This window comes from Limnohabitans sp. B9-3 (genome assembly GCF_002778325.1).
Taxonomy (GTDB): Bacteria; Pseudomonadota; Gammaproteobacteria; order Burkholderiales; family Burkholderiaceae_C; genus Limnohabitans; species Limnohabitans kasalickyi.
On record NZ_NESI01000001.1, the window covers coordinates 1 to 113,046 of the forward strand.

Sequence of the window (113,046 nt, forward strand, 5' to 3'; positions counted from 1 at the left end):
CTTCAGGTTTTTTGTAATCCGCCAACAGGCGGTCTATGAGTTCGTTGCTTACGGTCATTTCTCTTCCTTTGAAGATGAAGGCAGTTTCCTGCCATTAGACCGTTTACACAAAATCTAGGACACGCCCAAATAAAGGTGTTCCGCTTTCAGATTTACCTTACCAACCAAATCCAGAAGCACCAAGTTCTAAACCAACCAGAACTACCATCTTATGAGCGAAGCGAATAAGATTAAACCAAGACCTAGATTTCTATGTTTCCATAATTGGCATGGAACCAATCCAAGTTCCAAAAATCCAACCCACCATTGCGTGGGTTTTTTATTGTCCGTTGCATCCATAAATAATCAACCAAGTGATGGAACACTTCCATCGCCGTCGTTGTCGCACTGTCGTTATGCGTGTGACTGTTAGTTGATTACCTTGATGGAGATGAACCTATGACTAAACCGATGCAGTTTGGCACCTATAAAGAGATGACCATAAGAATTCCTGTTGAACTATGCGATGACTTCGAGGAACTTTCTACACGAATGAAAGTGTCTAACTCCCAGTTCGTGACCAGTGCCGTCACCTATTTCATCCTGCGAATGAATGAATCGCAACGCATGGACCACGCTGACAATGAGATGCGACTATGAGTCAGAACCTAGACAAGAACAAGATCCGTGATTCCATCCAGAAAGCACGACCGCAAGATTTGATCTATGTGACAGTCAATCCAACAGACAAAGATTCAAAGAAAAATGCCCTTGCCGAAATTGATAAATTCATTGGCAAAGGCAATGGAGAAGTGACTGTGATTAGGAAATAATCAGAATGCTTTTTGAATTCCAATGCACTTAGATTCAACCAGTTTCCACCCACGTTTTAATCTATCAATGTTGCAGGTTTCGCTGTCACATTCAAAGATATCAGGTAAACCTTCAATTTTTGATTGATAACGCAGATATGCTGTAGCGCCTGTATATCTATTTCTTTTCGCACCTTGTAGTTTATAAAAAGAAGTATTTTTCAAGTCTGCCTTGCTCAAATCAATACCATCATTCACAACAGTGTTAGTTCCCATCAAACTACTGTCGCCTGTAACACCAGAAATAAATTTTGATGCAGTGTCTAGGTCTTGTGAAATTTGGTTTGATATTGCACCTGTATTGCTCCCTTTGTCGATTGCAACTTTATAGATACATTTTCCGTTTTCTATCGATTCTGGATAATAAAAAGACATACCAGAAGCATCCTCAGGCACTCCAGATGCGTAGTTCAATACTTGGGCAACAACGTCATTTTTTGCCAATTCACGCTGTCTGGATGTTTTAGTAAAACGGGGGGGTCTGCCACTTGCAACATCATCAACGTTTGAATTATAGTCAGCGCGTATTGAGTTACGTGCTTTAGCATGCAATGACAATAATTCAGTATATTTACTTTTGAAATCGTTTTGAATTTTTCTACTTTTTACCTTTTGCGACAAATCTAACCAGGATGCACGATGGTTTTGGCATTGCACGAGATTTCGGTCGGTGTAATCAACTAGAACACTTAATAAAGACCTCCGTCCACCTAATTTTTCAATTGTGTTAGCAAAAAATTGAGCATCCTTGTCTGCGCAAGTTTTTTCGTAAATAAAAGCAAGAAGTTCAGTGTAATTTGCCAATGGTTCAAAATCACCTTCTTCAATTTGCTTATCATCAATGGAGTACTTGTCATAAATCTTATCGTAATTACTGTAATGGGATAACTCCAAAATTTTTTTTGTTATGGCAATGTTAAATTCTTTATTTTTTCTCGCATCAGTAACATCCCATGCATTGGAAAACGAGGAGATTGAAAGCAAAATAACTACAGCAATAGTTTTCATGTGTTTAATCATTTCGCACCTCTTTTTGATTTACTTTATGCCAATCGCAGATAAATCTTGCAAGTCGTTTGCCTTGATTTGCTGATTGCTTTGTCAACTTGATAAATTCAAGAACTGAAATAGTTGGTTCTGTGGGAATAGATTTAGCAGCACCATGTACGCACTTGTTTCGTGCATCACGCCATTCATCTATTGACTTAAATAAATCAGTCTCAGATTTCCATTCGATTGGTAGTTTGTGGATCTTTTGCGCTGATACGATAAGATTAGCAAATGAAGTCTTTAAGTTGCCTTTATTTTTCTTATGAAAAGATACGTGTGAAAGTAATCTATCTGAAATGATACTTTCACATAGAGTTATCGCCTCTAGATAGTATTCATTGGCAATCGCTTCATTTATTCGTCTAAATGCATATGTAAAACTTTCACCTTTGGCAATGTTTTTGGGTTTAAGAGTAGGTTTCGTCGGCACTGAATGGTTCTCGGTTCTTAGATTTGAGAATCATTTTGTAAACCCTATGAGAATCATCGAACATTGCTTTTCTTATTCAGATAAGTGATTCTTTTGTATTCTTTATCAACCTGAAATGTCTACTGTCATACAGCATTGACAAACTCTAAAAATGTTTACTTTGTGAGACATTGAAAAAATAGATTGGAACTAATGCTTGCCATGTCTCTTTTCATGTCTCACCATCCACTCTCACATCGTTAGGAGGTTTTGAGATGGCATTCATCGGTTACGCAAGGGTTTCGTCATACGGTCAATCACTGCAAGTTCAACAGGAAAAGTTAAATCACTGCGACCGCATATTCCAAGAGAAACAGTCTGCACGTACTGATGACCGTGAACAACTACAACTGTGTCTTGACTATGTGCGTGATGGTGACTCATTAGTCATCACGAAACTTGACCGCCTCGCACGTTCAACTCGTGACCTGTTGAACATCATGCAACGTCTGGAAGATAAAAACGTGAAGTTGGTCGTCCTTGACCAGCAAATAGACACATCCACTGCCACTGGAATGCTTCTATTCACGATGCTTGGTGCGATTGCAACGTTTGAGAACGACCTCCGCAAAGACCGTCAACTGCAAGGCATCGCAGTCGCAAAACGCAACGGAATCAAGTTTGGTCGCAAGTTTTCATTGACCAACGACCAAGTCATTGCACTGAGAGAGAAACGTACTCAAGGTATCAAGATTGTTGAACTGATGGCAGAGTTCAAGGTCAGCAAGGCGTCTGTGTATCGTGCTTTATCAACGACTTAAACGCATACTTTAGTGAAGTAGTCTGTTTTGGAGGACATGTGGTAAAAACATGTGGTAAACAGTAAAACCCGAAAAGGAAAAAACCCTTATAAATCAAAGACTTATAAGGGTTTCTCGTTTTTGGCGGAGTGGACGGGACTCGAACCCGCGACCCCCGGCGTGACAGGCCGGTATTCTAACCAACTGAACTACCACTCCTGGTAGCTGTAACTTTTGCTCTGCTGCTTTCGCAACCGAACCAAGTGCTACAAAACTTGGCGACCCTACGGGGATTCGAACCCCGGTACTCACCGTGAAAGGGTGATGTCCTAGGCCTCTAGACGATAGGGTCATAACCTGTGGACTTAACCAACTCGACATCGATCTGGTGGAGGTAAGCGGGATCGAACCGCTGACCTCTTGCATGCCATGCAAGCGCTCTCCCAGCTGAGCTATACCCCCGATGTCTGTCGAGAACGTTAGTATAGCGGAGATTTTATCGTTTGGTCAAGCGAGCCAAAACTTTTTCTCTCTCGCACAGGGCGAGGACCGCATCAAGCGTAGGCGTTTGTGGGGTGCCCATCACCAACACACGCACGGGCATGGCGAGCTGGGGCATTTTCAGGCCCGTCGCAGCCAGCACTTCTTTGATCGCTGCACTCACCGCCTCTTTGGTCCAGGCACATGACGTCAGCTTCTCGGCCAACATTTTCAGAGCGGGTTCAACAGCAGCCGTCACATGCTGCGCGATGTCTTCTGTTTTGGGCGTCACATCGCCGTAGAACGCAGCGGCCCAATCTGCCAAAACCACCGTGGTGTCACAGCGGTCTTTGAACAGGCCGCAAATAGCCGCCAAACGCTCGTCCGTGACGACGCCGCGCTTGGCCAACTCGGCTTGCACAAGCGGCGCCAATGCAGCGTCAGCCATGGCCTTCATGTGCTGCGCGTTCACCCACTTGAGCTTGGCTTCGTCAAATTGCGCGGCGCTGCGGCCGAGGTGGTCGAGGTTGAACCACTCTAAGAACTGAGCGCGGCTGAAAATTTCGTCATCGCCGTGGCTCCAGCCCAAACGCGCCAAATAGTTGACCATCGCGTCGGGCAAGTAGCCTTCGTCGCGGTACTGCGTGACGGCCTTGGCGCCGCTGCGCTTGCTCATCTTCTCGCCTTGCTCATTCAGCACGGTGGGCAAGTGGGCGTACACCGGCGTGTCTTTGCCCAGCGCTTTGAAAATGTTGATTTGGCGAGGCGTATTGTTCACATGGTCATCACCACGGATGACGTGGGTGATGGCCATGTCGATGTCGTCCACCACCACGCAGAAGTTGTAGGTGGGCGTGCCGTCGGGGCGCGCAATGACCAAGTCGTCCAACTCGTCGTTGCTGATCTCGATGCGGCCTTTGACTTTGTCTTCCCACACGACCGAGCCGCCTTGCGGGTTTTTAAAACGCAGAACGGGCTTCACGCCATCAGGAATAGCGGGCAAGGTCTTGCCTGGCTCTGGGCGCCATGTGCCGTTGTAGCGCGGCTTTTCTTTGTTGGCCATTTGCTGTTCGCGCAGAGCGTCGAGCTCCTCGATGCTCATGTAGCAGGGGTATACATGGCCGCCAGCCTTCAAATCCTCCAACACGGCCTTGTAGCGGTCCATGCGCTGCATTTGGTAGAACGGACCTTCGTCGTGGTCCAGACCCAGCCACTTCATACCTTCGATGATGACGTCCACCGAGGCTTGGTTGGAGCGCTCAAGGTCGGTGTCTTCAATGCGAAGAATGAAATCGCCGCCGGTCGCACGGGCAAACGCCCATGGGTACAAGGCTGAGCGAATGTTGCCGAGGTGAATAAAGCCAGTGGGAGATGGCGCGAAACGGGTGCGAATTTTGGTCATGCAGATATAAGAATCAAAGGGTGTCGAGGCCGCGCAAGAGGTCGGCCTTCATGTCGTCTAAGTGCTCCAGGCCAGCCGCAAAGCGAATCATGCCTTGGCCAATGCCTGCGGCTTGGCGTTGGTCTTCCGACAGCTTGCCGTGCGAGGTGCTGGCGGGGTGTGTGAGCAAGGTTTTGGTGTCGCCCAAGTTGGTACACAACGAGAGCGTACGCAGGCTGTCGAGCACATGGAAGGCTCGGGTGCGCGCTTGCTGCGGATCAGCGGCCTTCACATCAAACGACAACACCGCGCCGCCCATGCCCGACATTTGCTTCATGGCCAAGTCGTGTTGCGGATGGCTGGCCAAACCGGGGTAATACACGCGTGAAACCGCTGGATGCTGCTCCAACCATTGGGCCATTGCGTGGCCATGTGCGCTTTGAGCGCGCATGCGAATGTCCAGCGTTTCCAAGCCTTTGAGCACCACCCAGGCATTGAAGGGCGACAGCACCAAGCCAGTGTTCTTCATGACCGGCAAAAACTTTTCTTTGATCAGCTTTTCGCTCGCACACAAAGCCCCCGCCATCACACGGCCTTGCCCGTCCAAATACTTGGTGCCCGAGTGCATGACGATGTCTGAGCCCATGGCCATGGGGCGCTGCAAAATGGGCGTGGCAAAACAGTTATCGACGGCCAGCAAAGCGCCCGCGTTGTGCGCGATGTCGGCCAAGGCAGCGATGTCGCACACCTCGGCCAAAGGGTTGGTGGGCGTTTCGGCAAACAAGATCTTGGTGTTAGGACGAATGGCAGCTTGCCACGCTGCCAAATCAGTTTGCGACACCACGCTAGATTCCACACCAAAGCGTGCGAACTCAGAGCCAATCAGCTTCAAGGTCGAGCCAAACATGGACTGCGAATACACCACATGGTCGCCCGCCTTGAGCAAGCTGAACAGCATCAACATGATCGACGACATGCCGGACGACGTGGCCAAGCAAGCCTCGCTGCCTTCCAAGGCGGCCAAGCGCATTTCAAAGCTACTGACGGTGGGGTTGCCTGAGCGGCCGTAGGTGTAGCCATCTTCTTGACCTGCAAAACGGCGTGCCGAGGCTTCGGCTGAGGGCTGCACATAGCCACTGGTGAGGTACAGGGCTTCTGAGTTTTCACCGTACTGGCTGCGGTCTGCGGCCAAACGCACAGCCAAAGTTTCTAGATGCAAATCTGCGGGCAAAGGGTGTTGGCTCATACCAAAGTTACTCCGAAGGGTTGGGCAAAGCGAGGCGCGAGTTGTCTTCAGCGCCCTCTTCTGTGCCGACACGTTTTTCGTTCAGACGAACGATGTCGCTCAGCGACACGTCGCCCGTCACATACACACCGTCAAAACAAGAGGCATCAAAGCCATCGAGTTGGGGTGCGCCTGCTGCGGTGGCTGACAGCACGGCTTGCTTCATGGCATCGACGTCTTGGTAAATCAAGGCATCGCAACCAATGAGTTCACGAATTTCTTCAACCGTGCGGTCATGCGCCACCAACTCTTCAGGCGTAGGCATGTCAATGCCGTACACGTTAGGAAAACGCACAGGCGGCGCGGCGCTGGCCAAGTACACCTTACGCGCACCCGCATCGCGCGCCATTTGCACAATCTCTTTACTCGTGGTGCCGCGCACGATGGAATCGTCCACCAACAGCACGTTGCGGCCCTTGAATTCACTCACGATCACATTGAGCTTTTGGCGTACAGACTTTTTACGCACGCCTTGACCCGGCATGATGAAGGTGCGGCCCACGTAACGGTTTTTCACAAACCCTTCGCGGTACGGCACGCCCAACAAATGCGCCAGTTGCGTGGCGCTGGGGCGGCTCGATTCTGGAATCGGGATGATCACGTCAATGTCCGTCGGTGGCACCACGGAGATCACGCGCTTGGCCAAAGTCTCGCCTAGGTTCAAACGGGCTTGGTAGACCGAAATGCCGTCCATCGTTGAATCAGGACGGGCCAAATACACGTATTCAAAAATGCAAGGCTTGAGCTGCGGCACATCGGCACATTGCATGAAGTGCGCTTGGCCTGCGAGGTCAATGAACACGGCTTCGCCAGGCGCAATGTCACGCTCAAACACATGACCCGTGCCGTCCAACGCCACCGATTCGCTGGCCACCATGTAGGTGCCATCCGCCCCACGGCCAATGCACAAGGGCCGAATGCCAAACGGATCGCGGAAGGCCAGCAAACCGTGGCCCGCAATCATGGACACCACCGCGTAAGAACCTTGGATGCGGCGGTGCACACGGCGCACAGCTTCAAACACATCGGCTGGCTTCAAAGGCAAGCCGCGTGTGGTTTTGTCAATCTCGTGCGCCAACACGTTGAGCAACACCTCAGAGTCGCTTTCGGTATTGATGTGGCGGTGGTCTTCAGAAAACAGCTCGGCCTTCAACGCGTGGGCGTTGGTCAAATTGCCGTTGTGCACCAGCACCAAGCCGTAAGGTGCGTTGACGTAAAAAGGCTGGGCCTCTTCTTCGCTGAAGGCATTGCCCGCCGTGGGGTAACGCACTTGTCCCAAACCGTTGTTGCCGGGCAAGGCGCGCATGTTGCGGGTGCGGAACACATCACGCACCATGCCCTTGGCTTTGTGCATGAAGAATTTACGGTCCAACTGGGTGACGATGCCTGCGGCATCTTGGCCTCGGTGCTGTAAGAGCAACAAGGCGTCATAAATCAATTGGTTCACAGGTGCGTTGCTTGCAACGCCGACGATGCCACACATTAGGGGAGGTACTTTCCAAAATCAGCCGGTAACACCGGCTTCAACACATGCAAAAACTGTTGCAACCAAGGCGCGCCTTGCGCCTGTTGCCAAGCCTGTGCGTCGCGCAGAGGCGTCATGCCAACCACGACCGTCACAGCCAATAAAATCACCAAACCACGCAGCAAACCAAAGGCGCCACCCAGCAGCCGGTCCAAAGGGCCCAGCCCCACAGCCGACACCATTTTTTTAACCACCCAACTCACCAAAACCGTGGCCACCAAAACGGCCACAAACACCGCCACGAAACCAGCGGCATAACGCAACATCTGGCTGCTGCCGGCCATCGGCAACCATTCGGCGGCTTGAGGGGCATAAATTTGCGACACATAAAACGCAGCCACCCAACCGGCCAGCGACAACACCTCATGCACCAAGCCGCGCCAAACACCCAACAAAAAAGAAAGGCCCAAGACGGCCAGCAGAATCCAATCTACCGCCGTGAGGTCCAGCATCACAGGGCCAGGACAGCGGGCTGCATCTGCAGCTGCTTGATTTTTTGAGCCACTTTGTCCGCCTCATCACGGCTGGCGAAAGGACCGACACGCACACGCGTGCGGGGACCTTCTTTGGTGTTGGCAACGTGGGTGTACGTTTTGAAACCCGCTTTTTCGAGCTTGCTGCGTACCTCAAGGGCTTTGGCATCTTCGGAAAAAGCACCCACCTGCACGATGAACCGAGGGGCGTTGTCTTTGCTGTCAGAAGCCGTTGACTTATCGCTTGTGGACTTCGCGTCAGTCGTTACGACTTCTGGTTTAGGTTTGACGTCGGTCTTGGGTTCTGGCTTGGTTTCTACCTTGGCCTCAAGCTTAGGTGCAACCTTCGTCGGCACCACCACCTCTTCTTTGGGATCCAAGGCTGCCCCAGCAGGCAAAGGTTTGCTGGCCGTCGCCGCCGTTACCAAAGGCTTGCTGGTGGCACGGTCCGGAATATCCACAGCGATGTCCACCGACACGGGTCGAGGCTGGGTGTCAAACACCAGCGGAAAACCCACCACGCCCAACACCACCAGAACCGAAGCACCCATCAGACGATGGCGGGCACGACGGCGCAAAACCTCGACGCTTTCTGTCGGTGCATTGCTGAAATTGCCTGGGTGCTCGCCAGCGGCACGACTGGGCAATCGAAACTTGAAAAAGGCCATGAATGGGGTCTCAGGAGCTCAAATGTGGGGCATCTAAACGGGGGACACCCTCCGCCAAAACGCCCCCGACCGTGAAGAACGATCCGAAGACCACAATTCTATCAGTGGGGTCTGCCGCCGCGACTGCCGCTTTCAGCGCGGCTTGGGGGTTAGCGTGAGTACTGGCCTGCACGTCTTTGCGGGTTTGAGTCGCCTGCCACTGCGTCTTTAAATGCTCGGCACTGGCGGCACGCGGGGTGGGCAAATCGCAGAAATACCAACGGTCAACCAAGGGGCCTAAGCGTGCCAACATGGGCGCCAAGTCTTTATCGGCCATGGCTCCAAACACGGCGTGGGTGGTGGGGTAAAAGCCCATCGCATCCAAATTGGCGGTCAAAGCAGCCACCGCATGGGGGTTGTGCGCGACATCGAGCACCAAGGCGGGTTGGCCGGGTACGATTTGAAAGCGCCCGGGCAGCTCGACCATGGCCAGCCCGTTGCGAATGGCCTGCGCCGTCACAGGAATGCGCGTGCGTAAGGCCTCCAAGGCCGCCAACACACCGCTGGCATTAACCAATTGGTTGGCACCGCGCAAGGCCGGGTAAGCCAAACCGCTGTAGCGGCGGCCCCGCCCTGCCCAACCCCACTGCTGTTTGTCACCGGTGAAGTTGAAATCTTTGCCAAATTGCCACAAGTCCGCGCCAATTTCCAAAGCATGGTCCAGCACGCTTTGCGGCGGCACGGGGTCGCTCACGATGACGGGTCGATCCGTGCGCATGATGCCCGCCTTCTCGCGGCCAATCGTTTCGCGGTCGTTGCCCAAAAACTCCATGTGATCGAGGTCAATGCTGGTGATGACTGAGCAGTCGGCGTCGATGACGTTGACCGCATCCAAACGACCACCCAACCCGACCTCCAAAATCGCCATTTCTAATTTAGAAGCCGCCATCAAACTCAAAATGGCCAAGGTGGTGAATTCAAAGTAAGTGAGCGAGACCTCATCACCGCCTTGCGTCCGTGCCGCCTCAACGAGCGCGAAGTGCGGCAACAAATCGTTGGGCTGCACGGTTTCGCCATGGATGCGGCAGCGCTCTTGGAAATGCACCAAGTGCGGCGAGGTGTAGACCCCCGTGCGGTAGCCCGCTTGCAGCAAACACGCCTCCAACATCGCGCAGGTCGAGCCCTTGCCGTTGGTGCCCGCCACCGTGATGACGGGGCCGTCAAAGTGCAACTTCAGGCGCTCAGCCACCAAGCGCACACGGTCCAAGCCCATGTCGATGTTTTTAGGATGCAAACGCTCGCAGTGCGCGAGCCAACTGTCTAATGAATTCATGGGCTGGATTGTCGCCCAGCGGTCGACTTGCGGCATGATGTCGCCCCATGAACACACCATCCATCACCGTTTACGGCATTCCCAACTGTGACAGCGTCAAAAAAGCACGCGTCTGGCTCAGCGACAACGGGGTTGACTACATCTTTCATGACTTTAAAAAGCAAGGCGTTCCCGCCGAGGCGGTCGATCTCTGGCTGTCACAGGTCAGCTGGGATGTGTTGGTCAACCGCAAAGGCACCACTTGGCGCAAGCTCGAGCCTGCACTACAAGCCGGCGTGACAGACGCGGCCAGCGCACGCGCCTTGATGCTGGAACACGCCAGCGTGATCAAGCGTCCCGTGGTGGTCAAGGGCACGTCGGTGACCGTGGGCGTCAACCCTGAGGCTTGGCAGCGCGTTGTTGGCTGAGGTCTGATCGCAGTTTTACCCCTGCTTTACAGATGCGAAGGCATACACAAATAACGCGAAGACTACACTCAGTCCAAGTTCAGAATAAGGTAAGTACCATGAAAAAAATCATTCCTCACAGCACCTTGGCCATCGCCCTTTTGGCTGGTTTGTCAGCGGTCAGCGGTGTCGCTCAAGCCGAAGAAGTGGGTCGCGTCATCTCCAGCACCCCCATGATTCAGCAAGTGGCCGTGCCGCGTCAGGTGTGCAACAACGAACAAGTGGTCAGCCAAGGCTCGAAGTCAGGCGCGGGGGCTGCTATGGGCGCCATTGCGGGCGGCGCCATTGGCAACAGCATGGGCCAAGGCTCTGGCCGTGCCGCAGCCACCATGCTCGGACTGTTCGGAGGTGCGATCTTGGGTGACAAGGTCGAAGGCCCCAGCGCCCCCGAAGTGCGCACCGTACAAAACTGCAGCCAACAGATGTTTTACGAAAACCGCACCATGTCTTACAACGTGGTGTACGAGTTCGCGGGTAAGCAATACACCGTGCAAATGCCACAAGACCCGGGCCCCACTGTGCGCTTGCAAGTCACGCCGATCGTTAGCCCTACTAGCCCAAGTTACAACGCGGGCTTCAATTCTGGCTACCCCGTGCCACCCGCTGGCTCGGCCCCACGTTTCTGACACGCAGCGACGGGCACACAGTCTCCAAAACAGCCAGCTTTGCCCGGAAAAGCCGCCCCGTGCGGCTTTTGTCGTTTTGGCTCCCCTAAAATCTAGTGTTTTGCAAACCAACCCTTAACGCACCATGACCACAGAAAAAATTGAAGGCGCCAGCGTCACCACCCAAGCCAATGTGTACTTTGATGGCAAATGCGTGAGCCACGGCTTGACTCTGGCTGACGGCACCAAGCTGTCTGTGGGCGTCATCCTGCCCGCCACCCTGACCTTCAACACAGGCGCACCCGAGATCATGGAATGCGTGGGCGGCTTTTGCGAATACAAACTCGATGGCAGCCAAGATTGGGTCAAGTCCAGCGCTGGCGAAAAATTCAACGTGCCTGGCAACTCAAAATTCGACATCCGCGTGACCGAGCCCTACCACTACATCTGCCACTTCGGTTAATCCAAGGCGCACGACACTCCATGAGCACCATCCTCCAACACCTCCCCAAAGGCCAAAAAGTCGGCATCGCCTTCTCCGGCGGACTCGACACCTCTGCTGCCCTCTTGTGGATGAAGCAAAAGGGCGCTGTGCCCTACGCCTACACCGCCAACCTCGGCCAGCCCGACGAGTCGGACTACAACGAAATCCCACGCAAAGCGATGGAGTACGGCGCTGAAAAAGCCCGTCTCATCGACTGCCGCAAACAACTCGCCCACGAAGGCATTGCTGCCATTCAGTGCGGTGCGTTTCACATCAGCACCGGTGGCATCACCTACTTCAACACCACGCCTTTGGGCCGTGCCGTCACCGGCACCATGCTCGTGGCTGCGATGAAAGAAGACGACGTCAACATTTGGGGTGATGGCTCGACCTTCAAAGGCAACGATATCGAGCGGTTCTACCGCTACGGTTTGTTGACCAACCCCAGCTTGAAAATCTACAAGCCTTGGCTGGACCAGCTATTCATCGACGAACTCGGTGGCCGCGCTGAAATGTCAGCCTTCATGACTGCCAACGGTTTTGGCTACAAGATGAGCGCCGAAAAGGCCTACAGCACCGACAGCAACATGTTGGGCGCCACCCACGAAGCCAAAGATTTGGAAAGCCTCCAAAGCGGCATGAAGATCGTCAACCCGATCATGGGTGTGCCCTTCTGGCGTGACGACTGCGTGGTGAAAGCCGAAGAAATCAGCATCCGTTTTGAAGAAGGCCAACCCGTGGCCTTGAACGGTGTGGAATACGCCGACCCCGTTGAGCTGTTCTTGAAAGCCAACGAAATCGGTGGCCGTCACGGTTTGGGCATGAGCGACCAAATTGAGAACCGCATCATCGAAGCCAAGAGCCGTGGCATTTACGAAGCCCCAGGCATGGCGCTCTTGCACATCGCTTACGAACGTTTGGTGACGGGCATTCACAACGAAGACACCATCGAGCAGTACCGCATGAATGGCCTGCGCTTGGGCCGCTTGTTGTACCAAGGCCGCTGGTTTGACCCACAGTCCATCATGTTGCGCGAAACCGCCCAACGTTGGGTGGCCCGCGCTGTGACAGGCACTGTGACGTTGGAGCTGCGTCGTGGCAACGACTACTCGATCCTCAACACCGAGTCGCCCAATCTGACTTATGCGCCTGAGCGTTTGAGTATGGAAAAGGTGGAAGATGCGCCGTTCAGCCCGCTGGACCGCATTGGCCAATTGACCATGCGCAACTTGGACATCGTGGACACACGAGCCAAGTTGGGCATCTATGCACACACCGGCTTGCTGTCGTTGGGTGAAGGTGCGGACATGATCAAGCTCGAAGGCGGGTCTAAGAAGTAATCAGCTTCTTTGCTCCTGTGAAAAGCGACCTTTGGAGGTCGCTTTTTGTTGTCTTGTCACGTTGCGCTGAGGAGTAAGACCATGCATGACTTATTGGATGTGACCGTGGTCAAGCCCATGCAAGACCATTGGCTGGCTTTGTCTTTTGAAAACGGTGAAAACCGTTTGCTCGATGTCAAACCACTTTTGAGCAAAAAACCATTTGAGCCATTGCAACAATGGCATGTTTTTGAACAAGCTTATGTGTTTGCCGGCACAGTGAACTGGCCCGGCAACATCGACATTGCGCCAGAAACCTTGTACGAGCGATCTGTGGCTGCTTAAAAACGGCTAATCTGGTTGGACGAAGGCGCGGACATGATCAAGATCAAAGGTGGGTTTAAGAAGTAAGCGACTTCTTTATTCCATTGGAAAAGCGACCTTTTGGGGTCGCTTTTTTGTTGCTCGTTCGCATAAGCCGCATGACGGTGTGCGCTGCGACGCGAATGTCCTCCGGCTTCGGCCTAGGGCCGTTAACCTCCCCCTTGACTTCGCTTTGCAGCGCACATCGCCATGCGGCTTCTTAGAGTGTGGGGAAGGAGGAAAACCTCAAAATTACTGCGGGGGCTTTAACAGCGACCAGGGTGTTAACCCTAACGCTAGGGCAAAGCGCTCGATATTGGATAACGACACATTCCAGCGTGCGCGCTCTACGGCGGACACATACGTCCGGTCTAACTCACACTCCAAAGCCAAATCCTCTTGTGACCACCCTTTAGTCACTCTCGCCACACGAATGTTGTAAGCCAAAACCTCCCGCAAGTTATCACATGCAGGCAGTTTCTTAGGCAATGAAGGCTTGGCAGACATGTGCCAAATATGATTTCTTGTATAGTTTGCATCTACGGAGTTTGCTTCTCAAATGAAAGAACGGCTCTAAATTAAACAATTACTAATCAGGATCTAAATGCACAAAACAATGATGCTGAGTCTCTTTGCAATCACATTAGCTTTAACCGCTTGCGGAGGAGGAGGAGGCAGCGAAATAACCCCTATCTATGGGGCTATTGCCGTCAATAGCACGAGGGCAGATGCTGGAATAGCGACAGGGTTTCCCAGTCAAAATGATGCTGATTTCCGTGCAATCCAAGATTGTGGAAACACGCAAGCATGCACCATTGTCAAAAGGTTTAACGAAGCTAGACAGTGCGCCGTTCTTGCATTCAGTGTGAACGGTTCCGGGGGAATCGTTGCATATGGCGTTGAGGCTAATAAATCTGCGGCAGAAACAAGTGCTTTACGCAATTGCGTTTCACAAGGGGGGAATTATTGTGAGCTGTGGAAATACGCCTGCCAATAACACCTTAATAAACTCAAAGCCTTAAACCACAACCGGCTCTGGTTCTAGACGAATGCCGAAGCGCTCATACACACTGGTTTGAATGGCTTTGGCCAAGGTCATGACTTCGCCGCCTGTGCAAGGATTGTCGCGACCGCCTTTGTTGACCAAGACCAAGGCTTGTTTTTCGTAGACGGCTGCGTTGCCCACGGTTTTGCCTTTCCAGCCACAGGCGTCAATCAGCCAACCGGCGGCGAGTTTGATGCGACCGTCATCTAAGGCGTAATGCACTACTTTCGGCTCGCGGGCAATGATGTCGTCACACTGGTCTTGGGTGACGGTGGGGTTTTTGAAGAAGCTGCCGGCGTTGCCAATAACCGCTGGGTCCGGGAGCTTGGCTTTGCGTATGGCACAGACCCAATCAAAGATTTGCATGGCGGTGGGCTGGCTGATGCCGGTCTCGGTCATTTTCCGCTCGAGGTCGAGATAGCCCAAGACGGGTTTCCAATCTTTACGCAGCAAGAAGCGCACGCGGGTGATGAGGGCTCTGCCAGCCAGCCCTAGGCCTCTGCTTTCACCTTCACGGCCGCTGCTCTCGTGCTTGAACACCGAGTCTCGGTAGCCAAAGCCGCATTGCGCAGCGTTGAGGGTAAAAGTCTGGCCGGTGGTCAGGTCGATGGCGTCTAAGGACTCAAACCGGTCTTGCAACTCCACGCCATAGGCACCAATGTTTTGCACGGGCGAGGCACCGACGCAACCAGGAATGAGGGCCATGTTCTCTAGGCCGGGCCAGCCGTTGTCCAAGGTCCAACGCACCACGTCGTGCCAGTTTTCACCGGCTGCAGCTTCAACCACCCAGGCTTTATCAGTCTCTTCGACCAAGCGCATGCCTTTGAGTTCAACCTTGAGCACCAAGGGTTTGACGTCCCCGGTCAGCACCATGTTGCTTCCACCGCCCAGCACCAGCTTAGGCCTGTCGCGCAACGCCGGGTCGGCAATGACAGCCTGCACATCGGCTTCGGATTGCAAGCGCACCAACTGAAGCGCCTTGGCGACGATGCCAAACGTGTTGTGTGCTTGGAGGGGGAAATTGAGCTCAACTAACATAGGACAATTGTCTCACCCTGATTTAGAAAGCTCACGCCCATGCCCTCTTTTGACACCGTACTCGAGCCCAATTTGGTAGAAGTTAAAAATGCCGTTGAAAACACGGCCAAAGAAATCGCCACGCGATTCGACTTCAAAGGCACGTCTGCCGCCGTTGAACTGAAAGACAAAGAAATCACCATGTTTGGCGACGCCGACTTTCAGCTGGTGCAAGTCGAAGACGTGCTGCGCAACAAACTAACCAAGCGCGAGGTTGACGTGCGCTTTCTCGACAAAGGCGATGTGCAAAAAATGGGCGGCGACAAGGTCAAACAAGTCATCAAAATCCGCAACGGCATTGAAACCGAAGTGTCGAAAAAGATTCAACGCCACATCAAAGACAGCAAAATCAAAGTGCAAGCCGCCATCCAAGGCGATGCCGTGCGCGTGAGCGGCACCAAGCGCGACGACCTGCAAGCGGCCATGGCGTTGATCCGCAAAGAGATGACGGACCTGCCGCTGTCTTTTAACAACTTTCGCGATTAAAACAAGGCCCAAGCAAGGCTTTGCTGTTTGAAAAAGCAAAAAACCACCCGAAGGTGGTTTTTCGCAAACGGTTGACACCGTTTTATTTGGCGCCCGGCACTTTGCCTTCCACGCCTTTGACATAGAAGTTCACGCCGCTCAAGAACTTGTCGTCAGCAACTTCACCAGCCTTCAACACTTCTTTGCCAGCGTTGTCAATGAGTGGGCCTTTCCAGATGGCGAAAGTGCCCGCCTTCAAGCCGGCTTTGACTTCTTCCACTTTGGCTTTGGTGTCAGCAGGAACGTCTTCGGCGATCGACACGATATCAATCGCGCCGTCTTTCACGCCTGACCATGTGTTGCCCGTGCTGGTCCACTTGCCTTCCAAGGCTGCGCGGGTGGCATTGATGTAGTAAGGCGTCCAGTTGATCACAGCAGAGGCCAAGTGGGCTTTGGGGCCGTAAGCGGTCATGTCGGAGTCCCAACCGAAGGCGCGCTTGCCTTTGTCTTGGGCTGTTTTCAACACAGCGGGCGAGTCGGTGTTTTGGAACAACACGTCAGCGCCGCCGTTGATCAACGAGGTAGCGGCTTCTGTTTCTTTCGGTGGGTTGAACCACTCGTTGACCCACACCACTTTGGTTTTGACTTTGGGGTTGCTGGACTGAGCGCCCAAGGTGAAGCTGTTGATGTTGCGAATGACTTCTGGAATTGGTATGGAAGCCACCACGCCCAAGGTGTTGCTCTGGGTCATCTTGCCCGCGATCACGCCAGCCATGTACGCGCCCTCGTAGGTGCGGCTGTCGTAGGTGCGCATGTTGGGGGCTTGTTTGTAGCCTGTGGCGTGCTCGAACTTCACGTCGGGGGTGTCAGCCGCCACTTTGAGCATGGGTTCCATGTAACCAAAGGTGGTACCAAACACCAGCTTGTTGCCTTGGCCCACCATGTCGCGAATCACGCGCTCTGCGTCAGCCGATTCGGGCACGTTTTCAACGAAGGATGTTGAAATTTTGTCGCCAAACTCTTTTTCCAAGGCTTTGCGTGCGTTGTCGTGTGCAAACGTCCAACCGCCGTCGCCCACAGGGCCGACGTAGGCAAATGCAATTTTCAAAGGCTCAGGCTTGGCCGCAGCAGCGGGGGCTTCAGCAGGCTTGACTTCTTCTTTTTTGCCACAGCCGACCAGCACAGCAGCCGCCACAGCGCTCAAAGCGGCAACGTGCATCCAACGACGTTTGAACATGTCTGTCATGAAATTTCCTTTGAAAAAAACATTAAAAAAAGCGAACGAATTATGAGCCAGGGAAAAAAGGTTTGCCCATGGAGGCCGGCATATTGACCCGCAACCAACGCGGATTGCTTGAAATCAAAGCCAACACCACGATCGTGGCGAGGTAAGGCAACATGCTCAGGAACTGGCTGGGCACATCCACACCCGACGCCTGCAAATGAAACTGCAACATGGTCACCCCACCAAACAGGTAAGCACCCAACAACACGCGTGCCGGGCGCCAAGTGGCGAAGGTGGTGAGGGCCAAAGCGATCCAGCCTTTGCCGGCGATCATGCCCTCCACCCACAACGGTGTGTAAATGATGGAGATGTAAGCCCCAGCCAAACCACACAGAGCGCCACCGGCCACAACCGCCAACAAGCGGATGCGACGCACCGGGTAACCCAAGGCATGCGCCGACTCTGGCGACTCGCCCACCGCACGCAACACCAAGCCCGCGCGGGTGCGGTAGAGAAAGTAAATCAAGGCGAGGGTCAGCGCAATCGCGCCATAGACCAGCGGGTGGTGCTTGAACAAAGCAGGGCCCACAAAAGGCAGATCGGCCAACACGGGCACTTCAAACTGCATGCGCTCGGGCAGTTTGGCCTGCACAAAGCTAACGCCCACAAAGGCAGAAAAGCCGCCGCCAAACAAACTCAAAGCCAAGCCCGTGGCGTATTGGTTGGTGTTCATCCAAATGACCAACACACCAAACAAGGCTGCCATCAACGCCCCTGCGCCCATGCCAGCCAACAGCCCCAGCACATCGCTGCCCGTGGTGGCTACCGTGGCAAAGCCCGCAATGGCGGCGCACAGCATCATGCCCTCGGCCCCTAAATTGACGATGCCGGCTTTCTCATTGATCAACAGGCCCAATGACGCCAGCGCCAAAACCGTGCCCGCATTCATGGTGGCTGCCCACAACAGTGCGTAGGTTTCCATCACAGTGCTCCTTCTGAACGCGAACTTGACGCGCTAGACACCCAGCGCACTCGGTATTGCATCAAGGTGTCGCACGCCAACAGCGTGAACAACAACAAGCCTTGAAACACACCGGTCATTGAACGTGGCAAGCCCAACCGTGATTGCGCCAGCTCCCCGCCGATATAAAACATACTCATCAATAAAGCTGACAAGACCATGCCCACCGGATGCAAGCGGCCAACAAACGCCACGATGATGGCGGCAAAGCCATAGCCCGCAGGCACAAACGGCGTGAGTTGGCGCAACGGCCCGGCCACCTCTAAGCCGCCTGCCAATCCTGCTGCCGCACCCGAAGTCAAGAGCGCCACCCACAGCGCCTTGCGTGACGAGAAGCCCGCATAGCGAGCCGCCGCAGGGGCCAAACCACCCACTTGCTGCGCAAACCCCGCTCGGGTGCGAAACAAAAACACCCACAGCACAGCAGCACCCGCCAACGCCAACAACACACCCACGTTCACGCGCGTGCCTGTGATGAGTTTGGGAATTTGGGTGATGGCATCAAAGGTTTTGGTTTGCGGAAAGTTGTAGCCCAGAGGGTCTTTCCAAGGGCCGTAGACCAAGTAGTTCAGCGCCATCACAGCGACATACACCAACATCAGGCTGACCAAAATCTCGCTGGCATTGAAGCGGTCACGCAGGACCGCGGTGATGCTGGCCCACACCATGCCGCCCACCACACCTGCCAACAAAATCAACACCCAAAAGCCACTGCCCGTGTTGGCGTCGGCCATCAAGGCCACACCTGAGGCAAACACCGCGCCCATCACAAACTGGCCTTCGGCACCGATGTTCCAGACGTTGGAGCGAAAGCACACAGCGAGCCCCAAGGCAATCAGCAACAAAGGTGTCGCTTTGACCATCAGCTCAGACAAGGCATACACGCTTTTGATGGGCTCCCAAAAGAACACGCCCAAACCGCGCACGGGGTCTTTGCCCAAGGCCATGAAGAGTCCGATGCCCAAGATCACGGTGATGGCCAAGGCGAGCAGCGGTGAGGCGTAGCGCCAAAACGTAGACGGCTGCGCACGGGGTTCAAGACGCAGCATGGGCCACCTCCTGTTGTGTAGCCGCAGGTGTTTTCCACAAGCCACTCATCCAAGCGCCAAGGCGTGACACGCTGGCTTCTTCACGGCTCAGCGCAGGCGACAACTCGCCATGCGCGATCACATGCAAACGGTCTGACAGTTCTAACAATTCGTCCAACTCCTCACTCACCACCAACACAGCACAACCTGTATCACGCAGCGCCAACAAGGCGGCGCGAATTTGTGCGGCAGCACCCACATCCACACCCCACGTGGGTTGCGACACGATCAACAGCTTCGGAGCCGCTTCGATCTCCCGCCCCATCAAAAACTTTTGCAAATTACCACCCGAGAGCGAACGCGCCGCCGCATCTGGGCCACCGGCTTTGACTTGGTAGCGCGCAATGATGGCCTCGGCCTGTGCCTGCAAGGTCTTCAAGTTCAGCCAACCCAGCGCTTTGAGCCAGCCGGTGCTGGCCACCGCTTCGTGACGGGTGAGCAAGAGGTTTTGCGCCAAACTCAGGCTGGGCACGGCGCCCCGCCCCAGGCGTTCTTCAGGCACGAAGTGCAGACCGTGGGCACGGCGCTCCGTAGGCCCCCAGCTGCCCATCGCCTGACCCAACAGCTCAAGACTTTGGTGCGGGGCACGCCGGTCTTCACCCGACAAGGCAAACAGCAACTCTCGCTGGCCGTTGCCCGACACACCGGCAATGCCCACCACCTCACCGGCGCGCACTTGCAAGTTAAGGCCTTTCAGGTCCACGCCAAACGGATCGTCCGCCGTCAAACGCAAATCGCGCACGGTCAACACCTCTGCGCCAGGCTGATGTGTGCGCACGTTCAATTCAGGCGGCAAGCTGCCAATCATGAGTTGGCTCAGCGAGGCATTGGTTTCTTGGCGCGGGTCGCACACCCCCGTCACGCGGCCCGCACGCATCACCGTGCACGCGGTGCACAGGGCACGAATTTCGTGCAACTTGTGGCTGATGTACAAAATGCTGCGCCCTTCCGACGCGAGTTGGCGCAGCACCACAAACAGCTTCTCAACGGCCTGTGGCGTGAGCACCGAGGTGGGCTCGTCCAAGATCAACAGTTGTGGGTTGGTCAACAAAGCTCGGATGATTTCGACCCGCTGCATCTCCCCCACGCTCAAGGTGTGTACCAAACGCTGCGGATCAATGTCCAAACCATATTGCGAGGCGGTGTCGGTGATGCGCTGGGTGACATCGGCGAGGCTCAATGACTTGTCCAGCCCCAGCCACAAGTTTTCTGCCACGCTGAGCGTGTCGAACAAGCTGAAGTGCTGAAACACCATGCTGATACCCAAACGGCGAGCTTCTTGCGGGTTGCGAATGTGCACCGTTTCGCCGTTGAAACGCATGTCACCGGCATCGGGTTTCACCGCGCCATAGATGATCTTCATCAACGTCGACTTACCGGCCCCGTTTTCGCCCAACACGGCGTGAATTTCGCCAGGTTGCACTGTCAAACTGACGGCATCGTTGGCCACCACTGCGGGGTAGCGCTTGGTGATTTGACTCAGCGACAAACGGGGACTAGACATGGCAAAACATCGAAATTCCAGAAGAACATGAGGTTAACAGCACGCAAGCACCTTGCCCCTGTGGCCAAGCCCCAGACAAACCCCGTAAATGCCAGACAATTCGCGCATGAGCAAAACCATTGTTTACCCACAAAAAGTCGAATTTGGCGACTGCGATCCCGCGCGTATCGTCTGGTTCCCCAACTTCTTTCGCTGGATTGACGCGGCCTCGCGGCACTTCTTTGTGCAGTGCGGTGTGCCGTCTTGGCACGAAACCGAGCAAACCTTGGGCGTGATCGGTACGCCGCTGGTCGACACGCATGCACGATTTGTCAAAACCGCCAGTTATGGCGATTTGCTGGAAATTCACACCAGCATCACCGAATGGCGCAAAAAGAGCTTCGTGATGCACTACGAAATTCGCCGTGGCGACGACTTGATCATGGCGTGCGACGAGGTGCGCATCTTTGCCGCACACCGCGAAGGTGCCAACGCTTCACAGCCGGGCATCCGTGCGGTGGCCATTCCGCCATCGATTCGCAGCCTGTGCGATTAAAGCACCAGCATCGCCCGAAAGTCGTTGACGTTGGTGTGCGTGGGGCCAGTGATGACCAAGTCGCCCACCGCGCTGAAAAAACCGTAGGCATCGTTACGGTCTAAGCAGTTGGCAGGTTTCACGCCTTGCGCCTCGGCACGGGCCAAGGTGTCAGGCGACACGGCGGCACCGGCGTTGTCTTCGATGCCGTCAATGCCATCGGTGTCCGCCGCGATGGCCCACACGCCCGCTTGCGCTTGAAGTGCGACAGCCAGCCCCAAACAAAACTCGCCAGCGCGCCCGCCACGGCCCTTAAGAGTTCCCTCTGTCTGTTTGCGAATAGTCACCGTAGTTTCGCCGCCACTCAAAATGACACACGGTTTTTGAAACGGGCCTTTGCCATGCGCCGCAGCGCGGGCCAAAGCGGCATGTACTTTGCCCACTTCGCGGGACTCGCCTTCGAGTTCATCGCTCAAGACATACGCATTTAAACCCGCGGCGCGGGCCAAATCAGCGGCTGCGTCGAGCGACTGCTGAGGTGTGGCGATCAAGTGAACCGGCTGCTTATCCCACTGCGCGCTGGGCTTGGGCGTTTCTAGAGCGCCCGCATTCAACGCCGCTTCAATCGCGGCAGGCACCTCAATTTTGTAACGCTGCAAAATCGCCCACGCATCGGCACAGGTCGTGCGATCGGCCACCGTGGGGCCGCTCGCAATGACCGAAGGGTCGTCGCCTGGCACGTCGCTGATGGTGAGCGTCACCACTTGCGCGGGTGCACAAGCCGCGGCCAAACGACCGCCTTTGATGCGCGACAAATGTTTGCGCACACAGTTCATCTCACCAATGTTGGCGCCACTGTTGAGCAAGTCGCGGTTGATGCGTTGCTTGTCTTCCAGCGTCAGGCCCTCGGCGGGCAAGGTCAACAAGGCAGAGCCGCCGCCTGAGATCAAAAACAGCACCAAGTCGTCTTCGGTCAAGCCTTGGGTCAATTCCAAAATGCGTTCGGCAGCTGCTAAGCCTGCGGCATCGGGCACGGGGTGCGAAGCTTCGACCACCTCAATGCGCTCAGGCAGGCTAGCAGGACGTGGCGGAATGTGGTGATAACGCGTGACCACCAAACCCGACAGCGGTTTGTCGGCAGGCCACAAATCCTCAACGGCTTGCGCCATGGCACCACCCGCTTTACCAGCGCCCAAGACGAGCGTTCGGCCTTTCGGAGGCTTAGGCAAATACGCAGCCGTGTTGTGTAGCGGCAAGGCGCGCAGCACAGCTGCGTCGTACAGCTGACGTAAAAAAACCTGCGGCTGTGCAAGCACAGCTGCAGGCGACTGAAAAACAAGGGGAGTCGAAGAAGTCAGAAAAAGCTCACTTTTTGCCGAGACCCAAACGCGCGGCGCCTTCGGTGTAGAGCTGGGTGCGTTCTTTCATGAAGGCATCCATTTGGTCCACACCGACGTTGACCAATTCAAAGCCGTTTTTGGCTGCGAGTTCTTTCATTTCGGGGTCGTTGTTGAGATTGGCCCACAGCTCAGACAAACGTTTGCGCTGCTCAGGCGTGGACGATTTTGGCACGCCAATGCCGCGATAGGCACCGTCCACCCAGTTCACGCCCAACTCTTTGAACGTGGGCACTTCAGGCATCAGCGGATGACGCTGTTCCATGGCCACAGCCAACGGGCGCACACGCGTTTTGTTGTTGATGGCAAACGGCGTGTAGGTAATGGCGCCATCGACTTGGCTGCCCAACACGGCGGTGGTCATATCACCCGTGCCTTTGAAAGGGATGTAGATGGTTTTGACGTTGAAAGCAGCATTTAAACGTTCGTGTGCGGCGTGGTTGGCCGAGTTCAAGCCCGAACCGCCCAATGAGAATTTACCGGGCTCTTTTTTGACCGCAGCTAAAAACTCGGCAAAGGTTTTGATCGGACTAGCCACCGGCACCACCAAGATGTCGGGGGTGTAGTGGAACCAGTACACCGGCGTGACATCGGCCGTCTTGTATTGCACTTGACCTTCGATGGGCTGGAACACGATGTGCGGCAGGTTGATGCCCACCACGTTCACGCCATCAGCGGGCAAGGTGTTCATCTGCGTCCACATCAAGGCACCGCCTGCACCGGCTTTGTACTGCACCACGGTGTCAATGGCTGCGCATTTCTTTTTTAGCACTGCTTGCTGGTGACGGGCCGACAAGTCAGACTCACCGCCGGGTGGGAAGGCCTGCCAATACTGCACGTTTTTATCAGGGCACGGCTGAGCAAAAGCTGCTGCGGTGAACAGCGCGGACGCTGCGGCAAACGCTTTAAAAGTTAAATGGATGCGCATGGTTTTGTCTCCTTTTTTATGAATTAAGCCATCAAGGCGCACACAGCTTGGGTGACTTGCTCGGTGGTGGCTTTGCCGCCCAAATCGCCCGTGTGCAACGCGGGATTGGCCGTCACTTGCTCGATGGCATGCATCATTTTTTGTGCGGCCTCGAACTCGCCCAAATGCTCCAAGAGCATGACACAACTCCAGAAAGTTCCTACAGGGTTTGCCAGTCCTTTGCCCATGATGTCGAAGGCCGAACCGTGGATGGGCTCGAACATGCTGGGGTAACGGCGCTCGGGGTCGATGTTGCCGGTGGGGGCGATGCCTAAGCTGCCGGCCAAGGCAGCGGCCAAGTCACTCAAGATGTCCGCGTGCAAGTTGGTGGCCACGAGCGTGTCCAGCGTGGCGGGACGATTGACCATGCGGGCCGTGGCCGCGTCGACCAGTTCTTTGTCCCATTTGACGTCGGGGAACTCTTGGCTGATTTGCACGGCGATTTCGTCCCACATCACCATGGCATGGCGCTGCGCGTTGGACTTGGTGACCACGGTCAACAGTTTGCGGGGGCGCGATTGGGCCAGCTTGAAGGCGTAGCGCATGATGCGCTCCACGCCCGCGCGGGTCATCATCGACACGTCGGTGGCCACTTCAATGGGATGACCTTGGTGCGCACGGCCACCCACGCCAGAGTACTCGCCCTCGGAGTTTTCACGCACGATGACCCAATCGAGGTCTTTGGCGGTGCAGCGCTTCAGCGGCGCGTCAATGCCGGGCAAGATGCGCGTGGGGCGCACGTTGGCGTATTGGTCAAAGCCTTGGCAAATCTTCAGGCGCAAGCCCCACAGGGTGATGTGGTCGGGAATGTGCGGATCGCCCGCAGAGCCAAACAAAATGGCGTCCATGGGGCGCAAAGCGTCCAGCCCGTCTTTGGGCATCATCTCGCCATGGGCGCGGTACCAATCGCCGCCCCAGCCAAAGCTGGTGAACTCAAAGTTGAAATCTTTACGGGCAGCGGCTAAGGCCTGCAGCACTTGCTGGCCAGCGGGCACCACTTCTTTGCCAATGCCGTCACCGGGGATGCACGCGATTTTGTAGGTCTTCATGGGATCTCTCTAGTAAATAACAAAGGCACTTTAAGGGTTTCGCCCAAACCCACAAGCACACAGAGTTAAAGTGGCGACAGTCGATTTCACCCTGCCGCTCCATGACCACCCTGCTCATCCACCGCGCCCGCTGCATCGCTACGCAAGACGATGCCAACACCGAACTCAACGACGCCTCGCTCCTGCTGAAGGATGGCCGCATTGAACGCATCATTCCTGCTGGAGAAAACATCGATGAACTACTGGAGCAAGTGGATGAGGTGATCGACGCCCGCCGCCACGTGGTGGTGCCGGGCCTGATCAACACCCACCACCACATGGTGCAAAGCCTCACGCGTGCTGTGCCGCAGGTGCAAAACGCCGAGCTGTTCAGCTGGCTCAAAGGGCTGTACCCCATTTGGGCGGGCCTCACACCCGAAATGGTGCGGGTGTCAAACCAAGTGGCCATGGCCGAGCTGCTGCTGAGCGGCTGCACCACCAGCAGCGACCACCTGTACATCTACCCCAACGGCGTGCGACTGGACGACAGCATTGAAGCCGCGCACACCATTGGCATGCGCTTTACGGCCACACGCGGCAGCATGAGCGTGGGCGAAAGCCAAGGCGGCCTGCCGCCCGACCGCGTGGTGGAAAAAGAAGCCTTCATCCTCAAAGAAACCCAACGCCTGATTGAGACCTATCACGACGCCAGCTTTGGCGCGATGACGCATGTGGCCGTGGCCCCCTGCTCGCCCTTTAGTGTGAGCCAAGACCTCATGCGCGAAGCCGCCAAACTGGCCCGCGCTCACGGCGTGCGCCTGCACACGCACTTGGCCGAAAACGACCATGACATTGCGTACACGAAAGAGAAATTCAACTGCACGCCTGCGCAATACGCCGAAGACCTAGGCTGGGTGGGCCACGACGTGTGGCACGCCCACTGCGTGAAGCTGGACGAAGAAGGCACGTATTTGTTTTCCCGCACGCGCACCGGCATTGCCCACTGCCCGTGCAGCAATATGCGATTGGCCAGCGGCATCTTGCCCCTGCGCAAAATGCTTGACGCCGGTGTGCCCATTGGTTTGGGCGTAGACGGTAGCGCCAGCAACGACGGAGCCCACTTGCTGAACGAAGCCCGCCAAGCCATGCTGCTGGCACGCGTGGGTCGCGCGCTGGAAGCACCGCGTGTTGACAACGGACGCACCGTGTTTGGCTGCGACTTAGGCCCCGGCGAAATGACACCCCGCGACGCCCTGCGCCTAGCCACTCGCGGCGGTGCAGAAGTGCTGGGCCGCGCCCACGAGCTGGGGCAAATCAAAGAGGGTTACTGCGCTGACATTGCGATGTTTCGCACCGACACGCTGAACATGGCGGGCGGCGCGGTGCACGACCCCATCGGTGCGCTGCTGCTGTGTGCGAGTGACAACGCAGACTACGTCGTTGTGAATGGCCGCGTGGTGATACGCAAGGGTGAAATAGCAACGGTCGACATGGGACCGTTGATTGAGAGGCATAACCAGCTGGCGATGCAGTTGGCTTTAGGGGCTTGAAAAAAAGTCTCTGCACGCAGAGACTTTTTGGAGGGGTTGGCTATTCAGGCAAGACGCCAATCTCTTTCGTCACTTCGGTCCATCGGGCGAGTTCTGAGGCTAGAAATTTTTTCACATCTTCTTCTGACATGCTGGCGTCTGCCAAGGGGCCGATGTTGGCAATGCGACCTGCCAACTCTTTGTCAGCCAACGCCAAGTTCACTTCTTGGTTGAACTTGGTGATAACTTGCTGTGGGGTTCCTTTTGGCGCAACGATGGCAAACCAACCCACCATGTCAAAGTTGCCAAGCTTTTCTGAAAGCGCAGGCACGTTCTCCCAACCCGGCACACGTTTGGCTGCCGTAGTGGCAATGACCCGCAACTTGCCTTGCTTGGCCAATTGCGCGGTGGATGCCAAATCTGCCACCATCGCATCCACATGGCCGCCCATCAAGTTCTGAGAACCGACACCCACGTTCGCATAAGGGACCAAATTCGCAGCGGCTTTTGCACGTGAATTGAACAACCGAGCAATCATGCCGCTGAAAGTCCGAGGGCCTTCATTGCCAATCGAAAACTGTCCGTTAGATGCCTTTGATTTCGCAATCAACTCATCAATGGTTTGAATCGGAGAGTTCACGTCCACCAAAATTGCAAATGGGCTTCGCGCTACAAAAGCCACCGGCATGAATTCTTTTTGCGGGTCATAGGCCAGCTGCTTGAACAACAGCGTGTTGGTGATCAGTGCTGCTGTGGTGGCAAAGTAAAAGGTGTAGCCATCAGGGCTTGAACGTGCGGCGGCTTGAGCCCCAATCACGTTTTGACCACCGGGTTTGTTGTCAATCACAATGGGCTGGGTCAACGATTTGGCGAGTCGGTCCCCCAACAATCTGGCCACGTTATCTGGCCCCGAACCTGCAGGTTGTGACAAGACAAACTTGATGGGTTTATCAGGCCAAGTGTTGGTTTGTGCCCATGCGCCAGAACTTGCAACAGAGGCGGCTGCCACCATCGTTTGAATAAATTGTCTGCGTTCCATTTTTGTCTCCTGATAATTTTTTATGAATGAATAACCTTAGACCAACTTCAAGGCTTGCAGCTGAGTGGTGACATCCAGAGCCGTTTGACACACCCCATAGATGTAGTGATCAGGTCGAACGATTGCCGCCTGAATTTGATGCTTTTCAAACCACTGGCGCAACACACCTTCTGCCTCTGTCAGCGCTGAAGAACCCAGCTTCAGAGATAACAATCCTGGCAAGTGGTGGTGCTGTGCGGCTTGAAGAAAATCGTCTCCAACTTCCGCACTGAACACTATCTTCCACCCTGCTGGATAAACATCATCCATGCGAACTTGAGTGCCATCAGATTGAACCAATAAGGGCTGAGGAAAAATTGAACCACGCGCGGGATGCGCCACAGCCCCAAGCAGACCTGCAGACAAAGCGGGCTGAACATCCTGCCGAGGCATGGGGGTCACAACACCGCCGCAGTCTGCTAACAATTTCGCATCACGTGCACGCGCTTTTGTAACGTCACGCTCGGTGATGATTTGCCCGATGCCTTTAATGCGCGTTGTCAACTCGATCACATGGGCTTTGCGTTCCAAACCATACGAATCCAGCAAAGATTCAGAGGCCTCGTTTTTCAACACCGCTTCCAAGCGCCAGCAAAGATTGACCGCATCGCGGACCCCTTGGCACATGCCTTGCCCCAAGAACGGTGGTTGCTGGTGCGCGGCATCACCCGCCACAAACACACGACCTTTGCGCCACTGGCTTGCCACAAGCGCATGAAAACGGTAACTGGCTTGACGCCACAGCGTGCCATCTTGCTGGGTCAACCAAGGCGCCAACAATTTCCAAGTGCCTTCCGGTGTGGCGACTTCTTTGGGGTCCTCGCCCTCATTGATAGAAATTTCCCAGCGCCTGTGATGGCCAGGCCCGATCACATAAGTCGATGGACGTTCTGGGTTGCAATACTGAACACTGGTCTTTGGCAACTTGGCAAGACCATGCGCATTCACCATCACATCCACCACCAGCCAAGGTTCGTCAAAACCCAGATCCTCAAGCGCAATGCCCACCAAGGAGCGCACCGAACTACTGGCACCATCACAGCCAATCACGTATTTGGCTTTCACCTGCGATGTGTGCCCATCTTCACTTTTGAAACTCAAGGTTGCCAGGTCGATGTCCTGCGTCAAATCCACCAACGTCCATCCCAGAGCCACCGTCACCGAGGCATGTGACTCTGCATAGTCACGCAAAATTTTCTCAACGGGAGGCTGTGAAAACACAACGGAAGGCGTGTGTGACAACGGATAGGGCGCTGCCACCGTCGACATTTGCTTGATGACTTGCCCGTCGACCCCATAAAAGACGGAATCTGAAAAGGGCTCGAGAAATGGTTTGATTTTTTTGCCAATGCCCATGTGCTGAAACACGCGAGAGATTTCATGATCTAACGCAATGGCTCTGGGCTTGTCGTACACATCGGGCGATTTGTCACACACAAAGGTGCGAATGCCCTTTTTCCCGAGTAATCCTGCAGCAATAGCACCTGTTGGACCAAAACCCACAATCGCTACATCGTAGGCATCTTGATTGGCGACTGTGCTCATACTTAGGCGATCTCGCTTTGAATTTTGTTGCGCAACAACCCAATGTGTTCGATTTCAATTTCCACTGTGTCGCCACTTTTCATCCACACAGGTGGCGTACGTGCTTGTCCCACACCAGCAGGCGTGCCCATGATGATGAGGTCGCCAGGTTCCAGTGTCATGCACTCTGTCAACAGCTTGATGGTCTCAGCGACGCCCCAAATCATGTCACGGGTATTCGCATCCTGCATGACCTGACCATTCAAGCGGGCTTGAATTTTCAAACCCGCCGCACCGGGTGGCAATTCATCGGCAGTCACCAGCACAGGGCCAAAGCCACCTGTTTGGTCAAAGTTTTTGCCAATCGTCCACTGCGGTGTTCTCTTTTGATAATCGCGCACCGAAATGTCGTTGAAGCAGCTGTACCCAAACACACAATCCAATGCGTTGTCCATCGTGGCGTGTTTCACGGTTTTACCAATGACAACCGCCAACTCTGCCTCATAGTCCAAACGCTCAGACACTTTAGGAAGAATGGCATCGGCGTTGGGAGCCAACAACGAAGAAGCTGAACGCAAAAAGAACCATGGGTACTCAGGCTTATCACGCCCCCCCTCTTTGGCATGGTCAAAGTAATTCAAGCCCAAGCAGATGATTTTTCCAGGCTCCGGCAAGATGGGCGAGAGTTGCAAACTCGACATCGGTAATCGCTCTGATGTGGAGGTCAACGCATTTTTCGCGGCTGCGGCCAAGTCAACGCCGGACTTCAATGCCAATCGCAAATCGGCATTGACTTGCGGTTGACACTGGTTCAGATCAATGACTTGATCACCATCGATCAAACCTAAGCGATCTTGACCATTTTTGTGAAACGTTGTGAACTTCATGATGACTCCGTAGAAACTAATTTTTAAGAAACAAAAAGAACCGCTTTTTGCGCATCTTTCAACCGGGGGCTTGGCGGCGGAGATATTCCCCATTGATCCACACGACCAGGTGGCCAAGTCCAATCACTCGGTTGACCCGCTTGGTAGCTGTCGTCAATTTGCTCGACCTCTGCGGTGTACTCAACCACCACGTCAAAGGGACCGACAAAATAGTTGAACGCGTTGTCTCCTGGGCCATGTCGGCCAGGTCCCCACTCAATGCCGTACCCCGCGTCACGCATGCGCCCACCACCACGCATGACGGAGTCCACGTCAGGCATCAAAAAAGCAATGTGATTCAGCGCATCGTTGTCTGTATCCCCTAAGGCAATGCTGTGGTGGTCGCTGTTGCAGCGCATAAAGGCCATGATGCGTGTTCGGTCTGACAGTGAAAAGTCGAGAACTGTCTCGATGAAGCCGCGTGTTGATTCGACATCATGGCTGTTCAAAACTGCGTGCGCCAGACGAATGGGTTGGTCACGCGCCTCATGCGCATCGGCATGTAAGTCATCGCCGTGCACCAACTGAAACACGCGACCATCGGGGTCAGCCACCGTGACGCCAACGCCGCCTCCAGGCTCGTTCAGCTCAGTAACAGGTTTCAGCACTTTGCCACCGGCCGCCAGAGCGGCGCTGGCAACGACATCCAAAGTTGACCGACTGCGGGCTCGCAGGGTGACACAACGAATTTTTGCGGGACCTTCTGCTTGATGAAGGGCCAGCAGATGATGATCTGCGCCCGTACCTCTGAAGTAAATGGCACCCTCACTGCGAGCAGCAATTTGCAAATGCCAAACGGTTGTGAAGAATTTTTCGGCAACAGCCAAGTCAGGGACATTCAGTGCCACGCTACGCAAAGCGCTCACGCGGGAAGAAGCATGGGTCATGTACTACTCCGAAATTTTTGGTTCAATGCCAAGAAATCTTCTTGCATTGGCATGGGTTAGTTGTTGAATGACTGTGTCATCCAAGCCAGCGTTTTGAATGCGCTCAACGGGATGTTTGTCGTGAAAGTTGAAGGGGTAATCCGTCCCAATCATGAGCTGCGACGCACCAAAAGTCTGCACAAGATGCGCCAGTGTGTACGGATCAAACACCAGTGTGTCGTAATAGAGCTCACGGGCTTGCTCCGTTGGCGAGCGATGCACGCTGTTTTTGAGCGCGGGAAAGACAGACATGGCCTGCTGCAGGCGAGGCAACAACATCGCCAACGCTCCACCTCCGTGACTGAATGCCAAGCGCAGCTTGGGATAACGTTGCATCAAGTTGCCGGTCAACACCGACGCTGCGGCCAATCCGACATCTGTGGGGTAGGCCAACACTTGTTGCAGGGGCGCAGGCCCCACCAAGCGGTCCATGCCTGTCGGCCTTAATGCATGAACAAAAACAGGCATATCCAACGCCTGGCAGGCCTCAAAAAATGGATCGAATTTTGGGTCACCCATCACCACACCATTGATGTTGCTGCCTATCTCAACACCACGCAGCCCTAAAACGTGTTTGATGTGGTGCAGCTCTTGGATGGCAAGCGTTATGTCTTGCAAAGGCACAGCCCCCATGCCCACCAACTGCCCTGCTGACTCATGCACCATGGTCGCAATTTGTTCGTTCAAAAAACGCACCAATTGCGCGCCGTCTGAGGGGGACAACCAGTAAGACAACAACTCTGGCATGGGAGAAATGGCCTGCAGCTCTAAACCCATCTCTTGAAAATCAGCCAAGCGACGAGAAGTTGTCCAACACTTGTCTGAGACGGTTCTGTAATTCTTCCCATCAATCATCACGTGACGATGGCAGGCATCTGCGGGAGCCATGGATGGCCATCCAGAGGGAGTTAGGCCTCCGAGATATTTCGGAAACTCACCTGGAATGACGTGTGCATGCACGTCCACACCGCAAGCGCATGGCATGTCTCGTCTCCAATGTTTTCATGCCAACCGGACTGGCAAGTTAATTTGTTCGAAGGAGTCTAGGGAGCGCTCTATCATTCGTCCAGTCAATTTTATGAATACATAATATCCACCCTATGGATATTAGATCTTTAGACTTGAACCTCTTGGTGGTGTTTGATGCCATGCTGCAGCAGCAAAATGTAACCAAAGCTGCTGAGGCCATCAAGCTCAGCCAACCCGCGATGAGTGCGGCAATTTCAAGACTTCGCGTCTTATTTGACGATCAGCTCTTCGTTCGGACGGGCTCAGGCATGGCACCAACACCGAAAGCACAGGCTTTGAGTCCAAGCATACGTCTGGTGGTGCAAACCATAAAGACCGACATCTTGCTGCCTAAAAAGTTTGATCCTTCAGCCACCGATCGAACGTTCACACTGGTAACGCCTGATATTGCTGAGGTTAATTTTTTACCCCGACTGCTATCGGAGTTGGCTGTGAAATCGCCACACCTCAACCTGAGAACCTTGGCAATGCCAAGAGAGGCGGCTGCAGATTCATTAGCGTCTGGCTCGGCAGACATGGCCATCGGATATTTTCCAGACCTGCACAAAGCTGGATTTTTTCAGCAGAAGCTCATCACCAACACGCATGTCTGTTTAGTTAGAAAAAAACACCCCGATGTGGGAGACAAAATAACAAATACGCAATTCCTGCAAGCTTCACACGCCGTTGTTAAACCCGATGGACGTGAACACCTTTTTGAACATTTTTTACAAAGCAAGGGGATCAAACGGCGTGTAGTGGTTGAGCTTTCGCACTTTATGAGCCTGCTCCCCATCATCGAAACGTCTAACTTGGTGGCCACAGTCCCCAAAGATCTTGCAGAATTTTTTGTCCAACATGGCGAGGTTCGGTATGTACCGACCCCTATGAAATCACCTGTGATTGATGTGCACTTGTTTTGGCATCAACGCTTTCAGAAGGATTCGGCACATATCTGGATGCGGCAAATCATTCACAACTTGTTCAGCAACAAAAATTAAGCGAATTGAGGCTGTGAATGTTTTGCTCTATCGCGTTGAACAGCCAACGCCTTAGGATCTTTCAAGGTTAATTAACGCGACAAATCCTGCATCACCTTGATCAAATCCGACTTGCCCTCAAAGCCAATGCCCGGCAGATCTGGCATGCTGATGAAGCTGTTCTCCACCTTCACGCCATCTGGGAAGCCACCGAAGGGTTGGAACAAATCTGGGTAACTTTCGTTGCCACCCAGCCCCAAACCCGCCGCGATGTTCAGCGACATTTGGTGGCCACCATGCGGGACGCAACGGCTGGCTGACCAGCCGTGCTCTTTGAGCATGTCCAAGGTGCGCAGGTACTCCACCAAGCCATAGCTCAAAGCGCAGTCAAACTGCAACCAATCGCGGTCAGGGCGCATGCCGCCATAGCGAATGAGGTTGCGCGCGTCTTGCATGGAGAACAGGTTTTCGCCGGTGGCCATGGGGTTCTTGTAGTAGCTGCGCAGGGTTTGTTGCAGCTCATAGTCGAGTGGGTCGCCCGCCTCTTCGTACCAAAACAAATCGTATTGCGATAAGGCTTTGGCATAGGCCACGGCGGTGTCACGGTCAAAGCGACCGTTGGCATCGACGCACAATTTTTGGCCGTCTTGCAGCACGCTCAAGACCGAGTCGATGCGGCGCAAATCTTCGTCCAAAGAAGCGCCACCAATTTTTTGCTTCACCACCGAGTAGCCGCGGTCGATGTAGCTTCGCATTTCGTCTTTGAGCTTTTCGTGGTCTTGGCCCGGGTAGTAATAACCACCTGCCGCGTACACAAACACACGGCGGTTGGGCTGGCCGTTGCCATAGCGATCTGCCAACAACTGGAACAAGGGCTTGCCTTCAATCTTGGCAACAGCGTCCCACACCGCCATGTCGATGGTGCCCATGGCCACCGAACGTTCGCCGTGTCCACCTGGCTTTTCATTGGTGAACATCGTGGCCCAAATCTTATGAGGGTCTAGGTTGTTGCCACTGTCGTCAAGCAAGCTCTCAGGCTTGGCTTCCAGCACGCGAGGGATGAATCGCTCGCGCATCAACATCCCCTGCCCGTAGCGACCGTTCGAGTTAAAGCCATAGCCCACCACAGGCTTGCCATCGCGAATCACATCGGTGATGACGGCAACAAGGCTCAAGGTCATTTTGCTAAAGTCGATGTAGGCATTGCGGATCGGCGAGCTGATCGGCAAGGTGACTTCTCTGATTTCTACGATTTTCATTTTCAATTCCTCATTGATTCAAGTCGTTGTCTGTTCAATTGCAATAAGTCAGGGCTTGAGAGCAAGGCATGGGTTTTACTTTACCAATGCCACTGATTTCACCTGCGCCCAAACGTTCATGCCCACCTGCAGCCCCAGCTCATGCACCCCACGCGCAGTGACGCGCGCCAGCAGCACCGTGTTGCCACAGCGCAAGCGCAGCAAGGTTTGCGATGGGTGCGCATCGGGCGTGATGGCGTCCACCACGCAGGGCACGTGGTTTTGAATGCTGGTGTGTGTGGCCTCTTGCAGGGTCACGCTCACGTCACGCGCCAGCACGCGCAGACGCACGGTTTGGCCCACTGCTAAGCCGCTGTCACGCACCCACAGTGCACCACCGGGAAAGCCGACTTGGGCCAAATGCCACTGGGTGTCGATGGCTAGCACGATGCCTGTGAGCAACGCGCCTGCATCCTCGCCCACCACCACGGGTAGATTGGCTTGGGTCAGCACTTCGGCCACAGGGCCATTGGCTTGCACGCGCCCTTCGTTCATCACCACGAGCGTGTCGGCCAAGCGGGCCACTTCGTCTACCGCGTGGGTGACGTAAAGCATGGGTATGTTCAAGTCATCGCGCAGCTTTTCTAACCACGGCAGCACTTCTTGTCGGCGCGCGTGGTCGAGCGAAGCCAAGGGTTCATCGAGCAACAACAAGCGCGGCTGCGTGACCAAGGCACGGGCAATGGCCACGCGTTGGCGCTCGCCCCCCGAAAGTTCGTGGCTGCGGCGCTTGAGCAAGTGGCCAATACCCAGCAGCTCGATGGTTTGCTGTTGCACGGCTTGGCTCATCGCGTTACGACTCTGCTTTTCAGCGCGTTGGTGACCATAGGCCAAATTGCCCGCCACGTCCAAATGGTCAAACAGCGATGCTTCTTGAAACACATAGCCCAAGGCACGTTGGTGCGTGGGCAGGCGCACACCTTTAGCGTCGTCTTGCCAAACTTCATGGCCCAGTTGCACCACGCCACGGGCCGAGGGCTCTAGCCCAGCCACGCAACGCAGCAGCGTGGTTTTGCCGCAGCCCGAGGGGCCAAAAATAACTGTGATGCCATGCGCGGGCAACTGCACATCGACCGACACATCAAAGTCGGCGCGTGCCATATCGAGCTGCAAATGGAGGTTCATGCCACCACCTTTTGGCCACGATTGGCGTGCCGATGAGGACGACGGTTAAACCACGACAAACCCAACAACACCACAAACGAAAACACCAACATCACACCGGCAAGACCATGCGCTTGGGAATAATCCATCGCCTCCACATGGCCATAAATTTGGGTGGACACCACGCGCGTTTTGTCGGGGATGTTGCCGCCAATCATCAGCACCACACCAAACTCACCCACCGTATGGGCAAAGCTCAGCATGGCAGCCATCACAAAACCAGGCTTGGCCAAGGGCACGGCCACGGTGAAGAACGCATCCCACTTGCTCGCCCGCAAGGTGGCTGCCACCTCCATCGGGCGAGTGCCCATGGCTTCAAACGCGTTGACCAACGGCTGCACGGCAAACGGTAGGGAATAAACGATGGAGCCCAATACCAAGCCCCAAAAGCTGAACGCCAAGGTGCCCCACCCCGCCCACTGCGTGAAGTGGCCAATGGGGCCATTGGGACCCAAGGCGATCAACAAATAAAAACCCAACACCGTGGGCGGCAAGACCAAAGGCAGCGCAACGAGCGAAGCCACAGGCGCGCGCCAAGCAGAGCGCGTGTGCGCCAGCCACCAAGCCACAGGCGTGGCCAGCAACAGCAGCAACACCGTGGTAACGCTGGCGAGTTGCAGCGTCAGCGCAATGGCTTGGACATCTTCGACACTTAAATTCATGGCCACACTTTACTAGGCAAGTGCTTCGTCACCACCATGGCTGTGTCAATTGGCAAGCGCATAGCCGTAACTGCGAATGAGGCCTTTGGCGGCGTCGCCTTGGAGGTATTTCAGCAAGGCCAAAGCAGCTGGGTTGTCTTTGCCTACGTTGAGCAACACCGCGTCTTGCTTCAAGGGCGTGTGCATGCTTGGCGGCACCACCCACGCGGAACCTTGCGTGATACGGCCCTCGAATGAGATTTGCGACAAGGCCACAAAACCGAGTTGCGCGTTTTCGGTACTGACAAACTGGTAGGTTTGGCCAATGCTTTCGCCTTGAACCAGCCTCGACTTGATAGCGGGCAACACACCAAGATGCGTCATCACCTCCAAAGCGGCTGCGCCATAAGGTGCAAGCTTGGGGTCGGCCAAGGCGATTTTATGAATGCCCAGTTTGTCAAAGTTACTGCTGCGCAGCACCTCGCCTTTGTCGTCCACCAAGGTGGGATTTTTGCTCCACAACGCCAAGCGTCCCACGGCATAAGTGAAGCGCGTGCCTGTTACAGCCAAACTTTCTTTTTCTAAGCGGGCGGGGGTTTCATCATCCGCTGCCAACAAGACGGCAAACGGCGCACCGTTTTTGATTTGCGCGTAGAACTTGCCCGTGGCGCCAAAGGCCAACTGCGCTTTGTGTCCCGTGTCTTGCTCAAATAACTTAGCAATTTTTTGCATGGGTGCGGTGAAGTTGGCAGCGACGGCAACGGTCACTTCACCGGCTTGAGTAGCAGCACAAACGCATGTGCCAACGACTGCCAAAAACGAACGCAGTTTCATGGGAGATTCGAGAGATGGATCAAAGTCGCGAGAGTATAGACAGCGACCTTGTTCCCACAACCTTGCAGCGGGTTATTGCAAGGCAGCGCCAGCCTCGTACCAACGCTTGATCACCGCACGCTCGGCCTCGGTGATGCCAGTGGCGTTGTTCATGGGCATTTGTTGGGTCACCACTGCTTGTTGATAAATGCCCAAGGCATGTTGCTTGACGCCATCGGGCGTATCCAAGCGCACATTTTTCATTTGCACTTGTTCGCCGTGGCAGCTTTGGCAGCGCTGCACAAAAATGGCATTCACTTCGGCGAAGGTCACTGGTGCCGTGCTAACTGGCGCTGGCACGGTTAAAGGCGCTGGCCGCATCCACACAATCACACTGAGCAAAATCACCACGCCGGCAATGGCAAACGGCAGCGGATTCTTGGCGCGGCCCAAATGGTAACCATGGCGTTGCACAAAGAACTGGCGAATCAAGGCACCCGCCAACATCATCATCACCAAGGTGATCCAGTTGTTCTTGTGTGTGTACAAAAAGCTGTAATGGTTGCTGAGCATCGCAAAAATGACAGGCAACGTGAAATAGGTGTTGTGCACGCTGCGCTGCTTGCCGCGCTTACCGTGTGTGGCCAATTCTTTGGGATCCATCGCCACGCCTGAGGTCATGGCAGCCACCACTTTGCGTTGGCCAGGGATGATCCAAAAAAACACGTTGGCGCTCATGGCCGTGGCAATCATCGCGCCCACCAGAAGGAAGGCCGCGCGTCCTGCGAACAGCTGGCATGACAACCAAGCCGCAAACGCTACCACCACAATCATCAAACAAGCCACTGTTCGCTCGCCGTTTTCACGGAAGCCAAACACACGACACACCACGTCATAGATGAACCAAAACGCGACCAAGAAACTGAGTGCTGCCGTGATGGCTGCCGCAGGCGACCAATCCATGAGCGACTTGTCAATCAAGAACGTGCCCGCGTTCCACAAGTAAAGCACCGTGAACAAGCCAAAGCCTGTGAGCCAGGTGGAATAGCTTTCCCAATAAAACCAATGCAGCTTGGTGTGAATCTTCTTCGGAGCCACCATGTACTTTTGCGGGTTGTAAAAACCACCGCCATGCACGGCCCACATCGCGCCGTCCACACCTTTTTCCAGCAGGTCGGGTGAGTTGGGTTTGATGAGGTTGTTGTCTAAAAAGACAAAGTAAAACGAAGAGCCGATCCAGGCAATGGCGGTGATGACGTGCACCCAACGCAACAGCAGGTTGGCCCAGTCTAAAAAATATGCGTCCATGTCGAGACCTCAATCACTGGGTTCAAAGTTTGTCGTTCACCACTGCGGGCACTGTGAAGACATGAGGGTCGCGAACTAGGGCTTGGTCAAAGCTCTGCTCCGCTGCGACAGGTGTTCAGAAGTGTATACAGTTTTTGTCGCCAAGAAAAGGGCTGTGGCATGGGGGAAACCCAAGGTTGCCTACACTGAACCCTCTCGACGATTTTTGAAAGTCCTCATGTCAAGCCATAAACACACCCAGTTACGCGTGAAGCACAACGCCAAATTGGTGCTGGACGACATCAACACCGAACCCGATTCAAACGATTCGGCGCAAGCGTCTGAGTGGGGACATGCCTTGAAAAAGCAAGGTGAGCGGCTGGATGCATTGCAAAGCATGTTGCATGCGGGCAAAAGCAAGGCCGTGCTGCTGGTGCTGCAAGGCATGGACACCTCGGGCAAAGACGGGGTGATTCGCAGCGTCTTTACGCACGTCAGTCCACTGGGCGTGCGCGCCGAGGCGTTTGGTGCACCCAGTGAAGAAGAAAAGCGGCATGATTTTTTGTGGCGCATTCACGCCAAAACACCAGCGTTCGGGGATATTGCCGTGTTCAACCGCAGCCACTACGAAGACGTGTTGGTCACGCGTGTTCGCGGTTGGATCGAGAAAAAAACATGGGAGCAACGCTTCCAACATATCCGTAACTTCGAAGCCATGTTGAATGACTCAGGCGTGACGATTCTCAAATGCTTTTTGCACATCTCGAAAAGCGAGCAGAAGAAACGCCTGCAAGCGCGATTGGATGACCCGAGCAAACACTGGAAATTGCAAGCCTCAGACTTCGAGGACCGCAAACTCTGGGGCGATTACATGGCAGCCTACCAAGACGCCATGTCCGCGACCAGCACGCCCTTGGCCCCTTGGTACGTCATCCCCGCAGACCGCAAGCCTTACCGCGATTTGGTGCTGGCCGAGTTACTGGTGCAAACGCTAGAAGGCATGGCCTTGGCCACGCCTGAGCCGCAGTTCGATTTATCAACGGCCAAGCTTCGCTGACTCCGCCACCACGTTGCCCACCATATCGGCAGTGACCGCTGACAGCGTCCAGCCCAAGTGGCCGTGGCCCGTGTTGTAAAACACATTGGCCGCTTTACCGCGACCCACACGCGGCATCATGTTGGGCATCATGGGGCGCAAACCGGCCCAAGGCACGACAGAGCGGGTGTCAATGCGAGGAAAGCATTGCTCCACCCAAGCAATCAAGGGCCGAATCCGATCGGCACGAATGTCGCGGTCAATGCCATTGAACTCGGCTGTCCCCGCCACGCGAAAGCGGTTGAGGCCCAAACGGCTGGTCACCAACTTGGTTTCATCGTCCAACAAGCTCACTTGCGGTGCACCTGCTTGACTTACCTCATCGTTCAGATTGACGGTGATGGAGTAGCCCTTCACGGGGTAGATGTTCACGCGGTCGCCCAGTTGCGCGGCAAAGTCACGGCTTGCCACGCCTGCGCAAACCACGACCCCATCGAAAGTGTGCACGCTGGGTGTGGCGTTTTGTTGTGCCACGGTGACCACTGCTTGCTGGCCCGTGGTCTGCACCGACGTGACATCTTGGCCGTACAAGGTGCGCACCCCCAAACGCGCTGCAGCCAATGACAAGCCATGGGTGAACTTGTGAATGTCGCCCGTCGAGTCGCTCTCGGTGAAGTAGCCGCCGTAATACGTGCCCGCCAAGGTGGGCTCAATCGCTTTCATTTCCTCAGGCGAGACCGCACGACGTGGCAAACCGCCTTTGGCCAGCATGACAGACACTTTGCCCGCGTGGTCAAAGCCTTTTTTGTCGCGGTAGATGTGCAAGATGCCTTCGCGCTTGTGGTCGAAGTCGATGCCCTCCTCTTGCGCCCACGCAAACAAATGTTCACGGGCGGCCACGGCCAAACGCGCGGTCTCGACTGTGTTGCGTTCGTAATGGGGCATAGCGGCGATGAACTCGGCAAACCAAGACAGCTTGTGCCAAGTTGGTGCGGGGTTGACCAACAGCGGTGCATCGCTCTTGAGCATCCATTTCAAACCCTTGAGCATGGTGGACCAGTGCGTCCACACTTCAGCGTTGGACGCCGAGAGCTGGCCACCGTTGGCGAACGAGGTTTCCATGGCGGCGTAGCGGTGACGCTCGAACAAAGTCACGGCAAAGCCGCGTTTGGCCAAGGCGTAGGCGGTCGTGACACCCGTGATGCCGCCACCAATGACTGCGATTGTTTTCATAGGAACTGAGCTTTCAAAAACGTCGAGGGGATTGAGCCCCAAGCACGCAAGCCGCATACTTAGAGCGCCCCCTCTGTTTCTGGACCTGAGAGATTCACGAGCCGCTTTACACGGATCGCTTGCTCCTTCGGTGCACTGACGGACGAACGCGCCAGCAGCTCTTCAGAGTTAATAACGTGTGATCGGTCCCTTTGCCTGAGAGTTTCCGGGGCGGTTGCTCCTTCGGCGCTGCCCAGCACGCGTTGGCGTTGGCAGTCTCTCCCGATCACACGCCGACACGAGGTCGGGTGAATTTCAAATCATTCTACTGAGCGAAAAACCTCTCCACCAGCGCAACCCAGTAGGCCGCACCCGTGGCGATGTTGTCGTCATTGAAGTCGTAGCCGGGGTTGTGCACCATGCACGCGCCCGCAGAGTCGCCGTCACCATTGCCGATGAGCAAATAGCTACCAGGTACTTTTTCGAGCATGAAGGCAAAGTCTTCACTGCCCGTGAGCGCAGGACCGTGCAAGGTGACGCGCTCAGGCCCCACCAAGTCGAGTGCCACTTGGCGCGCAAAGTCGGTTTCAGTCAACGAGTTGACCAACACGCAATAGCCGGGTCGCCAATCGATCTCGGCCCTCACGCCAAAACTTTCGGCTTGCGCGGCCACCAAGGCTTTGATGCGCTGCTCTAGCAAACGACGCACCTCGGGGTCCAGTGAACGCACACTGAGCTCCAAGGTCGCCAATGCCGGAATGACGTTGTTGGCTTGACCCGCATGCAAAGCGCCCACCGTGACCACCGCCGTGTGCAACGGGTCAACGTTGCGCGAGACCACCGTTTGCAGCGCCATCACGATCGAAGCCGCGGCCACCAAAGGGTCCGCCGCGCGGTGCGGCATGGCCCCATGCCCCCCCATGCCGTGAATGCGCAAGGTGACGTAATCACTGGACGCCATGGCCGCGCCATCGCGAAACACAAAGTGCCCCACGGGCGTACCGGGCATGTTGTGCATGGCAAACACAGCGTCACACGGGTGCTGCTCAAACAAACCATCGGCCATCATGCGCACAGCACCGCCACCGCCTTCTTCGGCAGGCTGGAAAATCAAATTCAAAGTGCCGTCAAACGTCTGGTCTTGCGCGATGGTTTTAGCCGCCGCCAACAACATGGCCGTGTGACCGTCGTGACCACAAGCGTGCATGAGGCCCGGTTTGACGCTGGCCCATTCAGCACCGGTGGCTTCTTGAATCGGCAAGGCATCCATGTCGGCGCGCAGCCCGAGGCGGCGTGCGCTGGTGCCGCGCTTTAAAGTCCCGACCACACCGGTACCGCCCAAGCCGCGTTGCACGGCATAGCCCCAACTCTCCAACTTGGCGGCCACCAAATCGGAGGTGCGGTGTTCTTCAAACGCCAACTCGGGGTGTCGGTGAATGTCGCGGCGCAGCTGAATGAACTCACCCACGCGATCGGTCAAGGCATCACGTAAGTACGTCATGTCACTGGGGCTGCAAGTTGATCGACTTGGCAATGGCACGGAACTGCGCCGTGCCGTCCGTGTACGCTTTGCCCACTTCTTGCAGCGACAAGGGCTTTGCTACCAACTGGCTGTTGGCTTCTAAGCCACTGCGCACAGCGGGGTCTGTCAGTGAATCGGTGATGGCTTTGTGGATGATTTGCACCGTGGCTTCAGGCGTGTCTTTTTTGACGAAATAGCCAGTCCAAATGCTGAACGTGAAGTTTTTCAAAGACTTGCTCTCGCTGATGGCGGGGTAGTCTTTCACCGATTCCAAGCGCTCACGGTTGAGCATGGCCAACACTTTGAGCTTGCCTTGCTTTTGCAATTCGTCATACGCCTTGCCAAATGGGGCCAAGAAAATATCCACCTGACCGCCCAACAAATCTTGGTTGGCAGGGGCTGCGCCTTTGTAGGGCACATGGGTCATTTCAATGTCGGTGACTTTGGACAAATGCTCGCCCAGCAGGTGGTAGAACGAGCCTGGCCCCACACTGGCGTAAGTGATGGGGCGACCTGCTTTGGCTTCTTTGCGGGCGTAGTCTAAAAACTCATCCACGTTGTTCACGGGCAAATCTTTGCGTGCCAAAAAGCCGATTTGTGCGGTGGCAATCATTTGCACCAAACGGAAGTCTTCGCTCTTGAACTTCACGGCCGAGATGGCCAAGGGCGCCAAGATCAACTCGTTGGGAGAGCCTTGAAAAATGATCTGACCGTCTGCGGGGGCGTTCAATGTTTTTTGCGCAGCGATGGAGCCGCTGGCACCGCCTAGGTTTTCGATGATCACCGGTTGTCCAAAGTTTTTAGACAAGGTGTTGTTGACGGTGCGGGCAATCACATCTGACAAACCACCTGCGGGGTAAGGCACCATCAAAGTGACGGGTTTGCTGGGGTAGCTTTGCGCGCACACCGCGCCCGCCAAGAACAAACCGCTCAACAAAGCGGCCCAGCGGTTGAATTGATTTGACATGTCTCGACTCCAAAGTGGTTGTTATGGCTGCATCGTAAAAAGCCATTTCTATAATGTCCAATGCATTCTTATGTAAATTAGCATAACTTTTATGCATAGATTGGAACTGACATGACTTTGGTTCAACTCAAGCATTTGATCGAACTCGCCACCAGCGGCTCTTTCAGCCAAGCAGCCAGCAAGCTTTACCTCACACAGCCGGCCTTGAGTCGCAGCATCAAAGCACTCGAAGATGAATTGGGGCAACCCTTGTTCGACCGCGTAGGCCGCAAGAACGAGCTCACCGCATTTGGGGCACACATCGTGCAACGCGCGCGCGTTTTGGTGGACGAGGCCAACGAGTTGCGCCAAACCAGTCTGCAGCTGAAAAAAGGCGAGATCGGTCAATTTCGGATAGGTCTCGGTTCAGGTCCGGGTGCCATGCTGATGACACCCTTACTCATGATGATGGCCACAGAACACCCGCAAGCGCACATCGATATTTCGCGTGGCAGCACAGCGCTGTTGGTGCAAGCCCTGCGCGAGCGCACGCTCGACGCCTTGGTGCTGGACATTCGCTCGCTCAAACCGGCCACCGACTTGAAGATCGAAGCCATGCAGGAAATGAAAGGCACGTTCATGTGCAGCCGTGGCCACCCGTTGGCAAAAAATCGCAAGGTCAGCTTTGCACAACTGCGTGACTACCCTATTGCCTCCACACCCTTGAGCGATGAAGTGGCGCGATTGCTGATCGAGAAATTTGGCGCAGAAGCGCACCCCGACACCTTGGTGAATTTGCGCTGTGAAGAAATATCGAGCTTGCTGGATGTGGCGCGGACCAGCGACGCCATCGTGCTGGCTATCCGTGCGTCAGCCCCTGATTTGGTGGAAATCGACCTCTCACCCGCCCTGAACGCCAACGCACGTTTTGGCCTGATCACCATGGCATCGCGCACCGAACCACCGTTGCTGAGCAAAGTGCGTGCCCTGATGCAACAGGTGATGAAGGACTGAGATTGAACCTCAGCGCAGCTGTAGCAACTGCGCGGCCACCGACACCGCAATGACTTCGGGCTCTTTGCCGGTGATGCCACTCACACCAATGGGGCATGTGATGAAAGCCAATTCCTCGGCGCTAAAGCCTTTGGACTCGAGGCGATGCTGAAACGTGGCCCACTTGGTTTTGCTGCCAATGAGGCCGACAAATTTCAAATCGCCTTGCAGACGTTGGCGTTTCAAGCATGCAGCGACCACATCCAAATCTTCGGCGTGGCTAAAGCTCATGATCAGCACGCTTGCACCGCTGGGCAAATCGGCCACGGCCGCATGCACCGGGTCAGAGTGCTCGCACATCACATTAGGAGGTAGCTGTGCGGGGAAAATTTCGTCGCGGCTGTCGACCCACTGGACGTTATAGGGCAAGGCGCTGAGCACGTTGACCAAGGCGCGGCCTACATGACCGCCGCCAAACAGTGCAAGGGGTTGGCCACCAGCCAACAAGCGTTGTTTGAGTGCGGGCGCGTCGGCAGCGCTGATGCGCTCAAACTTCAAATGCACCACGCCGCCGCAGCACTGGCCCAAGGCGGGACCCAAGGCGTAGCGCGTGGTGAGTGCGTTGTCTTCGTGGGTGGGTGGTGATGCGAGGTTGCCGTTGGCAGACGGTACAGCACTGTCAGAGGGGTTGACATGCGCGGGACGCGCCATCAAAGCACGTGCCTCTGTGATGGCCTGAAACTCCAAATGCCCACCACCAATGGTGTTCACCAAAGTCTGTGGGAACACCGCCATCCAAGCACCCACCTCGCGTGGGCCAGAGCCTTGCACGCTGTCGACCGACACCAACACGCCATCGGCATGTTGGAGTTGGCTCAGCAGCTCAGCGGTGTGGCGTGGCACGCAGGCTTTGGCAATGGAGGCAATGACAACGAAACGGAACGGCTGTTAAACCGCTGCCGCTTTCGCTGCCTCACACGCCATCAAGATGCGTTCTGGCGTAGCCGGGGCATCCATGTACACCACGGCTTTGTGGTCGGCGCTGGCAGCCACCGCATCGCGCAAGGCAAAGAAGGCAGACAGGCCCAGCATTAATGGTGGCTCGCCCGTGGCCTTGCTGTTGAAAGGCGTGGGCTTGTTGTTTTGGTTTTCAAACAAAGACACCTTGAAGTGCTCTGGAATGTCGCCCGCCACGGGAATTTTGTAGGTGCTTGGGCCGTGTGTGAGCAGCTTGCCCTTCTTGTCCCAAATGCACTCTTCCATGGTGAGCCAGCCCATGCCTTGCACATAAGCGCCTTCGATCTGGCCTTTGTCCAAAGCGGGGTTGATGCTGCGGCCCACGTCGTGCACGATGTCCACGGCTAGGAGCCTCCACTCGCCCGTGCGTGTGTCGATTTCCACTTCGCTCACCGCCGCGCCGTAGCAGTAGTAATAGAACGCACGGCCGTTCAGGGTGGCGAAGTCGTATTTGATTTCGGGCGTCATGTAGAAGCCAGTCACCGACAAGCCCACACGCTCCATGTACGCTTGCTTGGTCAAATCTGCCCATTTGACGGACTTGCCGCCACCGTGAACTTCGCTGTTCGCAAACGTCACATCGCCTTCAGCACAGCCCAACATGCGGGCTGCCACGGGCTTCAAGCGCTCACGCATTTGCATCGTGGCGTTCATGATGGCCGCGCCGTTGATGTCAGCGCCACTTGATGCGGAAGTGGCCGAAGCGTTGGGCACTTTTTGCGAGTCGGTGGCAGTGATGCGAACTTTGTCAACGCTGATGCCCAAACCATCGGCACAGACCTGCGCCATCTTGGTGTTCAGGCCCTGGCCCATTTCGGTGCCACCGTGGTTACAGCTCACAGATCCGTCCATGTACACCACCAGCAATGCACCGCCCTGGTTCAGGTGCGTGGCGGTGAAGCTGATACCAAACTTCAAAGGCACAAGGGCTACACCGCGCTTGCGGGTTTTGCTCTTGGCATTGAAGGCCTGCACCGCAGCACGACGCTCGGCGTATTTGGATTCTTGCTCCACCTGGTCGATCACCTTGTCACCCACCCAGTCTTCGATGAGCTGGTTGTATTGGGTGGTCATGCTGTCGGGCGTGCCACTGATGGCGGGGTCTTTGTAGAGGTTGAGCTTGCGCACAACGAGGGGGTCTTTACCCAAAGTCATCGCAATCTCGTCCATCACCGTCTCGATGCCGAACATGCCTTGTGGGCCGCCGAAACCACGGAAAGCGGTGGCGCTTTGCGTGTTGGTTTTGCAGCGGTGGCTGACCAGCTTGAGCGCGGGCAAATGGTAAGTGTTGTCGATGTGCAAGCAAGCGCGGTCATTGACAGGACCTGAGTAATCGGTGCTGTAACCGCAGCGCGACATGAGCGTGATGTCTGCGCCCAAAACCCGACCGGTGTCGTCAAAACCCACTTCGTAGTCGATGCGGAAGTCGTGGCGCTTGCCGGTGATGGTCATGTCGTCGTCGCGGTTCACGCGCAGCTTGACCGGCTTTTGCAACTTGAACGCGGCCAGCGCAGCGCTCTGGCTGAAGATGCTTGCGTTGCCTTCTTTGCCACCAAAGCCGCCACCCATGCGGCGGCAAATCACTTCGACGTCGTTGGTGTGCAGGTTCAGGGCGTGCGCGGCTTCGCGCTGGTTGCCGTCGGGATGCTGGGTCGACACGTACAGCGTGAGCTGGCCGTCTTCTTTTGGCACCGCGTAAGTGATTTGGCCTTCCAGGTAAAACTGCTCTTGCTGACCGGTGCGGGTCGTGCCTTTGATTTTGTGAGGTGCATTGGCAATGGCGGCGGCGGCGTCACCGCGGGTGATGCCCTTGGGCGGCATGATGAAGCTGCCCGCTTCCATGGCTTCCTCCACCGTCAAGATGGGCTTGAGTTCTTTCACCAACACCTTGGCTTTGTGGGCGGCCTCGCGTGCATAGAGCATGTCGCGCGCCACGACCACGGCCACAGCTTGGCCGATGAACTCGACCTTGCCTGCGGCCAGGAAAGGGTCGTCATGGATGATGGGGCCACAGTTGTTTTCGCCGGGAATGTCTTTGGCGGTGTAGACCGCGACGACGCCGTGCTCTTTCAGAATTGCTTCACGGTCAATACCGTCACCAATCAGCTCGCCATGCGCCACAGGCGACAAGATGAGTGCGGCATACAACGTGCCTGCGTGCTCAGGGATGTCATCGATGTAGGTGGCAGAGCCGGTGACATGCAAGTGCGCAGACTCGTGCACCAGTTCTTTGCCCTGCTGAACGCCTGACTCAGGCAACAGATTTTTGAGTGCGGTAGGAGCGTTCATTCAAGCCACCTCTTTCGTTTGTTCTTCGATGAATTCCAAGGCCAAGTTGCGGGCCACCAAAGCGCGGTAAGCCCATGTGGCACGCAAGCCGTCGCGCGCGGTGAAGCTAGCGGCGATCGCGGCGTCCAGATCGGCTGCTTTCACATCAGCGGGCAACTTGCCTTCCAGCACGGCTTCGAGCTTGGGTGCACGGCAAGGCGATGGGGCCAAGCCGTTGTAGGCCAGTTTCACGCCGCTCAACTTGCCGTCTTTGAGCGTGTAGCTGATGGCTGCACACGTGGCCGAAATGTCTTGCTCAAAACGCTTGCTGACCTTGTGGGCGCGGAACACTTGACCGGCCACGGGCTTGGGCAACTCAATGGCTTCGATGAATTCTCCGGGCTCCATCACGTTTTTCTTCATGCCGGTGTAGAAGTTGTCCAGCCGCACCTTGCGGGTCTTGTCGCCACGGCGCAGCACCAAGCTAGCACCCAGCGCCATCAGGCAAGGCATGGTGTCACCAATCGGTGAGCCGTTGGCAATGTTGCCCGCCAGCGTGGCGGTGGAGCGGATGGGGGGTGAGCCGAAGCGGCGCAGCACTTCGGTGAAGTCGGGGTAAGCCTGGGCGACCAGCGCTTCGACTTGGGTCAACGACACCGCAGCGCCAATGCGCCAAACCTTGTCAGTCTCGGTCACTTGGCGCAACTCTTTGACGTTGCCCAAGTACATGATGTGGTCGGGGCGTGCGAACTGCTTGTTCACTTGCAAACCAATTTCGGTGCTGCCTGCCAACAAGGTGGTGGTGGGGTGCTTGACCAAATAATCAGACACTTCAGCCAACGTGGCGGGTGACACAAATTCGTTGCCCTTCTTGGTGCGCACCACGGGCTGCACGATGATGTCGCCCTCCAAGCTCATGGTCGGCACGCTGGATCGCTTGATCTCTTTCAGCAACGGCAGGTCGGCGCTGTCGTCCACTTTCAAAGCTGATTTCTTTTCGCAGGCTTTTGCCGCTGCATCGATGATGGGCACGTAGCCAGTACAACGGCACAAGTTACCGCTCAAGGCGTCGGTGATGTCTTGACGCGCGGGCGAGGTGTTGGTTTGCACCATGTTCACCAAGCTCATCACGATGCCGGGGGTGCAAAAGCCGCACTGCGAGCCGTGGCACTTGACCATTTCTTCTTGCACAGGGTGCATCGAACCGTCTGCCTGTTTCAAGCTCTCCACCGTCTTAATGGATTTGCCATCGAGCGAAGGCAGCAGCTGGATACACGCGTTGGTGGCCACATAGTCCACGCCCGTGCCAGCGGCATTGAGTTCACCCACCATCACCACGCAAGCACCGCAATCGCCCTCGGCGCAACCCTCTTTGGTGCCCGTGCGGTGCAACTGCTCACGCAGGTAATCAAGAACGGTGGTGGTGCGACGGGCACCTTGGGCTTCAACGATCTGGCCGTCGAGCACAAAGCGCACGGTGTTGGTGACTTGGGTCATGGTGGGATGTGGAGGTCTTGAGGGAAGACCCTGATTTTAGTGACATGCATCCCAAATCCGCGGCAAGTATGCTGCTTGGTATACAAAAAAATTAAGACCCGCGGTACGTCGAGTAACTCCAAGGACTTACCAGCAACGGAACGTGATAGTGCTGATCTGTATGCGCCACCCCGAAGTCAAGGCTGACTCGGTCTAAAAAATTGGGTTCAGGCAATTCAACATTTTTAGAGGCAAAGTACCCCTTGACGTCAAACACCAATCGATAAGTGCCTTTTTTCAAGCTGTCGTTGTCGTACAACAAACCATCGGGGTTGCGTCCATCGTGGTTCAGGGTGAACGACTTGACCAGCGTGGCTTGCCCGTTGTCTGTGGTGAACAGCGAAACCTTCATGCCCGCGGCAGGACCACCGTGCATGGTGTCTAAAACGTGTGTGCTCAATCCCATGAAACGCTCCAAAAAATGACGGTGACCGACATGGTCGACAGAAAGTGTATACAGTTTTGGTATTTGCAGCTATCATTTCTGAAAATTGACATCGCACGGAGACTCTAAATGGACAGTTCAACCGCCACCCGAACCATTGTGGACGCGATGACCAAAGCGATCGTCGAACATCGCCTGCACCCCGGCACCAAGCTGGCTGAACAAAAGCTGGCCGACCACTTCAGTGTGTCACGCACCCTCATTCGTCAAGCTCTGTTTCAGTTGGCGCAAAAACGCCTCATCCGTATGGAGCCTGCGCGCGGCGCTTTTGTAGCAACCCCCTCGTCTGACGAAGCACGCCAAGTGTTTGCAGTGCGCCGCATGATCGAAGCTGAAATGACCCGCAGTTTCGTGCGCAACGTCACCCCCGCGCAAATCAAAGCCCTCAAAGAGCACGTGGCCGAAGAAAAAGCCGCCGTCAGCCGTGGCGATGTGCCGGGCCGGACCGACTTGCTGGGCGACTTCCATGTGCGCATGGCCGAGCTGATGGGCAACGATGTGCTGGCACAAATCTTGACTGAGCTGATTTCCCGTTGCGCGCTCATCACCCTGATGTACCAAAGCACAAATGCCGCCGAACATTCGGCAGAAGAGCACGCCGAAATTTTGAAAGCCATTGCGGCCAAAGACGAAGACTTGGCCGTCAAGCTGATGGACGAACACTTGCGCAACGTGGAAGAAAGCTTGGCCCTTGACCGCAAAGTGCCTAGCAACGACATCGCGATGGCGCTGGCCTAAGGAGTATTTAAATGTCTAACCCCAACGCCACTTACGACAGCACCGCCGCCTACCCTCGCGACTTGGTGGGCTACGGCCGCCAAGTGCCGCACGCGCAATGGCCCAACCAAGCTCGTATTGCGGTGCAGTTTGTGCTGAACTACGAAGAAGGCGGCGAGAACGCCACCGTGCACGGGGACGCCGGCAGCGAGATGTTTTTGAGCGAAATGTTCAACCCGCCCAGCTTTCCCGATCGTCACCTGAGCATGGAAGGCATTTACGAATACGGCTCACGCGTGGGCGTGTGGCGCATCCTGCGCGAGTTTGAAAAACGCGGCCTACCCTTGACCGTGTTTGGCGTGAGTATGGCGCTGGAGCGCCACCCCGAACTCACCGCTGCCTTCGTCGAGCTAGGCCACGAAATTGCCTGTCACGGCTACCGCTGGATCAACTACCAAACCACCGACGAAGCCACCGAGCGTGCGCATATGCACAAAGGCATAGCCATCATCGAGCGCCTCACAAGCACCACGCACGGCAACAGCATTCATGGTGCAGGCTGGTACACCGGCCGCGACAGCCCCAACACCCGCCGCCTCGTGGCCGACCACGGTGGCTTTGAATACGACAGCGACTACTACGGCGAAGACCTGCCCTTTTGGATGAAGGTCCAAAAAACCAATGGCGACGTGGTGCCCCAACTCGTCGTGCCTTACACGATGGATTGCAACGACATGCGGTTTTCCCTGCCCCAAGGCTTTAGCCAAGCAGACGACTTCTTTGTGTACCTGCGCGACAGCTTTGACGCGCTCTACGCCGAGGGTGACCCTGACGGTGACAACGCCCCCAAGATGATGAGCATCGGCATGCACTGCCGCTTGTTGGGCAAGCCAGGCCGCATCGTGGCATTGCAAAAATTCTTAGACCACATTGCCCAACACGACCGTGTGTGGGTGGCCCGCCGCATCGACATCGCGCGCCATTGGAAACAAGTGCATCCCTACAGCGGCAACTAACAGCAGAACATCCCCATGAGCACCACCACGCTGAACCAAATCAACACCCTGCCCCGCGCTGAGGCAGCGGCCTTGCTGACCGGCTTGTACGAGCACTCCGATTGGATTGCCGAGCAAGCGCTAGCCGCTCGCCCTTTTGCCTCCGCCGCCGCACTCAAACACGCCATGGTGAAGGTGCTGGCAAAAGCCGGCCGCGAGCCCCAACTCGCCTTGGTACGTGCCCACCCTGAGTTGGCAGGCAAAGCGATGGTGAGCAAAAGTCTCACCGCTGAATCGACCAACGAGCAAACCAAAGCCGGCCTGACCCACTGCACACCTGAAGAGTTTGCGCACATCCAGCAGCTCAACGCCAGCTACAACGCCAAATTTGGTTTTCCATTCATCTTGGCCGTGCGCGGCCCGCGTGGCTCTGGCCTCAACAAACAGCAAATCATCAGCACCTTTGAGCGCCGCCTGCACAACCACCCCGACTACGAACTGGCCGAGTGCTTGCGCAACATCCACCGCATCGTAGAGATTCGCCTCAACGACAAGCTGGGCTATGAGCCCGCGCTGGGCCACGAGGTGTGGGACTGGCACGAATGGCTGGCCCAGTTCAGCGATGTGGGCGCGGTCAACAAACACACACCACACGCAGCACGCGAAGAACTCACCGTCACGTACCTGACCGACGCACACCTGAAATGCGCCCGCACGATCGAGCTGGGCATGAAAGCCTGCGGCTTTGATGACGTGCACATCGACGCGGTGGGCAACGTGGTGGGCGTTTACAAAGCGGCACACACGGACACAGCATCCAAAGCCAAAACTTTGATGACTGGCTCGCATTACGACACCGTGCGCAACGGCGGCAAGTACGACGGTCGCTTGGGCATCTTCGCGCCCATGGCCTGCGTGCGTGAGCTGGCCCGTGCGGGCCAACGCCTGCCCTTCAACCTCGAAGTGGTGGCCTTTGCCGAAGAAGAAGGCCAGCGCTACAAAGCCACCTTCCTCGGCTCTGGTGCATTAGTGGGCGACTTCAAAAACGAGTGGCTGGACCAGAAGGATGCGGATGGCATCACGATGCGCCAAGCCATGAAGCAAGCGGGTTTGAAGATTGAAGACATTCCTAAACTCACCCGCAACGCAGCTGAGTATTTGGGCTTTGTGGAAGTCCACATCGAGCAGGGCCCTGTGCTCAACGAGCTCGACATTCCCCTGGGCGTGGTCACCTCCATCAACGGCAGCGTGCGCTTTGTGGGTGAAATTGTTGGCATGGCCAGTCACGCAGGCACCACGCCGATGGACCGCCGCCGCGATGCCGCCACAGCCGTGGCTGAGCTGGCCTTGTTTGTTGAAAAACGCGCCGCACAGCTACCCAACTTGGTCGGCACCGTCGGCATGTTCACCGTGCCCAACGGCTCCATCAACGTGGTGCCCGGCCGCTGCCAATTCAGCCTCGACCTGCGCGCCACCACCGACGCCATGCGCGATGCGCTGATGAACGACGTGCTCGCCGTCCTCAAAGCCATTTGCGAACGCCGTGGCCTGCACTACACCTTGGAAGAAACCATGCGCGCCAGCGCCGCTCCGAGTGACGCCAAGCTGCAAGCCCTGTGGGAACAAGCCGTGCAAAGCTTGGGCGTGCCCGTGTTCCACCTGCCCAGCGGCGCAGGCCATGACGCGATGAAACTGCACGAAGTCATGCCCCAAGCCATGCTGTTTGTGCGCGGCCAAAACGCGGGCATCAGCCACAACCCGCTGGAATCCACAACGAGCGACGACATCCAACTGGCAGTGGACGCCTTCATGCACCTGCTTCACAACCTGCAAGCGTGACGCGACCACATCGACATAAGACGTTACGCACGCCATCAAACAACTGCCACCCCACACAACAAGAGACACACCATGAGCAACACCACCTACGCCCAACTCGACGCCTGGATTGACGCGCACTTTGACGAACAAGTGAAGTTCTTGCAAGAACTCATCCGCGTCCCCACCGACACGCCCCCCGGCAACAACGCCCCCCACGCCGAGCGCACCGCCACGCTGCTGAAAGACTTCGGCTTTGACGCCGAAAAACACGCTGTGCCCGAAGCCGATGTCAAAGCCTACGGCCTAGAAACCATCACCAACCTGATCGTGCGCCGCCACTACGGCACAGACACAGGCGCAGGCAAAACCATCGCGCTAAACGCCCACGGCGACGTGGTGCCACCCGGTGAAGGCTGGACCCAAAACCCCTACGGTGGCGACATCGTGGACGGCAAAATTTACGGCCGCGCCAGCGCTGTGAGCAAGTGCGATTTCTCCACCTTCACCTTTGCCACCCGCGCTTTGGAAGCCGTCAACCAAGCTGCACACCACCCGCTCAACGGCAACCTCGAACTGCACTTCACTTACGACGAAGAATTCGGCGGCCTGCTCGGCCCCGGCTGGTTACTCGACAAAGGCCTGACCAAACCTGACTTGATGATTGCCGCCGGCTTCAGCTACCAAGTGGTCACTGCGCACAACGGCTGCTTGCAAATGGAAGTCACCGTGCACGGCAAGATGGCCCACGCCGCCATTCCCGAAACCGGTGTGGACGCCCTGCAAGGCGCCGTAGCGGTGCTCAACGCGCTGTACCACCAGAACACCTTGTACAAAGCTGTCACCTCCAAGGTCGAGGGCATCAACCACCCTTATGTGAACGTGGGCCTGATCGAAGGCGGCACCAACACCAACGTTATCCCCGGCAAGGTCATGCTCAAGCTGGACCGCCGCATGATCCCCGAAGAAAACCCCGTTGAGGTCGAAGCCAGCATTCGCCAAGTTATTGCCGATGCAGTGGCAGGCTTCAACCAAGGCCGCGCCGCCGACATGCACATCAGCGTCGACATCAAACGCATGCTGATGGCCCACAGCATGCAACCGCTGGCGGGCAACAAACCCTTGGTCGACGCCATCCAAACACATGGTGAGCAACTCTTTGGCGAACCCATCCCCGCCATGGGCACACCGCTCTACACCGATGTGCGCCTCTACGGCGAACGCGGCATCCCAGGCGTGATTTACGGGGCGGGTCCACGCACGGTGTTGGAGTCCCACGCCAAGCGCGCAGATGAGCGTTTGGACTTGGAAGACTTGCGCCGCGCCACTAAGGTGATTGCACGGACCTTGCAAGACTTGTTGGGTTAAACGTCAGCTCGGACCCTGAGGCCAGGCACCTGCTAGGCCTTAGCAACTTACGCTAGCTTTTCATCGCCTGTTCACTGGCTGATCCGCGAGGCATAGCGACACACCGCGGGGTCAAACCACGTTTGCGAAAACTCCGCCAAGGCGTTGTTGGCGGTCCACGACAGCCGCTCAATGAAGCCCGCGTTTTGACCGGCTTGCATGCCCGAAGGCGGTGCGGCCCATTCGGGTGCGGGTGCGGCGCTGATACGGTCTTCAACGCGGGCAATCCAAACTTGAAACTGGGTTTGGTAGAACAAATACATGGAGTCGCCGAAGTCTAACGCTTGCAAGGTGGACGCCAGCGCGCCGTCAAACCAAATTTCCTCTAACGCCACAGGCACTTGGCTCAAAAAGCGCAAACGGCGCACCCGCCAAACGGGGCCTTGCGCATCGGCGCCCAACAGCGGCACATGGTCAGGACGCGCGCAGCGGCTGACCTCCAAAATATGTGCGGTTGGCAAACCGGGCCCCGTGGTCAACTCCAAGCGAAACAACTCATAAATGCGCTGCGACCCTTCGGCGCGGCGCACATAGGTGCCCGAGCCTTGGATGCGCTCCAGCACGCCTTGCTCCGACAGCAGCGCCAGCGACTTGCGCAAGGTGCCCACTGCCACCGACAACGAGTCGGCCAACTCCGCCTCGGTAGGCAAGCGCTCACCACTTTGCCAATAACCCGCCTTGATCTGGCGCGTCAGCAACTCTGCAATTTGCAGATACACAGGCAAGGGTTTGGCGGGGGTAGGAGCCTTCATGGGGTCTGAGTATCGCAAATGCGTGGAAACACCCATCACACGCGCCCCTCAATTCATATACCATTCATTCACTTTTTTCATCGGGAGATGTTGATGAGCGTTGTTCCTGTCCGAGGTGCCGACATTGAGGGTGCCGAAGTCGCGTGGTTTGCACCTTTGTGTTCTGACGATTTCCGCCATTTGGGCGTGCCCGATGGCGATTTGCGCAGCAGCTGGGCCAACACCAGCCGCATCGTCACGCGCGCAGAAGAGCTGGGGTTTCGCAACATTTTGTGCCCGTCGTCTTACCAAGTGGGCCAAGACACGCTGACCTTTGCCGCCGCTGTGGCCCCCCAAACCTCGCGCATGAATTTGCTCGCCGCCATCCGCTGCGGCGAGATGCACCCCGCCATGCTGGCCCGCACCGTCGCCACGCTGGACCACATCTTGGAGGGCCGACTCACGCTCAACGTGATTTCGTCAGACTTTCCAGGTCAGCAAGAAGACAGCGCCTACCGCTACCGCCGCTCGTGGGAAGTGGTGGAGATCTTGAAGCAGGCCTGGACCCAAGACGAGATCAACTACGACGGCGAAATCTACAAGCTCAAAGGTTTGTCCACCGACCCCGTGCGCCCCTACCAAATCAATGGCGGCCCCTTGCTGTACTTCGGAGGCTACAGCCCCGACGCCTTAGCCCTGTGCGGCGCCCATTGCGACACCTATTTGATGTGGCCCGAGCCCAAAGACGTGTTAGCCCAACGCATGCGCGACGTGCATGCCCAAGCGGCCAAGCACAACCGACTGCTCGACTACGGCCTTCGCGTGCACATGGTCGTGCGTGACACCGAAGCCGAAGCCCGCGAGTACGCCCGCGAGCTCGTCTCCAAACTCGACGACGGCAAAGGCCACGAAATTCGCAACCGCGCTTTGGATGCCAAGAGCTTGGGCGTGGCGCTGCAAAGCCAAAACCGAGACATCGCCGACGAAGAGGGTTACATCGAACCGCATTTGTGGACCGGCGTAGGCCGTGCACGCAGCGGTTGCGGTGCCGCTTTGGTGGGTAGCGTGGACCAAGTGCTCAGCGAGATCCACGACTATATGAAAATGGGCATACGCGCGTTCATCTTCTCGGGCTATCCGCACTTGAACGAATGCGAAATCTTCGGCACCAAAGTGCTGCCCCACCTCAAAACCGTGTCACTCGCCCAAGAATATGGGCGCGTGCCCACCACCACACCGCCCACACCGCTGGGCACAGGAGTTCGCAAATGAGTCAGTCACCCGTGAGTCGCCTCACCCTGCCTAACGGCCAATCTTTGAGCCGCATGGCCTATGGCGTGTGGCGCTTGAGCGAAGCCAGCGACACCTCGGTGAAGGCCAACTTGGCACGCATTGAAGCCTGCTTGGACCAAGGCATCACCACCTTCGACCATGCCGACATTTATGGCGACTACCGCTGCGAATCGCTGTTTGGCGAAACGCTCAAAGCGCACCCTGGTCTGAAAAGCAAGATCGAGATCGTCACCAAAACCGACATCATGTTGCTCTCGCAGCAATGGCCCAGCACCCGCGTGAAGCATTACGACACCTCGCCCGCCCATGTGCGCGCCAGCGTGGACCGCTCGCTGCAACGCATCGGTGTGGACGTGATTGACCTGCTCTTGATCCACCGCCCCGATCCGCTGATGGACGCTCAAGCCTTGGGCGAGTGCTTGGATGGTTTGATCACCAGCGGAAAAGTGCGCGGCGTCGGCGTGTCGAACTTCATGCCTTGGGATGTGGACTTGCTGCAATCGCGCATGACGCACAAGCTGCAAACCAACCAACTCGAAGTGAGCTTGCTCAACACCGCCCCGTTGATCAACGGCCAAATGGCCCACGCGCAACAGCATTTCATGCCCGTGATGGCATGGTCGCCCTTGGGCGGTGGACGCTTGCACACCCAAGCCCACACCGCAGGCACGGCCGCTGCCCGCCTCGCGCCCAAGCTGCAAAGTTTGGCCCAAGCAGCAGGCACTGACACCACCGCCGTGGCCATCGCTTGGTTGCTGCACCACCCTGCCCAAGTGCTGCCTGTGATGGGCACCAACCAGCTGGAGCGCATTGCGCAATTCAGCCAAGCCGAGCGCGTGCCCATGGACCGCCAAACTTGGTTTGAACTCTATGAATTGGCCTGCGGCCACGAAGTACCTTAAGAACCCCATGCACAACCCAACAGACGCGATGGACTATCGCAAAGCCCTGTCCAGCTTCGGCACGGGCGTGACCGTGGTCACCGCCCACCATGAGGGCCAAGACTGGGCCATGACGTGCAACTCGTTCAGCTCGGTCTCGCTCAACCCACGCTTGGTGCTGTGGAGCATTCGCCGCGAGGCCAGCAGCCATGCCGCATTCACCCAATCTGGCGGTTTCACCGTGAGCGTGTTGGCCGAGCATCAAGCGGCGTTGGCAGGACAATTTGCCACCGGCAGCATGGCGGATCGATTTGCCAATGTGCCTGTCGAGCGCTTAGACAGCCAACGTCTGCGCTTGGACGGCGCCGTGGCTTGGTTTGATTGCGACATCCACCAGCTCATCGAAGCCGGTGACCACCACATCGTGCTGGGTGCTGTGCGCGGCTTTGGCAGCACCGATGCAGGCGGGCTGGGGTATTACCGCAGCAAAATGGCACAGTTTGCAGCATTGGCTGCTTAAACTCAGAAACAACAAGGCCTGCGACAAGCAGGCCTTTTTTTCATGGCAACGAGGTCATGCCAACGCTTCGGTCAGCCCTTCAAGCCGCCTTGGGTCAAGCCACCCACCACGCGCTCTTGAAAAGCTGCGATCAACAACGCAATCGGCACGATGGACACGATCAGCGCGGCTGAAATGATGGGCCAAGGAAAGGTGAACTCACCTTGGTACAGCGCAATGCCCACCGGCAGCGTGCGCACCGCGGGGCTGGAATTGAGCGACAGCGCCAGCAAAAATTCGTCCCACGAATTCACAAACGCCAAGATGCCCGCCGTGAACACGCCAGGCGCCGCCAAGGGCACCACCACACGCACCAAGGCGCCCATGCGGGTGCAGCCGTCGATCATGGCGGCGTTCTCTAAGTCTTTGGGAATGCTCTGAAAAAAGCTCACCAGCACCAAGGTGCACACCGGCATGTTCAACACCACATACGGAAAAATCAAGGCGGCATAGGTGTTGAGCCAACCCAAGGCGCGCATGGTCTCAAAAATCGGCACCAACAGCGTGACCAACGGGAACATGCTGGAGGCCACGATGCAGGTCAAGATGAGCTGGCGGTACTTCAAGTTCAGCCGCGCAATGGCATATGCCGCAAACGCCGACACCACCAGCGACAACAACGTGGCACCCGAGGCCACCAAAATGCTGTTCTTCAAATACGTGAGCAAAGGCTGGTCGGCAAACGCACGGACATAGTTCTCAAGTGTCGGGCCGTGCGGCCACCAAGTGATGGGCTTTTGCACCAGTTCACTCTCCTGCTTGAGGGAGGTGAACAAAATCCAAACCGCAGGAAAAAACCCATTGATCACCACAATGCCCGCGGCCATCCAGCGCAGCATGGGGGACGACCACAGCCCGTGTTGTTGCGCCATGCTCATGCAGCGTTCTTTCCAATGTGGTTCAAGTAAAAACCGGTGACGAATAACGAGATCACAAACATGAAGACCGCCAGCGTGGAGCCAAAGCCAATGTCGGAATAGTCGATGGTGTATTTGTGAATCAGCATGGCCAAGGTTTCGGTGGCCTCACCGGGCCCGCCTTTGGTCATGGTGTAGGGAATGTCAAAGGTTTGCAGCGCGGTGATGGTTCTGAAAATCAAGGCCACAACGATGCTGGGCATGAGCATGGGAATGGTGATTTGCCAAAACTGTTGCCACAAATTCGCACCGTCCACCTCGGCGGCTTCGTACAAAGAGCGTGGAATCATCTGCAACCCAGCCAACAAAATCAGCGCCATGAAGGACGCCGTTTTCCAAATGATAGTCAGGCAAATCGCGGCGAAAGCCCAGCGTGGTTTGAGCAACCAACTGGTGGGCTCGTCTTGCAGGCCCAAGCGCATCAACACATCGTTGACCACGCCGTACTCGGTGTGAAAAAACCAGGCAAAGATCAAGCCCGCAAACGACAGCGGCAGCGCCCAAGGCAGCAACAGCGACAAGCGAACCGGCCATTTGCGCTTGAACGGCAAATTCGCCAACAAGGCCAAGGCCAGCCCCACCAACAAAGCGCCAGGCACGGTGATGAGGGTGATCAGCAAGGTGTTTTGCGTGGCGTTCCAAAACAAGGGGTCTTGCCACACGTCCACGTAGTTTTGCAGCCCCAAGAACGCGCCGTCTTTGTCGATGGCGAACAAGCTGTTGTAAATCAGCTTGCCAATCGGGTAGACCACGATGGCGAGCAGCAACGCAAACGCGGGTGCCAGCAGCAGCACCGCGAGTGTTTTTTCGCTGGGGTCGCGTAGCTTAGACAGCATCAACGCATCAGGCGACCGACGCGCGCGGCAATCTCGTCCACACCGGCTTCAGGCGTTTTGGTGCGGGCCAAGATGGCGCTGGTGGTGGTGCGGATGATGTCCGAGACTTGGCCATAGTCGTTCACCATGGGGCGGCTTTGGGCGGCCAACACCACGGGCAGCGCGTCCTTGAACCAAGGCACCACTTTGTTCACGTCAGGGTCTGCGTAGAGACTTTGGAACACCGGCAAGATGGAGCCTTCTTTGGCCACAAACGCGCTGGCTTGCTTGGACGACAAGAACTTGATGAGCTTGCCCGCCTCGTCTTTGCGGGTGCTGTAAGCGTTCATCGCCCACTGCCAGCCGCCCATACAAGTGGCCGATTTGCCACCGGCCATCGCAGGCAGAGGCATCACGCCGACTTGACCTTTGACTTTGGAATCGGCATCGTCTTTGAAGCGGTCAAACGCAAAGCCCCAGTTGATGGCGAACACCACTTGACCGGCTTTGAACTCGTTGACCGTATCCGGTGTTTTCACCTCAGCCACGTTCTTTTTGATCACGCCTTGGTCGACCATGCCCAACCAAGCGTTCAAGCCTTTGACAGCTGCGGGTTTGTCGAGCGTGAGCTTGCCGCCCGCGTCGTTGAACTGCTTGCCTTGGCCCCAGTAGGGCAGCAAGAAGGTACACACCGCGCCTTCAATCGGCGCACCTTGGATGGACAAACCTTGCAAGTTGGCATTGCCTTCACCCGCCATGATTTTCTTGGCAGCCGCAGCCAACTCGTCCCAAGTTTTCGGTTCTGCCACGCCGTACTTGGCAAGCAAGTCTTTGCGGTAGTACATGAACATGGCGTCGCCTTGGCTGGGCATGGCGAACACTTTGCCGTCGATCACGTTGGCTTGTTGGTATACGGGCAAGTAGTCGTTGCGCAAGGCGGCAGGGCCACCCACGTATTTGTCCAAAGGCTCGATCCAGCCTTTAGATGCGTACTGCGCGGGGTTGACGATGTCGATCAAGAACAAGTCAATCGCCGAGTCTTTGGCGTTGAGCACGGTGGACAGGTACTGGCGTTGCAACTCTGAAGTTGCGCCACCCGTCTCAATCTCAACCTTCACGTTGGGGTTGGCTTTGTTGTATTCCTGAAAGAGCTGTTGCTGCAAGTCAGGTCGCTGGTTGGGCCCCACAAACACACGCAAGGTGGTTTGCTGTGCCCACACGCTGCCAGCACACAGGCCTGCGGCCAAGGCCAATGCGGTGAATTTCAATGCTTGACGTTTTTTCATGGCGTGTCTCCGTTGGATAAATTCAAAAAAATCGGGCCAGCGTCACAACGCTTGCCCTGTGGATGCGTTGAACAGATGGAGCGCAGAGGCGTCCAAGTAAATCGTTTGTGCGCTGCCAGCGGGTGCTTTGAAGTCGGGGGCACAACGCGCCACCAACTCAGCTTGCCCAACTTGGAAGGTCACCAAGGTCTCAGCCCCCAAGGGTTCGGTGATGACGACTTGTGCATTCATGGCAATTTGGGCCTGCCCATCACGGGGTGCTAAGGCAATGTTTTCGGGGCGAATGCCAAACACATGGCCGTCAGCCGCTGCGCCACGCGCCCACAAATCGGCAGGCAAGGCAAGGCCTGCGCCGCCGATGTCTGCTGAACCATTGGCCAGCGAACAGGGCAGCAAGTTCATCGGCGGACTGCCAGTGAAGCCCGCCACAAACTGGGCGGCGGGACGGTTGTAAATCTGGTCGGGGCTGGCGTATTGCATCTTGTGACCACCACTCAACACGGCAATGCGATCGGCCAAAGTCATGGCCTCCACTTGGTCGTGGGTGACGTAGATGATGGTGGCGCCCAAGCGCTGGTGCAACTTTTTGATCTCGCTGCGCATCTCGCCCCGCAACTGCGCGTCGAGGTTAGACAAGGGCTCGTCAAACAAAAACACTTTGGGCTGCCGCACGATGGCGCGGCCAATCGCCACGCGCTGGCGTTGACCACCCGACAAGGCGGCGGGTTTGCGGTCCAACATGTGGTCGATGCGTAGCAAACGCGCGGCATCCATGACACGGCGCTTGATCTCGTCTTCGGGCATTTTGCGCAAACGCAGGCCAAACGCCATGTTGTCGTAGAGGCTCTTGTGGGGGTACAGCGCGTAGTCTTGAAACACCATGGCAATGTCGCGGTGGCGCGGCGGCTGGTCGTTGACACGCACGCCGTCAATCAGCACGTCGCCGCCCGTGATGCTCTCCAAACCCGCAATCATGCGCAGCAAGGTGGACTTGCCGCAGCCCGACGGCCCCACAAACACGACAAACTCGCCGTGTTGGATGTCCAAGTCAATGCCGTGGATGACGTTGTGCTTGCCATCGTAGCTTTTGGTGACTTGTTGGAGTTGGACGGATGCCATAAATTGAATTTCAAACCCTGAAAACGATCGCGTTAAATCTGTGAATGAATAATATATGAATCCATAGCCCCACCTCTTGGGGTTATCGCCAAGTCAGGCGCCGTTGAGCAAGCTGCCCAACGCGTAATCGCCACGGGTCAAGTCAATCGCTTGGCCTGTGCGCGCCGACTCTTGTGCCGCCAAGCCCATCACGACAGCCGCCAAACCATCGCGCAAACTCACCTCAATGGCACCCTCGCCGCGCACCACGGCATTGAAGCGCTGGTGTTGGTACAAGGTGGACCCGTTGTGGTCGCCCGCAGCCAAGGCCACGGCGTCGACCGGCACCTCCAACTCGCGCGGGCCTTTGGGCTCACGCGGGCTGATGACGAGTTTGGGCGTGGGTGCCTCGCCCAAGTGTTCGGGCCAAAAACGACCAGGACCCGGCACGAAACATTCCACTTTGCCTTGGGGACCGACCACCGAAATCTCTTCTTGGTAACGCGCGCCTTCGGCAAACATGCACAACTCCAGCAACGCCCGCTGGCCCGATGCGAAGTCGACCACCACGTAGGCGTTGTCCAAAATATCGGGTGTGCCCAAGGGGTACTGCTCGTCCAAGTGGTTATGCGCCACCGAGGCCGAGGCATAAATGCGCACGGGCTCGCTTTGGGTGAGGTGGCGCATCAGGTCAAAAAAGTGGCAGCATTTTTCGACCAAAGTACCACCCGTGTATTGGTTGAAGCGGTTCCAGTCACCCACTTTCACCAAGAACGGAAAACGGTGCTCGCGAATAGACAGCATGGTCACAGGGCCGGTGTTGAGCTGGCTGTGCACTTCTTGGGCCAGCAAAGCCACAGGCGGCATGTAGCGGTACTCCATCGCCACCCAAATCGGGGCGGGATAGTCGCTGGCCAAGGCGGCTAAAGCACGCACATCGTCCAGCGAAGTACAGGCGGGTTTCTCAAGCAACAGGGGCAAGGGGCGCAACCCAGCAATCTCGCGCAGTTGCTCGGCATGGCGGAAATTGGGGCTGGCGATCAACAAACAGTCCACGTCCTCGGCCATCACCACCTCGGCCAAGCTGGCGACGCGTTGGGCCTGCGGTACGAAAGCGAGACTGCGCGCGGCCATGACGTCATCAGGCTCAAAAATTCGAGTCACGCTCGCGCCCGGCAGCAACGCGATGTTGCGCAAATGCTCCTGTCCCATCATGCCGCAGCCGATGATGCCGTAACGGGTGGATTGATTCAAAGCGTGATCTCCTGAAAATTGTGAAGGATGGCCAAAAAATGGCCCCTATTGTTGCGTTAGAAATTCAAGGGTTTCTTCTAGGCATCACCAAGCCAAAAACTGTATACAGTTTTGTATGCGATTAACTTGGAGAAACGCACATGACCTCATCCACCCACCCCGTTGACGAACACTTGCCCACTGGCAAGCTCGCTGCGCTGGGCCTTCAACACGTTTTGGTGATGTACGCCGGTGCTGTGGCTGTGCCACTCATCGTCGGCCGTGCCTTGAAACTCAGCCCCGAACAAGTGGCCATGCTCATCTCGGCTGACTTGTTTGTGTGTGGCATCGTCACCCTCATTCAGTCGTGGGGTGCCACCCAGTGGTTTGGCATCCGCTTGCCTGTCATGATGGGCGTGACCTTTGCCGCCGTGGCCCCCATGGTGGCCATGGCCGGCGCCAACCCGGGCGCCGCAGGCGCACAACTGATCTTTGGCGCCATCATGGGCGCAGGGGCAATTTCAATACTGATCGCACCCTTGGTCAGCCGCATGCTGCGGTTCTTCCCGCCTGTCGTGACCGGCACCATCATTGCCGTCATCGGCATCAGCTTGATGCGCATTGGCATCAACTGGATTTTCGGCAACCCCTTTGGCCCCACCGCGCCATCCATCGTCAACCCCGAGCACGCCAAGTGGCTGGCTGATGCTGCGGCTGCAGCCTCGGCGCCCGGTTCCACGCTGGCTGCTGTGCCCAAAGATTTGGCCTTGGTCGCCAAAATCCCCAACCCCAAGTACGCCGACCTCACAGGCGTGGGCATTGCCGCTTTGGTGTTGGTGTCGATCTTGATGATTTCTAAGTTCGCCAAGGGCTTCATTGCCAATATCTCGGTGCTCTTGGGCATCGTCATTGGTGGCGTGGTGGCCACCAGCTTGGGTCTGATGAACTTTGACAAAGTCGGTAAAGCGGGCTGGTTTGAGATCGTCATGCCGTTCCAGTTCGGCATGCCTGTGTTTGACCCCGTGCTCATCCTCACCATGACTCTGGTGATGATTGTGGTGATGATTGAATCCACCGGTATGTTCTTGGCCTTGGGCGAAATGACCGACCGCCATGTGGACCGCGCCGCGCTCACCCGTGGTTTGCGCACCGACGGTTTGGGCACGCTGATTGGCGGCATCTTCAACACCTTCCCCTACACCAGCTTCTCGCAAAACGTGGGTCTCGTTGCCGTCACAGGCGTGAAGAGCCGCTTTGTGTGCGTGGCGGGCGGCATCATCCTGATCATCTTGGGCGTGATTCCTAAGATGGCTGCTTTGGTTGAGTCGCTCCCCACCGTGGTGCTGGGCGGCGCAGGCTTGGTGATGTTTGGCATGGTGGCTGCCACCGGCATTCGCATCTTGGGCGGCGTGGACTTTAAAAACAACCGCTACAACAGCTTGGTGGTGGCCGTGTCGATTGGTATCGGCATGATTCCGCTGATCGCGCCCAACTTCAAGCAATGGATGCCGCACAACCTGCACCCTCTCATTGAGTCGGGCATTTTGTTGGCCTCTATCTCTGCCGTGGTGCTGAACCTGTTCTTCAACGGCGCCTCCAAAGACGACTCGGCCGCTGTGGCTGCTGCCCGTCAGGCCGATAGCCACTAAAAGGCTCCAGCGACATCGAAAAGCCAGCCTCTGCGCTGGCTTTTTGCATGTTGACTCGCACGGTAAAACGCACGCAAACGGTGCATGCACGCCAGATTAGTGCAAACCCGTTTTGTATACAAACCAAAGTCGCGCACAATTTGCCCCTCACCAACGGGGTTTGACTCTCAGAACCGGGCACCGTTATTGCAACAGTCAGTTGATCACACCGTACACACCGTCAACAGTTTTAGGAGCTTCCATGACCAAACGCACCTTTTTGAAAACCTCCCTCGGCCTCGCTTTGGCCGCCAGTTTTGGCAGCGCCTTCGCGCAAGCCACGCCGATCAAGTTCCAACTCGACTGGCGTTTTGAAGGCACAGCAGCCTTGTTCCTGGTGCCCGCAGCCAAAGGTTATTTCAAAGATGCCAAGTTAGACGTGACGGTGGACGCCGGCAACGGCTCTGGTGGTGCCGTGACCCGCGTGGCCTCAGGCTCTTACGACATGGGCTTTGCCGATTTGGCCGCCTTGATGGAATTTCACGCCAACAACCCCGACGCGCCCAACAAGCCCGTGGCCATCATGATGGTCTACAACAACACCCCCGCTTCGGTGATGGCGCTGAAAAAATCAGGCATCAAAACCCCCGCTGATTTGGCAGGTAAAAAACTCGGTGCCCCTGTGTTTGACGCTGGCCGTCGCGCCTTCCCCATCTTTGCCAAGGCCAACGGCGTGACCAACGTCACCTGGACCGCGATGGACCCACCTTTGCGCGAAACCATGTTGGTGCGCGGCGATGTGGATGCCATCACGGGCTTCACCTTCACCTCCTTACTCAACATCGAAGCCCGCGGCGTGAAAGCCGAAGACGTGGTGGTGTTGCCCTACCCTGATTTCGGTGTGAAGTTGTATGGCAACGCCATCATCGCGTCGCCCAAGATCCTCAAAGAAAACCCAGCGGCGGTGAAAGCCTTCTTGGCCGCCTTCGCCAAGGGTATGAAAGACGTGATCGGTAACCCAGCTGCGTCCATCGAGACCGTGAAAGCGCGCGACGGCATCATCAACGTGCCCCTGGAAACGCGCCGCTTGCAACTGGCCATCGACACCGTCATCAACAGCGCAGACGCCCGTGAAGAAGGCTTTGGTCAAATCAAAGGCCCACGTCTGAGCCTGATGGCCTCGCAAGTGTCTGACGCGTTCAACACCAAAACACGCGTCAAATCAGACGACATCTGGAACGGTTCTTTTTTGCCCACCGCCAAAGAACTCGACGTGCTGCCCGCACCTAAAACCAAAAAGTAAATTGGCTTGCCTCCATGACAGCTTCACCTGAACACTTTGTCGACTTTCAAAACGTCTGGCTGGCCTACAACGACGAGTTGTTGGCCCAAAACCACTTTGCGGTGGAAGACATCAACCTGCAGGTCAAACAAGGTGAATTCATTGCCATTGTGGGCCCCTCGGGTTGCGGTAAATCGACCTTCATGAAGCTCACCACAGGTTTGAAAAAACCCAGCCTTGGCGAGATTTATGTGGATGGCCAGCCTGTCAACGGCCCGCTCAAGATCAGCGGTATGGCGTTTCAATCGCCCTCACTGCTGCCTTGGCGAACCACCCTAGACAACGTGTTGCTGCCCTTGGAAATCGTGGAGCCTTACCGCACCCAGTTCAAGGCCAAAAAAGCCGAGTACGAAGCACGCGCTCTGAAATTGCTGCAAACCGTAGGTTTGGGCGGCTACGAGCGCAAGTTTCCTTGGGAGCTGTCAGGCGGCATGCAACAGCGCGCCAGCATTTGCCGCGCCCTGATTCATGAGCCCAAGATGCTGTTGCTCGACGAGCCATTTGGCGCGCTCGACGCTTTTACCCGCGAAGAACTGTGGTGCACGCTGCGCGACTTGCATGCGGAACAAAAGTTCAACGTCATCTTGGTCACCCACGATTTGCGCGAGTCGGTCTTCTTGGCCGACACCGTGTATGTGATGAGCAAGAGCCCCGGCCGCTTCGTGGTCAAGCGTGACATCGACTTGCCCCGCCCGCGTGACTTGGAGGTGACCTACACCCCCGAGTTCACCAACATCGTGCATGAGTTGCGCGGCCACATCGGGGCCATACGCAAAACCGGCGCCGCCATTCAGCAGTAAACCGAACGCCAGACCATGACTCAAAAACAACTCGAAACTTGGGCGCCTTGGGGCTTGCTCGTAGGCACTTTGCTGATTTGGCAAGCCTTGTGCTCGTTCTTCAATGTGTCTGAATTCATCTTCCCTTCGCCCCTGCGCATTTGGCAGCAAATGGTGGAGTTCCGAGAGGTCATCGCCGGCCATGCTTGGCGCACCTTCTGGGTGACCATGGTGGGGTTTGGCATTGCCATCGTCGTGGGCGTGATGTTGGGCTTTGTGATTGGCAGCTCACGCTTGGCCTACGCCGCCGTGTACCCGCTGATGACCGGCTTCAACGCCTTACCTAAAGCGGCCTTTGTGCCCATTTTGGTGGTGTGGTTTGGCATTGGCGTGGGCCCTGCCATCTTGACTGCGTTCTTGATCAGCTTCTTCCCCATCATGGTGAACATCGCCACCGGCTTGGCCACCTTAGAGCCTGAACTCGAAGACGTGCTGCGCGTCTTGGGCGCCAAACGCTGGGACGTGTTGATCAAAGTGGGCCTGCCGCGCTCCATGCCTTATTTTTATGGTTCCCTCAAAGTGGCGATCACCTTGGCGTTTGTTGGCACCACCGTCTCTGAAATGACGGCCGCCAACGAAGGCATCGGTTACTTGCTGATTTCTGCAGGGTCTGCCATGCAAATGGGCTTGGCTTTTGCCGGCTTGGTGGTGGTGGGTGCCATGGCCATGGTGATGTATGAGCTGTTCAGCTACATCGAAAAGCACACCACGGGATGGGCACACCGCGGGTCGCAAGATCACTAATGATCGATTCCTTTGACATGCGCGCAGGTGGATGTCAAAGGGTCATCAAGATCAACCTATGCACTCTCATACGGGCTGGCACGCCAAACTGGCATTGGATTATGCCAAACAAGGCTCCCGCACAGTGGCCCGCTTTGAGCACCAAGGCCCACTGCGCATCTTGCAAAGCCTCTACCCCGAAGGTGATGCGGTGTGCCACAACGTGTTGGTGCACCCGCCCAGTGGCTTGGTCGGCGGCGATGTACTAGACATCAAAGTCACCCTCGCACACGCCGCACATGGCTTGGTGACCACACCGGGTGCTACGCGGTTCTACCGAAGCGAGAGCGGCTTAGCCACACAAAAGGTACACGCCACCTTGGGCGAACACAGTCGCTTGGAATGGCTGCCACTGGAAACCATCGCCTACAACGGCTGCCACGGCCTCAACCAGGCTGTGTTTGACCTCGCGGCCACGGCAGAGTTGATGGCATGGGACATCACCGCCTTGGGCCTGCCCAACGCCGACTTGCCGTTTGAACGGGGTCAGCTGCAACAGCACCTAGAAATTTCTGGCGTTTGGTTGGAACGCGGCTTGATCGATGCACAAGACGAGCGCCTGCTCAACGGCCCCCTCGGCCTCGCAGGTGCTCGCTGCATGGCTACCTTGGTGTTTGCCTGCGGCGCAGACCTGAAACGCGAGCGTCGCGATTTGGCGTTGGCACTTGCGCGTGAGTTCACCGAACTGGCCCCTGCAGGCCTGCATGCAGGGGTGACCTCACCGCACCCTCGTGTGATCGTGTTGCGCACACTCTCGCCCTTGGTAGAACCTGCACAAACGCTGTTGCGCAGCGTGTGGGCGGCATGGCGAAAAGGCTTGTGGGCTATGGGCGATCAGCCGCCACGCATTTGGGCGATGTAAAAAGACAAACGGGGCGAAGAAGCAGGGCCATCTTTGCCCCGCACCTGGGCTTAAATCGCCACCAACTGCCGTACGTTCTTGGCTTGCATTTCTGAGCCAGGGCCCCGCGCAATCACCTCACCGCGCTCCATCACCAAATAGTCGTCGGCCAGTTCTTCGGCAAAGTCGTAGTACTGCTCGCACAACACAATGGCCATATCGCCGCGGTTGGCCAACATGCGAATCACGCGGCCAATGTCTTTGATGATGCTGGGCTGAATGCCCTCGGTCGGCTCATCCAAGACCAAGAGTTTGGGGCCAGACGCCAGCGCGCGTGCGATGGCCAATTGCTGCTGCTGCCCGCCTGACAAATCGCCACCACGGCGATGCAGCATTTGCTTGAGCACCGGGAACAGCTCGTACAACTCAGCAGGAATGTCGGTCCCTGCAGGTTGTGTGGCCAAGCCCATGCGCAAGTTGTCTTCCACCGTTAAGCGCGCAAAGATCTCGCGACCTTGCGGCACATAGCCAATGCCTGCACGCGCACGCTCGTAAGGCGCGTGGCGCTCAATCGCATGGTCGTCAAAGGTGATGCTGCCGCTGCGAATGGGCACCGCCCCCATGAGCGACTTCAGCAGCGAGGTTTTACCCACGCCATTGCGCCCCAAAAGCACGGTGATCTTGCCTAGCTCGGCGGTGAAACTGACGTCACGCAAAATGTGCGAACCGCCGTAGTACTGGTTGATATTTTTGACGTCTAAGAGGGGCATGGTGTGTGTCTCGTTCTTGGGCTGATGGACTTGGGGTGGCACTTCAGCGCCCCAAATACACCTCAATCACGCGCTCGTCGGCTTGCACCTGCGGCAGCGTACCTTGCGCCAGCACCGAGCCATCGCACAACACGGTGACGATGTCAGAAATCGTGTTGATGAAGCTCATGTCATGCTCGACCACCATCAGCGAGTGCTTGCCCTTCAGCGCCAAAAACAACTCGGCGGTACGCTCGGTCTCGTAGTCGGTCATGCCAGCCACGGGTTCGTCCAACAGCAAGAGCTTGGGGTCTTGCATGAGCAACATGCCAATCTCCAGCCATTGCTTTTGACCGTGGCTGAGGTTGCCCGCTTGACGGCTCACGCTGTCTTCAAGGTTGATCGTTTTAAGCACCTCGCCCAGACGGTCACGCTGTGTGCCGTTGAGTTTGAAAAACATCGAGGCCGCTACACCTTTGTGGGTTTTCAAGGCCAGCTCTAAGTTCTCAAACACGCTCAACTGCTCAAACACGGTGGGCTTTTGGAACTTGCGCCCAATGCCCAGTTGCGCAATTTCCGGTTCGTTGTGGCGCAACAAATCGATGGTGCTGCCGAAGAACACTTGGCCCGAGTCGGGTTTGGTTTTGCCGGTGATGATGTCCATCATCGTGGTCTTGCCCGCGCCGTTGGGGCCAATGATGCAGCGCAACTCGCCAGGCGCAATATCCAACGATAAACCGTTGATGGCCTTGAAACCGTCGAAGCTCACATGCACGTCTTCCAAGTACAAGATGCGGCCGTGGGTCACATCCAACGAGCCGGCCTCGTGAATGCGGCCAAAGCTGGCACTTCGGTCGCCGGAGGTCACCTCGGCCACCACGCGGGCTTGGTGTGTAGCCAAGCGCTCAGCACCTTGTTCAAACAGATCGGGGGTCATGCTTTTTCTCCTGCCTGTTTCTTAGAGCTGAGTTTTTGAACCAAACCCACCACACCGTGGGGCATGTACAGGGTCACGCCAATGAACAGCGCACCCAAGAAATACAGCCAAAACTCAGGGGCCGTCACGGTCAACCAGCTTTTCATGCCGTTGACCAAGAAGGCACCCACGATGGGGCCGATCAGCGAAGCACGCCCGCCGACTGCGGCCCACACGGCAATCTCAATCGAGTTGCCCGTGCTCATTTCGCTGGGGTTGATGATGCCCACTTGCGGCACATACAACGCGCCCGCAATGCCGCACATCACGGCCGAGATCACCCAAATGGTCAACTTGTAAGGCAAGGGTGAATAGCCTGAGAACATCACGCGGCTTTCGGCGTCGCGAATGGCTTGCAACACGCGGCCAAACTTGCTTTGCACCAACCAGCGGGCAAACACATAGCAACCCAGCAAGGTGGCACTGGTCATGACAAACAAGGTCATGCGCATGGTGGGGGTGGCGATCGGCAAGTCCAAGATACGCTTGAAATCGGTGAAACCGTTGTTGCCACCAAAGCCCGTTTCGTTGCGGAAGAACAGCAACATGGCGGCAAACGTCAGCGCCTGCGTGATGATGGAGAAGTACACGCCTTTGATGCGCGAGCGAAAGGCAAAGTAGCCAAACACCCAAGCCAGCACGCCGGGCACCAACACGATCAGCAGCAAGGTGGCGATGAAGCTGTCGCTGAAGGTCCAGTGCCAAGGCAAGGTTTTCCAATCGAGGAAGACCATGAAGTCGGGCAAGTTGCTTTTGTAGTTGCCATCGGTGCCGATCTGGCGCATGAGGTACATGCCCATCACATAGCCGCCCAAGGCAAAGAACAAGCCGTGGCCCAGCGACAAGATGCCGGTGTAGCCCCAAATCAAGTCCATCGCCAAGGCGCAGATGGCGTAACACATGATCTTGCCGACCAAGCCCACGGCATAGTCGCTCATGTGGAACAGGCTGCCCTCGGGCACCCACAGGTTGAGCACAGGCACCACCGCACACAGCGTGATGAGGGCCGCTAAAAAAGCCACCCAAGCACGGCGACTCATCAAAGGAGCAGGTTCAGGGAGTTGCATCGCAGTAGTCATGGTTGTTGTTGTGTTCATATCAAGCCTCGGCACTTCGGCCCTTCATCGCAAACAAACCTTGTGGGCGTTTTTGGATGAACACAATGATGAAAACCAACACGGCAATCTTGGCCAGCACAGCGCCCGCCACGCCTTCGAGCAATTTGTTCATCAGCCCCAAGCCCATCGCCGCATACACGGTGCCGGCCAGTTGGCCCACGCCACCCAGCACAACCACCATGAAAGCGTCCACGATGTAGTTCTGCCCCAAGTCAGGACCCACGTTGCCAATCTGACTCAAGGCACAACCGGCCAAGCCGGCGATTCCGCAACCCAAAGAAAACGCATAGGTGTCAATGCGGGCTGTGTTCACCCCCAAGGCGGAGGCCATGGGTCGGTTTTGAGTCACACCGCGCACAAACAATCCCAACCGCGTTTTGCTGATCAACAGCGTCATGCCCACCAACACAAACAGCGCAAAACCGATGATGACCAAGCGGTTGTAGGGCAGTGACAAATTGGCCAGCAGCTGCACGCCGCCGCTCATCCAAGAGGGGTTCTCAACACCCACGTTTTGCGCACCAAACACACTGCGCACGCCTTGCATCAACACCAAACTGATGCCCCATGTGGCGAGTAAGGTCTCTAAAGGTCGGCCATACAAGTGGCGCAAGACCAAGCGCTCCAACACCGCGCCCACCAAGGCTGCGGCTAAGAACGAAGCAGGCACGGCTACCAACAAATACGCGTCAAACATGCCTGGCAAGTACTGGCGGAACAGCCCTTGCACCACGTAGGTGGCGTAAGCACCAATCATCATCAATTCGCCGTGTGCCATGTTGATCACGCCCATCAACCCGTAGGTGATGGCAAGCCCCAAAGCGACCAGCAAAAGAATAGACCCCAAGCTGATGCCGGTGAACAAGGCCCCCAGCTTTTCGCCCCAGTTGAGCGCAGCTTGGATGGTGCGGAGCGACGCTTCTAATTGGCTGCGCACTGGCTTGTCTTGCTCCTCGCTCAAACGTTGGTTGAGCAAGAGTTGGGTATCGGGAGTTTGGCTGTCGGCCAAGGCTTTGGCAGCTGCCAAGCGTTCCTTCGCGTCCGTGCTGTTCAGCATGACTGCGGCTCGGGCCAGCAGCATTTGGGTTTTGACGCCGGCGTTTTGTTCATCGGCCAACGCTTTGTCGAGCATGGCCAGCTTGGTCGGATCGGGTTCTTTCAACATGGCTTTGGTGGCGGCCAGTCGCAAGGCGGCATCGGGGCTGAGCAATTGCAACGCAGCCAAGGCGGCGTCAATCTCGCCGCGCATGCGGTTGTTGTTGATCACGTCTTCTGTTGCCTCGGGCAGCGCTTGCGCTTCCCCAGTCACGGGGTCTGACGCTTTGCCATCGCGCACGATCAGCACCTGTGTGCCGTTGACTTTGACAGCATCGTCCGCCATGGCTTGCATGAAGGCTGCTGTTTTTTCGTCCGGCGACGCCAGCGCTTGTTGCAGCGCGGTGATGCGGGCATCGGTGTCACCAATCGTCAAGGCGCGGGTTTGCTCTGTGGTCAGCGCCATGGCTGAGGAGGCAAACAACGCGGCACAGCTCAAGGCGAGGGCTGCCAAAGAGAAAGAAGAAATTCGGGTCATCGAGGTTCCAAAAAGAAAAAGGGAGGGCACCAGCCCTCCCCCAAGTTCATCCCTTGGAGAGGGTTTACTTCTTCACAGGCTCATCGGGCTTCTTGTCGTTGCCTTCGATGAACGGGCTCCATGGCTTGGCTTTCACAGGACCGGGGGTCTTCCAGACCACGTTGAACTGGCCGTCAGCCTTGATCTCGCCAATGAACACCGACTTGTGCAAGTGGTGGTTTTTCTCGTCCATCTTTGAGGTGATGCCGCTTGGCGCTTGGAAGGTTTGGCCTGCCATGGCTGCGATGACTTTGTCGACGTCGGTGGACTTGGCTTTCTCCACCGCCTGCTTCCACATGTTCACGCCGATGTAGGTGGCTTCCATCGGGTCGTTGGTCAAAGGCTTGTCCTTGTGACCGGCGATGTTCTTGGCCTTGGCGTAAGCAGACCACTTCTTGATGAACTCATCGTTGGTGGGGTTCTTGATGGACATGAAGTAGTTCCATGCCGCCAAGTGACCGACCAAAGGTTTGGTGTCCACACCGCGCAACTCTTCTTCACCGACCGAGAAAGCAACCACGGGCACGTCTTTGGCTTTCAAGCCTGCGTTGCCGAGCTCTTTGTAGAAGGGCACGTTGGAGTCACCGTTGATGGTGGAGACCACAGCCGTCTTGCCACCGGCAGAGAACTTCTTGATGTCAGCCACGATGGTTTGGTAATCCGAGTGACCAAAGGGGGTGTACTTCTCGTCGATGTCGCTGTCTTTCACGCCTTTGCTTTTGAGGTAGGCGCGCAAGATTTTGTTGGTGGTGCGTGGGTACACGTAGTCGGTGCCCAACAAGACCCAACGCTTGGCAGCGCCGCCGTCTTTGCTCATCAAATAGTCCACCGCGGGGATGGCTTGTTGGTTCGGTGCAGCGCCGGTGTAGAACACGTTTTTGCTGAGTTCTTCGCCTTCGTATTGCACGGGGTAGAACAACAAACCGTTGAGCTCTTCAGCCACTGGCAACACGGACTTGCGAGACACCGAGGTCCAGCAGCCGAAGATGACGGAGACTTTGTCTTGGGTCAGCAACTGCTTGGTTTTTTCAGCAAACAAAGGCCAGTTTGATGCGGGGTCGACCACCACGGGTTCGAGCTTTTTGCCCAGCACGCCACCCTTGGCGTTGATTTCGTCAATGGCCATCAACACGGTGTCTTTCAACACGGTTTCCGAAATAGCCATGGTGCCCGACAAGCTGTGCAGCACGCCAACTTTGATGGTGTCAGCTGCGAACGCCTGTGGCGCAATCACAAACGATCCGACCGACAGCGCTGCGGCTGCGGCCAGGGCCTTGAGGTTTCCTCGACGATTCATCATGGGTTTCACTCCAAAAAATTAGGTTGCGTTCAGCGGGGATGAGATTCACTCGCTTGCAAGACCTATTGCAAAGCTTGTGCCAACTTGCGTTTTGCCTAGACGTCAAAGCAAGCATCTATATGAAGCAAAACCATCACAAGCTTGGCAATGAAGGGACGCACCAACTTTGATCACATCAAGAAGTTCGCACCAAAATAAACACAGAGAACGCAGGATGACGCACGTTGGTGCATGCACCAAGACGGCGGATGTGCACCAAAGTTGTCACAACATGGACGCGTCTGAGTTCACTGAGAAGGCACACAAGTTGCATACTCTGAGGCACTATGGAACTCACACCCCGCGAAAAAGACAAACTCTTGATCTTCACAGCCGCCTTGTTGGCCGAGCGCCGACAAGCCCGTGGCCTGAAGCTCAACTACCCCGAAGCCGTGGCCCTCATCAGCGCTGCTGTCATGGAAGGTGCGCGCGACGGTAAAACCGTGGCGCAACTCATGAGTACCGGGCGCAGCGTGCTGACCCGTGCCGATGTGATGGACGGCGTGGCCGAGATGATTCCCGACATCCAAGTTGAAGCCACCTTCCCCGATGGCACCAAGCTGGTGACCGTCCACCAACCCATCCTTTGAATTTTTTTTGACCCACGTTTTGGGAAACCCCACCATGCCACGTCTTGCTGCTTGCCTTCGCCTTCTGCCCTTCTTGCCCTCACTCGCTGTCGCCCACGAAGGCCACGGCATTGAAGGGGCCTCGCATTACCACGCCACCGATGTGTGGGGCTTCGTGTCCATCGCGGTCGCCGCAGCGATCGTCTGGTGGTTCACCGGTCGCGGCAAATAAACACGCGAGGCACGTATGACACCCGGAGAACTCTTGATTGACGAGGGCGAACACGTCCTCAACCCTGACCGACGCACGCACACCCTCGTGGTGCAAAACGCCAGTGATCGCCCCATCCAAGTGGGCTCGCATTACCACTTTGCGGAAACCAATGCAGGTTTGCGCTTTGACCGCGACGCTGCACACGGCATGCGTTTGAACATCGCTTCAGGCACAGCGGTACGCTTTGAGCCGGGCCAACAACGCACGGTCGAATTGGTGGACCTGAGTGGCAATCGCCAAGTGTTTGGCTTTCGCGGTTTGGTGAATGGCGCCGTGGACAAAGGCGCCGTCGATGCGCCGCGCAAAGGAAACATCTGATGGCAACGATCGGCAAACGCGCCTATGCAGAAATGTTTGGCCCCACCGTGGGCGACCGTCTGCGTTTGGCAGACACCAACTTGGTCATCGAGGTTGAAAAAGATTTCACACTGCAAGCGGGTGGCTACGGCGAAGAAGTGAAATTCGGTGGCGGCAAAACCATCCGCGATGGCATGGCGCAATCACAACGCACACGCGATGGCTCGGGCACGGGTCCACAAGCTGGCGGTGCTGTAGACACGGTGATGACCAACGCGCTCATCATCGACCACTGGGGCATCGTTAAGGCCGACATTGGTTTGAAGGGGGGCCGCATCGTGGCCATTGGCAAAGCGGGCAACCCCGACACACAACCGGGCGTGGACATCGTCATTGGCCCAGGCACCGAGGTGATCAGCTGCGAAGGCAACATCGTCACCGCCGGTGGTGTGGACACCCACATCCACTTCATTGCGCCCCAGCAAATTGAAGAAGCCTTGACCAGTGGCGTGACCACCATGCTTGGCGGCGGCACGGGCCCAGCCACCGGCACCTTTGCCACCACCTGCACGCCAGGCGCTTGGAATATCGAACGCATGTTGCAAGCGGCCGACGCCTTCCCGATGAACCTAGGCTTCTTGGGCAAAGGCAACGCCGCTTTACCCGATTCATTGCATGAGCAAATCAACGCCGGTGCGATTGGTTTGAAGCTGCACGAAGACTGGGGCACCACACCCGCCGCGATTGACAACTGCTTGAACGTGGCCGAAGCCACCGACACACAAGTGGCCATCCACACCGACACGCTCAACGAGTCGGGCTTTGTGGAAGACACGGTGGCTGCGTTCAAAGGCCGCACCATCCACACCTTCCACACCGAAGGTGCAGGCGGTGGTCATGCGCCCGATATTTTGAAAGTGGTGGGCGAGGCCAATGTGTTGCCCAGCTCAACCAACCCCACGCGCCCCTACACGGTGAACACGCTCGACGAGCATGTGGACATGCTGATGGTGTGTCACCACCTCGACCCTGCGATAGCCGAAGACTTGGCCTTTGCCGAAAGCCGCATTCGCCGCGAGACCATTGCGGCCGAAGACATCTTGCACGACTTAGGCGCCATCAGCATGATGAGCAGCGACAGCCAAGCCATGGGCCGTGTGGGTGAAGTGATCATCCGCACCTGGCAAACCGCGCACAAGATGAAAGCCCAACGTGGCTTGTTGCCTGGCGATTCTGACCGCCATGACAACTTCCGCGTTAAACGCTACATCGCGAAGTACACGATCAACCCATCGATTGCTCACGGCATCAGCCACGAAGTGGGCAGCGTGGAAGTGGGCAAGTGGGCCGACTTGGTGGTGTGGAAGCCCGCGTTCTTTGGCATCAAGCCCAGCATCATTTTGAAAGGTGGCTTCATCGCCATGGCGGCGATGGGTGACCCGAACGCATCTATTCCCACCCCGCAACCCGTGCACTACCGCCCGATGTTTGGCGCGTATGGCGGTGCGCTGCACCGTGGCTCCCTGACGTTTGTCTCGCAGGCGGGGTTGGCGGCGGGCATTGGCAGCAAGTTTGGTTTGCACAAAACCCTGAGTGCGGTGAAGAACATTCGCAGCGTGGGCAAACGTGACATGATTCACAACGACTACGCGCCACGTATGGAAGTGGATGCCCAAACTTATGCGGTGCGCGCCGATGGCCATCTGCTCACCTGCGAACCCGCGGTGAGTTTGCCCATGACTCAACGCTATTTCTTATTCTGATTTTTTCTGATGCTCACCTGTTCTAAATTAATCGCTGGCGGCCAAGGTTTGGCCGCTGCACTCGTCAAACGCGCTGCCACGGTGGAGCTCGATTGGGACGTGCGGCAAAAAAGCCGTTTCGACGCCACAGACTCCACGGGCCGCATCTTGGGCGTGTTTTTGCCGCGTGGCACCTTGGTGCGTGGTGGCGATGTGTTGGTGGTGGAAGACGGATCGCTTGTGCGCGTGCAAGCAGCCCCGCAAGAGGTGTTGCGCATCACCGCGTGTTCAGAGCACGGTTCGGCCTTTGATTTAACCCGTGCGGCTTATCACCTCGGTAACCGCCATGTGCCCATTGAACTCAAGCCCGATCATTTGAAGATCGAACCGGATCATGTGCTGGCCGATATGTTGCGCGCCATGCACATGACGGTGGTCACGGTGCATGAAGCGTTCGAGCCAGAGGGTGGCGCGTACAGCAGCCACGGGCATGGGCATGGGCATGGGCATGGGCATGGGCATGACCATTCGCACGACGATGCGCATGAACACGAACACGCTGCACATCGTGAGCACGGTCATGGCCATGTGCACGGCCCAAACTGCAAGCATGACCACTGACGCTGCCATCGCAGCGACTGCCAGCACACCCGCGCTGCTGCAACTCATTTGGCTCGCATCCCCCGCGTTGCCAATTGGCGGCTTTTCGTATTCCGAAGGTTTAGAAGCGGCCATCGACCATGGCTTTGTGCATGACGAACACAGCGCGGCGGCATGGTTGGTGGATCAGCTTCACATCACGCAGTCGCGTGGCGATATGGCGGTTCTCGGTGAAATGATCATCGCGTGGCAGAGACGCGATGATGCACGCTTGCAGACCTTGAGCCAATGGGTGCACGCCACGCGCGAAAGCGCCGAGCTGCGTTTGCAAAGCGAGCAAATGGGCCGCTCCATGTTGGAATGGCTGCGCAACCAAGACGCCATCGACGCTGACACCATCGCGCTGTGCAACCGCTGGGTGCCCACTTACCCGTTGATGTTTGCCTTGGCGCTGTCTCGCACAGGCGCTGACATCGAACAATGCTTGCAAGCCTATGCGTTCGGCTGGGCAGAAAACATGGTGCAAGCTGCCCTCAAATCGGTACCACTCGGTCAAAACTCGGGGCAGCGCATTTTGACAAAGCTGGCCCAACACATCGGGCCAGCCGTCAGGCATGCCATGCAAGTGAACGACGACACACGCCAAGCCTTTTCCCCCATGCTGGCCATCCTTTCGGCGCAGCACGAAACCCAATATTCCAGACTGTTTAGATCATGAATAACTTGCACAACATCGCACACCGCACCAAGAAACTTCCCCCTCTGCGCGTGGGCATCGGCGGCCCCGTGGGCTCTGGCAAAACCACCTTGCTCGAGATGCTCTGCAAAGCCATGCGCGACAAATACGACCTCGTCGCCATCACCAACGACATCTACACCAAAGAAGACCAACGCTTGCTGACCGTGAGCGGCGCCTTGCCCGCCGAACGCATCATGGGCGTGGAAACGGGTGGTTGCCCGCATACCGCCATTCGTGAAGACGCGTCGATCAACCTCGAGGCGATTGACCGCATGTTGGTCGACTTTCCCAATGCGGACGTGGTGTTTATCGAGAGCGGTGGCGACAACTTAGCAGCAACCTTCAGCCCCGAGTTGAGCGACTTGACGATTTACGTCATTGACGTCGCAGCCGGTGAAAAAATTCCTCGCAAGGGTGGCCCCGGCATTACCAAAAGCGACTTGTTTGTGATCAATAAAACAGACCTCGCCCCTTACGTGGGTGCCGACTTGTCGGTGATGGAAGCCGACACCATCCGCATGCGCACCAACGCGCAGGGCCTGAAGCCTTTTGTGATGACCAACTTGAGAACGCTGGATGGGTTGAATGCGGTGATGGCATTCATTGAGACAAAGGGCATGCTGATTTAAATCAGCAGCCTTTGTCGGCTCATTACTCACTGCGTCCGCAAAGACGCAGGCTTCAAGGTCGAATCGATCGACGGTGCAGCTTGGGCGATTTTGCTGCCGCACTCACCACGCCGCAATGCCCAGCGCTCGCACACCAGACCAGAAGGCAATTTGCACAGGAGTCGGTTGGAATGGCTGCTGCCCCCCATGCGCAGTGAGCCGCCAGCATCTAAACAACTTTGCGAAGCGGGATTGAGTGCGGTGCTGGCGTGCACTTGTAAGGCGCTACCTGCGAAGCAGAAAGCCACGAAAAACAGATAACCCCAAGAAGATTGAATGGCCATAAAACTTCATTAAGAATTAATTTGTTTTTTATTTTAATACTTTATAACTCTTAATGATGAGAAGTTTTTTGTTGGCAACAACAGGCCATACCCCATTTCGATTTATCGTTGCTGCATGACTCATTTCTACGAACCTCGCCTTGGCCATGGCCTGCCCCACGACCCCTTCAACGCCATTGTTGGCCCTCGCCCCATTGGCTGGGTGTCCACCCGCAGTGCGCAAGGTGTGTTGAACTTGGCGCCTTATAGTTTTTTCACGGCCTTCAACTACATCCCGCCTATCGTGGGGTTTTCAAGCATTGGGGCCAAAGACTCGCTGCGCAACGTGCAGGAAACCGGCAGCTTTGTGTGGAACTTGGTCACGCGCCCTTTGGCTGACGCCATGAACCAAACTTGCGCGCCCGTCGGGCCGGAGGTGAACGAATTTGAATTGGCAGGCCTCACCCCCGCACCCTCACGCGTGGTGGATGTTCCGCGGGTGGCTGAGAGCCCTGTGTCGTTCGAGTGTCGCTGCACACAGATCGTGCAACTGGAAGGCATCGACCAACAAAAAGTACAGACCTGGCTGGTACTCGGCGAAGTGGTGGGTGTGCACATTGCCCAACACTTGCTAAAAGACGGCGTGTACGACACCGCCAGTGCCGACCATGTGTTGCGCGGCGGCGGGCCAGCCGACTACTTCACCGTGGGCCCCGAGCAGCTGTTTCGCATGTGGCGCCCCAAGGCCTAATTTAGGGCTTGAGTCAGGAAGTGGGCTGTGCACTCAGCCCAGTTACTTGATGAAAGTCAGCGGTGCCTTGGTGATTTCCAATACACGCTGAGCCACCGAACCCACCAGCATGTCGCTCAAAATAGAGCGGCCTTTGGCCCCCATCACAATCAAATCGTATTTGCCAACCTTGGCGGCCTTGGCAATTTCTTCGGCGACATGGCCAGTTTTGATGATGATGTCGTGGGGCACGCCCACCTTGTCCAACACGGCGCGCGCCGACTTCAACTCTTTGTCGCTTTGTTCGCGCAAATAGTCAGACACGGTGCCTTTGGGCATGAATTTCTTCAAATGTCTGAGGCCCACGTCGTCATGCACCGAGATCAGGGTGACAGAGGGCTTGGGACGCAAAGTGGCCGCGTATTTAACGGCGCGCAATGCACAAGCAGAACCATCGGTAGGGACAAGAATTTTCATAAATAGACACCAAAAGTGAGTGATGTCTGTATCGTGCATAGTGAAGTGGGCTTTGTCGGTGCGATAACACACACAACGTGGTTGGATGGTTTCTAAGTTAACGCAGTTGAGCTCAGCAGCATCCGGGTGCCTCAGCCAGCGGCAACCACAGCTGCACACTGGCACCCCCAGATGGCAAATTCTCTAAAAGCAGTTCACCCTGCCATGTGTTGAGGATATGGCGCCCCAAGATCAGCCCCACCCCCATGCCCGTGGCCTTGGTCGACTGAAAATGCATCCACGCTTCGGTCAACAAGTGGTCCGCAAAGCCCGGGCCGTTGTCGTTGACACACACCCTGACGTGCGGACGGTTATCGCGCATCAGCGGGTGTAACAACAACTCAATGCGTGGTGTGTGGGATCGAGCGCTTGGGTTGCCCAAAGCGTCGATGGCATTGGCCACCAAATTGAACAAGATACGCTCCAACAAGACTTTGTGGGCCAAGACATGCAAGACTTGATCGGGCTCAGGCCCTGTGAATTCAATGGTGCGGCTTCGGGACTCGTTGTTCAAAATCGGTAAGATTTCTTGAATACATGCACCCAGGTCAAAGGTCTGAAGTTCAGGCTTCTGATCCAACATCAGACGACGCAAACTGTGGATCATTTGCCCGATTTTTTGAACCAAATTGACACTTTCATCCAAGGCACCTTGAAATGAGGAATCCACGTCTTTGGCCAGATAGTGCATGTCATGCAGGGTCAAGGTCAGCGCTGTCAGAGGCTGGCTCAACTCGTGGACGATGGCCGAATTGAACATGGCCAAACTGCTGAGTGTCGAGAAACGGGAATTGAGCATGAGCATGTGATCACGTTCGCGCACAAGTTGGGTCAGCTCAGCGTTGACCAATTGGGTGTTCTGTGATTCTTTTTGAAACGCAAGGCTTTGTGCATTCAGCCGCTCGCTGCTGTAAGCCAGCATGAAAATGGGACAAAAAAGGTGCAGCGCTGCCGACATAAACCGGAAAAGAACTAAGGTCAGGGGCTCTTGATACAGATCAAAAATTTCCCAGTCGCTCATGACCACCGACAACAAGCGCAAGAAATTCACCACCACCCAAGCTGCGGTGAAGACCATCAAGCCCAAGATGAAGAAAGATTTCTTGGTTTTATACAGGCGGTAGGTCTCCACGCACGTCCAAGCACCGGACACCACAATCCACGAAACGACCAACACCACGCGCTGCTCAAAAGTGCCCGACACACGCAAGTACTCAAAGACGATGCCAGTGATCACCCACAACACAGCCAGTACGGCCCACAGTTTTTGACTCTCCACATCACGCCACTTGCGCACCAACAAAGCGCCCCCCAAGGTGGAGGCGATCAAACACATGTTGGCAATCGTGAGCCATCCCAGCGAGGTCACTGGCGCGATCAAAAAAAGAAAATACGACACCGCCCCCGCCAAAGGAATGCCTGCAAGGAGCAGGCTTTGCCGTTCAATCGCATCTTTGCGGTAAAAGGGTGCGCTGCTGATGGCAAGAATCAAAAAGATGAAGCCAAAAAGAACGAAGAAAATTTCGTTGTAATAAGTCACAAACGCAAGGTCCCGAAAAGGATGCAGCCGTCACGCAGAGGCACACCACCGAAGTTATTTTTAAGGTGCAAAGTATGGCAGAGCACAGCACGCTGAATCGGCGGCAACTTGCCGCAGCCGTGTGAGGTAGCCATCCAGTATGCTCACTGACCCACACCCATCATTCGCCCGTTTTTTCGACCGTTCTTCCCCACATGTCTAGCCCTCACGCCACCGGTTTTATGGTGCTTCACAGCAACCAGTTAGAGGGCCTGCGCGAGTTGGCGGTGCAGTTCATCCGCAATCACCCGCTGCCCGTGCTCGCGCCCGAAGTGTTGCTGGTGCAAAGCAACGGCATGAAGCACTGGCTAGAGCTGGCCTTGGCCAAAGACTTAGGCATTTGCGCGGCTACGCAGGTCGAGCTGCCGTCTGCCAAACTGTGGCAGATTTACCGCGCAGTGCTGGGGCCAGACAGCGTGCCCGCCCAAATGCCGCTGGACAAGTCCCCGCTGGTTTGGCGCATCATGCGCATGCTGCCTGTGCTGCTCGCTAAGCCCAACTTTGCGCCGCTCAACAACTACCTCAGCCAAACTGAATCAAAAGAGAACAACGAAGCGTCGCCCATGAACCGCCGCGCCTATCAGCTGGCGGCGCAGCTGGCCGACGTGCTAGACGGCTACCAAAACTACCGTGCCGACTGGTTGGAAGACTGGGCCCTTGGCCAAGACCAACTGCGCACACAAGCTGGCTATCACGCCTCCGCCTTCATCCCGCCACTCCCCCCCGCACAAAACTGGCAACCCGAGCTGTGGCGCGATTTGCTCAAAGATCTGGAGGCTGACGCAGAAGTGAAGGCAGTGCTACGGCCTACGCTTCTGGCCACGCTTGATGCCGATAAGCCACACAGCTTCAGCTCACGTGCCAAAGTGCATGAGGCGTTCATGGCCAAGATGGCATCGCTCCACGAATTCAGCGAAGGCAAGGCCCAACGCCCTGCGGGTGTGCCGCATCGCATCCTGGTGTTTGGCGTGACCTCGTTGCCCATGCAAACCGTGCAAGCGCTGGCCGCTTTGGGCCGCGTGTGCCAAGTGCTCATGCTGGTGCAAAACCCCTGTCAACACTACTGGGGCCATGTGGTGGAAAGCCGTGTGCCACTGGCCAAACTCTCCAAGCAACGCCAAGCGCACAAAGCCGGTTTGCCCGTGCCGCAAGACGATGGCTCGCTGACAGAAGCCGACCAATACACACTGCACACCGACACCCACCCCCTGCTGGCCGCATGGGGCAAACATGGCCGCGACTATTTGCACTTGCTCGATGGCTTTGACGACGTAGACCAATACAAAGGGCAGTTCAACCGTGTGGATGTGTTTGTGGACCCAGCCGAGTCAGCCGCAGACCATGGCCGTGAGCCTCACATGTTGGAGCACTTGCAGTCGTCCCTGCTCAACCTTGATCCAGTGCCAGACACGCCCGCGCAAGTACAAGACAACGACACCAGCATTGCCTTTGTGCAAACGCACTCCGCACAGCGCGAAGTCGAAGTTTTGCACGACCGCCTGCTGGCGTGGCTGGATGCCGACCCTACCCTGAAGCCCGCCGACATCATGGTGATGGTGCCCGACATGGCCAACTTTGCGCCGCACATCCATGCAGTGTTTGGCCGCTTCGCCCATCATGCCCAAGCTCATGACCCGCGCCACCTGCCTTACACCGTGGCCGACACCACGCCACGCACCGAACCGCTGGTGCAAGCGCTAGACACCCTGCTGCAACTGCCCCAACTGCGCGTGACACGCGTGGAGTGGCAGAGCCTGTTTGAAGTGGCTGCCGTGCGCGAACGTTTTGGCCTGGATGAACACGAGGTGGCCCAGCTCGACACCTGGCTGGCCGACGCCGGCGTGCGCTGGGGCCTAGACGCACCACACCGCAAACCGTGGGGCATGGCGCCCGACATGGCCGACGCCAACCAAAACAGTTGGCTGTTTGGCATCGAGCGTTTACTGCTGGGCTACGCCACAGGCGCGTCAGGCACGGACAGCCAGGATGCTGCACACACGCACGAGATGTACAACACATGGCACACCCCTTGGCTCGGCACACTGCCCCAGCCGGGCCTAGGTGGACTCGACGCACGCGTGGTCGATGGCCTGCTGCAATGGCTGCGTCACACACAAATGGCGCTGATCAAACTGCGCCAAGACCACACGCCCAGCGAATGGGTGGCGGTGTTGCAGCAGCTCGTCGCTTTGTTCTTCAAGGCCAGCGACGAAGCGGATGAGCGGTTGATCGAACGCGTGATGGCACCGCTAGAAACCTGGCTGGCCGAATGCCAACTGGCCCGCCTCGACAGCCCATTGCCCCTGGTGGTGGTGCGCGAACACTGGATGGCCCAACTGCAACAGCCCGCCATGCAACGCCGCTTCTTTGGCGGCGGCGTGCAGTTCGCCACGCTCATGCCCATGCGCTCCATCCCCTTCAAGTGCGTGTGCTTGCTGGGCATGAACGATGGCGACTACCCACGCAGCCAAACCCCACGCGACTTTGATTTGATGAGCGATGCCGCACACGCAGGCAGCGCTCAATCACACTGGCGCGCAGGCGACCGTTCACGCCGCGAAGACGATCGCTATTTGTTTTTAGAGGCGTTGCTCTCGGCCCGCGACAAGCTCTACATCAGCTGGCAAGGCCGACGCACGACGGACCATGAAATCAAACCACCCTCAGTGCTGGTGGCGCAACTCTTGGACTACCTCAATGCCGTGTGGACGCGCGGCAAAGACGCAGACAACGGCCAAGACTTGCCTGCGTTTGACATCCACAACCAGCTACAGCCGCTGCAAGCTTTCTCACCCAAGTACTTCACACAAGGCACGGGCTTTGAGACCTACGCGGCAGATTGGCAACGGGCTCGACCTGCTGATTTACTTGCCCAGCGACCTGTCCACCCAACTGTGCAGGCCTCGGCGGCAAACTCCACCGCTCCCGCCGAACTCACGCTGCAACATTTGCAGCGCTTGCTCAAGCAGCCGGTGGACGTGTTCTTGGTGGACCGCTTGCGCTTACGCCTCGACAAACCTGAAGAAGCTGCTGAACAAGAAGAGCCTTTCTCGCTGGACGGCCTGGAGAAATACAAACTCAACCAAAGCATGGCCCAAGCTGACAATGCCGAGCAAGCCATCGCCCAACTGCGACTGACTGGCCAGCTGGCTTTGGCCGGCTTTGGTGAAGCGCAGCAACACCTGCTGCTCAAAGACCGCAACACTCTGCGTGACCAACTCGAGGCGCTTTTACCCAAATGGCCACATGTGCTGAGCGTGCAGTCCGCCCATTGGCAACTGGGTCCCAACCGCCTAAGTGCCGAGTGGGCCAACGGCCAAAGCTGGTGGCGCAGCAACACCGATACACCCAACGCCAGCACGCAATGGCTGCAAGTAGCCCTGCGTCCCGGTGCGGTGACCGAAGGCAAAAAAGAAAACCAACAAGCGCGGCTCGACACACTCGGCCACCTTTGGCTGCACCACTTAGCGGCCTGTGCCAGCGGTGTACCCACCACCAGCGTGCAAATTGGGTTTGATGCCGCCGTCGAACTCCAACCCATCGCAGCCGACGCCGCCCAAGCCCTGCTGCAAGACCTCTGCAACGCTTACCAAGAAGCCTGGGCACTGCCCTTGCCCATCGCCGCCAAAACGGCCTGCGCTTATTGGCTGGCGCTCAAAGGCGACGGCAAAGACCCCTTAGGCAAAGCCAAAACCACCTTCAACGGCGCGCACCAAAAGCGCGGTGAATACCCAGACTCACCCGCCCTGCAACGTGTGTTCAACCGCTTTGACGAGGTGGCCGACGCCCTGCCCGCATGGGCCGAGCGCTTGTATGCCCCCATGCACAACGCTGCCAAGGTCATTCACCTGAGCGATGACGGGGACACCCAAGGGGCCCACGCATGAAAACGCTCAACCCCCTCACGCTGCCGCTGCAAGGCCGTCAAGTCATCGAAGCCAGCGCAGGCACCGGCAAAACGTGGACCCTCGCCGCGCTCTACCTGCGCTTGGTGTTGGGCCACGAACGTACCGAGACCTTGCTGCCACCCCAAATTTTGGTGATGACCTTCACCGATGCCGCCACCGCTGAACTGCGCGAGCGCATTCGCTCTCGACTCAGCCAAGCCGCCACCTACTTTGACCTGAGCGCCCAAAACCGCCCACTGCCTGAGCGTTTGAAGGTGGATGGTTTCTTGGTCGAATTGCGCGACAGCTTTGATGAAGCCTTGTGGCCCCGCTGCGCCCTGCAACTCAACTGCGCTGCTGAGTGGATGGACGATGCCGCCATCTACACCATCCACGGGTGGTCGCGGCGCATGCTGATGCAGCACGCGCTGGAGAGCCAAAACTTGTTTGAGCAAACGCGGCTAGAAAATGCTAATGAACTCAAACTCACACTGGTCCAAGACTATTGGCGTGCATGGTTCTACCCCTTACCCGCCGACACCCTAAAGCACATCACCCCGCTCATCGGCCAAGACCCGGACCAACTGTTAAAAACCTTGAGCGACATGTGGCGAGAGCAAGAGCGCACACCGCGTGCAGTCGCCGAGCCCATCACCAACCCATTCGAAGCCGTGGCCGCACACATGGCTTGGCAAGCCGAAGTGCAAACCTCCGCACAAGCCGCACGCCAAGCCTGGAGCGAGGCCGTGTTGCATGCCCTGCAAGATGCAGGTGCGCAGAAAAAAATCAAAGGCTTACGCGCTGACTACTTCGCCAACTGGCTCAAGGTGCTGCAAGCGTGGGCCACGCAAAGCCAAAATGCCAGCAATGACAAAGAAGACCGCAAAGTGCTGGAGCGCTTCACCACCCAAGCGCTACACAACAAAGGTTGGCCCGAGGCCGAAGGCTTTGCCTTCTTTGCCGCCGTGGCCGATCACATCGACACGCTAGACGCAGAGCCCAGCACCACCAAGCTGATCGCCCTGCACGCCGCACACGCGGTGGGCGAGGCCTACAAGGCGGCCAAAACGCAGCGCGCCGCGTTTGACTTTTCGGACCTGCTGCAGAACCTGCACCACGCCGTCATGGCGGACGACGGCCGCTTAGCCACCGCCATTCGCCAGCAATACCCCGTGGCTTTGGTGGACGAGTTTCAAGACACCGACCCTTGGCAGTACGGCACGCTCAATCGTATCTACGCGCCCGAAGCCTGCTCAGAAGCCAACGCGTTGGTGATGATTGGCGATCCCAAACAAGCCATCTACAGCTTTCGTGGCGCGGACTTAGGCACGTACTTGCAAGCGCGCACCGATGCACAAACCTACACGGACGATGGGCAAAAACTAGACGATGCACTGCACACCCTCACGGGCAATCACCGCTCGAGCGAGGGCTTGGTCCAAGCGGTAAACCATGTGTTCATGCAAACCAAGCAACCATTTGCATCGGCACAAGGCGAGATTGCGTTTGTTGAAGTGACGGCACAAGGCCAGCAAGCACCGCTTGTGGTGAATGGCGCCGAGCAACCGCCCTTCACCGTGTGGCAAATGCACCCTGAAGGCGAGAGCGACACCGTGTCAATTGGCAGCTACTTGTCACACACCGCAGCCGTGTTTGCCGACCAAATGGCACGCCTGCTGAATGCCCAAGCGGCCACCCCAGGCGATATGGCTGTGCTGGTGCGCAGCCAGGCGCAAGCCGACGCCGTGCGTGGCGCGCTGCGTGCGCGCCACATTCCCAGTGTGTATTTGTCGGATCACACCAGCGTTTACCAATCGCCTGAGGCAACCGACCTGTGGCGTCTGTTGCGCGCAGTGGCCTCGCCCCGACAAACCGCGTGGGTGCGTGCCGCGGTGGGCAGCCGTTTGTGGGCACTTGATTTGCAAGAGGTTCTGGCCACCACGCAAGACGAAGCGTCATGGGAGCGTTTGCTTGACCAGTTTCACCAGTGGCATGCGCTGTGGCAACAACACGGCGTGTTGCCCATGCTGCACCAATGGCTGCACGGCCAGCACGTCGCGCAACGTGTGTTGGCGCAACCCGACGGCGACCGGCGCTTGAGCAACCTGCTGCATCTGGGCGAACTGCTGCAACACGCCGCGCAAAGCTTGCAAGGCGAACACGCCTTGGTGCGTTACTTGGGCGAGCAAATTCAATCGCCACACCACGACAACGACACCCAACAGGCGCGCTTAGAAACCGACGCCTTGTGTGTCAAAGTCATCACTTACCACAAGAGCAAGGGCTTGCAGTACCCGCTGGTGTTTGTGCCCTTCGCGGGCGCTTTTGGTGTGGAGAAAAAAGCCAAAACCAACTACGCCCAAGACGACGAAGCCGAGGACGACAGCGACCCCACCGCCTCATCAGTAGAAGAGGACATGCGCCTTCTGTACGTGGCCCTCACCCGGGCGCAACGCGGCTTGTGGCTGGGTGTGGCAGAAACCAAAAGCGATGTGAGTGGCAACGCCGACAAAGGCACCCTCAAGCGCAGCGCGTTGTCGCTGTTGCTAGACCGCCAAACGCGTGGCGACTTGGGGCCCCAACTCCACACCTTGTGGGGGCCTTGCCCACACATTCAAGTGGCTGCACTGCCTGAGGTGCAACACATTGCCTACCAAGCACCGGCAGCCACCCGCGCTGCGCAAGACGCGCGCACCCCCACGCGCACCCACCACAGCCTGTGGTGGACGGCGAGCTTCAGCGCCATCACGCGGGGATTGGTGTCCGAATCCAAACGCGACGAAGCCGTGGCTGATGCGATCACCGACGCAAAAATGGACGATCTGAACGATGTGCGGTCTGACAGCTTGGCCCATCAAGCAGCTGCCATCGCGCCTGAACTTGCGCCCGATCCCGACAGCATCAGTCCGTGGCAAACCTTTCCGGCGGGTGCGCGCTACGGAACACTGTTGCACGACTTGTTGGACTGGCTGTCACAAAACGAGTGGCCTGTGGCCGAGGGCCAAGCCCCCGCGTGGGCGCAACAAGCCTGGGCCGACTTGCTCGCACGCAAAGCCAGCTGGCTGCAACTCGACGACGCACAAAGCGCGCAGCTGACGCCTTGGCTGCAAGCCGTGGTGCAAACACCGCTGCCACTTCATGAACTGAACGCCTCACCGCTGACCTTGGGCCAACTGAAGCGCGAGCACATGTGGCCCGAGATGGAGTTCAACCTAGAGGTCAGCCATGTGCCCGCCACCGTGCTGGACCGACACATCCAAGCCCATGTGTTTGAGGGCTCACCTCGCCCCGCCCTGCAAGCCCGCGTGATGCAAGGCATGCTCACCGGCTCGCTCGACTTGGTGCTGCAGCACGATGGCCGCTATTGGGTGGTGGACTACAAGTCCAACAAGCTCCCCAACTACGACTCGGCCACCCTGCAAGACGCCGTGCTGCACAAACGTTACGACGTGCAATACGTGCTTTACACCTTGTCCCTGCACCGTTTGCTCAAAGTGCGCCTGCCCAACTACGACTACGACCAGCACATGGGCGGGGCGATCTACATGTTTTTGCGCGGCATCCACACGCCAGGAGCTGGGGTGCATTTGCACAGACCGCAGCAGGCCTTGATTGAGGCGTTGGATGCCTTGTTTGCAAATGGCTCGTAAAAAACACAAGCCGCACCTGAACTAAAACAAACGAACTAGCCAAACAATTCGTTTCATCTGCCAAACCTTCCAGTACCAAATACTGGTACCATTGAAATGAAGCGAAAACACCAAAAAACCCTAGACGCCGTTTACGCTCGCCCCGTCAGTGCCAACATTCAATGGCGTGATGTAGAAGCTCTATTTTTAGAGCTAGGCGCAGACATCAGCGAACGAGAAGGTAGCCGTATTACGGTGGTGCTGTTTGATGAAGTCCGCGTGTTTCATCGGCCACACCCCTCGCCCGATACGGACAAAGGTGCAGTCGCCAGCATTCGCAAGTGGTTTGAACAACACGGAGTCGCACCATGAATTTGATGACCTACAACGGCTACAACGCCAAAATTGAATACGACGCTGAACTGGATATGTTCAGAGGTGACATCCTAGGCCTCACTGGCGGCGCAGACTTTTACGGTAAAAACCCAAAAGAGCTACGTGCTGAATTTAAAAAATCACTTGAGGTTTTTTTAGAGGTATGTAGAGAAAAAGGGATAGCGCCACGTCGCAATTTTTCAGGCAAGTTCAATTTGCGTATTCCCACCGAGTTGCACGAAAAGCTGGCCATCGTGGCTCAAGCCGAAGGCAAGAGCATCAACACACTGGCACAAGAAGCTTTGCTTCAGCGAGTGGCTGCATAAACCAAAACGCCACTGCGATAGTGAAGCCATGATCGCGATTGGTAGGCGCGTTGACGGCTCAATGCCAAGACCGTGTCAGCAATTCATCCAACGCATCTGCAATTTCTTGCCCGTGGTCTGCCAATGACCCGACACATTCACCCAGCTGATCCAGCGCTACAGACACCATATCCAGCGGGTGCAACACCAGCACAGCGCCACGCACTTTGAAACTCGGGTTCATCCGCGTGCCAACAATGCCGGCAGGCAAAGCACTGCGGCGCACCAAGGGAACGACGACACGGCGGCGATAACCGTCAAACAAAGAGGATTGAACCACCACCACATAAGGAATGGTGTCTTTCAACGGCCCCTTGTTGCGATGAAGGTCAAACTGAGCCATCAGAGTGTGGAGTGCTCATCGGCAAAAGATCCGACTTCGGCATGCAAGGCATTCCAGCCAGCCACGGTTTGCTCGGCTTGCTGTTGACGATTTGACCGCGCTAGCTTTTGCTCAACCACATAGGCGCTCAGCAGCTCTTCCGCTGTTGCGGACAAATTGGAGGTGTAGCTTTTGAGATCCATCACCAAGCCCTCGCTCAAGGTCAGATTGACAGGGCGTTTGCGAGATGCAGCAGGGATAGCGTTGATGCGCGGCATAGTAGATCCTTTGAAAAGGTATGCGCATTTTATGCGCATAGATTTCCAATTCAGATCCCCACGAAAAACCAAAGGTTAAGAGGATTTTTTAGAATCACTCCATGAACATCCTCATCAACGCCATTGGATTTCAAACAGCTTGGTGGGCCTTGGTCGCCGGCGTCGCTTATGGGTTTGAAGTTCCTGCGTTGATTTACAGCCTAGTGCTGGCTTCTGTGCATCTTTTCTACGCGCCACACGCCAGACAAGACCTTCGACTGGCGGCTTGGGCACTTGCCATGGGTATCGCCATTGACTCAGTTTTGCAATATGCTGGGGTGATGCACTTTCAAGGTCTGGCCATCTTGGGGCTGAGTCCGTTTTGGCTGTGGATGCTTTGGGTGTTGTTCGCGCTGACACTGAATGCGTCGATGGCTTTTTTGAAGACCAAGCCTTTGGCATTGTCTGCATTGGCAGGCTTGGTGTTTGGCCCCCTTTCTTACTACGCAGGCGCTGAGCTGGGTGCTGCATCATGGGATGGGCCCAAATTTCCATGGTTGCCATTGGGCTTGGCGTGGATGTTTGCCATGCCAATCTTGGTGTTTTTGTCCAAAAAATTAGTCAATCCAATGCGAGGTTTCTCATGATGAATCGACGAATGCTTTTAGCCACTGGCATTGCCAGCTCTGTCGGCGCCGCCACTCTGAGCGGCTGCGCCAGCCCCACGGTAGACGACTACGCGGCCGAAAAGCCCGTGCTCGATTTGAAAACTTACTTCAACGGCATGATCGACGCTTGGGGCGTCTTCACCGACCGCAACGGCAAAGTTGTCAAACGCTTCACGGTAGAGATGAAATGCACTTGGCAAGGCAAACAAGGCACGCTCGACGAAGACTTTGTGTACTCAGACGGCACCCAAGAAAAACGCATTTGGCAGATGACCGATTTAGGCAACGGCGCTTACTCAGGCACTGCTGGCGATGTGGTGGGCGTGGCGCAGGGTCAGGCACGAGGCAACGCGTTCAATTGGCGCTATACCTTGGCCTTGCCTGTGGAAGGCACGGTGTTGAACGTACAAATGGATGACTGGATGTACCTGATGAACGACCGCGTGATGCTGAACAAAACACGCATGACCAAGCTCGGCATCCATTTGGGCGATGTCACCTTGTCTTTCACGCGCAGAGCTTGACGCATGCGGGCTGAAAAACTCAATGCCGATCAAATCCAGATGGGCATGACCCAGCTACAAGGCTGGACGCTGGATCTCGTGCAAAACTTCATCGAGAAAACCTGCACCTTTGACAGTTTTCCAACCGCCATGGCGTTTTTTGCGCAGGCAGGTGCGCTGGCTGAACGTCACAACCACCACCCTGAGTTTGTCTCGACCTACACCCGCATGCGCGTGCGCCTGTGGACCCATGACGTCCACGGCTTAACGCGGCTGGACTTTGAACTCGCGACCGCCATCGACCACTTGTTGACGACTGAGTTTTCTTATCGTTTTAAGACAGCGAAATAACCATGCGCCTGAAACACCTCACCTTGGCGGCGATCTGCGGCCTTTTTACTTTTTGGGCGCAAGCCAGCGATTTGTCTGACAAACTTGAATCCAGCGACTACGTGCTGTTGATGCGTCATGCCTTGGCACCTGGCTTGGGTGACCCGCCGCGATACACGCTGGACGACTGCAAAACCCAACGCAACCTCAGTGCTGAAGGGCGCAACCAAGCGGTGGCAGTGGGCAATTGGCTCAGAAAGCAAGGGCTCAAAACAGCCGATGTGCGCAGCAGCGCGTGGTGTCGTTGCAAAGACACGGCGGAGCGGCTGAACTTCAAAGGGTTCAAAGTAGAGCCGACATTGGCCTCATTTTTTGACGAAATGAACAAAGCCCCCGAGCAAACGCAAGCCTTGCAAAAGTTCATTGCTGAGCGTCGACAAACCAAGGGCCCCCAAGCGCTGATTTTGGTCACGCACCATGTCAACATTCATGCCTTTATGGGCGAGAACGTCGGCTCAGGTGACTTGGTGCTGGCCAAAGTAGACGCCCAAGGAAAAATGGTGTCTTACCAAGTGATCCCAAGGCCCGAATGACCTTGAACCGCGCAACTTCAATCTAACAATTGGCGCGACGGTGATCGGCCACCGCATGGTCACCAAAATCCATGTCGGCATGACGCAGGGCGCGGTGCTTGGTGACCCGTCCACGCATGCGCGTGCGCCACATCTTGAACGAGCGCGGCGTCAATTTAGCACGCATCAGCCGAATTACCTCAGGCTCAGCCAAGCCCATGCGCTCGTGAATGGTCTCAAACGCGGTCCTGTCTTCCCAAGCCATTTGGATCACGGCAGAGCGGTCGCCCAAGCTCAAACTGGCAAGACGTTGGTAGGAGGGACTGGGCATGAACAAATTGACGGATTAAGCGGATTTAATGGTTAAGTTGGTATTTTTAGATACTTATTTAAAAAAATGCCATGAGCCATCGAATTAAACGCGAATTCGACAAAAAATCTACGCAAGACTTACGCAAGAGGGCTGCCGCAGACCCTCACCACCGTGCCGCCCATGACCCACGGGTTGGATTTGTGCGCTTACAAGTAAACTGATTTCTACCGCAGACCCTGCGTCACCGCTTTGCATGTCCACCACACCCACGCTCTCCCCACTGCTGCAATCGTCTTGGGCACAGACGGCCCCCCTGACAGGTTTAGACAAATCGCTGGCCAACTTGCTGCAAAGTAAGCAACCCAGCGATGACCCGCGCCATCTTTGGCTGGCCGCACTCGCCAGCCACCAATGGGGCCGAGGCCACGCCTGTTTGGATTTGGCAGCCTTGCCCTCCGAAGCCGGCGCGCTGTTGGGCTGGAGCGACGAGCAAATCGCCCTCCTGCCCACTGACCTGCGAGACGCAGCCGCCACCTTACCTTGGACGCAAGGTGAAGCCAGCCCCTTGGTGCTCGTGCAAGGCGCAGACAAACAGCAAGAGAACCAGCATGGCCATAGCGCCTATGGAGATCGCCTGTATTTGCGCCGCGCTTGGGCGGCAGAACAAGGCATTCGCCAGCGTATCAGCCAGCGTTTGGCCTTGCCATTCGACGTGCCTGCTGACTTGCAGCAGCGCCTAAACGCCCTATTCCCTTCCACCGACACCCCCCCCCCCACCGGTGCTGAACCCGACCTGCAACGCTTGGCCTGCGAGGTGGCGACACAAAACCGCATCACCCTCATCACGGGTGGCCCAGGCACGGGCAAAACAACCACGGTGGTCAAACTGCTGGCTTTGTTGGTGGGCACAGCGCAACGCGACTTACACATTCACCTCGCGGCACCCACGGGCAAGGCTGCGGCGCGCTTGACCGAATCCATCCGCAACGCGCTGACCAAAATGCCTGCCGAGTTACAGGCCCGCATTCCCACCCAAGCGCAAACTTTGCACCGCCTGTTGCAAACCAACAGCCGTGCCAATCCTGCCCACCAACTCGCCACCGATGTGGTGGTGGTCGATGAAGCGTCCATGATCGACCTGGAAATGATGGCGCGCCTACTGCAAGCCGTGCCGCCCACGGCTCGTCTCATCTTGCTGGGCGACAAAGACCAGCTGGCCTCCGTCGAGGCCGGTGCGGTGATGTCGCAGCTGTGCACCGGCGCTTTGCTGCGCGCGCAAACCGTCACGCTCACGCACAGCCACCGCTTTGGTGCCCAAAGCGGCATTGGTCAATGGGCGCAGGCGGTGAATCACGCGACAGCCAACAACACCCCCGCGCTCAAAGCCTTGTGGAAAGCGGCCCCCGAATGGCTGGCCAGCTTGCCCTTGCAACAACGCTTGGATGGCGACATGCCCGAGCCCGATGTGACGCGCTTGCAGCTCACCAGCGCCAGCGACCCAAAGTTAGCGGTGGGCCTGCGCCACGGCTGGCGTCATTGGCTGGCTTTGCTGGACGCACACCGCCCCCACAAAACACGACCTGCCGCACCTTGCCGTGACGAACAGGCCTTGAAACTGCTCAACGCTTTCACCGAGTTTTGCGTGTTGTGCGCCGTGCGCGAAGGTCCGCTGGGCGTGATGCAGCTCAACGCCCACATTGAACGCGCCTTGGGGCTGGGGGACAGCGCTTGGTACGCCGGTCGCCCCGTCATGGTCACCCGCAACGACTACGCACTGAACTTGATGAACGGCGACATTGGCCTGTGCCTGCCCGATGCCAACGGCGTGCTGCGCGTGGCTTTTCCAGCGAGCGCTGATCCTTCTGCCACAGCCCAAACACCGCCGTCACCGGTGCGCTGGGTCATGCCCTCGCGGCTTGAAAGCGTGGAAACCGTGTTCGCTATGACTGTGCACAAGTCGCAAGGGTCGGAGTTCCGCCATGTGCTGCTGGCCTTGCCAGCGCAAGACTCGCCCGTGCTCACGCGCGAACTGATTTACACCGGCCTCACACGCGCCCGCGAGCGCCTCACCCTGTGGGTCCCCAACGTGGGCCTGCTTTGGAATGCTTGCGCGCGACGCGTGATGCGTTCGGGCGGTTTGGATCACCCCGATCTTTAGACACAATAGGGCTATGCCGATGAACCAATACCTTGCCCAACTCGAACAGCTGGCTATGCCACTGGCCATTGCGGCCCTGATTTTTGTTTTTGCGATTTTGAGCTTTTCGATGTGGACTGCCCGCATCGCCAGCGTGCGCCAACAAGTGCGCGAGCTCAATGACTGGCTGGCCTCCGCCACCGGCAGCAGCCGCGACGCCTTGCTCAAAGCCGAACGCCAAACGCAAGATGAGGAGCTGAAATTTTTGCTGCGCGAGACCGAAGCCGGTTTGATCGACTTGCCCGCGCCACACGGCAGCCAAAGCGGCGCCAACCCCAGCCAACGCACCAGCTACAGCTTTCGCAGCCACGCCGACACCTGGACGGTGCGCAGCGTGTTGGGCGGTCGCCTCAATTTGGCCTTGTTCGAAACCATGCCCAACTTGCTGATTGGCTTTGGCTTGATGTGTACGTTCATCTTTTTGGCCATGGCCTTGCAACAAGCCGGTTTGGCCTTGAACGCTTTAGATGTGTCGGCGCGCCAGCAAGACCAAGCCCTGCAATCGCTGATCGCCACGGCCGGCGGCAAGTTCATCACCTCGATTGCGGGTTTGTTGTGCTCGTTGTTGTGGAGTTGGCGTGCCAAGATTTCTCTCGAAAACCTGCAAACCAGCATCGACTCGTTGTGCCACACCTTGCGCGCACGCGTGCCCGACAACGCGGCCGAAGCCAGCGTGCGCATGCAACTTGCACTATTCCAAGACATCTTGGACGAAAACCGTACCCAAGTGGGCCAACTGCGCCGCTTAGAAGGCGACTTTGCCGATGCCGTGGGTGAGTCTTTGGCGCGCAACATGCAACCCGCCTTTGACAAACTCGCCAGCTTGGCCGACAGCATCCAAATCTCCAGCAAAAGCTTTGGCAATGCAGGCACACAAGCGGCTGGTGAACTCAGCAAAGCCGGCGCTGCGCTGACGCAAGGCATGGAAAGCGGCCTGACCTCGTTCAACGATGCCGTCGGCATGCTCACCCAAGCCGTGCAAGACACCCGTAGCACGGTGAACGAACTCGACACAGCCCTAGAGCGCATGAACCACTCGGGCCACCAAGGCGCAATCCAACTCGAATCTTTACTCAGCAAATTCGGCCAAACCATCACCACGGTGCAAAACGCCATGCGCGGTTTAGAGGGCACGGTGGGGTTGATTCAGCAAACCGCAGAAGCCTTCAAGGGCAGCGCCAGCACCATCGAAAACTCGGTGGCCTTGCAACGCGAAGCCGCCACCGATTTCAAAGATGCTTTGGTGCCCATGAACCAAGCGCTGGGCCGCACGGTGGAAACGCTGCAAACCAGCGCTCAAGCGGCCGACTCGGCCTTGGGCCAAGTGCGCACCCACATGCAAGACGCGCAAGAGGCGCTGCAAGGCACGGTCAGCGCCATCACCCAAGGCGTATCGGGCTACACCAGCCAAGTGGCCGATCTGCACATCAAGATGGACCAGCACTTGGCCACGGCGGTGACCCAACTCGGCGGAAGCATCAGCAACTTGGAAGAGGTGCTGGATGAGTTCATCGACGCCCTGCCCGTGAAGCGCTGAATGTTGAGCGTTCACCCATGTTGATCCAACGCCGCCGTCCCTCCGCCGTCAACGAGCAGGTCGAAGAGTCGGGCTACATGGCCTCGGCCAGTGACTTGATGATTGGCATCTTGTTCATTTTCATCGTCATGGTGATGGTGTTGCTGGCCCGCAAGCCTGAGATTCCAATTGACAACCCACCCGACCCACTGGCCGGCGTGGTGCAAGCCATCGGTAGCCGTTTGCAAAAAGCCGGTGTACCGGTGGCCATCGACCAAGCTTCGGGTGTCATCACCTTGCCCACCGACACTTTGTTTGCGCGCGGTCGCCCTGACTTAGAGGCCAACGGCGTGCGCGCCCTGCGCCAATCGGCCGAGCAGCTGCAACAGGTGCTGCCGTGCTACATCTATTCGCAGCGTCGCCAATTGCCGGCCAACTGTCCGCCTAACCCACAGCACGTTGAAATTGAAACCGTGCTGATCGAGGGTCACACCGACTCGGTACCCTTGCAACGTGGCGACTACAGCAACTGGCATTTGGGACTCGACCGAGCCCGCGCCGTCTACAAAGAGCTCAATGCAGGCCCGATGCAATACTTTCGCAACGAACGCGAGCAACCCGTGTTTGGCATCAGCTCCTACGCCGATGAACGCCCCAGCAACAAAAAAGACGCCGCACAAAACCGCCGTGTCGAACTGCGCTTTGTACTGGCCTTTCAAGCCGGTGACACCGCACCTGCCAAAGGCGCCAGCAGCACCTTGAAAAAGATGCAAGAAACCGTCCGCTGAAAGCCCAAGCCTGCATGACTGTGTTGTTTGCGCCCCTGCCCCTCGACTTTGACCAGCTGGCACTTGCAGCCCGCATCAAACGAGGAAATGGCATTGGCAACGACCCCGATTTAAGAACCGCGGGCGAACGGACCTACGCCGCCTTCGAAGCCGTGAACTTTGCACCTTTGCTGCCCCATGCAGCGCGGCAAGCGATGGCATCAGCCACGGAAGAAACCCTCACGCCACGTTTGCGTGACTGGCGACACATTCCCTACGCGCTGTGGCTCAGCGGCGGTCGTGGGCTGCACACGCAAACAGCCTTGGTCGACCGTTACTTGACCCAAACCCTGCACGAGACCGTGCGCAGCCGCCGACCCATGCGCTGGGGCCGCAGCATGCTGCACACCTATTGGCAGCACTTCGACCTTGACAATCCGGTGCTGCTCAAACTTGCCAAAGCCGCAGGGACCTTCTTCAAACAGCCCAGGGTGATTCAGTCTTTACAAGAGGGTCAGTCGGCGGGCTTGGTCCGTTTGGTCACCGAGCTCGACATGTTTGACCCCAAGCTCGGCCCAGCCAACATCGCCCAAGACATCTTGAGCTTGCCACCGGATGTCAGCTTGGTGCAGTGGCAAAGTCACCACAGCCTGAGCGAAGGCTTTTGGCTCAGCCCGTTTTGCCGCCAAGCGTTTGCGCTGGCCTTGAGAGCGCCCGAAGACGTGCGCAGCAGCTTGACCTTCGTGCGGCGCATTTGCGAATGGGCTGTGCATGCGCCCAACACCGACACACGCCGCTTTCGCTACCCGCTGTGCCGCGACGACTTTGCCTACAACTTGCTTTCGCCGTGGTTTGAACGCTCCCCGCCGCCCGAGTTGCAAAACGCGTTGCTGTCTGAACTGCTGCGCACCTTAGGCGATCCGCGTCACGACCACGCCGGATGGCTGGGCGTGCGCCGCGAAGCCATCGCCACCGCCAGCCGCTGGGCCACTGCACGCACGTTGGACGCGTTTTTTGACATTTTGAAACACACCCAAGACGACATCGGCCCCTACCGCCGCCAGTTTTGGCAAGCCTATTCGCAAGGGGGTCACATCAGCGAAGCCTGGGTGGCCTTGGGCTCCGATGCAGCCGCACAACTGGCACGCATCGACCCCGAGGGCGATTTGAGCTACGCCCAAATCTTAGGAAAAATCGCGCCCAACCAATGCGTGCTCATGCTGCGCATGGGCGATTTGTTGCTGTGCGACTGGAGCCACCAAGGCCGCCTGCGTGCCATCTCGGCCGCCAGCCGGCAAGCGCCAAAGCTTTACCTGCCACATTACGAACTGTTCGAGCTGCGCTTTGCCACCCCCTTGGACTTCAACCAAGGCCAAGACCAAGACCCTGGGTTGATGCACACCGGCTCCAAACAAGGCACTTGGCAAGACACAGCGCGGGCGTTCATCGCCCAGCATTTGAATATTCATCTCCCTCTGGCAGACCTGATGCCAAACGATCAGACCGCAGCCTGAACAAGGAGCACTCATAGGCGTCCGGCGATTGTCAGCCTCGACTCAGTCAGACCCTTGTAAGAGCTCAGCCCCACAGTTGTAGGGTTTTAAAGTTAGTTGACCCATCAAGAGGAGACCGTTTCCATGAGCGACATCACCATTCACCTGCCATCCGCAGAGTTCGTTAAACAGGCCAACGTGTCCGGCATGGCCGCCTACGACGCCTTGTGCCAAAAAGCGGAGACGGATTACGAAGGCTTCTGGGCCGAGCAAGCACGCGAGTTGCTGAGCTGGAAGACCCCCTTCACCAAAGTGCTTGACGAGAGCAACGCCCCTTTCTTCAAGTGGTTCGAAGACGGCACGTTGAACGCCTCTTACAACTGCCTAGACCGCAACATCGAAAAAGGCTTGGGCGACAAGACCGCCATCATTTTCGAAGCCGACGGCGGCGAAGTGACCAAAGCCACCTACAGCCAATTGCTGGCCAAAACTTGCCAATATGCCAACGCCCTGAAATCAGTCGGCGTGAAAAAAGGCGACCGCGTGATGATCTACATCTCGATGTCGATCGAAGGCGTGGCCGCCATGCAAGCGTGTGCCCGTATCGGCGCCACCCACTCGGTGGTGTTCGGCGGCTTTTCTGCCCAATCCTTGCGTGACCGCATTGAAGACACTGGCTCGGTGGCCGTCATCACCGCTGACCAACAAGTGCGCGGTGGCAAGCACCTGCCCCTCAAAGCCATCGTCGACGAAGCCATCTCGTTGGGCGGCTGCGATTCTGTGAAAAACGTGTTGGTGGTCAAACGCACCGGTGGCGATGTGGCCATGGTCGCAGGCCGTGACCAATGGTTGGGCGACTTGGCCGACAAGCAAGCCACCACTTGCGAACCAGAATGGGTGGGCGCTGAGCACCCCCTGTTCTTGCTCTACACATCGGGCTCGACAGGCAAGCCCAAAGGCGTGCAACACAGTACCGGCGGCTACTTGCTGCACGCCGCCTTGACCACCAAGTGGACGTTCGACTTGAAAGACAACGACGTGTTTTGGTGCACTGCCGACATCGGCTGGGTCACAGGCCACACTTACATCACCTACGGCCCCTTGGCTTTGGGCGGCACTGAAATCGTGTTCGAAGGCGTGCCTACTTACCCAGACGCTGGCCGATTCTGGAAAATGATTCAAGACCACAAAGTCTCGATTTTCTACACCGCACCCACCGCCATCCGTTCACTCATCAAAGCGGCCGAAGCCAACGATGCTGTACATCCCAAGAGCTACGACTTGTCGAGCCTGCGTTTGTTGGGGTCGGTGGGCGAGCCGATCAACCCAGCCGCTTGGGAGTGGTACTACAAGCATGTGGGCGGCAGCCGTTGCCCCGTGGTGGACACCTTCTGGCAAACCGAAACCGGCGGTCACATGATCACCCCACTGCCAGGCGTCACACCCATGGTGCCCGGCTCTTGCACCTTGCCCTTCCCCGGCATTCAAGCGGCCATCGTGGACGAAGCGGGCAACGACATGCCCAACGGTCAAGGCGGCATCTTGGTGGTCAAGCGCCCATGGCCGTCGATGATTCGCACCATTTGGGGTGACCCAGAGCGCTTCAAGAAAAGCTACTACCCCGACGAGTTCCAAGGCAAGTACTACTTGGCGGGCGACGGCGCGATTCGTGACGAAAAAACGGGTTACTTCACCATCACGGGCCGTATCGACGACGTGTTGAACGTGTCGGGCCACCGCATGGGCACGATGGAAATCGAATCAGCCTTGGTCAGTTGCACCGAGCTGGTGGCCGAAGCTGCGGTGGTCGGTCGTCCTGACGACACCACTGGCGAAGCCATCTGCGCGTTTGTGGTGTTGAAGCGTTCACGTCCAGAAGGTGACGAGGCCAAAGCGATTGCCAAAATCTTGCGTGACCACGTGGGCAAAGAAATTGGCCCCATCGCCAAGCCCAAAGACATCCGCTTTGGCGACAACTTGCCCAAGACCCGCTCGGGCAAGATCATGCGCCGCTTGTTGCGCAGCTTGGCCAAGAACGAGGCGATCACACAAGACACCTCGACGCTTGAAAACCCAGCGATTCTGGACCAGTTGACCGACAACCACTGATCGGTGAGTGTCTGACATCGGGCTCTGCCACAGAGCCCGATGGCCCACAAAAAAGCCCGCTGAAATTTTCAGCGGGCTTTTTGTTGGCCGGATGCAGGCGGCACATGAAGCGTTAAGCGTCGTACCCCGGATTGAGTCGATCCAGTCGTCGCAACAGGGCAGGCCAAGCCAACAGACCCGCAGAACCTTGTGCTTGCTGCAGGCGCATGGCGGTTTCCACACCGTCCAACACCTTTTGCGGCACCATGCTCAGCTCACCGCCCGCTTGGGCGCTGATTTGAATTTGGCAGGTGGACTCCAAGAAGTACATGGCCAAAAAGGCGTCAGCCACCGTCTTGCCCACCGTCAACAAACCATGGTTGCGCAGCACCATGTAGTTGCTGCTGCCCATGTCGGCCTTGAGGCGCGCCCGCTCATCGTCGTGCACCGCCAAGCCTTCGTAGTCGTGGTAGCCGAGCGAGCTCATCAACAGCGTGGCCTGCTGCGAAATAGGCAACACACCCGCCTTTTGCGCACTCACGGCCACACCCGCACGCGAGTGGGTGTGCAACACACACACGGCATCGTGACGGGCGTCGTGAATCGTGCTGTGAATCACAAACCCTGCACGGTTGACATGGAACTCAGACGGCGTGATTTGGTTGCCCGCCATGTCAATGCGAATCAACGACGAAGCGGTGATTTCGTCGAACATCAAACCATAGGGATTGATCAAGAACTGCGGTGAATCTCCTGACACGCTGTCAGGCAACTTGGCGCTGATGTGCGTGAAGATCAAATCGCTCATGCCGTACATCGCCACGAGGCGATAACACGCGGCGAGGTCCACACGCAGGGCCCATTCTTCGGGGCTGACTTGGTTTTTGAGTGAAGGTATGTGCATAAGAAAAGGATATCAGCCTTCGCTGACCTCGTGTGACGCCATGAGCTCTAGGGATTTCACCAATGCCGAGTGGTCCAGCTGGTCCCAGCCTTGGGCAGCACACACTTGCATGAGTTGCGCCGCTGAGGCGGTTTGCGGTAATGCCACGCCCATGGCCTTGGCACCGCTGAGGGCCAACCCCAAATCTTTTTGGTGCAGCGCAATGCGAAAACCCGGGTTAAACGTGCGCTTGATCATGCGCTCGCCGTGTACTTCCAAAATACGGCTTGATGCAAAACCACCCATCAAAGCAGCGCGCACTTTGGCGGGATCAGCACCCGCTTTGCTGGCGAACAGCAAAGCCTCACCCACCGCAGCGATGTTGAGTGCAACGATGATTTGGTTGGCCACCTTGGTGGTCTGACCATCGCCGTTGCCGCCCACATGGGTGATGTTTTTGCCCATCAACTCGAACAATGGTTTGACACGCGCAAACGTGTCATCTGTACCGCCCACCATGATGGTTAAGCTCGCAGCCTTGGCCCCCACTTCACCACCTGACACGGGGGCATCGAGGTACTCTGCACCCTTGGCGTTGACTTGTTGGGCGAAGGCCTTGGTGTCGATAGGCGAGATGGAGCTCATGTCCACCACCACTTTGCCAGCGCTTAAGCCCTCGGCCACGCCGTCTTTGCTAAACAACACGGTCTGCACATCGGGCGTGTCGGGCAACATCAAAAAGATGATGTCGGCCGCACGCGCCACATCGGCGTTGGTGGCGCACACGGTGGCGCCCTGCAAGCCTTCGGGCACTTTGCTGCGGGTGCGTACAAACATCTCGTGGCCAGCGGCCAACAGGTGTTGCGCCATGGGGGCGCCCATGATGCCTAAGCCAATAAATCCTAATTTCATAGATGACCTTTCAGTGAATGGTTGGAATCCGCAGAGCTCATTCAGTCTGCGGTGATGCCGCGCGTTTTGATGACGGCGGTGTAACGCTTGCGATCGTTGTCGATGAATTTGCTGAATTCAGCTGGCGATGAGGTTTTAGGAATGCCGCCTAAATCGATCAAGCGGTTTTTCACATCCGGCATCTCAACAACCTCGCGGATGTCTGCAGACATTTTTTCAACCAGGCTTGTTGGCGTTCCCGCGGGTGCCAATAGACCAATCCAACTGATCGAATTAAACCCAGGAATACTGCCCTCGGCCAAGGTGGGCACATCCGGCAAAGCGCTCACACGCTGTTCACTGGTCACGGCCAAAGCCCGCAGTCTGCCGGCCTTGACGTGACCGCTGGCCTCCAACACCGTCATGAACGACAGCTGCACATTGCCTGCCAACAAGTCCGTGATAGCAGGGCCGCCGCCTCTGTACGGGACGTGCACGATGAAGGTGCCGGTGGCATCTTTGAACATTTCGGCGGCCAAATGTGGACCGCCACCCGCGCCCGAACTGCTGTAGTTCAGTTTGCCGGGTTGGCTTTTGGCAAGCGTGATGAATTCTTTGTCAGACTTCGCTGGGACCGATGGGTTGATCATCATCGCCAGGGGTAATTCGGCCACCAACGAAATGGGGACAAACGCTTTGTCAGGGTCGTAGGGAAGTTTTTTGTACAGCGCTGGATTAATGGACTGGGTGCCCACGTTACCCATCAAAAGCGTGTAACCGTCGGGTTTGGCTTTCGCCACAAAGTCGGCCCCCACTTGCCCCGCTGCGCCCCCTTTGTTGTCAATGGTGACGGGCTGGCCCCACTTGACGCTGAGCTTTTGAGCCACGATACGGGCCCCTGTGTCGGTGCCGCCACCTGGCGGAAACGGAACGACGATGGTCACAGCTTTGTCTGGCCAAGCCCAAGCGGACGTGATGGACAACACACACCAGGCGACAGCCATCAAGGAACGTGAAGTCTTGGTCATGAGGTGATCTGTGTCCTGTTAACGCACCATGCAAGGGCGCTTGTGGTCAAACTTCCAACCTGGAATCAAGTACTGCATGGCCGTCGCATCGTCGCGCGAGCCCAAGCCGTGTTGCAAGTACAGCTGATGCGCGGCTTCGACTTTGGCCATGTCCAGTGCAATGCCCAAGCCCGGTTTTTTAGGCACCTGCACATGACCATCCACAATTTGCAGCGGCTCTTGGGTCAGTCCCTGGCCGTCTTGCCAAATCCAATGGGTGTCAATGGCCGTGACTTTGCCGGGTGCAGCCGCCGCCACGTGGGTGAACATGGCCAGCGACACGTCGAAATGGTTGTTGGAATGCGAGCCCCAAGTCAGCCCCCAATCGCGGCAGGTTTGCGCCACACGCACCGAACCCGCCATGGTCCAAAAATGCGGATCGGCCAAGGGAATGTCCACACTTTGCAGCGACAGGGAATGCACCATTTGTCGCCAATCGGTGGCCACCATATTGGTCGCAGTGGGCAAACCGGTTTCGCGTCGGAACTCAGCCATGACTTCGCGACCGCTGAAGCCTTCTTCGGCACCACAAGGGTCTTCGGCGTAGGCCACCACGCCCCGCATGTCGCGCATTAGGCGAATGGCTTCTTTGAGCGACCAGCCGCCGTTGGGGTCTAAGGTGACACGGGCTTGTGGGAAGCGTGCGTGCAAGGCGCTGACGGCTTCAATTTCAGCCTCGCCCGCCAACACGCCACCTTTGAGTTTGAAATCATTAAAGCCATATTTCTCACGCGCGGCTTCGGCCAAACGCACCACCGACTCAGGCGTCATGGCTTTTTCGTTGCGCAAGCGAAACCACGCATTGTCGGCATCGGCCTCTTGGCGATACGGCAAATCGGTTTGGGTGCGGTCACCAACAAAGAACAGGTAACCCAGCATCTCCACCGCGCTGCGTTGCTGGCCTTCGCCCAACAGCGCGGCCACAGGCACGTTCAGGTGTTGGCCCAGCAAGTCAAGCAAGGCCGACTCCACCGCCGTGATGGCGTGGATGGTGGTACGCAAATCGAAGGTTTGCAAGCCACGCCCGCCCACATCGCGGTCGGCAAAGCGGGTGCGCATGGTGTTGAGCACGGCTTGCACATTGCCAATGCTTTGGCCCACCACCAGCTCGGTGGCGTCTTCCAACGTGGCGCGAATCTTTTCGCCGCCAGGCACTTCCCCAATGCCGGTGCGACCCGCGTTGTCGGTAAGGATGAGGATGTTGCGGGTGAAAAATGCGCCGTGTGCGCCCGAAAGATTGAGCAACATGCTGTCATGCCCCGCGACGGGGATGACACGCAGTTGGGTGATGACAGGGGCTTGCGTCACAGGGGTATGGGTCATAAATCGTTCAGTCTGCTTTGATGTTGCGGGTTTCAATCAGCTTCTTCCAACGCGCAAACTCTGCCGCTTGAAATGCCGTGAATTGCTCGGGCGTGTTGGCCACGATTTCAAACCCCAACTCCAACAGTTTGGGTTTGACTTGCGGGTCGTTCAAGGCCGAGACGATGGCGGCATGCAACTTGGCTTTGATGTCAGCCGGCAAGCCTTTAGGCGCTGCCACCGCTTGCCAAGAGTTGACGTTGGCTTCTTTGATGCCCAACTCTTCCAACGACGGCACATTGGGCAACAAGGGCGAGCGCTTGGCACTGGTGATTGAGAGCGCACGCAACTTGCCCGCCACGATTTGCGGCATGGCCGTGTTGATGTTCATGAACGATGAATCCACTTGCGCACCCAGCAAATCAGTCATCACGGGGCCACCGCCTTTGTAGGGCACGTGAATGCCCGTGGTACCGGTTTGCAGCCAGAACAACTCGGCCGTCAGGTGGTCGCTGCTGCCGTTGCCGGAAGAGGCAAAGGTCATTTTGTTGGGATTGGCCTTTTGGAAAGCGATCACATCGGCCATGGATTTGTGGGGCGAGTTCACGGGCACCACCAACACGTTGGGCGCTTGCACGGCGACGGTGATGTAGTCAAAGTCCTTCAAGGCGTCGTAAGGCACTTTGGTCAACAAATGCGGGGCGATCACGAACGGGCCCAAAGACGACACAAACAAGGTGTGGCCGTCGGGCGCAGCACGCGTCACAAAACCCGCGCCAATCGTGCCCGTGGCACCGGCTTTGTTGTCGGTGATGAAGGTGCCGCCCAGCTTCTCTTGCAACTTAGGTGCGAGGGTGCGAGCGATCAAATCGGTGGAACCACCGGGTGGGAAAGGAACCACCAAGGTCACGTTTTTATCGGGCCAAGCGTAGGCCGCTGAAACAGCCAAAAGACCTGCCACACAGGACATTAAGAAATTGCGTTTTTTCATAGAAAAGTCTCTTCTTAAGTTGATATCAACCGAGCGCGTTCGCGCCGCGGGTGTTGGTGTAAATGGCATACAGCGAGTGGCTGCTGGCCATGAAAAGTCGGTTGTTTTTAGCGCCCCCAAAACAGACATTGGCACAACGCTCGGGCAAGTGAATGTGGCCAATCGCCGTGCCATCTGGGGCAAACACACGCACGCCGTCGAGTTGCTCAGGGTTGCCGTGCGCCGAGCCATCGCTGCCCCAGCCGCACCAGAGGTTGCCATCTACATCGATGGCGATGCCGTCCAAAGCGCCAGGGCCTTGGGCATCAATCACCACGCGCCGGTTTGACAACGCACCTTGCGCATCGACGTCGTACGCCCACACTTGACGGTGTGGCTTGGCACGGCTCGCCACCACGTAGAGCACCGATTCATCGGGTGAAAAGGCCAAGCCATTGGGGCCCGGTACATCAGGCAACACCTGTTGCAATTCGCCCGTCTTTGGATCAATGCGGTACACCGCTTGGGGCAACTCGGCCGGCGCAGGGTCGCCCTCCCAATCGCCCGCAATGCCAAAGGGCGGGTCAGTGAACCAGATCGCACCATTGCTTTGGCAGATGATGTCGTTGGGTGAATTGAGGCGCTTGCCGTCAAAGCGATCGGCCAGTACCGTGATGCGCCCATCGTATTCGGTGCGCGTGATGCGGCGGGACAGATGCTCGCAACTCAACAAGCGCCCTTGTGTGTCGCGCGTATGGCCGTTCGCGTTGTTCGAGGGCGTGCGAAATTCACTGACCTGACCGGAGGTCTCATCCCAACGCAAGATGCGGTTGGAAGGAATGTCAGACACCAGCAGGTAGCGGCCATCGCCAAACCAAACAGGGCCTTCGGCCCAACGCATGCCGCTGAAAAGTTGCTCCACGCTGCTGCTGAACACGCGCAATTTGAGGAACCGCTCGTCCAACACCTCAATGCGAGGATCAGGGTAGCGAGAGCTGGTAGCAAATGGGATGGCGGGACCTGGGTTCATAAGGATGTGTCAGTTCAGGTGAATGTGCCGCTTGGGGCTTATTTCAAAATCAAATTGGGCAGCCACATCGAGAACGAGGGCACGTAAGTCACCAACATCAAGGCGACGATCAAACCGCCATAGAACGGCCAAATGGTTTTCATCACCGTGCCTACCGACACACCGCCGATGGTGCAGCCCACAAACTGGGTGGTGCCCACAGGTGGGGTGTTCAGGCCCAGTGCACAGTTGATGAGCATGACGATGCCGAACTGCTCAGTGCTCATGCCCATTTGTTGGCAGATGGGCAAGAAGATAGGCGTGCAAATCAAAATCGTGGCGGCCATGTCGAGGAAGGTGCCCAACACAAACAAGATGATGTTGACGCACAAGAAGATGACCCAAGGCGTGGTGCTGAAACCCGTCAACGCATTGCCGGTCAACTCAGCCACACCATACAAACCAATCAAGTAACCAAACATGGAGCTGATGCCGATCAGCAACAGCACCGCACCGGTGCTCTTCACCGCTTTGGCTGCCGCCTTCAACAGCTGTTCGCGCGTGAGCTTTTTGTAGACCACCGCGGCCAAGAACAACGCCCACAACACCGCCACCGAGGCCGACTCGGTCGCAGTGAACGCGCCCGACAAAATGCCCGCGATGATGATGACCACCACAAACAATCCAGGCAGTGACTGCAAAAATGAATACCACACCACGGACCAGCCGGGGAAGGTGCCTGCGGGGTAACCGCGCTTCACCGCCACCGCATACGCCGCCACCAAGTTGCAAATGGTCAGCAAAATGGCGGGCACGATGCCCGCCAAGATCAAGGCCGCAATGCTCACTTTGCCGCTGGCGGCCAAGGTGAAGATGATGAGGTTGTGACTGGTGGGCATCAAGGCGCCCACCAAGGACGCATGGGTGGTGACGTTGACCGCGTAGTCAGCGTCGTAGCCCTCTTTTTTCATTTGCGGAATCAGCACCGCCCCCATCGCCGACACGTCGGCCACGGGTGAACCTGACACACCGCCAAACAACGTGCAAGCCAGCACATTGCTCATGCCCAAGCCACCGCGCACATGGCCGGCAAGCGACTTGGCGAAATCGACGATCTTGTCGGCAATGCCGCCGTACATCATGATCTCGCCGGCAAAAATGAAGAACGGAATCGCGAGGAACGAAAACGGGTTCATGCCCGAAATCATTTGCTGAAAGCCCACCGCGAGCGGCAAGCCTTCGTAAAACAGCGTCGCCAACGACGACAAGCCAATCGAGAACGCCACAGGCACGCCCAACAGCAGCAACAGCGTGAAGCTCACGCACAAAATCGTCAGTGCCATGCGGGTTCTACCTCTTCACCCTGCAACAAGGCGAGGATGTGTTCCAAAGAAAACAAAGCAATCAAGACGCCTGCAATAGCAGGGGGTGCGTACTTGAAGGCCTCTGACAATCCCAAAGTCGGGATCTTGTAACTCCACACGCTTTGCGCCAACACCGCACAGTTGTAGGCCATGACCAGGCCAAACACCAGCACGAGGGCGTGAATCAGCAGCTCCATCTTCAAGCGCACGCCCTCATGCACGAGCACCAACAAAGACTCCAAGCCAATGTGGCCGGCATCGCGTACGCCCACGGCCATGCCCAGCATGGTCACGTAGAGCACCAACAACACGGCACCACTCTCGGCCCAAGTGGGCGTGTCGTTGAACACGTACCGACCGACGACTTGGTAGAGCACGGCGGCAATCAGCAGTCCCATGCCGCCAACGCCCACCTTCAAACAAAGCCGCGCTAAGGCGGCGCAAAAGCGTGTGTACATGAACGACTCGGTTACCGGACAGCGTTGATGCGCTTGACCATGTCTTGGAGTTTGGGGTCCTTCAAGAACTTGTCATACACGGGCTTCATGGCGTTTTGGAAACTGGCTTTGTCAACGTCCACAATTTCAGCGCCGCCGGCTTTGACGATGGCCAAGGATTTGACTTCACGGTCGTCCCACAACTTGCGCATGTAAGTCACCGACTCTTTGGCCGCGGCACGAATTTGCTTTTGTTCCTCAGCAGGCAGGGTGTCCCACACTTTTTTGGAGAACAACAAAATTTCAGGCGCCATGGAGTGCTCGGTCTTGTTGTAGTACTTGGCGACCTCGAAGTGACGCGAGCTCTCATACGAGGGGTAGTTGTTTTCAGCCGCATCGACCAAGCCCGTTTTCAGCGCGGTGTAAACCTCGCCATACGGCATCGGTGTGGCGTTGGCACCCATGGCTTCGAGCAAAGACACCCACAAATCGCTTTGCTGCACACGCACTTTCAAGCCTTTGGCGTCGGCCAAAGTTTTGATGGGCTTTTTGACGGTGTAGATCGAACGTGCACCCGAGTCGTAAAACGCCAAACCCACAAAACCTTGTGCTTCGCAGTCTTTCAAGATTTCTTCACCAATGGCACCGTCCAACACCTTGCGCATGTGCTCGGTCGAGCGGAACAAAAACGGCATGGTGGGCACCATGGTGGCGGGGCAAATGTTGTTCATGGGGGCCACGTTCACGCGGGTCATGGCGATCGCGCCCAACTTGGTTTGTTCAATCGTGTCCTTCTCGTTGCCCAACGCTGACTTAGAGAACACCTTGATGCTGTGCTTGCCGCCCGTGGCCTTGCTCAACTCTTCGCCCATGTGGCGGACGGCTTGCACCGTGGGGTAGTCATCAGGGTGAATATCCGACGAACGGAACTCGGTGGCGTTGGCCGCCATGGCGAACATCGATGCGGCGGCCGTGGCCACCAAAGTTTGAATCAAGCTGAAGCGTTGGGTCATGGTGTTGTCTCCTGTTGTGTTGTCTAAAAATCAAAAAGGACCTGTTTTGACAAACCCGCCGCCTTGGTAAATCACGGCAGGATCGTTCAAATCGAGAATGGGCTGACGCGCTTCAGCGCCAGCACGGAAGGGCTCAGAGCTGTCTTGCGGGCGGTAGCCAATGTGTTTGCCCGGTGTGTTGTCCCACCACACATGGTGGTTGTCGGACATGCCGTAAATCACGCTGTAGCCCACCACGGGTGAGCTGAGGCTGGCGACCACCAAACGCTCTAAGTCGTCGTAGCTCATCCACGTGGCGAGCATGCGGCGGTCTTTGGGCTCGGGGAATGAAGAACCAATGCGCAGTGCCACGGTCTCGATGCCATAGCGGTCAAAGTAAAAGCGCGCCAAGTTTTCGCCGAAGGCTTTGCTCAAGCCGTAGTAACCGTCGGGACGCACGGGCATGGTGGCGTCCACCACCTCGTCTTGTCGGTAAAAGCCGGTGACGTGGTTGGAACTGGCAAACACAATGCGGCGCGTGCCGTGAATGCGCGCTGCTTCATACAAGTTGTAAGCCCCGATGATGTTGGCTTGCACGATGTCGTCGAACGGCTGCTCCGTCGAAATACCGCCCAAGTGCACCACCGCATCCACGCCTTGCAACAGTTGCATCACGGCGGGGCGATCTTGCAAGGCGGCGGGCATGAGCTCTTCGCCTGCGGCGGCTTCGCCCAGATTCGACAAATCGCTGACGCGCAACACGTCGCAACGGTTTTTCAGACGCGGACGCAGCACTTGACCCAGCCCGCCCGCAGCGCCCGTCAAAAGCAAACGTGCGTACATGTGTGAGGAGGTAGACATATGGATTTGGTAGCGCTACCAAGTTAAGTTAAAGGGATGGTAACGGCGCAAAAACACAGCGTCAATGCTTTTAGCCTAGGGTTTTCGCTAGGGCTGTGCTCTCGCGCTCAATGATCGAAAAGCCCACATCGACGATGCGTGGTTCCACCGGCCGATCCTCGGCGCGGTCGATCAAAAAACGCGCCGCCAGCTCGCCGATTTGCCCACCGTTGATGCGCACGGTGGTGAGCGCGGGCACCATGTCGGCCACAAAAGGGACGTCACCAAAGCCCATCACGGCCACATCGTCGGGCACCGTCAGACCGCGTGCGCGCGCCTCGGTCATCACGCCCAAAGCCAGCAAGTCGGAGCTGCAAAACACGGCCTGCACGCCTGGCGCTTCGGCCAAGATGCGGGTCATTGCTTCGCGGCCACTTTTGAGCGAACGTGAGGCACCCACGTTGGCCACAAAAACAGGCGGCAAGCCTGCTTGCGCCACCGCCTCTTGAAAGGCCACCGTGCGGCGATCCGCGCGTTCGTCTTCCGCACGCACAATGGCGAATTTTTGGTAGCCCTTATCCATCAAGAAACGGCCTACTTCACGGCCAATGTCCGAATGGGAGAAGCCGATCAACATGTCGATAGGCGTGCGCGTCAAATCCCAGGTTTCAACCACCGGAATGCCCGACGCCAACAGGCGCGTACGTGCCCTGCCCGGCGGCAAAATGCCCGTCAAAAAGATGCCATCCGGACGACGCCCAATGATGGCCTCAAGCAGCAGCTCTTCGCGCTCGGCGGAGTAGCCAGATTGGCCCAGCATGAGTTGGTAACCCGCGTCAAACAACGTGCCGTTCAACGACTCAATGGTTTCCATGAACACCGACACCACCGTGCTCGGCACCACCGCGGCAATCAAGCGGCTGCGGGACGAGGCCAAACCACCCGCCATGCGGTTGGGCACATAGCCCGTGCGCTGCACCGCCTCTTGCACTTTTCGTAGTACATCGGGCGACACCTGCCCTGGCGTGTTGATGGCACGCGAGGCGGTGATGGGCGCCACGCCCGCCAGCATGGCCACATCACGCAAGGTGATGGCACCGCTGCTGCGGCGTGATCGTTTGGGGTTGTCTTTGTCAGTCATGGCGCTCACTTGCACGTCGGTCTTCAACGGGTTCTTGACCAGATCAATGGTACCGCTATCATTATCCACAAACAGGAGAGTTTGATGACCACCCCGATCACCATCCGCATGCATGCCCGTGACAACGTGGCCATCGTGGCCAACGCCGGTGGCTTGGCTGCTGGCACCCTACTGCCCGACGGCCTGACCTTGACCACCCAAGTGCCACAAGGCCACAAAGTCGCCTTGGTCGATCTGCCTGCGCAAGCTGCCGTGATTCGCTATGGCATTCCGATTGGCTATGCGCTGAAAGACATTCCTGCGGGCAGCTGGGTCAACGAGCGCATGCTGCAAATGCCCGATGCCCGCGAACTGGACAACCTGCCCATCGCCACCATCCAACCCGACCCCCTGCCCCCTCTGGAGGGCTACACCTTCGAGGGCTACCGCAACGCCGACGGTTCGGTGGGCACGCGCAACATCTTGGCCATCACCACCACGGTGCAATGTGTGTCAGGCGTGGTGGAGTTTGCGGTGCAACGCATCAAAGCGGAGTTGCTGCACAAATACCCCAATGTCGACGACGTGGTGGGCATCGAGCACACCTACGGCTGCGGCGTGGCGATTGATGCTGACGGCGCAGAAATCCCAATTCGCACCCTGCGCAACATCAGCCTCAACCCCAACTTTGGCGGCGAAGTGATGGTGGTCAGCTTGGGCTGCGAAAAACTGCAGCCCGAACGCCTGATGCCCCCCGGCGCCATCCCGATCAACGACCAACGCGGCGAAGCCCTCGACGTGGTGTGCTTGCAAGACGACGCCCATGTGGGCTTCATGTCCATGATTGACGACATCATGCAGACGGCAAAACGCCACCTCGAACGCCTGAACATGCGACGCCGCGAAACCGTGCCTGCGAGTGAACTGGTGGTGGGCGTGCAATGCGGCGGCAGCGATGCGTTCTCTGGCGTCACCGCCAACCCCGCTGTGGGCTTTTGCACCGA

The 113,046-nt window shown here is 56.9% G+C and carries 111 protein-coding genes, 3 tRNA genes and 1 riboswitch (1 of these 115 only partly in view); of the genes, 49 read left to right on the forward strand and 65 right to left on the reverse strand.

Annotated features, from left to right (window positions below; genetic code table 11):
• The first annotated feature begins 438 nt into the window (after positions 1-438).
• Positions 439-639: a hypothetical protein gene (locus B9Z42_RS00005; RefSeq protein ID WP_100131297.1), complete on the forward strand. Its 201-nt coding sequence runs from the start codon at positions 439-441 to the stop codon at positions 637-639.
• Positions 636-812: a hypothetical protein gene (locus B9Z42_RS16240; RefSeq protein WP_158235874.1), complete on the forward strand. Its 177-nt coding sequence runs from the start codon at positions 636-638 to the stop codon at positions 810-812. Before B9Z42_RS00005 ends, B9Z42_RS16240 begins: the two co-directional genes overlap by 4 nt.
• Here the strand turns inward: B9Z42_RS16240 and B9Z42_RS16070 are convergent, their stop codons facing one another.
• Together B9Z42_RS16070 and B9Z42_RS16075 are read right to left on the reverse strand one after the other, a co-directional pair.
• The gene (locus B9Z42_RS16070) at positions 813-1,859 is read right to left on the reverse strand and encodes a hypothetical protein (protein ID WP_143474006.1); all 1,047 of its coding nucleotides are present in this window, start codon (positions 1,857-1,859) and stop codon (positions 813-815) included. It abuts the gene before it with no gap.
• 4 nt (positions 1,860-1,863) lie between these two features.
• Positions 1,864-2,331: a hypothetical protein gene (locus B9Z42_RS16075; protein WP_143474007.1), complete on the reverse strand. Its 468-nt coding sequence runs from the start codon at positions 2,329-2,331 to the stop codon at positions 1,864-1,866.
• 254 nt (positions 2,332-2,585) lie between these two features.
• Here B9Z42_RS16075 and B9Z42_RS00010 point away from each other — a divergent pair, with 254 nt between their 5' ends.
• The gene (locus B9Z42_RS00010) at positions 2,586-3,131 is read left to right on the forward strand and encodes a recombinase family protein (protein ID WP_100131298.1); all 546 of its coding nucleotides are present in this window, start codon (positions 2,586-2,588) and stop codon (positions 3,129-3,131) included.
• Positions 3,132-3,252: 121 nt separating this feature from the next.
• On the opposite strand, the gene B9Z42_RS00015 is transcribed toward B9Z42_RS00010, so the two are convergent.
• The 9 genes from B9Z42_RS00015 to folC form a co-directional block, all read right to left on the reverse strand.
• Positions 3,253-3,329, reverse strand: a tRNA-Asp gene (locus B9Z42_RS00015).
• A 57-nt stretch (positions 3,330-3,386) separates the two neighbouring features.
• Positions 3,387-3,462, reverse strand: a tRNA-Glu gene (locus tag B9Z42_RS00020).
• Positions 3,463-3,496: 34 nt separating this feature from the next.
• A tRNA-Ala gene (locus B9Z42_RS00025) sits at positions 3,497-3,572 on the reverse strand.
• Positions 3,573-3,606: 34 nt separating this feature from the next.
• Positions 3,607-4,992 carry a glutamate--tRNA ligase gene (gene gltX, locus B9Z42_RS00030; RefSeq protein ID WP_100131299.1) on the reverse strand — a complete coding sequence of 462 codons (1,386 nt, stop codon included), beginning with the start codon at positions 4,990-4,992 and terminating at the stop codon, positions 3,607-3,609.
• 13 nt (positions 4,993-5,005) lie between these two features.
• Positions 5,006-6,217, reverse strand: coding sequence for an O-succinylhomoserine sulfhydrylase (locus tag B9Z42_RS00035; RefSeq protein ID WP_100131300.1), 1,212 nt, complete (start codon positions 6,215-6,217; stop codon positions 5,006-5,008).
• Between the two features lie 7 nt (positions 6,218-6,224).
• Positions 6,225-7,739, reverse strand: a complete 1,515-nt coding sequence (gene purF, locus B9Z42_RS00040; RefSeq protein WP_100131301.1) for an amidophosphoribosyltransferase — start codon at positions 7,737-7,739, stop codon at positions 6,225-6,227.
• Positions 7,739-8,233, reverse strand: coding sequence for a CvpA family protein (locus B9Z42_RS00045; protein ID WP_100131302.1), 495 nt, complete (start codon positions 8,231-8,233; stop codon positions 7,739-7,741). Before B9Z42_RS00045 ends, purF begins: the two co-directional genes overlap by 1 nt.
• Positions 8,233-8,922, reverse strand: a complete 690-nt coding sequence (locus B9Z42_RS00050) for an SPOR domain-containing protein (protein ID WP_100131303.1) — start codon at positions 8,920-8,922, stop codon at positions 8,233-8,235. Before B9Z42_RS00050 ends, B9Z42_RS00045 begins: the two co-directional genes overlap by 1 nt.
• 10 nt (positions 8,923-8,932) lie before the next feature.
• Positions 8,933-10,234: a bifunctional tetrahydrofolate synthase/dihydrofolate synthase gene (gene folC / locus B9Z42_RS00055; protein ID WP_100131780.1), complete on the reverse strand. Its 1,302-nt coding sequence runs from the start codon at positions 10,232-10,234 to the stop codon at positions 8,933-8,935.
• Positions 10,235-10,281: 47 nt separating this feature from the next.
• On the opposite strand from folC, the gene B9Z42_RS00060 reads away from it, so the two are divergent.
• The 5 genes from B9Z42_RS00060 to B9Z42_RS00080 all read left to right on the forward strand — a co-directional run bounded on the left by B9Z42_RS00060 (position 10,282) and on the right by B9Z42_RS00080 (position 13,433).
• Positions 10,282-10,641 carry an arsenate reductase gene (locus B9Z42_RS00060; RefSeq protein WP_100131304.1) on the forward strand — a complete coding sequence of 120 codons (360 nt, stop codon included), beginning with the start codon at positions 10,282-10,284 and terminating at the stop codon, positions 10,639-10,641.
• A gap of 98 nt (positions 10,642-10,739) precedes the next feature.
• A complete protein-coding gene (locus B9Z42_RS00065; RefSeq protein ID WP_100131305.1) occupies positions 10,740-11,306 on the forward strand; it encodes a glycine zipper 2TM domain-containing protein in 567 nt (188 codons plus the stop codon).
• A gap of 124 nt (positions 11,307-11,430) precedes the next feature.
• Complete coding sequence (locus B9Z42_RS00070; protein WP_100131306.1) at positions 11,431-11,748, forward strand: pyrimidine/purine nucleoside phosphorylase; 318 nt, start codon at positions 11,431-11,433, stop codon at positions 11,746-11,748.
• Positions 11,749-11,768: 20 nt separating this feature from the next.
• Complete coding sequence (gene argG, locus B9Z42_RS00075; protein WP_100131307.1) at positions 11,769-13,109, forward strand: argininosuccinate synthase; 1,341 nt, start codon at positions 11,769-11,771, stop codon at positions 13,107-13,109.
• Between the two features lie 81 nt (positions 13,110-13,190).
• Positions 13,191-13,433 (forward strand): DUF2442 domain-containing protein, encoded by a 243-nt coding sequence (locus B9Z42_RS00080; protein ID WP_100131308.1) that lies wholly within the window; start codon positions 13,191-13,193, stop codon positions 13,431-13,433.
• Positions 13,434-13,703: 270 nt separating this feature from the next.
• Here the strand turns inward: B9Z42_RS00080 and B9Z42_RS00085 are convergent, their stop codons facing one another.
• Positions 13,704-13,958 (reverse strand): helix-turn-helix domain-containing protein, encoded by a 255-nt coding sequence (locus tag B9Z42_RS00085; RefSeq protein WP_100131309.1) that lies wholly within the window; start codon positions 13,956-13,958, stop codon positions 13,704-13,706.
• A 97-nt stretch (positions 13,959-14,055) separates the two neighbouring features.
• On the opposite strand from B9Z42_RS00085, the gene B9Z42_RS00090 reads away from it, so the two are divergent.
• A complete protein-coding gene (locus B9Z42_RS00090; RefSeq protein WP_100131310.1) occupies positions 14,056-14,448 on the forward strand; it encodes a DUF4189 domain-containing protein in 393 nt (130 codons plus the stop codon).
• Positions 14,449-14,469: 21 nt separating this feature from the next.
• Here B9Z42_RS00090 and murB read toward each other — a convergent pair whose 3' ends face one another.
• Positions 14,470-15,534: a UDP-N-acetylmuramate dehydrogenase gene (murB, locus tag B9Z42_RS00095; RefSeq protein WP_100131311.1), complete on the reverse strand. Its 1,065-nt coding sequence runs from the start codon at positions 15,532-15,534 to the stop codon at positions 14,470-14,472.
• Positions 15,535-15,573: 39 nt separating this feature from the next.
• Between murB and B9Z42_RS00100 the strand changes: the two genes are divergently transcribed.
• Positions 15,574-16,059: a YajQ family cyclic di-GMP-binding protein gene (locus B9Z42_RS00100; protein WP_100131312.1), complete on the forward strand. Its 486-nt coding sequence runs from the start codon at positions 15,574-15,576 to the stop codon at positions 16,057-16,059.
• Positions 16,060-16,141: 82 nt separating this feature from the next.
• Here B9Z42_RS00100 and B9Z42_RS00105 read toward each other — a convergent pair whose 3' ends face one another.
• Genes B9Z42_RS00105 through B9Z42_RS00120 form a run of 4 tightly spaced genes read right to left on the reverse strand, consistent with a single transcriptional unit; the run spans position 16,142 to position 20,876 of the window.
• Positions 16,142-17,284, reverse strand: a complete 1,143-nt coding sequence (locus B9Z42_RS00105) for a BMP family ABC transporter substrate-binding protein (protein WP_100131313.1) — start codon at positions 17,282-17,284, stop codon at positions 16,142-16,144.
• Positions 17,285-17,324: 40 nt separating this feature from the next.
• Positions 17,325-18,245, reverse strand: a complete 921-nt coding sequence (locus B9Z42_RS00110) for an ABC transporter permease (protein ID WP_100131314.1) — start codon at positions 18,243-18,245, stop codon at positions 17,325-17,327.
• The gene (locus B9Z42_RS00115) at positions 18,245-19,333 is read right to left on the reverse strand and encodes an ABC transporter permease (RefSeq protein WP_100131315.1); all 1,089 of its coding nucleotides are present in this window, start codon (positions 19,331-19,333) and stop codon (positions 18,245-18,247) included. Before B9Z42_RS00115 ends, B9Z42_RS00110 begins: the two co-directional genes overlap by 1 nt.
• Positions 19,320-20,876 (reverse strand): ABC transporter ATP-binding protein, encoded by a 1,557-nt coding sequence (locus B9Z42_RS00120; RefSeq protein WP_100131316.1) that lies wholly within the window; start codon positions 20,874-20,876, stop codon positions 19,320-19,322. Before B9Z42_RS00120 ends, B9Z42_RS00115 begins: the two co-directional genes overlap by 14 nt.
• 106 nt (positions 20,877-20,982) lie before the next feature.
• On the opposite strand from B9Z42_RS00120, the gene B9Z42_RS00125 reads away from it, so the two are divergent.
• Positions 20,983-21,411, forward strand: coding sequence for a thioesterase family protein (locus tag B9Z42_RS00125; RefSeq protein ID WP_100131781.1), 429 nt, complete (start codon positions 20,983-20,985; stop codon positions 21,409-21,411).
• Here the strand turns inward: B9Z42_RS00125 and B9Z42_RS00130 are convergent.
• Genes B9Z42_RS00130 through B9Z42_RS00140 form a run of 3 tightly spaced genes read right to left on the reverse strand, consistent with a single transcriptional unit; the run spans position 21,408 to position 24,803 of the window.
• On the reverse strand, positions 21,408-22,706 hold the full coding sequence (locus B9Z42_RS00130; RefSeq protein WP_233203469.1) for a glycerate kinase: 1,299 nt from the start codon (positions 22,704-22,706) through the stop codon (positions 21,408-21,410). The genes B9Z42_RS00125 and B9Z42_RS00130 overlap by 4 nt on opposite strands.
• 49 nt (positions 22,707-22,755) lie before the next feature.
• On the reverse strand, positions 22,756-23,715 hold the full coding sequence (locus B9Z42_RS00135) for a tripartite tricarboxylate transporter substrate binding protein (protein ID WP_100131318.1): 960 nt from the start codon (positions 23,713-23,715) through the stop codon (positions 22,756-22,758).
• A 23-nt stretch (positions 23,716-23,738) separates the two neighbouring features.
• Positions 23,739-24,803: a tartrate dehydrogenase gene (locus B9Z42_RS00140; protein WP_100131319.1), complete on the reverse strand. Its 1,065-nt coding sequence runs from the start codon at positions 24,801-24,803 to the stop codon at positions 23,739-23,741.
• Positions 24,804-24,904: 101 nt separating this feature from the next.
• On the opposite strand from B9Z42_RS00140, the gene B9Z42_RS00145 reads away from it, so the two are divergent.
• Positions 24,905-26,332, forward strand: a complete 1,428-nt coding sequence (locus B9Z42_RS00145) for an 8-oxoguanine deaminase (RefSeq protein ID WP_100131320.1) — start codon at positions 24,905-24,907, stop codon at positions 26,330-26,332.
• A gap of 40 nt (positions 26,333-26,372) precedes the next feature.
• Here the strand turns inward: B9Z42_RS00145 and B9Z42_RS00150 are convergent, their stop codons facing one another.
• Genes B9Z42_RS00150 through B9Z42_RS00170 form a run of 5 tightly spaced genes read right to left on the reverse strand, consistent with a single transcriptional unit; the run spans position 26,373 to position 31,749 of the window.
• Complete coding sequence (locus tag B9Z42_RS00150; RefSeq protein ID WP_100131321.1) at positions 26,373-27,350, reverse strand: tripartite tricarboxylate transporter substrate binding protein; 978 nt, start codon at positions 27,348-27,350, stop codon at positions 26,373-26,375.
• A 36-nt stretch (positions 27,351-27,386) separates the two neighbouring features.
• Positions 27,387-28,934 (reverse strand): bifunctional 3-(3-hydroxy-phenyl)propionate/3-hydroxycinnamic acid hydroxylase, encoded by a 1,548-nt coding sequence (locus B9Z42_RS00155; RefSeq protein WP_100131322.1) that lies wholly within the window; start codon positions 28,932-28,934, stop codon positions 27,387-27,389.
• 2 nt (positions 28,935-28,936) lie between these two features.
• On the reverse strand, positions 28,937-29,800 hold the full coding sequence (locus B9Z42_RS00160; RefSeq protein WP_100131323.1) for a fumarylacetoacetate hydrolase family protein: 864 nt from the start codon (positions 29,798-29,800) through the stop codon (positions 28,937-28,939).
• A 23-nt stretch (positions 29,801-29,823) separates the two neighbouring features.
• Positions 29,824-30,726 (reverse strand): VOC family protein, encoded by a 903-nt coding sequence (locus B9Z42_RS00165; protein ID WP_100131324.1) that lies wholly within the window; start codon positions 30,724-30,726, stop codon positions 29,824-29,826.
• 3 nt (positions 30,727-30,729) lie between these two features.
• The gene (locus B9Z42_RS00170; protein ID WP_100131325.1) at positions 30,730-31,749 is read right to left on the reverse strand and encodes an amidohydrolase family protein; all 1,020 of its coding nucleotides are present in this window, start codon (positions 31,747-31,749) and stop codon (positions 30,730-30,732) included.
• Positions 31,750-31,886: 137 nt separating this feature from the next.
• Here B9Z42_RS00170 and B9Z42_RS00175 point away from each other — a divergent pair, with 137 nt between their 5' ends.
• Entirely contained in the window at positions 31,887-32,774 is an 888-nt protein-coding gene (locus B9Z42_RS00175; protein WP_158235875.1) for a LysR family transcriptional regulator, read from the forward strand.
• Positions 32,775-32,845: 71 nt separating this feature from the next.
• Here B9Z42_RS00175 and B9Z42_RS00180 read toward each other — a convergent pair whose 3' ends face one another.
• From B9Z42_RS00180 to B9Z42_RS00200, 5 genes are all read right to left on the reverse strand, one after another.
• Positions 32,846-34,012 carry a mandelate racemase/muconate lactonizing enzyme family protein gene (locus B9Z42_RS00180; protein WP_100131327.1) on the reverse strand — a complete coding sequence of 389 codons (1,167 nt, stop codon included), beginning with the start codon at positions 34,010-34,012 and terminating at the stop codon, positions 32,846-32,848.
• Between the two features lie 75 nt (positions 34,013-34,087).
• Complete coding sequence (gene modC / locus B9Z42_RS00185) at positions 34,088-35,176, reverse strand: molybdenum ABC transporter ATP-binding protein (RefSeq protein ID WP_100131328.1); 1,089 nt, start codon at positions 35,174-35,176, stop codon at positions 34,088-34,090.
• Entirely contained in the window at positions 35,173-35,877 is a 705-nt protein-coding gene (gene modB / locus B9Z42_RS00190; protein WP_100131329.1) for a molybdate ABC transporter permease subunit, read from the reverse strand. Before modB ends, modC begins: the two co-directional genes overlap by 4 nt.
• A gap of 45 nt (positions 35,878-35,922) precedes the next feature.
• Complete coding sequence (modA, locus tag B9Z42_RS00195) at positions 35,923-36,690, reverse strand: molybdate ABC transporter substrate-binding protein (protein ID WP_100131330.1); 768 nt, start codon at positions 36,688-36,690, stop codon at positions 35,923-35,925.
• 72 nt (positions 36,691-36,762) lie between these two features.
• Positions 36,763-37,977 (reverse strand): urate hydroxylase PuuD, encoded by a 1,215-nt coding sequence (locus tag B9Z42_RS00200; RefSeq protein ID WP_100131331.1) that lies wholly within the window; start codon positions 37,975-37,977, stop codon positions 36,763-36,765.
• A gap of 217 nt (positions 37,978-38,194) precedes the next feature.
• Here B9Z42_RS00200 and B9Z42_RS00205 point away from each other — a divergent pair, with 217 nt between their 5' ends.
• On the forward strand, positions 38,195-39,013 hold the full coding sequence (locus tag B9Z42_RS00205; protein WP_100131332.1) for a PPK2 family polyphosphate kinase: 819 nt from the start codon (positions 38,195-38,197) through the stop codon (positions 39,011-39,013).
• Here the strand turns inward: B9Z42_RS00205 and B9Z42_RS00210 are convergent.
• The 3 genes from B9Z42_RS00210 to B9Z42_RS00220 all read right to left on the reverse strand — a co-directional run bounded on the left by B9Z42_RS00210 (position 38,993) and on the right by B9Z42_RS00220 (position 42,693).
• Positions 38,993-40,225, reverse strand: a complete 1,233-nt coding sequence (locus B9Z42_RS00210; protein ID WP_100131333.1) for a D-amino acid dehydrogenase — start codon at positions 40,223-40,225, stop codon at positions 38,993-38,995. The two genes, B9Z42_RS00205 and B9Z42_RS00210, sit on opposite strands and share 21 nt — an antisense overlap.
• Before the next feature lie 173 nt (positions 40,226-40,398).
• Positions 40,399-40,499: riboswitch (glycine riboswitch) on the reverse strand.
• A gap of 30 nt (positions 40,500-40,529) precedes the next feature.
• The gene (locus B9Z42_RS00215; RefSeq protein ID WP_100131334.1) at positions 40,530-41,705 is read right to left on the reverse strand and encodes a M20 aminoacylase family protein; all 1,176 of its coding nucleotides are present in this window, start codon (positions 41,703-41,705) and stop codon (positions 40,530-40,532) included.
• Position 41,706: 1 nt separating this feature from the next.
• On the reverse strand, positions 41,707-42,693 hold the full coding sequence (locus tag B9Z42_RS00220) for a tripartite tricarboxylate transporter substrate binding protein (RefSeq protein ID WP_100131335.1): 987 nt from the start codon (positions 42,691-42,693) through the stop codon (positions 41,707-41,709).
• Between the two features lie 111 nt (positions 42,694-42,804).
• On the opposite strand from B9Z42_RS00220, the gene B9Z42_RS00225 reads away from it, so the two are divergent.
• The gene (locus B9Z42_RS00225; protein ID WP_100131336.1) at positions 42,805-43,686 is read left to right on the forward strand and encodes a LysR family transcriptional regulator; all 882 of its coding nucleotides are present in this window, start codon (positions 42,805-42,807) and stop codon (positions 43,684-43,686) included.
• 9 nt (positions 43,687-43,695) lie between these two features.
• Here B9Z42_RS00225 and xdhC read toward each other — a convergent pair whose 3' ends face one another.
• From xdhC to uraH, 4 genes are all read right to left on the reverse strand, one after another.
• On the reverse strand, positions 43,696-44,568 hold the full coding sequence (gene xdhC / locus B9Z42_RS00230; protein ID WP_100131337.1) for a xanthine dehydrogenase accessory protein XdhC: 873 nt from the start codon (positions 44,566-44,568) through the stop codon (positions 43,696-43,698).
• Positions 44,569-44,613: 45 nt separating this feature from the next.
• Positions 44,614-46,971 (reverse strand): xanthine dehydrogenase molybdopterin binding subunit, encoded by a 2,358-nt coding sequence (xdhB, locus tag B9Z42_RS00235; protein ID WP_100131338.1) that lies wholly within the window; start codon positions 46,969-46,971, stop codon positions 44,614-44,616.
• The gene (xdhA, locus tag B9Z42_RS00240) at positions 46,972-48,447 is read right to left on the reverse strand and encodes a xanthine dehydrogenase small subunit (RefSeq protein ID WP_100131339.1); all 1,476 of its coding nucleotides are present in this window, start codon (positions 48,445-48,447) and stop codon (positions 46,972-46,974) included.
• Positions 48,448-48,538: 91 nt separating this feature from the next.
• Positions 48,539-48,892 (reverse strand): hydroxyisourate hydrolase, encoded by a 354-nt coding sequence (uraH, locus tag B9Z42_RS00245; protein ID WP_100131340.1) that lies wholly within the window; start codon positions 48,890-48,892, stop codon positions 48,539-48,541.
• Positions 48,893-49,000: 108 nt separating this feature from the next.
• Here uraH and B9Z42_RS00250 point away from each other — a divergent pair, with 108 nt between their 5' ends.
• The 4 genes from B9Z42_RS00250 (at position 49,001) to B9Z42_RS00265 (ending at position 53,829) form a co-directional block, all read left to right on the forward strand.
• Positions 49,001-49,669 (forward strand): GntR family transcriptional regulator, encoded by a 669-nt coding sequence (locus B9Z42_RS00250; protein WP_100131341.1) that lies wholly within the window; start codon positions 49,001-49,003, stop codon positions 49,667-49,669.
• Positions 49,670-49,680: 11 nt separating this feature from the next.
• Positions 49,681-50,664, forward strand: a complete 984-nt coding sequence (gene puuE / locus B9Z42_RS00255) for an allantoinase PuuE (RefSeq protein ID WP_100131342.1) — start codon at positions 49,681-49,683, stop codon at positions 50,662-50,664.
• A 15-nt stretch (positions 50,665-50,679) separates the two neighbouring features.
• On the forward strand, positions 50,680-52,482 hold the full coding sequence (gene uraD / locus B9Z42_RS00260) for a 2-oxo-4-hydroxy-4-carboxy-5-ureidoimidazoline decarboxylase (RefSeq protein ID WP_100131343.1): 1,803 nt from the start codon (positions 50,680-50,682) through the stop codon (positions 52,480-52,482).
• Between the two features lie 72 nt (positions 52,483-52,554).
• Positions 52,555-53,829 carry a M20/M25/M40 family metallo-hydrolase gene (locus B9Z42_RS00265; protein ID WP_100131344.1) on the forward strand — a complete coding sequence of 425 codons (1,275 nt, stop codon included), beginning with the start codon at positions 52,555-52,557 and terminating at the stop codon, positions 53,827-53,829.
• A gap of 71 nt (positions 53,830-53,900) precedes the next feature.
• Here B9Z42_RS00265 and B9Z42_RS00270 read toward each other — a convergent pair whose 3' ends face one another.
• The gene (locus tag B9Z42_RS00270) at positions 53,901-54,620 is read right to left on the reverse strand and encodes a GntR family transcriptional regulator (RefSeq protein WP_100131345.1); all 720 of its coding nucleotides are present in this window, start codon (positions 54,618-54,620) and stop codon (positions 53,901-53,903) included.
• 93 nt (positions 54,621-54,713) lie between these two features.
• Between B9Z42_RS00270 and B9Z42_RS00275 the strand changes: the two genes are divergently transcribed.
• From B9Z42_RS00275 to B9Z42_RS00285, 3 genes are read left to right on the forward strand one after another with little or no spacing between them, the layout of a single operon-like run.
• On the forward strand, positions 54,714-55,871 hold the full coding sequence (locus B9Z42_RS00275) for an LLM class flavin-dependent oxidoreductase (RefSeq protein ID WP_100131782.1): 1,158 nt from the start codon (positions 54,714-54,716) through the stop codon (positions 55,869-55,871).
• Positions 55,868-56,794, forward strand: coding sequence for an aldo/keto reductase family oxidoreductase (locus tag B9Z42_RS00280; RefSeq protein WP_100131346.1), 927 nt, complete (start codon positions 55,868-55,870; stop codon positions 56,792-56,794). The genes B9Z42_RS00275 and B9Z42_RS00280 overlap by 4 nt, the downstream gene beginning before the upstream one ends.
• A 7-nt stretch (positions 56,795-56,801) precedes the next feature.
• Positions 56,802-57,293, forward strand: coding sequence for a flavin reductase family protein (locus B9Z42_RS00285; RefSeq protein ID WP_100131347.1), 492 nt, complete (start codon positions 56,802-56,804; stop codon positions 57,291-57,293).
• A 71-nt stretch (positions 57,294-57,364) separates the two neighbouring features.
• Here the strand turns inward: B9Z42_RS00285 and B9Z42_RS00290 are convergent, their stop codons facing one another.
• The 5 genes from B9Z42_RS00290 to B9Z42_RS00310 form a co-directional block, all read right to left on the reverse strand.
• A complete protein-coding gene (locus B9Z42_RS00290; RefSeq protein WP_100131348.1) occupies positions 57,365-58,210 on the reverse strand; it encodes a carbohydrate ABC transporter permease in 846 nt (281 codons plus the stop codon).
• Complete coding sequence (locus B9Z42_RS00295; RefSeq protein WP_100131349.1) at positions 58,207-59,085, reverse strand: carbohydrate ABC transporter permease; 879 nt, start codon at positions 59,083-59,085, stop codon at positions 58,207-58,209. The genes B9Z42_RS00290 and B9Z42_RS00295 overlap by 4 nt, the downstream gene beginning before the upstream one ends.
• Positions 59,085-60,350 carry an ABC transporter substrate-binding protein gene (locus tag B9Z42_RS00300; RefSeq protein ID WP_100131350.1) on the reverse strand — a complete coding sequence of 422 codons (1,266 nt, stop codon included), beginning with the start codon at positions 60,348-60,350 and terminating at the stop codon, positions 59,085-59,087. Before B9Z42_RS00300 ends, B9Z42_RS00295 begins: the two co-directional genes overlap by 1 nt.
• Positions 60,351-60,392: 42 nt before the next feature.
• Positions 60,393-61,469: an ABC transporter ATP-binding protein gene (locus B9Z42_RS00305; protein WP_100131351.1), complete on the reverse strand. Its 1,077-nt coding sequence runs from the start codon at positions 61,467-61,469 to the stop codon at positions 60,393-60,395.
• A 93-nt stretch (positions 61,470-61,562) separates the two neighbouring features.
• A complete protein-coding gene (locus B9Z42_RS00310; protein WP_100131352.1) occupies positions 61,563-62,702 on the reverse strand; it encodes a Gfo/Idh/MocA family protein in 1,140 nt (379 codons plus the stop codon).
• A gap of 140 nt (positions 62,703-62,842) precedes the next feature.
• On the opposite strand from B9Z42_RS00310, the gene B9Z42_RS00315 reads away from it, so the two are divergent.
• From B9Z42_RS00315 to B9Z42_RS00335, 5 genes are all read left to right on the forward strand, one after another.
• Positions 62,843-64,330: a nucleobase:cation symporter-2 family protein gene (locus B9Z42_RS00315; protein WP_100131353.1), complete on the forward strand. Its 1,488-nt coding sequence runs from the start codon at positions 62,843-62,845 to the stop codon at positions 64,328-64,330.
• A 241-nt stretch (positions 64,331-64,571) separates the two neighbouring features.
• Positions 64,572-65,612, forward strand: a complete 1,041-nt coding sequence (locus B9Z42_RS00320; RefSeq protein WP_100131354.1) for an ABC transporter substrate-binding protein — start codon at positions 64,572-64,574, stop codon at positions 65,610-65,612.
• A 14-nt stretch (positions 65,613-65,626) separates the two neighbouring features.
• Positions 65,627-66,451: an ABC transporter ATP-binding protein gene (locus B9Z42_RS00325; protein ID WP_100131355.1), complete on the forward strand. Its 825-nt coding sequence runs from the start codon at positions 65,627-65,629 to the stop codon at positions 66,449-66,451.
• A gap of 15 nt (positions 66,452-66,466) precedes the next feature.
• On the forward strand, positions 66,467-67,234 hold the full coding sequence (locus B9Z42_RS00330) for an ABC transporter permease (protein WP_100131356.1): 768 nt from the start codon (positions 66,467-66,469) through the stop codon (positions 67,232-67,234).
• Positions 67,235-67,292: 58 nt separating this feature from the next.
• Positions 67,293-68,135: an urease accessory protein UreD gene (locus B9Z42_RS00335; protein ID WP_100131783.1), complete on the forward strand. Its 843-nt coding sequence runs from the start codon at positions 67,293-67,295 to the stop codon at positions 68,133-68,135.
• 50 nt (positions 68,136-68,185) lie between these two features.
• On the opposite strand, the gene urtE is transcribed toward B9Z42_RS00335, so the two are convergent.
• From urtE to urtA, 5 genes are all read right to left on the reverse strand, one after another.
• The gene (gene urtE / locus B9Z42_RS00340; protein WP_100131784.1) at positions 68,186-68,884 is read right to left on the reverse strand and encodes an urea ABC transporter ATP-binding subunit UrtE; all 699 of its coding nucleotides are present in this window, start codon (positions 68,882-68,884) and stop codon (positions 68,186-68,188) included.
• A gap of 43 nt (positions 68,885-68,927) precedes the next feature.
• Positions 68,928-69,800, reverse strand: coding sequence for an urea ABC transporter ATP-binding protein UrtD (gene urtD / locus B9Z42_RS00345; protein ID WP_100131357.1), 873 nt, complete (start codon positions 69,798-69,800; stop codon positions 68,928-68,930).
• Positions 69,797-70,936 carry an urea ABC transporter permease subunit UrtC gene (gene urtC / locus B9Z42_RS00350; protein WP_233203470.1) on the reverse strand — a complete coding sequence of 380 codons (1,140 nt, stop codon included), beginning with the start codon at positions 70,934-70,936 and terminating at the stop codon, positions 69,797-69,799. The genes urtD and urtC overlap by 4 nt, the downstream gene beginning before the upstream one ends.
• Position 70,937: 1 nt before the next feature.
• The gene (gene urtB, locus B9Z42_RS00355; protein ID WP_100131358.1) at positions 70,938-72,530 is read right to left on the reverse strand and encodes an urea ABC transporter permease subunit UrtB; all 1,593 of its coding nucleotides are present in this window, start codon (positions 72,528-72,530) and stop codon (positions 70,938-70,940) included.
• Positions 72,531-72,594: 64 nt separating this feature from the next.
• Positions 72,595-73,866, reverse strand: coding sequence for an urea ABC transporter substrate-binding protein (gene urtA, locus B9Z42_RS00360; RefSeq protein WP_100131786.1), 1,272 nt, complete (start codon positions 73,864-73,866; stop codon positions 72,595-72,597).
• Positions 73,867-74,195: 329 nt separating this feature from the next.
• On the opposite strand from urtA, the gene B9Z42_RS00365 reads away from it, so the two are divergent.
• From B9Z42_RS00365 to ureG, 7 genes are read left to right on the forward strand one after another with little or no spacing between them, the layout of a single operon-like run.
• Positions 74,196-74,498, forward strand: coding sequence for an urease subunit gamma (locus tag B9Z42_RS00365; protein ID WP_100131359.1), 303 nt, complete (start codon positions 74,196-74,198; stop codon positions 74,496-74,498).
• A gap of 34 nt (positions 74,499-74,532) precedes the next feature.
• Positions 74,533-74,709 (forward strand): hypothetical protein, encoded by a 177-nt coding sequence (locus tag B9Z42_RS16245; protein WP_158235876.1) that lies wholly within the window; start codon positions 74,533-74,535, stop codon positions 74,707-74,709.
• A 15-nt stretch (positions 74,710-74,724) separates the two neighbouring features.
• Positions 74,725-75,069 (forward strand): urease subunit beta, encoded by a 345-nt coding sequence (locus B9Z42_RS00370; protein ID WP_100131360.1) that lies wholly within the window; start codon positions 74,725-74,727, stop codon positions 75,067-75,069.
• A complete protein-coding gene (ureC, locus tag B9Z42_RS00375; RefSeq protein WP_100131361.1) occupies positions 75,069-76,811 on the forward strand; it encodes an urease subunit alpha in 1,743 nt (580 codons plus the stop codon). The genes B9Z42_RS00370 and ureC overlap by 1 nt, the downstream gene beginning before the upstream one ends.
• 9 nt (positions 76,812-76,820) lie before the next feature.
• Positions 76,821-77,411 carry an urease accessory protein UreE gene (ureE, locus tag B9Z42_RS00380; protein WP_100131362.1) on the forward strand — a complete coding sequence of 197 codons (591 nt, stop codon included), beginning with the start codon at positions 76,821-76,823 and terminating at the stop codon, positions 77,409-77,411.
• Positions 77,401-78,108, forward strand: a complete 708-nt coding sequence (locus tag B9Z42_RS00385; protein WP_233203495.1) for an urease accessory protein UreF — start codon at positions 77,401-77,403, stop codon at positions 78,106-78,108. Before ureE ends, B9Z42_RS00385 begins: the two co-directional genes overlap by 11 nt.
• The gene (ureG, locus tag B9Z42_RS00390; RefSeq protein WP_100131363.1) at positions 78,105-78,758 is read left to right on the forward strand and encodes an urease accessory protein UreG; all 654 of its coding nucleotides are present in this window, start codon (positions 78,105-78,107) and stop codon (positions 78,756-78,758) included. The genes B9Z42_RS00385 and ureG overlap by 4 nt, the downstream gene beginning before the upstream one ends.
• A 26-nt stretch (positions 78,759-78,784) precedes the next feature.
• On the opposite strand, the gene B9Z42_RS00395 is transcribed toward ureG, so the two are convergent.
• Positions 78,785-79,081 carry a DUF333 domain-containing protein gene (locus tag B9Z42_RS00395; RefSeq protein WP_100131364.1) on the reverse strand — a complete coding sequence of 99 codons (297 nt, stop codon included), beginning with the start codon at positions 79,079-79,081 and terminating at the stop codon, positions 78,785-78,787.
• 115 nt (positions 79,082-79,196) lie between these two features.
• Here B9Z42_RS00395 and B9Z42_RS00400 point away from each other — a divergent pair, with 115 nt between their 5' ends.
• Positions 79,197-79,811, forward strand: coding sequence for a flavin reductase family protein (locus B9Z42_RS00400; RefSeq protein WP_100131365.1), 615 nt, complete (start codon positions 79,197-79,199; stop codon positions 79,809-79,811).
• A 42-nt stretch (positions 79,812-79,853) separates the two neighbouring features.
• On the opposite strand, the gene B9Z42_RS00405 is transcribed toward B9Z42_RS00400, so the two are convergent.
• Positions 79,854-80,267: a universal stress protein gene (locus B9Z42_RS00405; protein WP_100131366.1), complete on the reverse strand. Its 414-nt coding sequence runs from the start codon at positions 80,265-80,267 to the stop codon at positions 79,854-79,856.
• A 112-nt stretch (positions 80,268-80,379) separates the two neighbouring features.
• Positions 80,380-81,846: a sensor histidine kinase gene (locus B9Z42_RS00410; protein ID WP_100131367.1), complete on the reverse strand. Its 1,467-nt coding sequence runs from the start codon at positions 81,844-81,846 to the stop codon at positions 80,380-80,382.
• Positions 81,847-82,040: 194 nt separating this feature from the next.
• Here B9Z42_RS00410 and recC point away from each other — a divergent pair, with 194 nt between their 5' ends.
• From recC to B9Z42_RS00430, 4 genes are all read left to right on the forward strand, one after another.
• Positions 82,041-85,772, forward strand: a complete 3,732-nt coding sequence (recC, locus tag B9Z42_RS00415) for an exodeoxyribonuclease V subunit gamma (RefSeq protein ID WP_100131368.1) — start codon at positions 82,041-82,043, stop codon at positions 85,770-85,772.
• Positions 85,769-89,422 (forward strand): exodeoxyribonuclease V subunit beta, encoded by a 3,654-nt coding sequence (gene recB / locus B9Z42_RS00420; RefSeq protein ID WP_100131369.1) that lies wholly within the window; start codon positions 85,769-85,771, stop codon positions 89,420-89,422. The genes recC and recB overlap by 4 nt, the downstream gene beginning before the upstream one ends.
• 96 nt (positions 89,423-89,518) lie before the next feature.
• Complete coding sequence (locus tag B9Z42_RS00425; RefSeq protein WP_100131370.1) at positions 89,519-89,773, forward strand: type II toxin-antitoxin system HicA family toxin; 255 nt, start codon at positions 89,519-89,521, stop codon at positions 89,771-89,773.
• Positions 89,770-90,102 (forward strand): type II toxin-antitoxin system HicB family antitoxin, encoded by a 333-nt coding sequence (locus B9Z42_RS00430; protein WP_100131371.1) that lies wholly within the window; start codon positions 89,770-89,772, stop codon positions 90,100-90,102. The genes B9Z42_RS00425 and B9Z42_RS00430 overlap by 4 nt, the downstream gene beginning before the upstream one ends.
• A gap of 58 nt (positions 90,103-90,160) precedes the next feature.
• On the opposite strand, the gene B9Z42_RS00435 is transcribed toward B9Z42_RS00430, so the two are convergent.
• Positions 90,161-90,484, reverse strand: coding sequence for a CcdB family protein (locus B9Z42_RS00435; RefSeq protein WP_100131372.1), 324 nt, complete (start codon positions 90,482-90,484; stop codon positions 90,161-90,163).
• Positions 90,484-90,741 (reverse strand): type II toxin-antitoxin system CcdA family antitoxin, encoded by a 258-nt coding sequence (locus B9Z42_RS00440; RefSeq protein WP_158235877.1) that lies wholly within the window; start codon positions 90,739-90,741, stop codon positions 90,484-90,486. Before B9Z42_RS00440 ends, B9Z42_RS00435 begins: the two co-directional genes overlap by 1 nt.
• Before the next feature lie 101 nt (positions 90,742-90,842).
• On the opposite strand from B9Z42_RS00440, the gene B9Z42_RS00445 reads away from it, so the two are divergent.
• From B9Z42_RS00445 to B9Z42_RS00460, 4 genes are read left to right on the forward strand one after another with little or no spacing between them, the layout of a single operon-like run.
• Positions 90,843-91,367 (forward strand): DUF2878 domain-containing protein, encoded by a 525-nt coding sequence (locus B9Z42_RS00445; RefSeq protein ID WP_100131374.1) that lies wholly within the window; start codon positions 90,843-90,845, stop codon positions 91,365-91,367.
• On the forward strand, positions 91,367-91,912 hold the full coding sequence (locus tag B9Z42_RS00450) for a DUF3833 domain-containing protein (protein ID WP_100131788.1): 546 nt from the start codon (positions 91,367-91,369) through the stop codon (positions 91,910-91,912). The genes B9Z42_RS00445 and B9Z42_RS00450 overlap by 1 nt, the downstream gene beginning before the upstream one ends.
• A 3-nt stretch (positions 91,913-91,915) precedes the next feature.
• Positions 91,916-92,242 (forward strand): 4a-hydroxytetrahydrobiopterin dehydratase, encoded by a 327-nt coding sequence (locus tag B9Z42_RS00455; protein WP_100131375.1) that lies wholly within the window; start codon positions 91,916-91,918, stop codon positions 92,240-92,242.
• A gap of 2 nt (positions 92,243-92,244) precedes the next feature.
• Positions 92,245-92,814 carry a histidine phosphatase family protein gene (locus tag B9Z42_RS00460; RefSeq protein WP_100131376.1) on the forward strand — a complete coding sequence of 190 codons (570 nt, stop codon included), beginning with the start codon at positions 92,245-92,247 and terminating at the stop codon, positions 92,812-92,814.
• Between the two features lie 22 nt (positions 92,815-92,836).
• Here the strand turns inward: B9Z42_RS00460 and B9Z42_RS00465 are convergent, their stop codons facing one another.
• Entirely contained in the window at positions 92,837-93,124 is a 288-nt protein-coding gene (locus B9Z42_RS00465) for a TIGR03643 family protein (protein WP_100131377.1), read from the reverse strand.
• Between the two features lie 235 nt (positions 93,125-93,359).
• On the opposite strand from B9Z42_RS00465, the gene recD reads away from it, so the two are divergent.
• From recD to acs, 5 genes are all read left to right on the forward strand, one after another.
• Complete coding sequence (gene recD / locus B9Z42_RS00470; protein ID WP_100131378.1) at positions 93,360-95,264, forward strand: exodeoxyribonuclease V subunit alpha; 1,905 nt, start codon at positions 93,360-93,362, stop codon at positions 95,262-95,264.
• A gap of 19 nt (positions 95,265-95,283) precedes the next feature.
• The gene (locus B9Z42_RS00475) at positions 95,284-96,840 is read left to right on the forward strand and encodes a hypothetical protein (protein ID WP_100131379.1); all 1,557 of its coding nucleotides are present in this window, start codon (positions 95,284-95,286) and stop codon (positions 96,838-96,840) included.
• 17 nt (positions 96,841-96,857) lie between these two features.
• Entirely contained in the window at positions 96,858-97,607 is a 750-nt protein-coding gene (locus tag B9Z42_RS00480) for an OmpA family protein (RefSeq protein WP_100131380.1), read from the forward strand.
• A gap of 14 nt (positions 97,608-97,621) precedes the next feature.
• Positions 97,622-99,100 carry an EH signature domain-containing protein gene (locus tag B9Z42_RS00485; protein ID WP_100131381.1) on the forward strand — a complete coding sequence of 493 codons (1,479 nt, stop codon included), beginning with the start codon at positions 97,622-97,624 and terminating at the stop codon, positions 99,098-99,100.
• 123 nt (positions 99,101-99,223) lie between these two features.
• A complete protein-coding gene (gene acs / locus B9Z42_RS00490; protein WP_100131382.1) occupies positions 99,224-101,188 on the forward strand; it encodes an acetate--CoA ligase in 1,965 nt (654 codons plus the stop codon).
• Between the two features lie 112 nt (positions 101,189-101,300).
• Here acs and B9Z42_RS00495 read toward each other — a convergent pair whose 3' ends face one another.
• The 11 genes from B9Z42_RS00495 to B9Z42_RS00545 form a co-directional block, all read right to left on the reverse strand.
• Complete coding sequence (locus tag B9Z42_RS00495; RefSeq protein ID WP_100131383.1) at positions 101,301-102,071, reverse strand: class II aldolase/adducin family protein; 771 nt, start codon at positions 102,069-102,071, stop codon at positions 101,301-101,303.
• Between the two features lie 12 nt (positions 102,072-102,083).
• The gene (locus B9Z42_RS00500; RefSeq protein WP_233203496.1) at positions 102,084-103,007 is read right to left on the reverse strand and encodes a 2-hydroxy-3-oxopropionate reductase; all 924 of its coding nucleotides are present in this window, start codon (positions 103,005-103,007) and stop codon (positions 102,084-102,086) included.
• On the reverse strand, positions 103,004-103,969 hold the full coding sequence (locus B9Z42_RS00505) for a tripartite tricarboxylate transporter substrate binding protein (protein WP_100131385.1): 966 nt from the start codon (positions 103,967-103,969) through the stop codon (positions 103,004-103,006). The genes B9Z42_RS00500 and B9Z42_RS00505 overlap by 4 nt, the downstream gene beginning before the upstream one ends.
• 18 nt (positions 103,970-103,987) lie before the next feature.
• On the reverse strand, positions 103,988-105,331 hold the full coding sequence (gene gudD / locus B9Z42_RS00510) for a glucarate dehydratase (RefSeq protein ID WP_100131386.1): 1,344 nt from the start codon (positions 105,329-105,331) through the stop codon (positions 103,988-103,990).
• A 7-nt stretch (positions 105,332-105,338) separates the two neighbouring features.
• On the reverse strand, positions 105,339-106,301 hold the full coding sequence (locus B9Z42_RS00515; RefSeq protein ID WP_100131387.1) for a tripartite tricarboxylate transporter substrate binding protein: 963 nt from the start codon (positions 106,299-106,301) through the stop codon (positions 105,339-105,341).
• Positions 106,302-106,326: 25 nt separating this feature from the next.
• A complete protein-coding gene (locus B9Z42_RS00520; RefSeq protein ID WP_100131388.1) occupies positions 106,327-107,310 on the reverse strand; it encodes an SMP-30/gluconolactonase/LRE family protein in 984 nt (327 codons plus the stop codon).
• A gap of 38 nt (positions 107,311-107,348) precedes the next feature.
• Entirely contained in the window at positions 107,349-108,632 is a 1,284-nt protein-coding gene (locus tag B9Z42_RS00525; protein WP_100131389.1) for a TRAP transporter large permease, read from the reverse strand.
• Entirely contained in the window at positions 108,623-109,111 is a 489-nt protein-coding gene (locus tag B9Z42_RS00530) for a TRAP transporter small permease (RefSeq protein WP_100131390.1), read from the reverse strand. Before B9Z42_RS00530 ends, B9Z42_RS00525 begins: the two co-directional genes overlap by 10 nt.
• An 11-nt stretch (positions 109,112-109,122) precedes the next feature.
• The gene (locus tag B9Z42_RS00535) at positions 109,123-110,049 is read right to left on the reverse strand and encodes a TRAP transporter substrate-binding protein (protein WP_369806824.1); all 927 of its coding nucleotides are present in this window, start codon (positions 110,047-110,049) and stop codon (positions 109,123-109,125) included.
• A gap of 84 nt (positions 110,050-110,133) precedes the next feature.
• Positions 110,134-110,943: an NAD(P)-dependent oxidoreductase gene (locus B9Z42_RS00540; protein ID WP_100131392.1), complete on the reverse strand. Its 810-nt coding sequence runs from the start codon at positions 110,941-110,943 to the stop codon at positions 110,134-110,136.
• Positions 110,944-111,013: 70 nt separating this feature from the next.
• Positions 111,014-112,063, reverse strand: coding sequence for a LacI family DNA-binding transcriptional regulator (locus B9Z42_RS00545; protein ID WP_100131789.1), 1,050 nt, complete (start codon positions 112,061-112,063; stop codon positions 111,014-111,016).
• A gap of 84 nt (positions 112,064-112,147) precedes the next feature.
• On the opposite strand from B9Z42_RS00545, the gene garD reads away from it, so the two are divergent.
• A protein-coding gene (gene garD, locus B9Z42_RS00550; RefSeq protein ID WP_100131393.1) for a galactarate dehydratase crosses the window boundary here: on the forward strand, positions 112,148-113,046 show its 5' portion. The gene runs 649 nt beyond the window's last position; the window shows 899 of its 1,548 coding nt (coding positions 1-899); it begins with the start codon at positions 112,148-112,150; its stop codon lies off the right edge, out of view.

Bases quoted from the DNA above. Each gene is read 5' to 3' on its own strand.
- B9Z42_RS00005 (WP_100131297.1), top strand. From the start codon at position 439: ATGACTAAACCGATGCAGTTTGGCACCTATAAAGAGATGACCATAAGA.
- B9Z42_RS16240 (WP_158235874.1), top strand. From the start codon at position 636: ATGAGTCAGAACCTAGACAAGAACAAGATCCGTGATTCCATCCAGAAA.
- B9Z42_RS16070 (WP_143474006.1), bottom strand. From the start codon at position 1,859: ATGAAAACTATTGCTGTAGTTATTTTGCTTTCAATCTCCTCGTTTTCC.
- B9Z42_RS00010 (WP_100131298.1), top strand. From the start codon at position 2,586: ATGGCATTCATCGGTTACGCAAGGGTTTCGTCATACGGTCAATCACTG.
- gltX (WP_100131299.1), bottom strand. From the start codon at position 4,992: ATGACCAAAATTCGCACCCGTTTCGCGCCATCTCCCACTGGCTTTATT.
- B9Z42_RS00035 (WP_100131300.1), bottom strand. From the start codon at position 6,217: ATGAGCCAACACCCTTTGCCCGCAGATTTGCATCTAGAAACTTTGGCT.
- purF (WP_100131301.1), bottom strand. From the start codon at position 7,739: ATGTGTGGCATCGTCGGCGTTGCAAGCAACGCACCTGTGAACCAATTG.
- B9Z42_RS00045 (WP_100131302.1), bottom strand. From the start codon at position 8,233: ATGCTGGACCTCACGGCGGTAGATTGGATTCTGCTGGCCGTCTTGGGC.
- B9Z42_RS00050 (WP_100131303.1), bottom strand. From the start codon at position 8,922: ATGGCCTTTTTCAAGTTTCGATTGCCCAGTCGTGCCGCTGGCGAGCAC.
- folC (WP_100131780.1), bottom strand. From the start codon at position 10,234: ATGAATTCATTAGACAGTTGGCTCGCGCACTGCGAGCGTTTGCATCCT.
- B9Z42_RS00060 (WP_100131304.1), top strand. From the start codon at position 10,282: ATGAACACACCATCCATCACCGTTTACGGCATTCCCAACTGTGACAGC.
- B9Z42_RS00065 (WP_100131305.1), top strand. From the start codon at position 10,740: ATGAAAAAAATCATTCCTCACAGCACCTTGGCCATCGCCCTTTTGGCT.
- B9Z42_RS00070 (WP_100131306.1), top strand. From the start codon at position 11,431: ATGACCACAGAAAAAATTGAAGGCGCCAGCGTCACCACCCAAGCCAAT.
- argG (WP_100131307.1), top strand. From the start codon at position 11,769: ATGAGCACCATCCTCCAACACCTCCCCAAAGGCCAAAAAGTCGGCATC.
- B9Z42_RS00080 (WP_100131308.1), top strand. From the start codon at position 13,191: ATGCATGACTTATTGGATGTGACCGTGGTCAAGCCCATGCAAGACCAT.
- B9Z42_RS00085 (WP_100131309.1), bottom strand. From the start codon at position 13,958: ATGTCTGCCAAGCCTTCATTGCCTAAGAAACTGCCTGCATGTGATAAC.
- B9Z42_RS00090 (WP_100131310.1), top strand. From the start codon at position 14,056: ATGCACAAAACAATGATGCTGAGTCTCTTTGCAATCACATTAGCTTTA.
- murB (WP_100131311.1), bottom strand. From the start codon at position 15,534: ATGTTAGTTGAGCTCAATTTCCCCCTCCAAGCACACAACACGTTTGGC.
- B9Z42_RS00100 (WP_100131312.1), top strand. From the start codon at position 15,574: ATGCCCTCTTTTGACACCGTACTCGAGCCCAATTTGGTAGAAGTTAAA.
- B9Z42_RS00105 (WP_100131313.1), bottom strand. From the start codon at position 17,284: ATGACAGACATGTTCAAACGTCGTTGGATGCACGTTGCCGCTTTGAGC.
- B9Z42_RS00110 (WP_100131314.1), bottom strand. From the start codon at position 18,245: ATGGAAACCTACGCACTGTTGTGGGCAGCCACCATGAATGCGGGCACG.
- B9Z42_RS00115 (WP_100131315.1), bottom strand. From the start codon at position 19,333: ATGCTGCGTCTTGAACCCCGTGCGCAGCCGTCTACGTTTTGGCGCTAC.
- B9Z42_RS00120 (WP_100131316.1), bottom strand. From the start codon at position 20,876: ATGTCTAGTCCCCGTTTGTCGCTGAGTCAAATCACCAAGCGCTACCCC.
- B9Z42_RS00125 (WP_100131781.1), top strand. From the start codon at position 20,983: ATGAGCAAAACCATTGTTTACCCACAAAAAGTCGAATTTGGCGACTGC.
- B9Z42_RS00135 (WP_100131318.1), bottom strand. From the start codon at position 23,715: ATGCGCATCCATTTAACTTTTAAAGCGTTTGCCGCAGCGTCCGCGCTG.
- B9Z42_RS00140 (WP_100131319.1), bottom strand. From the start codon at position 24,803: ATGAAGACCTACAAAATCGCGTGCATCCCCGGTGACGGCATTGGCAAA.
- B9Z42_RS00145 (WP_100131320.1), top strand. From the start codon at position 24,905: ATGACCACCCTGCTCATCCACCGCGCCCGCTGCATCGCTACGCAAGAC.
- B9Z42_RS00150 (WP_100131321.1), bottom strand. From the start codon at position 27,350: ATGGAACGCAGACAATTTATTCAAACGATGGTGGCAGCCGCCTCTGTT.
- B9Z42_RS00155 (WP_100131322.1), bottom strand. From the start codon at position 28,934: ATGAGCACAGTCGCCAATCAAGATGCCTACGATGTAGCGATTGTGGGT.
- B9Z42_RS00160 (WP_100131323.1), bottom strand. From the start codon at position 29,800: ATGAAGTTCACAACGTTTCACAAAAATGGTCAAGATCGCTTAGGTTTG.
- B9Z42_RS00165 (WP_100131324.1), bottom strand. From the start codon at position 30,726: ATGACCCATGCTTCTTCCCGCGTGAGCGCTTTGCGTAGCGTGGCACTG.
- B9Z42_RS00170 (WP_100131325.1), bottom strand. From the start codon at position 31,749: ATGCCATGCGCTTGCGGTGTGGACGTGCATGCACACGTCATTCCAGGT.
- B9Z42_RS00180 (WP_100131327.1), bottom strand. From the start codon at position 34,012: ATGAAAATCGTAGAAATCAGAGAAGTCACCTTGCCGATCAGCTCGCCG.
- modC (WP_100131328.1), bottom strand. From the start codon at position 35,176: ATGAACCTCCATTTGCAGCTCGATATGGCACGCGCCGACTTTGATGTG.
- modB (WP_100131329.1), bottom strand. From the start codon at position 35,877: ATGAATTTAAGTGTCGAAGATGTCCAAGCCATTGCGCTGACGCTGCAA.
- modA (WP_100131330.1), bottom strand. From the start codon at position 36,690: ATGAAACTGCGTTCGTTTTTGGCAGTCGTTGGCACATGCGTTTGTGCT.
- B9Z42_RS00200 (WP_100131331.1), bottom strand. From the start codon at position 37,977: ATGGACGCATATTTTTTAGACTGGGCCAACCTGCTGTTGCGTTGGGTG.
- B9Z42_RS00205 (WP_100131332.1), top strand. From the start codon at position 38,195: ATGTCAAGCCATAAACACACCCAGTTACGCGTGAAGCACAACGCCAAA.
- B9Z42_RS00210 (WP_100131333.1), bottom strand. From the start codon at position 40,225: ATGAAAACAATCGCAGTCATTGGTGGCGGCATCACGGGTGTCACGACC.
- B9Z42_RS00215 (WP_100131334.1), bottom strand. From the start codon at position 41,705: ATGACGTACTTACGTGATGCCTTGACCGATCGCGTGGGTGAGTTCATT.
- B9Z42_RS00220 (WP_100131335.1), bottom strand. From the start codon at position 42,693: ATGTCAAATCAATTCAACCGCTGGGCCGCTTTGTTGAGCGGTTTGTTC.
- B9Z42_RS00225 (WP_100131336.1), top strand. From the start codon at position 42,805: ATGACTTTGGTTCAACTCAAGCATTTGATCGAACTCGCCACCAGCGGC.
- xdhB (WP_100131338.1), bottom strand. From the start codon at position 46,971: ATGAACGCTCCTACCGCACTCAAAAATCTGTTGCCTGAGTCAGGCGTT.
- xdhA (WP_100131339.1), bottom strand. From the start codon at position 48,447: ATGACCCAAGTCACCAACACCGTGCGCTTTGTGCTCGACGGCCAGATC.
- uraH (WP_100131340.1), bottom strand. From the start codon at position 48,892: ATGGGATTGAGCACACACGTTTTAGACACCATGCACGGTGGTCCTGCC.
- B9Z42_RS00250 (WP_100131341.1), top strand. From the start codon at position 49,001: ATGGACAGTTCAACCGCCACCCGAACCATTGTGGACGCGATGACCAAA.
- puuE (WP_100131342.1), top strand. From the start codon at position 49,681: ATGTCTAACCCCAACGCCACTTACGACAGCACCGCCGCCTACCCTCGC.
- uraD (WP_100131343.1), top strand. From the start codon at position 50,680: ATGAGCACCACCACGCTGAACCAAATCAACACCCTGCCCCGCGCTGAG.
- B9Z42_RS00265 (WP_100131344.1), top strand. From the start codon at position 52,555: ATGAGCAACACCACCTACGCCCAACTCGACGCCTGGATTGACGCGCAC.
- B9Z42_RS00270 (WP_100131345.1), bottom strand. From the start codon at position 54,620: ATGAAGGCTCCTACCCCCGCCAAACCCTTGCCTGTGTATCTGCAAATT.
- B9Z42_RS00275 (WP_100131782.1), top strand. From the start codon at position 54,714: ATGAGCGTTGTTCCTGTCCGAGGTGCCGACATTGAGGGTGCCGAAGTC.
- B9Z42_RS00280 (WP_100131346.1), top strand. From the start codon at position 55,868: ATGAGTCAGTCACCCGTGAGTCGCCTCACCCTGCCTAACGGCCAATCT.
- B9Z42_RS00285 (WP_100131347.1), top strand. From the start codon at position 56,802: ATGCACAACCCAACAGACGCGATGGACTATCGCAAAGCCCTGTCCAGC.
- B9Z42_RS00290 (WP_100131348.1), bottom strand. From the start codon at position 58,210: ATGAGCATGGCGCAACAACACGGGCTGTGGTCGTCCCCCATGCTGCGC.
- B9Z42_RS00295 (WP_100131349.1), bottom strand. From the start codon at position 59,085: ATGCTGTCTAAGCTACGCGACCCCAGCGAAAAAACACTCGCGGTGCTG.
- B9Z42_RS00300 (WP_100131350.1), bottom strand. From the start codon at position 60,350: ATGAAAAAACGTCAAGCATTGAAATTCACCGCATTGGCCTTGGCCGCA.
- B9Z42_RS00305 (WP_100131351.1), bottom strand. From the start codon at position 61,469: ATGGCATCCGTCCAACTCCAACAAGTCACCAAAAGCTACGATGGCAAG.
- B9Z42_RS00315 (WP_100131353.1), top strand. From the start codon at position 62,843: ATGACCTCATCCACCCACCCCGTTGACGAACACTTGCCCACTGGCAAG.
- B9Z42_RS00320 (WP_100131354.1), top strand. From the start codon at position 64,572: ATGACCAAACGCACCTTTTTGAAAACCTCCCTCGGCCTCGCTTTGGCC.
- B9Z42_RS00325 (WP_100131355.1), top strand. From the start codon at position 65,627: ATGACAGCTTCACCTGAACACTTTGTCGACTTTCAAAACGTCTGGCTG.
- B9Z42_RS00330 (WP_100131356.1), top strand. From the start codon at position 66,467: ATGACTCAAAAACAACTCGAAACTTGGGCGCCTTGGGGCTTGCTCGTA.
- B9Z42_RS00335 (WP_100131783.1), top strand. From the start codon at position 67,293: ATGCACTCTCATACGGGCTGGCACGCCAAACTGGCATTGGATTATGCC.
- urtE (WP_100131784.1), bottom strand. From the start codon at position 68,884: ATGCCCCTCTTAGACGTCAAAAATATCAACCAGTACTACGGCGGTTCG.
- urtD (WP_100131357.1), bottom strand. From the start codon at position 69,800: ATGACCCCCGATCTGTTTGAACAAGGTGCTGAGCGCTTGGCTACACAC.
- urtC (WP_233203470.1), bottom strand. From the start codon at position 70,936: ATGAACACAACAACAACCATGACTACTGCGATGCAACTCCCTGAACCT.
- urtB (WP_100131358.1), bottom strand. From the start codon at position 72,530: ATGACCCGAATTTCTTCTTTCTCTTTGGCAGCCCTCGCCTTGAGCTGT.
- urtA (WP_100131786.1), bottom strand. From the start codon at position 73,866: ATGAATCGTCGAGGAAACCTCAAGGCCCTGGCCGCAGCCGCAGCGCTG.
- B9Z42_RS00365 (WP_100131359.1), top strand. From the start codon at position 74,196: ATGGAACTCACACCCCGCGAAAAAGACAAACTCTTGATCTTCACAGCC.
- B9Z42_RS16245 (WP_158235876.1), top strand. From the start codon at position 74,533: ATGCCACGTCTTGCTGCTTGCCTTCGCCTTCTGCCCTTCTTGCCCTCA.
- B9Z42_RS00370 (WP_100131360.1), top strand. From the start codon at position 74,725: ATGACACCCGGAGAACTCTTGATTGACGAGGGCGAACACGTCCTCAAC.
- ureC (WP_100131361.1), top strand. From the start codon at position 75,069: ATGGCAACGATCGGCAAACGCGCCTATGCAGAAATGTTTGGCCCCACC.
- ureE (WP_100131362.1), top strand. From the start codon at position 76,821: ATGCTCACCTGTTCTAAATTAATCGCTGGCGGCCAAGGTTTGGCCGCT.
- B9Z42_RS00385 (WP_233203495.1), top strand. From the start codon at position 77,401: ATGACCACTGACGCTGCCATCGCAGCGACTGCCAGCACACCCGCGCTG.
- ureG (WP_100131363.1), top strand. From the start codon at position 78,105: ATGAATAACTTGCACAACATCGCACACCGCACCAAGAAACTTCCCCCT.
- B9Z42_RS00395 (WP_100131364.1), bottom strand. From the start codon at position 79,081: ATGGCCATTCAATCTTCTTGGGGTTATCTGTTTTTCGTGGCTTTCTGC.
- B9Z42_RS00400 (WP_100131365.1), top strand. From the start codon at position 79,197: ATGACTCATTTCTACGAACCTCGCCTTGGCCATGGCCTGCCCCACGAC.
- B9Z42_RS00405 (WP_100131366.1), bottom strand. From the start codon at position 80,267: ATGAAAATTCTTGTCCCTACCGATGGTTCTGCTTGTGCATTGCGCGCC.
- recC (WP_100131368.1), top strand. From the start codon at position 82,041: ATGTCTAGCCCTCACGCCACCGGTTTTATGGTGCTTCACAGCAACCAG.
- recB (WP_100131369.1), top strand. From the start codon at position 85,769: ATGAAAACGCTCAACCCCCTCACGCTGCCGCTGCAAGGCCGTCAAGTC.
- B9Z42_RS00425 (WP_100131370.1), top strand. From the start codon at position 89,519: ATGAAGCGAAAACACCAAAAAACCCTAGACGCCGTTTACGCTCGCCCC.
- B9Z42_RS00430 (WP_100131371.1), top strand. From the start codon at position 89,770: ATGAATTTGATGACCTACAACGGCTACAACGCCAAAATTGAATACGAC.
- B9Z42_RS00435 (WP_100131372.1), bottom strand. From the start codon at position 90,484: ATGGCTCAGTTTGACCTTCATCGCAACAAGGGGCCGTTGAAAGACACC.
- B9Z42_RS00440 (WP_158235877.1), bottom strand. From the start codon at position 90,741: ATGCCGCGCATCAACGCTATCCCTGCTGCATCTCGCAAACGCCCTGTC.
- B9Z42_RS00445 (WP_100131374.1), top strand. From the start codon at position 90,843: ATGAACATCCTCATCAACGCCATTGGATTTCAAACAGCTTGGTGGGCC.
- B9Z42_RS00450 (WP_100131788.1), top strand. From the start codon at position 91,367: ATGAATCGACGAATGCTTTTAGCCACTGGCATTGCCAGCTCTGTCGGC.
- B9Z42_RS00455 (WP_100131375.1), top strand. From the start codon at position 91,916: ATGCGGGCTGAAAAACTCAATGCCGATCAAATCCAGATGGGCATGACC.
- B9Z42_RS00460 (WP_100131376.1), top strand. From the start codon at position 92,245: ATGCGCCTGAAACACCTCACCTTGGCGGCGATCTGCGGCCTTTTTACT.
- B9Z42_RS00465 (WP_100131377.1), bottom strand. From the start codon at position 93,124: ATGCCCAGTCCCTCCTACCAACGTCTTGCCAGTTTGAGCTTGGGCGAC.
- recD (WP_100131378.1), top strand. From the start codon at position 93,360: ATGTCCACCACACCCACGCTCTCCCCACTGCTGCAATCGTCTTGGGCA.
- B9Z42_RS00475 (WP_100131379.1), top strand. From the start codon at position 95,284: ATGAACCAATACCTTGCCCAACTCGAACAGCTGGCTATGCCACTGGCC.
- B9Z42_RS00480 (WP_100131380.1), top strand. From the start codon at position 96,858: ATGTTGATCCAACGCCGCCGTCCCTCCGCCGTCAACGAGCAGGTCGAA.
- B9Z42_RS00485 (WP_100131381.1), top strand. From the start codon at position 97,622: ATGACTGTGTTGTTTGCGCCCCTGCCCCTCGACTTTGACCAGCTGGCA.
- acs (WP_100131382.1), top strand. From the start codon at position 99,224: ATGAGCGACATCACCATTCACCTGCCATCCGCAGAGTTCGTTAAACAG.
- B9Z42_RS00495 (WP_100131383.1), bottom strand. From the start codon at position 102,071: ATGCACATACCTTCACTCAAAAACCAAGTCAGCCCCGAAGAATGGGCC.
- B9Z42_RS00505 (WP_100131385.1), bottom strand. From the start codon at position 103,969: ATGACCAAGACTTCACGTTCCTTGATGGCTGTCGCCTGGTGTGTGTTG.
- gudD (WP_100131386.1), bottom strand. From the start codon at position 105,331: ATGACCCATACCCCTGTGACGCAAGCCCCTGTCATCACCCAACTGCGT.
- B9Z42_RS00515 (WP_100131387.1), bottom strand. From the start codon at position 106,301: ATGAAAAAACGCAATTTCTTAATGTCCTGTGTGGCAGGTCTTTTGGCT.
- B9Z42_RS00520 (WP_100131388.1), bottom strand. From the start codon at position 107,310: ATGAACCCAGGTCCCGCCATCCCATTTGCTACCAGCTCTCGCTACCCT.
- B9Z42_RS00525 (WP_100131389.1), bottom strand. From the start codon at position 108,632: ATGGCACTGACGATTTTGTGCGTGAGCTTCACGCTGTTGCTGCTGTTG.
- B9Z42_RS00530 (WP_100131390.1), bottom strand. From the start codon at position 109,111: ATGTACACACGCTTTTGCGCCGCCTTAGCGCGGCTTTGTTTGAAGGTG.
- B9Z42_RS00535 (WP_369806824.1), bottom strand. From the start codon at position 110,049: ATGTTCGCCATGGCGGCCAACGCCACCGAGTTCCGTTCGTCGGATATT.
- B9Z42_RS00540 (WP_100131392.1), bottom strand. From the start codon at position 110,943: ATGTCTACCTCCTCACACATGTACGCACGTTTGCTTTTGACGGGCGCT.
- B9Z42_RS00545 (WP_100131789.1), bottom strand. From the start codon at position 112,063: ATGACTGACAAAGACAACCCCAAACGATCACGCCGCAGCAGCGGTGCC.